The sequence below is a fragment of the Thalassospira sp. MCCC 1A01148 genome, from assembly GCF_001613795.1.
GTDB lineage: Bacteria > Pseudomonadota > Alphaproteobacteria > Rhodospirillales > Thalassospiraceae > Thalassospira.
In genome coordinates, this window is record NZ_LPVZ01000020.1 from 57,672 (window position 1) to 172,112 (window position 114,441).

The 114,441-nt window shown below is 54.2% G+C and carries 113 protein-coding genes, 5 tRNA genes and 1 pseudogene (2 of these 119 running past the window's edge); 54 read left to right on the plus strand and 65 right to left on the minus strand.

All coding sequences use genetic code 11. The annotated features are described in order from the left end of the window. Positions 1-410 carry the 3' portion of a bifunctional 2-polyprenyl-6-hydroxyphenol methylase/3-demethylubiquinol 3-O-methyltransferase UbiG gene (ubiG, locus tag AUQ43_RS09835; RefSeq protein WP_062956099.1) on the plus strand. Its footprint begins 349 nt before the window's first position, so only the last 410 of its 759 coding nucleotides appear in the window; the start codon falls outside the window, past its left edge; its stop codon occupies positions 408-410. A 15-nt stretch (positions 411-425) separates the two neighbouring features. On the opposite strand, the gene AUQ43_RS09840 is transcribed toward ubiG, so the two are convergent. Then, positions 426-860 carry a DUF1178 family protein gene (locus tag AUQ43_RS09840; RefSeq protein ID WP_062956100.1) on the minus strand — a complete coding sequence of 145 codons (435 nt, stop codon included), beginning with the start codon at positions 858-860 and terminating at the stop codon, positions 426-428. A 125-nt stretch (positions 861-985) separates the two neighbouring features. Here AUQ43_RS09840 and AUQ43_RS09845 point away from each other — a divergent pair, with 125 nt between their 5' ends. Both AUQ43_RS09845 and AUQ43_RS09850 read left to right on the plus strand, forming a co-directional pair. Then, positions 986-1,510 carry a bifunctional 2-polyprenyl-6-hydroxyphenol methylase/3-demethylubiquinol 3-O-methyltransferase UbiG gene (locus AUQ43_RS09845; RefSeq protein WP_062956101.1) on the plus strand — a complete coding sequence of 175 codons (525 nt, stop codon included), beginning with the start codon at positions 986-988 and terminating at the stop codon, positions 1,508-1,510. 152 nt (positions 1,511-1,662) lie between these two features. After that, entirely contained in the window at positions 1,663-3,576 is a 1,914-nt protein-coding gene (locus AUQ43_RS09850; RefSeq protein ID WP_062956102.1) for a PhoX family phosphatase, read from the plus strand. An 81-nt stretch (positions 3,577-3,657) separates the two neighbouring features. On the opposite strand, the gene AUQ43_RS09855 is transcribed toward AUQ43_RS09850, so the two are convergent. Further along, complete coding sequence (locus AUQ43_RS09855; protein WP_062956103.1) at positions 3,658-4,200, minus strand: YHS domain-containing (seleno)protein; 543 nt, start codon at positions 4,198-4,200, stop codon at positions 3,658-3,660. A 234-nt stretch (positions 4,201-4,434) separates the two neighbouring features. On the opposite strand from AUQ43_RS09855, the gene AUQ43_RS09860 reads away from it, so the two are divergent. Beyond that, positions 4,435-4,818 (plus strand): VOC family protein, encoded by a 384-nt coding sequence (locus AUQ43_RS09860; RefSeq protein WP_062956104.1) that lies wholly within the window; start codon positions 4,435-4,437, stop codon positions 4,816-4,818. Between the two features lie 19 nt (positions 4,819-4,837). On the opposite strand, the gene AUQ43_RS09865 is transcribed toward AUQ43_RS09860, so the two are convergent. Beyond that, complete coding sequence (locus AUQ43_RS09865; protein ID WP_062956105.1) at positions 4,838-5,662, minus strand: carbon-nitrogen hydrolase family protein; 825 nt, start codon at positions 5,660-5,662, stop codon at positions 4,838-4,840. 213 nt (positions 5,663-5,875) lie between these two features. Between AUQ43_RS09865 and AUQ43_RS09870 the strand changes: the two genes are divergently transcribed. Together AUQ43_RS09870 and AUQ43_RS09875 are read left to right on the plus strand one after the other, a co-directional pair. After that, positions 5,876-6,526 (plus strand): GntR family transcriptional regulator, encoded by a 651-nt coding sequence (locus AUQ43_RS09870; RefSeq protein WP_062956106.1) that lies wholly within the window; start codon positions 5,876-5,878, stop codon positions 6,524-6,526. A gap of 160 nt (positions 6,527-6,686) precedes the next feature. Then, positions 6,687-8,024: an NAD(P)H-dependent oxidoreductase gene (locus tag AUQ43_RS09875; protein WP_062956107.1), complete on the plus strand. Its 1,338-nt coding sequence runs from the start codon at positions 6,687-6,689 to the stop codon at positions 8,022-8,024. 85 nt (positions 8,025-8,109) lie between these two features. Here AUQ43_RS09875 and grxC read toward each other — a convergent pair whose 3' ends face one another. The 3 genes from grxC to AUQ43_RS09890 all read right to left on the minus strand — a co-directional run bounded on the left by grxC (position 8,110) and on the right by AUQ43_RS09890 (position 10,236). Continuing rightward, positions 8,110-8,367, minus strand: a complete 258-nt coding sequence (grxC, locus tag AUQ43_RS09880) for a glutaredoxin 3 (protein WP_044828127.1) — start codon at positions 8,365-8,367, stop codon at positions 8,110-8,112. 125 nt (positions 8,368-8,492) lie between these two features. After that, positions 8,493-9,260 carry a ComF family protein gene (locus AUQ43_RS09885; protein ID WP_062957234.1) on the minus strand — a complete coding sequence of 256 codons (768 nt, stop codon included), beginning with the start codon at positions 9,258-9,260 and terminating at the stop codon, positions 8,493-8,495. Positions 9,261-9,321: 61 nt separating this feature from the next. After that, positions 9,322-10,236 carry a LysR family transcriptional regulator gene (locus AUQ43_RS09890; RefSeq protein ID WP_062956108.1) on the minus strand — a complete coding sequence of 305 codons (915 nt, stop codon included), beginning with the start codon at positions 10,234-10,236 and terminating at the stop codon, positions 9,322-9,324. 127 nt (positions 10,237-10,363) lie between these two features. On the opposite strand from AUQ43_RS09890, the gene AUQ43_RS09895 reads away from it, so the two are divergent. The 3 genes from AUQ43_RS09895 (at position 10,364) to AUQ43_RS09905 (ending at position 12,998) form a co-directional block, all read left to right on the plus strand. Beyond that, complete coding sequence (locus AUQ43_RS09895; protein ID WP_062956109.1) at positions 10,364-10,981, plus strand: glutathione S-transferase family protein; 618 nt, start codon at positions 10,364-10,366, stop codon at positions 10,979-10,981. A gap of 58 nt (positions 10,982-11,039) precedes the next feature. Then, positions 11,040-12,026, plus strand: a complete 987-nt coding sequence (locus AUQ43_RS09900; protein ID WP_062956110.1) for a pyridoxamine 5'-phosphate oxidase family protein — start codon at positions 11,040-11,042, stop codon at positions 12,024-12,026. 72 nt (positions 12,027-12,098) lie between these two features. Beyond that, positions 12,099-12,998, plus strand: coding sequence for a methyltransferase domain-containing protein (locus tag AUQ43_RS09905; RefSeq protein ID WP_062956111.1), 900 nt, complete (start codon positions 12,099-12,101; stop codon positions 12,996-12,998). 18 nt (positions 12,999-13,016) lie between these two features. Here AUQ43_RS09905 and AUQ43_RS09910 read toward each other — a convergent pair whose 3' ends face one another. Then, a complete protein-coding gene (locus AUQ43_RS09910) occupies positions 13,017-13,235 on the minus strand; it encodes a DUF6500 family protein (RefSeq protein ID WP_062956112.1) in 219 nt (72 codons plus the stop codon). Positions 13,236-13,497: 262 nt separating this feature from the next. After that, positions 13,498-15,201 carry a methyl-accepting chemotaxis protein gene (locus AUQ43_RS09915; protein ID WP_062956113.1) on the minus strand — a complete coding sequence of 568 codons (1,704 nt, stop codon included), beginning with the start codon at positions 15,199-15,201 and terminating at the stop codon, positions 13,498-13,500. A 398-nt stretch (positions 15,202-15,599) separates the two neighbouring features. Between AUQ43_RS09915 and sfsA the strand changes: the two genes are divergently transcribed. The 4 genes from sfsA (at position 15,600) to AUQ43_RS09935 (ending at position 18,532) form a co-directional block, all read left to right on the plus strand. After that, positions 15,600-16,313 carry a DNA/RNA nuclease SfsA gene (gene sfsA / locus AUQ43_RS09920; RefSeq protein ID WP_062956114.1) on the plus strand — a complete coding sequence of 238 codons (714 nt, stop codon included), beginning with the start codon at positions 15,600-15,602 and terminating at the stop codon, positions 16,311-16,313. Positions 16,314-16,423: 110 nt separating this feature from the next. After that, positions 16,424-17,230, plus strand: a complete 807-nt coding sequence (map, locus tag AUQ43_RS09925) for a type I methionyl aminopeptidase (protein WP_062956115.1) — start codon at positions 16,424-16,426, stop codon at positions 17,228-17,230. 26 nt (positions 17,231-17,256) lie between these two features. Then, on the plus strand, positions 17,257-18,099 hold the full coding sequence (gene radC / locus AUQ43_RS09930) for a DNA repair protein RadC (RefSeq protein WP_084272051.1): 843 nt from the start codon (positions 17,257-17,259) through the stop codon (positions 18,097-18,099). Positions 18,100-18,136: 37 nt separating this feature from the next. Next, positions 18,137-18,532: a VOC family protein gene (locus tag AUQ43_RS09935; RefSeq protein ID WP_062956116.1), complete on the plus strand. Its 396-nt coding sequence runs from the start codon at positions 18,137-18,139 to the stop codon at positions 18,530-18,532. A 167-nt stretch (positions 18,533-18,699) separates the two neighbouring features. Here the strand turns inward: AUQ43_RS09935 and AUQ43_RS09940 are convergent, their stop codons facing one another. The 4 genes from AUQ43_RS09940 to AUQ43_RS09955 form a co-directional block, all read right to left on the minus strand. Continuing rightward, entirely contained in the window at positions 18,700-19,563 is an 864-nt protein-coding gene (locus AUQ43_RS09940) for a MipA/OmpV family protein (RefSeq protein ID WP_232310650.1), read from the minus strand. Between the two features lie 129 nt (positions 19,564-19,692). Further along, positions 19,693-20,925 (minus strand): helix-turn-helix domain-containing protein, encoded by a 1,233-nt coding sequence (locus AUQ43_RS09945; RefSeq protein WP_062956118.1) that lies wholly within the window; start codon positions 20,923-20,925, stop codon positions 19,693-19,695. A gap of 27 nt (positions 20,926-20,952) precedes the next feature. Continuing rightward, on the minus strand, positions 20,953-22,167 hold the full coding sequence (locus tag AUQ43_RS09950; protein ID WP_062956119.1) for a helix-turn-helix domain-containing protein: 1,215 nt from the start codon (positions 22,165-22,167) through the stop codon (positions 20,953-20,955). A gap of 120 nt (positions 22,168-22,287) precedes the next feature. After that, a complete protein-coding gene (locus AUQ43_RS09955; protein WP_062956120.1) occupies positions 22,288-24,051 on the minus strand; it encodes an HD family phosphohydrolase in 1,764 nt (587 codons plus the stop codon). Positions 24,052-24,342: 291 nt separating this feature from the next. On the opposite strand from AUQ43_RS09955, the gene purB reads away from it, so the two are divergent. Continuing rightward, positions 24,343-25,653: an adenylosuccinate lyase gene (gene purB, locus AUQ43_RS09960; RefSeq protein ID WP_062956121.1), complete on the plus strand. Its 1,311-nt coding sequence runs from the start codon at positions 24,343-24,345 to the stop codon at positions 25,651-25,653. Positions 25,654-25,816: 163 nt separating this feature from the next. Next, on the plus strand, positions 25,817-26,437 hold the full coding sequence (locus tag AUQ43_RS09965) for a YbhB/YbcL family Raf kinase inhibitor-like protein (protein ID WP_062956122.1): 621 nt from the start codon (positions 25,817-25,819) through the stop codon (positions 26,435-26,437). 89 nt (positions 26,438-26,526) lie between these two features. Here the strand turns inward: AUQ43_RS09965 and AUQ43_RS09970 are convergent, their stop codons facing one another. Together AUQ43_RS09970 and AUQ43_RS09975 are read right to left on the minus strand one after the other, a co-directional pair. Continuing rightward, a complete protein-coding gene (locus AUQ43_RS09970; protein ID WP_062956123.1) occupies positions 26,527-27,210 on the minus strand; it encodes a response regulator transcription factor in 684 nt (227 codons plus the stop codon). Positions 27,211-27,373: 163 nt separating this feature from the next. Continuing rightward, on the minus strand, positions 27,374-27,691 hold the full coding sequence (locus AUQ43_RS09975) for a DUF1476 domain-containing protein (protein ID WP_062956124.1): 318 nt from the start codon (positions 27,689-27,691) through the stop codon (positions 27,374-27,376). Positions 27,692-27,854: 163 nt separating this feature from the next. Here AUQ43_RS09975 and AUQ43_RS09980 point away from each other — a divergent pair, with 163 nt between their 5' ends. The 6 genes from AUQ43_RS09980 to AUQ43_RS10005 all read left to right on the plus strand — a co-directional run bounded on the left by AUQ43_RS09980 (position 27,855) and on the right by AUQ43_RS10005 (position 33,895). Next, positions 27,855-28,634, plus strand: coding sequence for an NRDE family protein (locus tag AUQ43_RS09980; protein ID WP_062956125.1), 780 nt, complete (start codon positions 27,855-27,857; stop codon positions 28,632-28,634). 222 nt (positions 28,635-28,856) lie between these two features. Continuing rightward, positions 28,857-29,621 (plus strand): phosphoribosylaminoimidazolesuccinocarboxamide synthase, encoded by a 765-nt coding sequence (gene purC, locus AUQ43_RS09985; RefSeq protein WP_062956126.1) that lies wholly within the window; start codon positions 28,857-28,859, stop codon positions 29,619-29,621. A gap of 124 nt (positions 29,622-29,745) precedes the next feature. Beyond that, entirely contained in the window at positions 29,746-29,985 is a 240-nt protein-coding gene (purS, locus tag AUQ43_RS09990) for a phosphoribosylformylglycinamidine synthase subunit PurS (RefSeq protein WP_008891731.1), read from the plus strand. 81 nt (positions 29,986-30,066) lie between these two features. Then, positions 30,067-30,756, plus strand: coding sequence for a phosphoribosylformylglycinamidine synthase subunit PurQ (purQ, locus tag AUQ43_RS09995; protein WP_062956127.1), 690 nt, complete (start codon positions 30,067-30,069; stop codon positions 30,754-30,756). Beyond that, complete coding sequence (gene purL / locus AUQ43_RS10000; protein ID WP_369813474.1) at positions 30,750-32,963, plus strand: phosphoribosylformylglycinamidine synthase subunit PurL; 2,214 nt, start codon at positions 30,750-30,752, stop codon at positions 32,961-32,963. The genes purQ and purL overlap by 7 nt, the downstream gene beginning before the upstream one ends. 185 nt (positions 32,964-33,148) lie before the next feature. Further along, the gene (locus AUQ43_RS10005; RefSeq protein WP_181838582.1) at positions 33,149-33,895 is read left to right on the plus strand and encodes an ABC transporter substrate-binding protein; all 747 of its coding nucleotides are present in this window, start codon (positions 33,149-33,151) and stop codon (positions 33,893-33,895) included. Positions 33,896-33,908: 13 nt separating this feature from the next. Here the strand turns inward: AUQ43_RS10005 and AUQ43_RS10010 are convergent, their stop codons facing one another. Continuing rightward, the gene (locus AUQ43_RS10010; protein WP_062956130.1) at positions 33,909-34,727 is read right to left on the minus strand and encodes a helix-turn-helix domain-containing protein; all 819 of its coding nucleotides are present in this window, start codon (positions 34,725-34,727) and stop codon (positions 33,909-33,911) included. A gap of 136 nt (positions 34,728-34,863) precedes the next feature. On the opposite strand from AUQ43_RS10010, the gene AUQ43_RS10015 reads away from it, so the two are divergent. Continuing rightward, the gene (locus AUQ43_RS10015) at positions 34,864-35,268 is read left to right on the plus strand and encodes a hypothetical protein (RefSeq protein WP_147250482.1); all 405 of its coding nucleotides are present in this window, start codon (positions 34,864-34,866) and stop codon (positions 35,266-35,268) included. 58 nt (positions 35,269-35,326) lie between these two features. Here AUQ43_RS10015 and AUQ43_RS10020 read toward each other — a convergent pair whose 3' ends face one another. Beyond that, positions 35,327-36,511 (minus strand): Mrp/NBP35 family ATP-binding protein, encoded by a 1,185-nt coding sequence (locus tag AUQ43_RS10020; protein WP_062956132.1) that lies wholly within the window; start codon positions 36,509-36,511, stop codon positions 35,327-35,329. Between the two features lie 412 nt (positions 36,512-36,923). On the opposite strand from AUQ43_RS10020, the gene hflK reads away from it, so the two are divergent. The 4 genes from hflK (at position 36,924) to AUQ43_RS10045 (ending at position 40,937) form a co-directional block, all read left to right on the plus strand. Beyond that, positions 36,924-38,051, plus strand: coding sequence for an FtsH protease activity modulator HflK (gene hflK, locus AUQ43_RS10030; RefSeq protein WP_062956134.1), 1,128 nt, complete (start codon positions 36,924-36,926; stop codon positions 38,049-38,051). Continuing rightward, on the plus strand, positions 38,051-38,923 hold the full coding sequence (gene hflC / locus AUQ43_RS10035; RefSeq protein WP_062956135.1) for a protease modulator HflC: 873 nt from the start codon (positions 38,051-38,053) through the stop codon (positions 38,921-38,923). Before hflK ends, hflC begins: the two co-directional genes overlap by 1 nt. 115 nt (positions 38,924-39,038) lie before the next feature. Further along, the gene (locus AUQ43_RS10040; RefSeq protein ID WP_062956136.1) at positions 39,039-39,230 is read left to right on the plus strand and encodes a DUF2065 domain-containing protein; all 192 of its coding nucleotides are present in this window, start codon (positions 39,039-39,041) and stop codon (positions 39,228-39,230) included. A 213-nt stretch (positions 39,231-39,443) separates the two neighbouring features. Beyond that, positions 39,444-40,937: a DegQ family serine endoprotease gene (locus AUQ43_RS10045; RefSeq protein ID WP_062956137.1), complete on the plus strand. Its 1,494-nt coding sequence runs from the start codon at positions 39,444-39,446 to the stop codon at positions 40,935-40,937. A gap of 76 nt (positions 40,938-41,013) precedes the next feature. On the opposite strand, the gene serB is transcribed toward AUQ43_RS10045, so the two are convergent. Together serB and AUQ43_RS10055 are read right to left on the minus strand one after the other, a co-directional pair. Further along, positions 41,014-41,904 carry a phosphoserine phosphatase SerB gene (gene serB, locus AUQ43_RS10050; RefSeq protein ID WP_062956138.1) on the minus strand — a complete coding sequence of 297 codons (891 nt, stop codon included), beginning with the start codon at positions 41,902-41,904 and terminating at the stop codon, positions 41,014-41,016. Between the two features lie 103 nt (positions 41,905-42,007). After that, a complete protein-coding gene (locus AUQ43_RS10055) occupies positions 42,008-42,577 on the minus strand; it encodes a hypothetical protein (RefSeq protein WP_062956139.1) in 570 nt (189 codons plus the stop codon). A 42-nt stretch (positions 42,578-42,619) separates the two neighbouring features. Here AUQ43_RS10055 and miaA point away from each other — a divergent pair, with 42 nt between their 5' ends. From miaA to ilvC, 4 genes are all read left to right on the plus strand, one after another. Then, complete coding sequence (miaA, locus tag AUQ43_RS10060) at positions 42,620-43,582, plus strand: tRNA (adenosine(37)-N6)-dimethylallyltransferase MiaA (protein ID WP_062956141.1); 963 nt, start codon at positions 42,620-42,622, stop codon at positions 43,580-43,582. 152 nt (positions 43,583-43,734) lie between these two features. Continuing rightward, positions 43,735-45,498 carry an acetolactate synthase 3 large subunit gene (locus tag AUQ43_RS10065; RefSeq protein WP_062956150.1) on the plus strand — a complete coding sequence of 588 codons (1,764 nt, stop codon included), beginning with the start codon at positions 43,735-43,737 and terminating at the stop codon, positions 45,496-45,498. Positions 45,499-45,601: 103 nt separating this feature from the next. Continuing rightward, positions 45,602-46,111 (plus strand): acetolactate synthase small subunit, encoded by a 510-nt coding sequence (gene ilvN / locus AUQ43_RS10070; protein WP_062956151.1) that lies wholly within the window; start codon positions 45,602-45,604, stop codon positions 46,109-46,111. Between the two features lie 114 nt (positions 46,112-46,225). Further along, positions 46,226-47,245: a ketol-acid reductoisomerase gene (gene ilvC, locus AUQ43_RS10075; RefSeq protein ID WP_062956161.1), complete on the plus strand. Its 1,020-nt coding sequence runs from the start codon at positions 46,226-46,228 to the stop codon at positions 47,243-47,245. A gap of 77 nt (positions 47,246-47,322) precedes the next feature. Here ilvC and AUQ43_RS10080 read toward each other — a convergent pair whose 3' ends face one another. Continuing rightward, positions 47,323-48,516 carry an MFS transporter gene (locus tag AUQ43_RS10080; RefSeq protein ID WP_062956163.1) on the minus strand — a complete coding sequence of 398 codons (1,194 nt, stop codon included), beginning with the start codon at positions 48,514-48,516 and terminating at the stop codon, positions 47,323-47,325. Positions 48,517-48,737: 221 nt separating this feature from the next. Between AUQ43_RS10080 and AUQ43_RS10085 the strand changes: the two genes are divergently transcribed. Next, positions 48,738-49,649 carry a pseudouridine-5'-phosphate glycosidase gene (locus tag AUQ43_RS10085; RefSeq protein WP_062956165.1) on the plus strand — a complete coding sequence of 304 codons (912 nt, stop codon included), beginning with the start codon at positions 48,738-48,740 and terminating at the stop codon, positions 49,647-49,649. Positions 49,650-49,763: 114 nt separating this feature from the next. On the opposite strand, the gene AUQ43_RS10090 is transcribed toward AUQ43_RS10085, so the two are convergent. Next, positions 49,764-50,099 carry a hypothetical protein gene (locus AUQ43_RS10090; protein WP_062956167.1) on the minus strand — a complete coding sequence of 112 codons (336 nt, stop codon included), beginning with the start codon at positions 50,097-50,099 and terminating at the stop codon, positions 49,764-49,766. 198 nt (positions 50,100-50,297) lie between these two features. Between AUQ43_RS10090 and AUQ43_RS10095 the strand changes: the two genes are divergently transcribed. Continuing rightward, positions 50,298-50,759, plus strand: coding sequence for a helix-turn-helix domain-containing protein (locus AUQ43_RS10095; RefSeq protein WP_062956168.1), 462 nt, complete (start codon positions 50,298-50,300; stop codon positions 50,757-50,759). Between the two features lie 163 nt (positions 50,760-50,922). On the opposite strand, the pseudogene AUQ43_RS20675 reads toward AUQ43_RS10095, so the two are convergent. Then, positions 50,923-51,291 (minus strand): annotated as a pseudogene (locus tag AUQ43_RS20675) (N-acetyltransferase family protein); the annotation flags it as partial. A 132-nt stretch (positions 51,292-51,423) separates the two neighbouring features. On the opposite strand from AUQ43_RS20675, the gene AUQ43_RS10100 reads away from it, so the two are divergent. Next, on the plus strand, positions 51,424-51,792 hold the full coding sequence (locus AUQ43_RS10100) for a hypothetical protein (RefSeq protein WP_062956170.1): 369 nt from the start codon (positions 51,424-51,426) through the stop codon (positions 51,790-51,792). Here AUQ43_RS10100 and AUQ43_RS10105 read toward each other — a convergent pair. Together AUQ43_RS10105 and AUQ43_RS10110 are read right to left on the minus strand one after the other, a co-directional pair. Then, on the minus strand, positions 51,779-52,519 hold the full coding sequence (locus AUQ43_RS10105) for a hypothetical protein (protein ID WP_062956172.1): 741 nt from the start codon (positions 52,517-52,519) through the stop codon (positions 51,779-51,781). The two genes, AUQ43_RS10100 and AUQ43_RS10105, sit on opposite strands and share 14 nt — an antisense overlap. A 108-nt stretch (positions 52,520-52,627) precedes the next feature. Continuing rightward, positions 52,628-53,263: a pyridoxamine 5'-phosphate oxidase family protein gene (locus tag AUQ43_RS10110; protein ID WP_062956177.1), complete on the minus strand. Its 636-nt coding sequence runs from the start codon at positions 53,261-53,263 to the stop codon at positions 52,628-52,630. Positions 53,264-53,383: 120 nt separating this feature from the next. Here AUQ43_RS10110 and AUQ43_RS10115 point away from each other — a divergent pair, with 120 nt between their 5' ends. Then, positions 53,384-54,904, plus strand: coding sequence for a PLP-dependent aminotransferase family protein (locus tag AUQ43_RS10115; RefSeq protein ID WP_062956179.1), 1,521 nt, complete (start codon positions 53,384-53,386; stop codon positions 54,902-54,904). A 132-nt stretch (positions 54,905-55,036) separates the two neighbouring features. Continuing rightward, the gene (locus AUQ43_RS10120) at positions 55,037-56,515 is read left to right on the plus strand and encodes a deoxyribodipyrimidine photo-lyase (protein WP_062956181.1); all 1,479 of its coding nucleotides are present in this window, start codon (positions 55,037-55,039) and stop codon (positions 56,513-56,515) included. A 38-nt stretch (positions 56,516-56,553) separates the two neighbouring features. Here the strand turns inward: AUQ43_RS10120 and AUQ43_RS10125 are convergent, their stop codons facing one another. After that, the gene (locus AUQ43_RS10125; protein WP_062956183.1) at positions 56,554-58,101 is read right to left on the minus strand and encodes a CYTH and CHAD domain-containing protein; all 1,548 of its coding nucleotides are present in this window, start codon (positions 58,099-58,101) and stop codon (positions 56,554-56,556) included. Between the two features lie 418 nt (positions 58,102-58,519). On the opposite strand from AUQ43_RS10125, the gene AUQ43_RS10130 reads away from it, so the two are divergent. Both AUQ43_RS10130 and AUQ43_RS10135 read left to right on the plus strand, forming a co-directional pair. Then, positions 58,520-58,960 (plus strand): hypothetical protein, encoded by a 441-nt coding sequence (locus AUQ43_RS10130; protein ID WP_062956185.1) that lies wholly within the window; start codon positions 58,520-58,522, stop codon positions 58,958-58,960. A 132-nt stretch (positions 58,961-59,092) separates the two neighbouring features. Continuing rightward, the gene (locus tag AUQ43_RS10135) at positions 59,093-60,109 is read left to right on the plus strand and encodes a hypothetical protein (RefSeq protein WP_062956187.1); all 1,017 of its coding nucleotides are present in this window, start codon (positions 59,093-59,095) and stop codon (positions 60,107-60,109) included. Between the two features lie 137 nt (positions 60,110-60,246). Here the strand turns inward: AUQ43_RS10135 and AUQ43_RS10140 are convergent, their stop codons facing one another. After that, positions 60,247-60,963 carry an outer membrane protein gene (locus AUQ43_RS10140; protein WP_114129917.1) on the minus strand — a complete coding sequence of 239 codons (717 nt, stop codon included), beginning with the start codon at positions 60,961-60,963 and terminating at the stop codon, positions 60,247-60,249. 478 nt (positions 60,964-61,441) lie between these two features. On the opposite strand from AUQ43_RS10140, the gene AUQ43_RS10145 reads away from it, so the two are divergent. Further along, positions 61,442-61,930 (plus strand): hypothetical protein, encoded by a 489-nt coding sequence (locus AUQ43_RS10145; RefSeq protein ID WP_147250481.1) that lies wholly within the window; start codon positions 61,442-61,444, stop codon positions 61,928-61,930. A 58-nt stretch (positions 61,931-61,988) separates the two neighbouring features. Here the strand turns inward: AUQ43_RS10145 and AUQ43_RS10150 are convergent. The 5 genes from AUQ43_RS10150 to infA all read right to left on the minus strand — a co-directional run bounded on the left by AUQ43_RS10150 (position 61,989) and on the right by infA (position 64,736). Continuing rightward, positions 61,989-62,064 (minus strand) — tRNA-Phe (locus AUQ43_RS10150). A 117-nt stretch (positions 62,065-62,181) separates the two neighbouring features. Then, entirely contained in the window at positions 62,182-62,382 is a 201-nt protein-coding gene (locus AUQ43_RS10155; protein WP_062956190.1) for a DNA gyrase inhibitor YacG, read from the minus strand. Between the two features lies 1 nt (position 62,383). Continuing rightward, a complete protein-coding gene (locus tag AUQ43_RS10160) occupies positions 62,384-63,784 on the minus strand; it encodes a ribonuclease E/G (protein WP_062956191.1) in 1,401 nt (466 codons plus the stop codon). 2 nt (positions 63,785-63,786) lie between these two features. Continuing rightward, positions 63,787-64,368 (minus strand): nucleoside triphosphate pyrophosphatase, encoded by a 582-nt coding sequence (locus AUQ43_RS10165; protein ID WP_062956192.1) that lies wholly within the window; start codon positions 64,366-64,368, stop codon positions 63,787-63,789. 149 nt (positions 64,369-64,517) lie between these two features. Continuing rightward, the gene (gene infA / locus AUQ43_RS10170) at positions 64,518-64,736 is read right to left on the minus strand and encodes a translation initiation factor IF-1 (RefSeq protein ID WP_007092059.1); all 219 of its coding nucleotides are present in this window, start codon (positions 64,734-64,736) and stop codon (positions 64,518-64,520) included. A 256-nt stretch (positions 64,737-64,992) separates the two neighbouring features. Here infA and AUQ43_RS10175 point away from each other — a divergent pair, with 256 nt between their 5' ends. Then, the gene (locus AUQ43_RS10175; protein WP_062956193.1) at positions 64,993-65,487 is read left to right on the plus strand and encodes a GNAT family N-acetyltransferase; all 495 of its coding nucleotides are present in this window, start codon (positions 64,993-64,995) and stop codon (positions 65,485-65,487) included. Positions 65,488-65,496: 9 nt separating this feature from the next. Here AUQ43_RS10175 and AUQ43_RS10180 read toward each other — a convergent pair whose 3' ends face one another. The 7 genes from AUQ43_RS10180 to AUQ43_RS20275 all read right to left on the minus strand — a co-directional run bounded on the left by AUQ43_RS10180 (position 65,497) and on the right by AUQ43_RS20275 (position 70,680). Next, positions 65,497-65,943: an arsenate reductase ArsC gene (locus AUQ43_RS10180; RefSeq protein WP_044828075.1), complete on the minus strand. Its 447-nt coding sequence runs from the start codon at positions 65,941-65,943 to the stop codon at positions 65,497-65,499. 6 nt (positions 65,944-65,949) lie between these two features. Beyond that, positions 65,950-66,426: a UPF0262 family protein gene (locus tag AUQ43_RS10185; protein WP_044828074.1), complete on the minus strand. Its 477-nt coding sequence runs from the start codon at positions 66,424-66,426 to the stop codon at positions 65,950-65,952. Positions 66,427-66,469: 43 nt separating this feature from the next. Then, positions 66,470-67,765 carry a histidinol dehydrogenase gene (hisD, locus tag AUQ43_RS10190; RefSeq protein WP_062956194.1) on the minus strand — a complete coding sequence of 432 codons (1,296 nt, stop codon included), beginning with the start codon at positions 67,763-67,765 and terminating at the stop codon, positions 66,470-66,472. Further along, positions 67,755-68,414, minus strand: coding sequence for an ATP phosphoribosyltransferase (hisG, locus tag AUQ43_RS10195; protein ID WP_008891763.1), 660 nt, complete (start codon positions 68,412-68,414; stop codon positions 67,755-67,757). The genes hisD and hisG overlap by 11 nt, the downstream gene beginning before the upstream one ends. A 45-nt stretch (positions 68,415-68,459) precedes the next feature. After that, positions 68,460-69,752, minus strand: coding sequence for a UDP-N-acetylglucosamine 1-carboxyvinyltransferase (gene murA, locus AUQ43_RS10200; RefSeq protein ID WP_062956195.1), 1,293 nt, complete (start codon positions 69,750-69,752; stop codon positions 68,460-68,462). Positions 69,753-69,833: 81 nt separating this feature from the next. Continuing rightward, positions 69,834-70,388 carry a dCTP deaminase gene (gene dcd / locus AUQ43_RS10205; protein WP_062956196.1) on the minus strand — a complete coding sequence of 185 codons (555 nt, stop codon included), beginning with the start codon at positions 70,386-70,388 and terminating at the stop codon, positions 69,834-69,836. Positions 70,389-70,518: 130 nt separating this feature from the next. Then, positions 70,519-70,680, minus strand: a complete 162-nt coding sequence (locus AUQ43_RS20275; RefSeq protein ID WP_157088451.1) for a hypothetical protein — start codon at positions 70,678-70,680, stop codon at positions 70,519-70,521. Between the two features lie 201 nt (positions 70,681-70,881). Between AUQ43_RS20275 and AUQ43_RS10210 the strand changes: the two genes are divergently transcribed. Both AUQ43_RS10210 and AUQ43_RS10215 read left to right on the plus strand, forming a co-directional pair. Beyond that, positions 70,882-70,956, plus strand: a tRNA-Thr gene (locus AUQ43_RS10210). Positions 70,957-70,983: 27 nt separating this feature from the next. Then, a tRNA-Thr gene (locus AUQ43_RS10215) sits at positions 70,984-71,058 on the plus strand. 42 nt (positions 71,059-71,100) lie between these two features. Here the strand turns inward: AUQ43_RS10215 and AUQ43_RS10220 are convergent. Together AUQ43_RS10220 and AUQ43_RS10225 are read right to left on the minus strand one after the other, a co-directional pair. Next, entirely contained in the window at positions 71,101-72,690 is a 1,590-nt protein-coding gene (locus tag AUQ43_RS10220; RefSeq protein WP_062956197.1) for a hypothetical protein, read from the minus strand. A gap of 119 nt (positions 72,691-72,809) precedes the next feature. Then, positions 72,810-73,841 (minus strand): NAD-dependent epimerase, encoded by a 1,032-nt coding sequence (locus AUQ43_RS10225; protein ID WP_062956198.1) that lies wholly within the window; start codon positions 73,839-73,841, stop codon positions 72,810-72,812. Positions 73,842-74,075: 234 nt separating this feature from the next. On the opposite strand from AUQ43_RS10225, the gene AUQ43_RS10230 reads away from it, so the two are divergent. Continuing rightward, positions 74,076-74,819, plus strand: coding sequence for a putative metalloprotease CJM1_0395 family protein (locus tag AUQ43_RS10230; RefSeq protein WP_062956199.1), 744 nt, complete (start codon positions 74,076-74,078; stop codon positions 74,817-74,819). Positions 74,820-75,112: 293 nt separating this feature from the next. Next, positions 75,113-75,766, plus strand: a complete 654-nt coding sequence (locus tag AUQ43_RS10235) for a response regulator transcription factor (protein WP_062956200.1) — start codon at positions 75,113-75,115, stop codon at positions 75,764-75,766. Between the two features lie 111 nt (positions 75,767-75,877). On the opposite strand, the gene AUQ43_RS10240 is transcribed toward AUQ43_RS10235, so the two are convergent. The 9 genes from AUQ43_RS10240 to AUQ43_RS10275 all read right to left on the minus strand — a co-directional run bounded on the left by AUQ43_RS10240 (position 75,878) and on the right by AUQ43_RS10275 (position 85,363). Next, positions 75,878-77,842 carry a response regulator gene (locus AUQ43_RS10240; RefSeq protein ID WP_062956201.1) on the minus strand — a complete coding sequence of 655 codons (1,965 nt, stop codon included), beginning with the start codon at positions 77,840-77,842 and terminating at the stop codon, positions 75,878-75,880. An 89-nt stretch (positions 77,843-77,931) separates the two neighbouring features. Further along, on the minus strand, positions 77,932-78,930 hold the full coding sequence (locus tag AUQ43_RS10245) for an MDR family oxidoreductase (protein WP_062956202.1): 999 nt from the start codon (positions 78,928-78,930) through the stop codon (positions 77,932-77,934). Between the two features lie 99 nt (positions 78,931-79,029). Next, positions 79,030-79,410 (minus strand): YkvA family protein, encoded by a 381-nt coding sequence (locus AUQ43_RS10250; protein WP_232310651.1) that lies wholly within the window; start codon positions 79,408-79,410, stop codon positions 79,030-79,032. Next, a complete protein-coding gene (locus AUQ43_RS20280; RefSeq protein WP_157088453.1) occupies positions 79,407-79,580 on the minus strand; it encodes a hypothetical protein in 174 nt (57 codons plus the stop codon). The genes AUQ43_RS10250 and AUQ43_RS20280 overlap by 4 nt, the downstream gene beginning before the upstream one ends. A gap of 188 nt (positions 79,581-79,768) precedes the next feature. Further along, complete coding sequence (asnB, locus tag AUQ43_RS10255; protein WP_062956204.1) at positions 79,769-81,541, minus strand: asparagine synthase (glutamine-hydrolyzing); 1,773 nt, start codon at positions 81,539-81,541, stop codon at positions 79,769-79,771. Then, a complete protein-coding gene (locus tag AUQ43_RS10260; RefSeq protein WP_062956205.1) occupies positions 81,541-82,566 on the minus strand; it encodes a glycosyltransferase in 1,026 nt (341 codons plus the stop codon). The genes asnB (AUQ43_RS10255) and AUQ43_RS10260 overlap by 1 nt, the downstream gene beginning before the upstream one ends. Before the next feature lie 24 nt (positions 82,567-82,590). After that, positions 82,591-83,355, minus strand: a complete 765-nt coding sequence (locus tag AUQ43_RS10265; RefSeq protein WP_062956206.1) for a glycosyltransferase family 2 protein — start codon at positions 83,353-83,355, stop codon at positions 82,591-82,593. Further along, entirely contained in the window at positions 83,348-84,319 is a 972-nt protein-coding gene (locus tag AUQ43_RS10270; protein ID WP_062956207.1) for a glycosyltransferase family 9 protein, read from the minus strand. The genes AUQ43_RS10265 and AUQ43_RS10270 overlap by 8 nt, the downstream gene beginning before the upstream one ends. Positions 84,320-84,322: 3 nt before the next feature. Further along, complete coding sequence (locus AUQ43_RS10275) at positions 84,323-85,363, minus strand: glycosyltransferase (RefSeq protein WP_062956208.1); 1,041 nt, start codon at positions 85,361-85,363, stop codon at positions 84,323-84,325. A 149-nt stretch (positions 85,364-85,512) separates the two neighbouring features. Here AUQ43_RS10275 and AUQ43_RS10280 point away from each other — a divergent pair, with 149 nt between their 5' ends. Both AUQ43_RS10280 and AUQ43_RS10285 read left to right on the plus strand, forming a co-directional pair. After that, a complete protein-coding gene (locus AUQ43_RS10280) occupies positions 85,513-86,427 on the plus strand; it encodes a folate-binding protein YgfZ (protein ID WP_062956209.1) in 915 nt (304 codons plus the stop codon). Positions 86,428-86,567: 140 nt separating this feature from the next. After that, entirely contained in the window at positions 86,568-87,245 is a 678-nt protein-coding gene (locus AUQ43_RS10285) for a hypothetical protein (protein ID WP_114129914.1), read from the plus strand. A gap of 56 nt (positions 87,246-87,301) precedes the next feature. On the opposite strand, the gene ppdK is transcribed toward AUQ43_RS10285, so the two are convergent. The 6 genes from ppdK to AUQ43_RS10315 form a co-directional block, all read right to left on the minus strand. Continuing rightward, complete coding sequence (ppdK, locus tag AUQ43_RS10290) at positions 87,302-89,962, minus strand: pyruvate, phosphate dikinase (protein ID WP_062956211.1); 2,661 nt, start codon at positions 89,960-89,962, stop codon at positions 87,302-87,304. Positions 89,963-90,039: 77 nt separating this feature from the next. Then, positions 90,040-92,103, minus strand: coding sequence for a glycine--tRNA ligase subunit beta (gene glyS / locus AUQ43_RS10295; protein WP_062956212.1), 2,064 nt, complete (start codon positions 92,101-92,103; stop codon positions 90,040-90,042). A gap of 3 nt (positions 92,104-92,106) precedes the next feature. Beyond that, positions 92,107-92,997, minus strand: coding sequence for a glycine--tRNA ligase subunit alpha (locus AUQ43_RS10300; protein WP_062956213.1), 891 nt, complete (start codon positions 92,995-92,997; stop codon positions 92,107-92,109). A gap of 261 nt (positions 92,998-93,258) precedes the next feature. Next, positions 93,259-93,483: a hypothetical protein gene (locus tag AUQ43_RS10305; RefSeq protein WP_062956214.1), complete on the minus strand. Its 225-nt coding sequence runs from the start codon at positions 93,481-93,483 to the stop codon at positions 93,259-93,261. 75 nt (positions 93,484-93,558) lie between these two features. Beyond that, positions 93,559-94,344 carry a tRNA1(Val) (adenine(37)-N6)-methyltransferase gene (locus AUQ43_RS10310; RefSeq protein ID WP_062956215.1) on the minus strand — a complete coding sequence of 262 codons (786 nt, stop codon included), beginning with the start codon at positions 94,342-94,344 and terminating at the stop codon, positions 93,559-93,561. Positions 94,345-94,382: 38 nt separating this feature from the next. Further along, complete coding sequence (locus AUQ43_RS10315) at positions 94,383-94,640, minus strand: DUF2007 domain-containing protein (RefSeq protein ID WP_062957236.1); 258 nt, start codon at positions 94,638-94,640, stop codon at positions 94,383-94,385. Positions 94,641-94,893: 253 nt separating this feature from the next. Here AUQ43_RS10315 and AUQ43_RS10320 point away from each other — a divergent pair, with 253 nt between their 5' ends. The 3 genes from AUQ43_RS10320 to AUQ43_RS10330 all read left to right on the plus strand — a co-directional run bounded on the left by AUQ43_RS10320 (position 94,894) and on the right by AUQ43_RS10330 (position 96,395). Further along, entirely contained in the window at positions 94,894-95,931 is a 1,038-nt protein-coding gene (locus tag AUQ43_RS10320; protein WP_114129913.1) for a polyprenyl synthetase family protein, read from the plus strand. Between the two features lie 99 nt (positions 95,932-96,030). After that, positions 96,031-96,107 (plus strand) — tRNA-Pro (locus AUQ43_RS10325). Between the two features lie 211 nt (positions 96,108-96,318). Beyond that, positions 96,319-96,395 (plus strand) — tRNA-Pro (locus AUQ43_RS10330). A 117-nt stretch (positions 96,396-96,512) separates the two neighbouring features. Here AUQ43_RS10330 and AUQ43_RS10335 read toward each other — a convergent pair. Then, positions 96,513-96,770, minus strand: a complete 258-nt coding sequence (locus AUQ43_RS10335) for a hypothetical protein (protein WP_062956216.1) — start codon at positions 96,768-96,770, stop codon at positions 96,513-96,515. 133 nt (positions 96,771-96,903) lie between these two features. On the opposite strand from AUQ43_RS10335, the gene AUQ43_RS10340 reads away from it, so the two are divergent. From AUQ43_RS10340 to AUQ43_RS10350, 3 genes are all read left to right on the plus strand, one after another. Next, the gene (locus tag AUQ43_RS10340) at positions 96,904-97,965 is read left to right on the plus strand and encodes a TRAP transporter substrate-binding protein (protein ID WP_062956217.1); all 1,062 of its coding nucleotides are present in this window, start codon (positions 96,904-96,906) and stop codon (positions 97,963-97,965) included. Between the two features lie 110 nt (positions 97,966-98,075). Continuing rightward, on the plus strand, positions 98,076-98,660 hold the full coding sequence (locus AUQ43_RS10345) for a TRAP transporter small permease subunit (RefSeq protein WP_062956218.1): 585 nt from the start codon (positions 98,076-98,078) through the stop codon (positions 98,658-98,660). Between the two features lie 21 nt (positions 98,661-98,681). Further along, complete coding sequence (locus AUQ43_RS10350) at positions 98,682-100,073, plus strand: TRAP transporter large permease subunit (RefSeq protein ID WP_062956219.1); 1,392 nt, start codon at positions 98,682-98,684, stop codon at positions 100,071-100,073. A gap of 163 nt (positions 100,074-100,236) precedes the next feature. Here AUQ43_RS10350 and AUQ43_RS10355 read toward each other — a convergent pair whose 3' ends face one another. Then, complete coding sequence (locus AUQ43_RS10355; RefSeq protein ID WP_062956220.1) at positions 100,237-101,373, minus strand: DUF2336 domain-containing protein; 1,137 nt, start codon at positions 101,371-101,373, stop codon at positions 100,237-100,239. A gap of 473 nt (positions 101,374-101,846) precedes the next feature. On the opposite strand from AUQ43_RS10355, the gene AUQ43_RS10360 reads away from it, so the two are divergent. Further along, on the plus strand, positions 101,847-102,245 hold the full coding sequence (locus AUQ43_RS10360) for a cytochrome c family protein (protein ID WP_062956221.1): 399 nt from the start codon (positions 101,847-101,849) through the stop codon (positions 102,243-102,245). 111 nt (positions 102,246-102,356) lie between these two features. On the opposite strand, the gene AUQ43_RS10365 is transcribed toward AUQ43_RS10360, so the two are convergent. Both AUQ43_RS10365 and AUQ43_RS10370 read right to left on the minus strand, forming a co-directional pair. Continuing rightward, positions 102,357-103,097, minus strand: coding sequence for a hypothetical protein (locus AUQ43_RS10365; RefSeq protein WP_062957238.1), 741 nt, complete (start codon positions 103,095-103,097; stop codon positions 102,357-102,359). A gap of 144 nt (positions 103,098-103,241) precedes the next feature. Continuing rightward, the gene (locus tag AUQ43_RS10370) at positions 103,242-104,105 is read right to left on the minus strand and encodes an SUMF1/EgtB/PvdO family nonheme iron enzyme (RefSeq protein WP_062956222.1); all 864 of its coding nucleotides are present in this window, start codon (positions 104,103-104,105) and stop codon (positions 103,242-103,244) included. 327 nt (positions 104,106-104,432) lie between these two features. Between AUQ43_RS10370 and AUQ43_RS20105 the strand changes: the two genes are divergently transcribed. Further along, complete coding sequence (locus tag AUQ43_RS20105) at positions 104,433-104,741, plus strand: hypothetical protein (RefSeq protein WP_198157163.1); 309 nt, start codon at positions 104,433-104,435, stop codon at positions 104,739-104,741. Between the two features lie 79 nt (positions 104,742-104,820). On the opposite strand, the gene AUQ43_RS10380 is transcribed toward AUQ43_RS20105, so the two are convergent. The 6 genes from AUQ43_RS10380 to AUQ43_RS10405 all read right to left on the minus strand — a co-directional run bounded on the left by AUQ43_RS10380 (position 104,821) and on the right by AUQ43_RS10405 (position 112,365). Continuing rightward, positions 104,821-105,249, minus strand: coding sequence for a universal stress protein (locus AUQ43_RS10380; protein WP_062956224.1), 429 nt, complete (start codon positions 105,247-105,249; stop codon positions 104,821-104,823). A 14-nt stretch (positions 105,250-105,263) separates the two neighbouring features. Then, positions 105,264-107,867 (minus strand): TRAP transporter permease, encoded by a 2,604-nt coding sequence (locus tag AUQ43_RS10385; protein ID WP_062956225.1) that lies wholly within the window; start codon positions 107,865-107,867, stop codon positions 105,264-105,266. 198 nt (positions 107,868-108,065) lie between these two features. Continuing rightward, complete coding sequence (locus AUQ43_RS10390) at positions 108,066-109,043, minus strand: TAXI family TRAP transporter solute-binding subunit (RefSeq protein WP_062956226.1); 978 nt, start codon at positions 109,041-109,043, stop codon at positions 108,066-108,068. Positions 109,044-109,248: 205 nt separating this feature from the next. Then, a complete protein-coding gene (locus AUQ43_RS10395; RefSeq protein WP_062956227.1) occupies positions 109,249-110,079 on the minus strand; it encodes a 3-keto-5-aminohexanoate cleavage protein in 831 nt (276 codons plus the stop codon). Beyond that, positions 110,079-111,467, minus strand: a complete 1,389-nt coding sequence (locus AUQ43_RS10400; protein WP_062956228.1) for an aspartate aminotransferase family protein — start codon at positions 111,465-111,467, stop codon at positions 110,079-110,081. Before AUQ43_RS10400 ends, AUQ43_RS10395 begins: the two co-directional genes overlap by 1 nt. 22 nt (positions 111,468-111,489) lie before the next feature. Continuing rightward, positions 111,490-112,365, minus strand: coding sequence for a MurR/RpiR family transcriptional regulator (locus AUQ43_RS10405; protein WP_062956229.1), 876 nt, complete (start codon positions 112,363-112,365; stop codon positions 111,490-111,492). 286 nt (positions 112,366-112,651) lie between these two features. Here AUQ43_RS10405 and AUQ43_RS10410 point away from each other — a divergent pair, with 286 nt between their 5' ends. Then, positions 112,652-113,731 carry a response regulator gene (locus AUQ43_RS10410; protein ID WP_062956230.1) on the plus strand — a complete coding sequence of 360 codons (1,080 nt, stop codon included), beginning with the start codon at positions 112,652-112,654 and terminating at the stop codon, positions 113,729-113,731. Here the strand turns inward: AUQ43_RS10410 and asnB (AUQ43_RS10415) are convergent. Further along, a protein-coding gene (gene asnB, locus AUQ43_RS10415; RefSeq protein WP_062956231.1) for an asparagine synthase (glutamine-hydrolyzing) crosses the window boundary here: on the minus strand, positions 113,699-114,441 show its 3' end. It continues 1,108 nt past the right edge of the window; the window shows 743 of its 1,851 coding nt (coding positions 1,109-1,851); the start codon falls outside the window, past its right edge; its stop codon occupies positions 113,699-113,701. The two genes, AUQ43_RS10410 and asnB (AUQ43_RS10415), sit on opposite strands and share 33 nt — an antisense overlap.

A 114,441-nucleotide genomic window follows, 5' to 3' on the forward strand; every position in this document is an offset into this window, starting at 1 on the left:
ATTATCGCTGCTGCACGCCTGAAATTCTGGCTGATGAGGGCAAGCAGTTCGATATCGTGCTGAATATGGAAGTCATCGAACATGTCGATGACCCGCAATTCTTCATGCAGGCCTGTGCTTCGGTTCTTAAGCCGGGTGGATTGATGTTTGTTGCCACGCTGAACCGCACCATCAAGTCACTGGCGCTGGCCAAGATCGGCGCAGAGTATATTCTGCGTTGGCTTCCTGCGGGCACCCATGACTGGCGCAAGTTCGTCAAGCCGTCCGAAATGTCGGGATATCTGCGCGGTGCGGGACTCGAACTGAGCGACATTACCGGTGTGGCATACAACCCGATCAACGACACCTGGTCGCCTGCCCCGCGTGATCTGGATGTGAATTATATGGTGATTGCGCGAAAACCTGACTGATCAAGAATCGCCTGATTAGTTCTTTTTCGTCTCGTCATCCCATGGCAGCGCCATGACATCGATGCCTTCATCCACCAGCTCTGCGGTTTCCTTGACCGAGGCCTGGCCATAGATGCCGCGTTTTTCCGTCTCGCCGTAATGGATTTTGCGCGCTTCTTCGGCAAACTTGTTACCGACATTCTCGCAATTGCTTTCGACCTGTTTGCGGATTTCGGCAATTGCGGCCTGCGTTGCCTCGGCGACAGCCTTTTGCTTCTGCTTTTCAGCGGCAACCTCTTTCTGGCGTGACGTCCGCAGACGCGGTGCCATCAAGGCCTTTCCAACATTCGATGTCCCGCACATCGGGCAGGACAAATCACCGTTGGCGGCCTGCGCTTCATAGGTTGCGCCGTCCTTGAACCAAGCTTCAAATTCGTGATCATGTTCGCATTTAAGCTGAAATAGAATCATGATGGTACTTGTATAAGCCGAACCAGTCGCGAGACGATAAAACTATTAGATACAGATTATATGGCCCACACTGGCTTAAATCGCCAGCCCGCGAGCGTCACACTGAATAAACAAGATTTACAGAAATGTCATCCCAATTGCCATCAAACTGGATCACACAACATTGCCCAACGCCCAACCCGGCCTGCAATCAGGCACTTGACCTTGCATGCGGCAAGGGGCGGCACAGTTTCTGGCTTGCCGCCCAAGGGTGGCAGGTTACGGCAATTGATCGCGACCTTTCGCAAACCGATACCAAAACAAAACCGACAATCAACTGGATCGAAGCAGACCTTGAAACCGGGAACTGGCCGTTGGGCGATCAGCAATTCGATCTGATCATTGTCGCCAATTACCTGCATCGACCGCTATTTGCAAACCTTCGCGCCGCAGTCCGGCCGGGCGGCACCCTGATCTATGAAACCTTCATGGTCGGGAACGAGGCGATCGGACGCCCACGATCCCCTGACTTCCTGCTGCGCCGTGATGAACTGACAGACGCATTTGCCGACTGGGACATCATCGCCCATCAGCAAGGCCCGGCTTACACTGTGAATGGCGATGAAATTACGGCGATAAAACAATCGATTGTCGCACAAAAGCCATCCTAGCACGCAATTCGCAACAGGCTGAAAGCGATTGCAACAAATTCGTAACATATTGATTTTACGAAAATAAACACAACTTTCACAATTAAGCGCTGTCGTTTCTGGCATCTTCGCTGCTGCTGTTTCAGGCAATGGTGTGAAGAGAGAGAAAAGCCATGAGCGATAAATACGAAATCATCGAAGATAGCGACGATATCCCATCCAACCCGACCACCAATCCACGCATTGACGATTTGATCAATGCACGCTTTTCCCGCCGTGGCTTTTTCAAGGGCCTGATGGCGACGTCGGCCGTTGTAGGCGCCGGTATCGCGACCAAGGGTGTTGCCAAGGCACAATCAGCCTCCACCCTGACCTTCAAATCGATCCCGCAGAAGATCACCGAAACCCATGCAGTTGCTGATGGCTATGACGCCAGTGTGCTGATCCGTTGGGGCGACAAGGTCGTCGCCGATGCACCGGCATTCGTTCCGGGTCAGGTCGACGCCAAGGCACAGAACAAACAGTTTGGTTATAACTGCGACTATGTTGGCTACATGCCGCTTCCGGTCGGATCCCAAAATTCTGACCACGGCCTTCTGTGCGTCAGCCACGAATACACCAATGCCGAACTGATGTGGTCAGGCCTTAAAGACGGGATGGATGCATCCGAGGAACAGGCCCTGCACGAAATCGCAGCCCACGGCCATTCAGTCATCGAAGTCAAGAAAACCGGTGGCAAATGGCAGGTTGTTGACGGGTCCGATTATGCGCGCCGCATTTCCCCGATCGATACCGAAATGCAGATTACCGGCCCGGCTGCTGGTCATGACCGCCTCAAGACCAACACCGACCCGACCGGTACCCGTGTCATCGGTACGCTTAACAACTGTGCGGGCGGTAAAACCCCGTGGGGCACGGTTCTGATCGCCGAAGAAAACTTCAACGGTTACTTTGGCGGCGATATCGCCAAGACCAGCGAAGAACGCAACTACAAGCGTTTGGGCATCAGCAAGGACAGCTGGTACTCGTGGGTCAAATATTTCGACCGCTTCAATGTCGAAAAAGACCCGAACGAGCCGAACAAGTTTGGCTGGATGGTTGAAATCGATCCGTATGATCCGACCTCGATGCCGAAAAAACGTACCGCTCTTGGCCGCTTCAAGCACGAAGGTGCCACCGTCATCATCAACAAGGACAACTCCGTTGTTGCCTATTCCGGTGATGATCAGCGCTTCGACTATCTCTACAAATTCGTGGCTGCGAACAAATACAATCCGAATGATCGCGCAGCGAACATGGACCTTCTGGAAAACGGCACCCTGTTTGTTGCCAAGTTTCACGAAGATGGCAGCCTTGACTGGATGCCGCTGATCTTTGGCGAAGGCCCGCTGACAACCGAAAACGACTTCAACAGTCAGGCGGATGTTCTGATCGAGGCCCGCCGTGCGGCCGACCTTCTGGGTGCAACCCAGATGGACCGTCCGGAAGACGTCGAACCGAACCCGGTCAACGGCAAGGTCTATGTCATGCTGACCAACAACTCCAAGCGCAAGGAAGGCAACGCGCCGAACCCGCGCGCTGCCAACCCGCATGGTCACGTGCTTGAACTGACCCCTCCGGGTGGTCGTGGCAAGGATGCCGATCACACCGCGTCGCGCTTTACCTGGGACATCATGATTGCCGGTGGCAATCCGGCCGTTGCCGATGACAAGGCGGTGTACCATCCGGCTGCAGAATCCTGGGTTTCCTGCCCGGACAACATGGCAATCGACCATCGTGGCCGCCTGTGGATTTCAACCGACGGCGCACCAAAATCAGACATTCCTGATGGCATGCATGCCACCGATGTTGATGGTCCGGGTCGGGCGCTCACCAAGTTCTTCTTTGCCTGCCCAACAGGCGCTGAGATGTGCGGTCCGGAATTCACCCCGGATGGAAAGACGCTGTTTCTTGCCGTTCAGCACCCGGCAGACGGTTCATCCTATGACGCGCCAAGCACCCGCTGGCCGGACTTCCAGGCCGCAATCCCGCCGCGTCCGTCCGTCGTGGCTGTAACCAAAAATGATGGCGGTGAAATCGCGGGCTGATCCCCTGCATCACAGTCCTGAAATGCAAAACGCACCGGCCAGTTTGCCGGTGCGTTTTTTGTTGTCTGCACGTCACCAATATTACTTGACCGGTGCGGCCATATCATAGGTGCCATCATTATCTGAAATCGCCATCCAGCTTTTGTCCGACGCTGACTTGCTTTCAAGGTCGGTCCAGTTGCCCTTGGCGGCAGTGATATTGCCTGAAATATCTTCGCTCCAGAAACCAACCACGGCAGGCGTAATATTCAGATAAAGCTTCCCGTCGACAATCCGCCACAGATTGGGGTTGGCCGGTACTTTGCCGCCCTTCACAATCCCGTATGCGCAATGCCCGTCAAAGGCCGGGGCATATTTTGCCGGATCGGCCAGAAACATCTCGCGGTTTTCCTCGGACGCAAATGCCCAGGTCGCGCCGTTATATTCAGCCGTAATGTCGGCCCGGCCCGGTACGGCGTGGGGCTGCATCATGCCGACATCCTTTTGCGGCAAGTTGAAATAGGCCACCGCGTCATATCCGCTGATCGCATAGCCGGTTTCATCGACATATTGTTCGCCGGCAAACGCCGCGCCCGAAAGGCCAAATACAACTGCCGATCCGATTAAGAACTGTTTGAACATCATTGCTGTTTCTCCGGTTGTAAATCCCTGATGTACGCAGTGTGCCCGGACACAGCCAGAAATCGAAATGACGTTGCGACACTGTTTCGTGAGGATGCGTGAGAAAGCGTGAGGATGCGACAAACGACCATTTGCTTCCTATATAAAGCAAAGGGAATTGGGCCTTGACCTTAACCATAGTTGAGGAATTACGACGAAGGGAACCCAAAGACAAAACCACACGGACAAGGAAACACCATGACTGCTGCATTTCTCGAACATGTGAATTTCACGGTCGCAGACCCGGTGAAAACTGCTGCAAACCTGTGCAACTGGTTTGGCTGGCACGTGCGCTGGCAGGGCCCGGCCATTCATGATGGGCTGACCTATCACGTCGGCAATGATGAAAGCTATGTGGCGATCTATGCCCTTGGTACGCCAAAGCAGGGACAGGAAAATTCCTATGCCACGATTGGTGGGCTGAACCATCTGGGAATTGTCGTTGATGACCTTGATGCGACCGAGGCAAAGATCAAGGCGGACGGCATCGAAACCTTTAACCATGCCGATTACGAACCCGGTCGCCGATTCTATTTCCGTGATGAAAACGACATCGAATTCGAAGTGGTCAGTTACGCCTGACCACTTCGATCAAAGATAACTAGCAGGGTTTATATTCCCGATCATTGCCAAGCGATGGCACCATCCGGCGAATTTCATCAACGCGCGTCAGATCAATTTCTGCGGTGATGAAACCCGGATCGGTGCCACCATCAGCCAGCACCTGCCCCCACGGATCAATGATCAGCGAATGGCCAAAGGTCTGGCGGTCGCCCGGATGATCGCCGCACTGGGCTGCCGCAATCACAAAACAACCGTTTTCAATCGCACGTGCCTTTAAAAGGGTATGCCAATGCGCCTGCCCGGTGGTGCGGGTAAAGGCGGCCGGGATGCTCAGGATTTGCGCGCCCGCCTTGGCATAATCACGAAACAGGTGCGGGAAACGCACGTCATAGCAAATAGATACCCCCACCATGCCACATTCGGTTTCGGCCAGTCGGGCCGCATCGCCGGGCCGGAAGGTCTTGCTTTCGCGATAGCTTTCGCCATTGGCAAGATCGACATCAAACATGTGGATCTTGTCATAGGATGTGATGACCTTGCCATCCGGACCGATCACAAAACACCGGTTTGCCACACGGTCTTCGCCCGGCACGTTGACATGCAGGGATCCGACGATCAGGGTTGATTTTAGTTCCTCGGCCAGATCGCAGAAAAAGACCAGACCGGGATGTTCGTCTTCGGGGAAGGCAGCGGCACGCACATTTGATCCGCCAAAGGACATCATCGACACGTTTTCGGGAAAGGCGATCAGTCTGGCCCCGGCCGCATGCGCATCGCGGGCATAGGTTGCCGCACGCGCAAGGTTATCAGACATGACATCGCGCGAATTGACCTGAACGCAGGCCGCAATGAAACGGGTCATGACGCAGTCTCCTTTTTATCATTATCCAACATCATGATGGGCCGCATGATCCAGGGCGGCAATAGACAATTGGAATAGCGCAGGTCGATTTCGACCGAAACCGCATACGCTCCTTTGGCGGATGCAACCCAAAGGATTCATCACCGCAAATTCATTCTTTCCAAAAAAGAAATTAGTGTATACAGTATTCCGCACACCCAATGAGGATCGAAGATGGAACCTCTTTCCGGCCGAAAAAGTCTGACTGACGAAGTGCATGACCGCCTGGTCGATGCCTTGTGTTCCGGTGCACTCCCTCCCGGGACGCCATTGCGTCAGGAAGCCATTGCCGAGGAACTCAATGTCTCGCGGCAACCAGTGTTGCAAGCTCTGGGGTTGCTGCGCCGTGACGGACTTGTCGAACCAATGGGACGACGCGGATATCGCGTTGCGCCTGTCGACAGTGAACTGGTCCGTCACGTTTATGACCTGCGAGAAGCATTTGACGGGCTTGCGGCCCGTTTGGCTGCTGAAACCAAGGCATCGGATCGGGAATCGGCTTTGCGGGCTGCCATTCAACAGGGACACCACGCTCTGGGCAGCGGCGACACCGCAGAACTTGTTGCAGCCGACGTCGCATTTCATCAAACGATCTACCGCCTGTCGGGCAATCCCCTGTTGCCCGAAGCATCAGCCGCAGTCTGGCTTCAGATCAGGCGCGTGATGCATGCCTATATCCAGATTGGTTACCCCCGTGATCCGATCTGGACCGAACATCAGGCCATCGCCGATGCCATCTGTGTCGGCGATGGTCCTCTTGCGGAGAAACTGGCCCGCGATCATGGGCGTAGTGCGCGTGACCGTCTGGTTTCCCGAATGCAATAACCAAGCTGACCTGCCCCTCGCTGCCACCAACAGCCCGCCTTTTCGTCGCCCTTCGCACCACCAACCCCCAACTCCTTCATAAAATCTGACAATGACCCGCCCGCGTTGCAAAGGCAGAACCATATAAGAACGACAAGTTTCCTGTCTGGGAGGAACGCCAATGAACCTTGATACAAAACTGCGCAAGCGCGCAGATGAAGGCAATCCCGTACGAGTTGGCATCATCGGCGCCGGCAAATTCGGATCGATGTTTTTAAGTCAGGCCGGACACCATCCAGGCTATCACGTTCTGGGCATTGCGGATCTGAGTATCGACCGTGCCAAGGCCGCCTTGCGCCGTGTCGGCTGGTCCGATGATCAGTTCGCCGCCAGGGACAGCGCATCGGCTTACCGGGATGGCACCACCTGGATTACCGAGGATGCCGATGCCCTGATCGCCGCAGACGGGCTTGAAGTCATCATTGATGCCACCGGCAGTCCCGCAGCCGGTATTCGCTTTGCGCTTAAGGCAATCGAATATGGCCGCCATATCGTCATGGTCAATGTCGAGGCCGATGTCCTTGCCGGCCCACTTCTTGCCAAACGGGCCGAGGCCGCAGGTCTTGTTTATTCCATGGCCTATGGCGATCAACCGGCCCTGATTTCGGAAATGGTCGATTGGGCCCGCGCAATTGGCCTGCCCGTGACCTGTGCAGGCAAGGGCACCAAATATCTTCCGATCTATCATCATGTCACGCCCGATGATGTCTGGCATCACTATGGCCTGACACCTGAACAGGCGCAGGCGGGCGGCATGAACCCGCAAATTTTCAACAGCTTCCTTGATGGCACCAAGTCCGCCATTGAAATGGCGGCTGTATCCAATGCCTGCGATCTTGTGCCGCAGGATTGCGGATTGCAGTTCCCGGCCTGTAGCGTTGACGATCTGCCCCGTCTTCTATGCCCGCGTGAAAGTGGTGGCATCCTTGATCGCAAAGGCACGGTCGAAGTGGTTTCAAGCCTTGAACGCGATACCCGTCCGGTGTTTCGCGATCTGCGCTGGGGCGTTTATGTGACGTTTGAGGCCCCAAGCGAATATGTCGCGCGCTGCTTTAATGAATATGGCCTTCTGACCGACCCAAGCGGACAATATTCGACCATGTATAAACCCTATCACCTGATCGGGTTGGAACTTGGCATTTCCGTGGCCTCAGCCGCCCTGCGCGGGGAGGCCACCGGCACATCGCGCGCTTGGTCGGGTGACGCGGTCGCCACCGCCAAGCGTGATCTTAAACCCGGTGAAATGCTTGATGGCGAGGGCGGCTATACAGTGTATGGCAAACTGATGCCGGCCTTGACCTCAAAGGCGCGCAGTGCCCTGCCCATCGGTCTTGCGCATCATCTCAAGATCAAGCGCCCGGTGGCGATGGATCAGACGCTCACCTGGGATGATGTCGAATTTGATGCCAAGGACCCGGCGATTGCCTTTCGCAAGGAAATGGAAGCCACATTCGGCTAACACCGCAATCATCAGACAAATGAAAACCCCGGCCAAACTGACCGGGGTTTTGTATGACTATTGCCGTTAATCAGCCAATTGGCTCTCAGGCAGACAGTTTGGCTTCAAGCTTGTCGGCAGCTTCGAGCGCCATCAGTTCGTCACAGCCGCCAATATGTTCGTCATTGATGAAGATCTGCGGCACAGTGTGCTTGCCATTGGCACGATCCATCATCTCTTTCTTGCGGCGCGGTTCCATCATCACGTCGATGAGCTGGTATTTGGCACCCTTTTCCTCAAGCAGCTTGCGCGCACGCTTGCAATACGGGCACCATTCGGTGGCATACACTTCAACTTTTGCCATGTGGCATACATCCTTTCTTTGGCAACCGATCATCGCGAATGCCCCGGATTATCGGGTCTACTGCGTCTGGTACGGTGCGAAATTATGTTCAGATGAGCGCTGTATATCAGAATTAATAGAATGCGTCATCGCACGACACGTGCAACTGTGATCACAGATACGTGCATGGCACCTGATTGCCTTAACGCCCGGACACAGGCATTGGCCGTCGCCCCGGTGGTTAGCACATCGTCAATCAATACAATCCGCGCGCCCGCGAGATTGCATGTCTCGGCACGGACTTCATCGACAACAAATGCCCCGCCAACTTCGCGTTTGCGTGAAGACGGCCCAAGCCCGCCAAGGCTTCTTGTGTTGCGGTGACGGGCCAGAACCAGCCCATCCCATGGCACGCCCGTCATGCGCGCAAGCTTTGCGGCCAACAGGCCCGATTGGTTATAACGCCGTTTTAGCAGCCTGCGCCGATGCAATGGCACGGGCACGATCAGATCAGCCTGATCCCAGATACCGCTGCCCGCCTGATAAACCCATCGCGCAAGAAGTGGCGTCAGATCACCGCGATCCGCATGCTTGAACCGCAAAAGGTAATCCCGGCTGTGATCGTCATAGACCAGTGCTGCACGCGCCTGATCAAAGGCCGGTTTCTTTTGCAGACAGGCCACGCACAACATACGACCACCGTCAGTGTCGTCACCACTGCCCGGCACACCATCATCCAGTTCAAATGGATAGCCACAGCAAGAACAATGCGGTGCGGAGATAAATCGCAATCCCGCCCAACAATCGGCACAGACAGCATGGGTGGTATCGGTTACCTCGCCGCACCCGCCGCAACGCGGCGGCAGAATGGCATTGATGCCCATGGTTGCCGCTGTTCGAACCCAGTCGATCATCTGCATTGAATTCCGCGATCACCTTTAAATCGGCAATAGCATACCACACGCAGGGATTGAATTAGCCAAAATCAAACAACGGATTTGCCCGCAGTTTTTCTGCGGCCATGTCGATAAATGCCCTGACCTTCGCCGGGGCGTTGCGGCCTTCGGGATGGACCAGATGAATTGGCACTGGCTCAAGGGCGCAGTCCTCCAGCACGGCGACCAATCGGCCATCATCAATAAACGGTGCCGCTTGATAGGACAGCATCCGAACAATACCCCAACCATCAAGGGCGGCGTTTCGTGCGGCTGCTATCGAATTGGTTTGCCATCTGGCATCCGGTGACACGTTGATTTTACGGCCACTGCCATCCGGTGATTTGAATTGCCAGTCCAGACGCGCTGATGATCCGGTGGTGGCGACAATTCGGTGCGCCGCAAGGTCCGATGGCGTCTTGGGCATTCCATGTCTGGCAAAGTATTCTGGCGACGCACAAACGGTCTGGGACACCTGCCCGATCCGCACAGCACTCAGCGTTGAGTCGGCAAGCTCACCAATACGCACCGCAAGATCGATGCCTTCTTCGACAATATTGACAATACGATCAAACAGCAAAAGGCGTGCGCGCATATCAGGATAGGCGTCAAGATATTGCCCGACAATCGGGGCGACATGCATCTGCCCGAACTGAACCGGTGCAGTGATGGTCAACATCCCGCTTGGCTTGGCATATGCCCCGCCTGCTGCGGCCTCGACTTCTTTCAGGTCACTTAAAAGTCGCTTGCAATCCGCCAGATAGCGAACACCTGCGTCCGTCAGGGTAACCGAACGGGTGGTCCGAACCAGAAGACGTGCGCCAATGATCTGTTCAAGCTGCGCGATTGTGCGGGTCACCGCCGCCGGGCTTATATTGAGTGAACGGGCAGCCGCGGCAAAGCCCTGCTCCTCTGCCACGCGCACAAAGATATTCATGGCATTGAAACGGTCCATTCGCGCCACCTTGCAGTCAGCTAATTATTGCAATAATCGGAATAATAAATTGCATAATTCGATTATTCCATAATTTTATCGAAACAGACATCATCACGTCAGTTCCACTCTCTCAAGGAAACCTGACATGAAACTTTATCACCATCCGATTTCCGGCCACGCCCACCGCGCCCGCCTGTTCCTTGGCCTTCTGGGCCTTGAACATGAACTGGTTGAGGTCGACCTTGCCAATGGTGCACATAAATCGCCCGAATTCCTGAAACTCAATCCCCTCGGTCAGGTCCCTGTCCTGGAAGACGGCGATAAAGTGATCACGGATTCCAACGCCATCATGGTTTATCTGGCGAAAAAAACCGGCGCGACCAACTGGCTTCCCGAAGATGCAGAGGGTGCCGCACGTGTTCAGCGCTGGCTTTCGATTGCCGCCGGACAGATCGCCTTTGGTCCGGCTGCGGCACGCCTGATCACACTGTTTGGTGCACCGTTTGACGCAGATGAAGTCATCTCGCGCGCCCACGCGGTACTTGGCAACATCGAAGATCACCTGAAAACCAATGACTGGCTGGCCGCAAGCCATCCGACCATCGCCGATGTCGCACTTTACAGCTACGTCGCCCGTGCGCCGGAAGGCAATGTCGATTTGGCGGCCTATGGCAAAGTGCGCGATTGGCTGAAACGCATCGAAGACCTGGCGGGTTTTGTGCCCTTCATGCATGCGCCAGAAGAAATGCTGAAATCTGCCTGATCAAGCACCCTTCTTGCGCCACTGCGCCACCTTGCCCCCTAAAACAAAGCAACCCCAGATGTCTGATCATTCTGATACGACCACCCACCGCACTGCCCCCCAAAAAACGCCAGGGCGCACCCCATCGCCCTGGCATGCCGGGGAAGTGCGCCTTCAGGAAATCCTTGGCGTTGATGCCCGCATGGAGGAGGTCGGGCGCAAGGTGCTGCGCGATCACATGATCGAACAACATCGCCTGTTTTATCCGCAATTGCCCTTTGCTGTACTGGGCACGGTTGATGGTGATGGCAATCCATGGGCAACGCTTCGTGCCAACCGTCCGGGTTTCCTGTTTGCCACCGATCCCTATCACCTGTCCGTGACGTTACCCCGCGATCAAACCGATCCGGCAGATATCGGCCTGAATGACGGTGATGGTATCGGTCTTTTGGGGATCGAACTGCACACACGGCGCAGAAACCGTCTGAATGGGACAATTTTTCGCCGGAATGAGACATCCTTTGACATCAAGGTCGGTCACAGTTTTGGCAATTGTCCGAAATACATCCATCCGCGCAACCTTGCGTTCGCACCGGATGTGGAATATCTGCAAAGCCAAGATTTGCGGAAGTCACCACAAACGGGTGTGACATTGACCAAGGATGTCCGCGACTTCATCTCCCGGAGTGATACGTTTTTTATCGCGTCCTATGTCGATAACGCTGCGCCGGATCGTGGGCGCGAAGTCGATGTTTCCCATCGCGGCGGCCCGCCCGGCTTTGTCACAATTGACGATACGGGTGCCCTGATCATTCCCGATTATGCCGGAAACCGGTTCTTCAACACGCTGGGCAATCTTGTGATCAATCCGCTGGCAGGCTTGGTGTTTGTCGACTTTACCACTGGTGACATGTTGCAACTGACCGGCACGGCAGACATTGTGATGGGTGGCGCCATGGTCACGCAATTCGTTGGTGCCGAACGCCTTCTTAGCTTCAGCCCGTCACGCTGGGTCCTGCGTCGGGGTGTATTCCCGATGCGTATGGCAGGCGGCGCAGAAGGTTGATTGCGTCTTGGGGAAAGAGCCTCTATCTAAGTCGTAACCTGTTTAACTGACTTAGCCGGAGCTTCCCGCCCCATGGCCGATCCGATCACCGTCTTTGATCGAGACATCCTGAAAATGCGCCGCGACCGCGCGGCCACCAAGGCACAGGATTATAATTTCCTGTTTGCCGAAACCGCCGAGCGCCTTGCCGATCGCCTTGATGACACCACCCGTAAATTCCCGCTGGTGGTTGACCTTGGCTGCCACAGCGGTGAGATGGGCCAGATCATTGGCACCCGCGGCGGCATTGAAACGCTGTATCAAAGCGATATTTCGCAGGGCTATGCCAAGGCCGCACAGGCCAAGAACGGTAAAGGTACGCTGGTGGCCGACGAGGAATTCCTGCCCTTTGCCGAAGGATCGCTTGATCTGATCCTGTCCAACCTGTCGCTTCACTGGGTCAATGACCTGCCCGGCATGTTGCTTCAGGCGCGTCGTGCGTTGAAACCCGATGGGTTGTTCCTTGCCTGCCTGCTCGGCGGCGAGACGCTCAAGGACCTGCGCGAAGCGCTGATGACGGCAGAGGCCGAGGAAGAAGGTGGCGTATCACCGCGCGTTTCACCGTTCGTCGACGTCAAGGATGCCGGATCGCTCCTGCAACGCAGTGGCTTTGCCCTGCCGGTGGTCGATGCCGATGATATCTATATTGACTATCCCGATGCCCTGAAACTGATGCGTGATCTGTCAGGGATGGGTGAAAGCAACCTGATCGCCAAACGATCCAGGAAATTCACCAAACGCAGCACGCTTGCGCGGGCAGCGGCGATTTACCACGAACGCCATGCCCGCCCTGACGGCCGCATCCATGCCAAGTTTCAGGTGATCTATCTGACCGCCTGGGCCCCGGATGAAAGCCAACCCAAACCGCTGCGCCGTGGATCGGGTCAGGTCAGCCTTGTTGATTTCCTCGGTGATGACGCGAAAAAGCAATAAAGCCGGATCAAGCCGGGATCACTTCCCGGCTGAGACCATCCCGCGGATCTTGGTCGCCTTTTCAAAGTGGTCAAGTTCGTGGGTTTTGATCCACCAGGTTGCGGCCTCCATCAAGGTATCCGGGTCATCATTGCGATTGGCAAAGAACGCATAGAATGACAGGCCGACATCCGGCCCCTTTTGCGCGATTTTCCGATCGCAAACGGCAATGATTTTATCGCGCAGGCTTTGACGCATGATGGCTCCGCTAAAGGGTTGTTGCTGCAAGGGGTTGATGTATGCCCTGTTTGCCGCAAAATTGGCAGTCTCGTAACGCCCGTCACATGACAGTTTCTGTCAGGACAGTTGGCCACAGCGCGCCCGCATAGCGCAAAAATTTGCGCCATGGTGCAGCAGATTAAAAGCCAAACCAAACCGCTGTGCGAGACGACACTTTGGCTTGGCATTTGAGATTGACGGGCGCACGTCAGGCTCGCCCTGCGAAGTTCGACGCTAGTGGCTATGCTGCGCGTACAGCTTCAACAAACTTGTCCACTTCGACGCGCAGCGTATCTGCGGAACGCGACAAGTCGCGTGCGCTTGTCAAAACCTCGCTGGCAGCTTGCCCACCGTCATGGGCAGCTTCCGTGACTTGGGTGATCGCCGAGGTTACCTCATTCGTGCCCTCAGACGCCTGACTGACATTTCGTGCGATTTCCTGGGTTGCGGCATCCTGTTGTTCGACGGCCGCGGAAATCGTGATCGAGGTATCGCGCACCTCTGCAATCACCGAGGAAATATCCTCGATAGCACGCGCCGTTGTCTTGGTAACGGTCTGTACCTCTTCGATGTGATTGGTAATATCTTCGGTTGCCTTGGCGGTCTGGGTTGCAAGGTTTTTCACTTCGCTTGCAACGACGGCAAAGCCCTTGCCAGCGTCCCCCGCACGGGCGGCCTCGATGGTTGCATTAAGCGCCAACAGGTTGGTCTGCGACGCAATATCCTGGATCAAGGTGACAACCTCTCCAATCTTCTGAACGGAAACCACCATTTGTTCAGCCGTGAGTCGGGTTTGATTGGCATTTTCGTCAGCAGAGCCTGTGATGTTAGTCGCGTTTTGCATCTGCTGGCCAATTTCACCGATGGATGAGGCAAGTTGTTCACAGGCAGCAGCCACCGTTTCAACGTTAGTTGACGCCTGATTGGATGCAGACGCGACTGTGGTTGCCTGCGAATTGGCTTCATCAAGTGTGGAGGTCAAGGTTTCGGCCGCAGCTTCAAGCTGGACAGATGCAGATGAGACGATTGAAACCACACTGCCAACAGTATTTTCAAAATCATCAGCCATTTTATTTAGTTGCTTGATCCTGCGTTCTTCCGCAATGCGTTCTTTTTCTTCCGCCTCTTCTTCGAGCTGACGTGTGCGCAGCATATTCTTCTGGAAGACCTGCATGGTCTGCGCGATATCGCCGATCTCGTCTTTGCGACCGACACCATAAAGCTTGGCTTCGAGATGCCCATCAGCAAGCTGCTTGAGGACACTGACAATGCCACGGATAGGATTGATGATACCTTGGCGGGAAATGTACATTCCCATACCAAAGCCGATCACAATCGCGACAACAGCAAAAATAACCATACCCCGGCGCGTTGCATCGAACACCGCGAAAGATTCTGCTTCAAGCATCTGCATCCGGTTTTCGGCGATCTCAAGATAGTCACGAATATAATCATTGAGTTCGCCTGCATTGACACGGTGGTTCTGCGCCAGATTTACAAGATTTTCACGTAGCGTTCCGATGTCTTCGCCGCTGCCCTGAGCGGCGACGTTTATCGTTGAGGTTACCTGATCCCGGTAGGACTCATAACGGGCAAATATCTCATCAAGTTCTCTGCCCTGCGCCTCGCCTGCTGTTTCCTTTAGTTTTTCGATGGTTTCGCGAAACTGTTTTCGCTCCTCGTCGATGACTGTTCTCATCTCAGCAACCGTTTCAGGCGACGGATCTGCAGCAATACGGAATTCGGCTCGATTGAGCGAGGTAACAACACGCAACAGGTGACCGCCGTCGCTTGCTTCTTCGGCGGCTGTCTGACTGCGCTCGGATACGTCAAAAAGCCGATCAAGGCCCCATATACCGGCAGTCGTGTTCACACCCAGACATACTGCAAGAACAGCTATGACTGTGATCACTTTGGTCGAGATACGGAATTGTCCAAGATTCATTTTGATTCTCCCCGAGCATATATTTTGGCGTGCAATCAGGGAATCTTGGTGATCGAAAAGCAGGGTGTACCCAATCTGCCTCTGCTTCTTAGTGTGGCCAATATTCCCAAGCAACTAGCACTAACCGGGAATCCTTCCACACACCTACTGCGGTGGAAGGGCTATACTCTAAGATCAACATCAATTTGAAAATTTCAACCGGAAATGAATGATTTTTTACGGATAAAATTTGTGTTATCGAATGAAAAGGGTTTCCAATACGAATTTTTGCCGACAAATCGGATCAGGCCACTGGACCCTAAAAAAACTCCTATTTGTTTGGACATTGATATCAAACTGACTTGATGCAAGTTTAACCACCCTCCTTCCCAGACTTTTACAGCATCAAAAGGCAAGGTATGCAACTTCCCCAACCCCTGATCCACGGCAAGCTGATCAAACGCTACAAACGGTTTCTCGCCGATGTTGAACTTGATAGTGGCGAAGTCATTACCGCCCATTGCGCCAATCCGGGCGGGATGATCGGGCTTAAGGAGCCGGGGATTGATGTCTGGCTGTCGCAATCAGACAATCCGAAGCGCAAATTGAAATACAGCTGGGAACTTTGCCAGATCGGTGATGCATGGGTCGGCATCAATACTGCCCACCCGAATGCCATTGTCGAAGAAGCAATCCTTGCCGGGAAAATTCCCGAACTGACGGGCTATGAAAGCCTCAAGCGCGAGGTCAAATACGGCAAGAATTCACGGATTGATATCCTGCTGTCCGATCCGGACCGCGGCCTTTGTTATGTCGAGGTCAAGAACGTGCACCTCAAACGCGATGACGAGATTCCAGGTCTTGCCGAATTCCCCGATGCCGTCACCGCACGCGGGGCAAAGCACCTCGATGAAATGGCCGATATGGTTGCCGAGGGTCACCGAGCGGTGATGTTTTACCTGATCCAGCGCACCGATTGTGATCGTTTCACACTGGCGACCGACATCGACCCGCATTATGGCGAACGCTTCAAGGCGGCACGAAACAGCGGGGTTGAGGCCATTGCCTATGACTGCGCGATTGATACCAGTGCCGTGACGGTCCGAAACCCGCTTCCGATCACCGGGCTATAAGCATCAAATCCCGCGCATATCAGCCAATCCTTGCCAATTCTGGCCGGTGGCTTTATGTCATTGGGCTATAAAACAGTTATATACCTAGCCGAGTTTAAGGAGATTTTCGGGTGGCGAACGGAACAGTCAAACTTCACGGCCCCGAAGCATTTGAAGGCATGCGCGCCGCTGGCAAGCTGGCAGCAGAAGTGCTTGATATGATCACACCGCATGTGGTTCCGGGTGTCACCACGGGCGAACTGGATCGCCTGTGTGATGAATATATCCGTGACCACAACGCGATCTCGGCCTGCCTTGGCTATCGCGGTTTTCCGAAATCGACCTGTACGTCAATCAACCATGTCGTCTGCCACGGCATTCCCGGTGACAAGAAACTGGCCAATGGCGACATCATGAATATCGATGTCACGGTCATTCTTGATGGCTGGTATGGCGATACGTCGCGCATGTATATCGCCGGCACACCGAAGGTGATGGCCCAGCGTCTTGTTGATGTGACCTATGAGTCGCTTTGGCGCGGCATCAATGCCGTTAAGCCGGGCGCAACCCTTGGCGATATTGGCTATGCCATCCAGTCCTATGCCGAAAGCGAGCGTTTTTCGGTGGTGCGTGATTTCTGTGGTCACGGGCTGGGTCAGGTGTTCCACGATGCGCCGAATGTCCTGCATTACGGCAAGCCGGGCGAAGGGCTGGTTCTCGAACCGGGCATGATCTTTACGATTGAGCCAATGATCAACCAGGGAACTTATGCGTGTAAAATTTTGCCCGATGGCTGGACAGCCGTAACGCGAGACCGCAAACTGTCTGCACAGTTTGAACATTCGCTCGGCGTGACGGAAGACGGGTTTGAAGTATTTACCCGATCCCCCGCCGGTCTGGAAAAGCCGCCCTACAACCTCGACAAGGCCGCCGAGTAACGGGCACGAAACAAGGGGAAGCAGATTTGAGCGAAAAACAAGATCGCAAAGCTGCTTCCAGTGCTGCCCAACAGACCTCATCGGAAATTGATGATGGCACGCGGGTCTTCTTTGATCAGGCCCGCACCGCGCACGTCGCGGGAACACCCATGGCGTCGGGTATTGACGCGCCCCAAACCGAAAAAACAAAAACAACAAAGCCACATTATCACGGGCATCGCCAACGGCTGCGTGATCGGTTTATCAAGGGGGGTGCCACCGCCCTTGCCGATTACGAGTTACTTGAACTGATGCTGTGCATGGCCATGCCGCGTGGGGATGTCAAACCGCTGGCAAAATCCCTGATTGCGCAATTTGGCAGCTTTGCCAATGTTCTGGCAGCCCGCCCCGAAGACCTTAAAACCGCCAAGGGTCTTGGGGATGCCGGGATTGCCGCCATCAAGATCGCCGAAGCCAGTGCCCTGCATCTATCGCGTGAACGGGCCATGGAATTGCCGGTGATCGCCAGCTGGGAACAGCTGATTGATTATTGCCGGGCCCGGATCGGGCACCTTCGGAACGAGGAACTGCATCTGCTGTTTCTTGATCGCAAGAACCGGCTGATTGCCGATGAATGCCATCAACGCGGCACGGTCGACCACACGCCTGTCTATCCGCGCGAGGTCATCAAGCGTGCGCTTGAACTACATGCCTCCGCCCTTATTCTGGTGCACAACCATCCAAGCGGCGATGCCACCCCGTCAAAGGGTGACATCGACATGACTCGCAAGATTATCGACGCGGCCAAGGCAATGGAAATCACGGTTCATGATCACATCATCATCAGCCGTGCCGGATATAATTCCTTCAAGACGCTTGGCCTGATATAGCTGCCATCCCTGATCCATTTCCCACCACGAGATAGCCATGCCCCATATCGGTTTGTTCGCCCTTGTCGTGCGCGACTATGACGAAGCCATCGCATTTTACACCGAAAAAGTCGGCTTTGAGTTGATTGAAGATACCGACATGGGCTGCGGGAAACGGTGGGTGGTGGTCTCCCCGAAGGGAGCAAGTGAAACACGTGTTTTGCTGGCGAAGGCAGGCAATGACGACCAAGTCAGCGCGATTGGTAATCAAACCGGCGGTCGGGTTGGCTTTTTCCTGAACACAGATGACTTTAAGCGCGATCACAAACGCATGGTTGATGCAGGGGTTCATTTTCTTGAAGCTCCCCGCGATGAGCCCTATGGCATTGTTGCCGTGTTTGAGGACCTCTATGGCAACAAATGGGATTTGCTGCAACTGAAGGTATCAGGGTGAAACTGGCTGCTATCCCGATACCCGCCACCGATTGGGAACAAAATCGCGCAAAAAGGTAACGGACCGGCAGTTGGTTGCAATAGTGGGGGATGCCGGTCCGTCTCGTCGGCAAAGCCTGATTGCTTGCCGACAAGTTCGAGGTAAGATGACAGGGAGACGGTTCAGGATCAGAAGGTGTAGACCAGCACCAGACCAGCGCTGAGCACATAGTCCTCATCAATGATCGGACTGTCGGCATACTCGTCGAGCAGGAATTTAACATCCGTGGTCCCGACGACGGCAAAACTTTCAGTCACCGGATAGGTCACACTGAAATCAAGATGCGGGATAAAGGTGGCGTCGGGGGAGTAGAAGCCACGATCACTGCGTACTTCATTGCGACGCACGCCGACGTTGTAATCAACCAGGTCTTCGCTTTGCCAGGTCACACCACCGCCGACATTGAAGCTGAACTTCTCGTATTCGGTTGGCAGGTAATAAGCAACATCCACCTCATGCCCGCCATGAGCATTGTTGAGATCAGTCTGATAGCTTGCCTGAAGCTCGCCGTGCCAAACACGTAGCGATCCGCCGATACCGGCTTCGTATGCCATATCGCGTTTTTCAAGCCCGTTCAGAAAGCTTGAGTCACCCGGATCAAATGGCTCCATACGAAGGCCACCAATGACCGAAACGCTGGCAAAATCATTCATCCAGACTTTGGCATCAATGCCGTCAATACCGATACGAAGACGTTCGGCATCATAGGCCAATACCGGAAGCGCGTCTAAATCTGTACTATCGGCCCCGCGATAGGGATTGCTGCTGATCTGGCCGAAAGCACCGATCTGCCAATTGCCGCCAAGCCAGGGTTTAAGTGGGTCTTTGGTCTGCGGATTTACCTGTTCGCGGATGATTTCCCTTTGTCCAGGCGTTGCAGTCTGGGCATACGCGCTGCTGGCAAGCATGATGATGATGGCTGCCGTACAGATGCCAAGTCCGCCCAGCACCATTGCATCCCCCAAACGACGAGAACAAAAATGCGATACCATAATGTCTAAACATCCCAATTGAGTTGTTGATGTCGCGACATTGCCCGAGCGTACGAAAGAAGGCGTCCGGTGTTATAGCCTTGTACTTACAATCCGCGCCAAAAAGGTACGAATGCGCATTCATACGCCTTAACTATTTGATTTTGCGAAATTGTTCTGACGATAGTTACTTGGTGTATGACCGGTGATTTTCTTGAAAGCCTGATTGAAGGTAGATTTAGAATTGAAGCCGACCTCGGTTGCGATGTCGAGGATCGTGCGATTTGGTTCCTCGATCAGCAGGCGAGAAGCCTCGTCAACCCGGACTTCATTGACGAAATCAAAGAAGCTCTTGCCAAGATGCTGATTGAGGACATGTGAAAGCTGATTGGGTGTGGCCCCGATGGCATCGGCAAGCTTTGGCATCGACAACAGCGGATCAAACAGAATGTCAGTTTCATTGACGACCCGACCAAGCCGTGCGGCTATCCGTTCAATATCCTCATGATAAAGAAACCCCCGCACATTATTTCCGGCTGGTTCTGGAGATCCCGGGTTCGCGTTGCGCGCAGGGGCAGGCTCAGATACATCGGCGTGCAAGTCATCCTCAGACGTCCAGTCGGCTTGAACAAACAGGGCGGGGTTCGATGCCAAAAGATGACACATCCGGAAAAATACAAGCGCAAAACTACCCTGAACAATGGTGGTCAGCCATGTTCCATCCTCAACAAACAGGTCGATCACCGACGTAACTGTGAATATCACGAAAATGGCAGTGATCCCGATCAGTATCTCCTGTATCCAGCGGCGCAAAGCAGCGCTATCCGCGCCAAGCTGTTCACCCGCCTGTCGCAGATAGCCAAGCCCGACTTTCCATATCTTGGGCATATAGACAAAAAGTTGCACATAAAGCCTGACAAAGACACTCATCAGTAAAACCGACAGCAGGATGTGTTGATCAAGGGCGATATCGATATCGATATCGGTGCCATGAATGATTTCTGGCACGAACTGATCAAACAGAATCCACACCATTCCGGACGTTGCCGCCAGAACCGGAAGCAGAACCAAGAAATGGTAAATTGGTCTCGATACCGGTCGGTCTGCAATTTCGCGGAAGTACAGATAAATGGACGGCACGAAGGCAAAGGTCATCGTCATGAAAACCGGCGCAACTATCAACATCCACTTCGGAGTCAGGAAAACATCGGTAATATCTTCGATGAAGCTCAGACAAGATGCAAAAGCAAAAACCATCAACCAGCGATTGGCGCGAAACGCGCGCTTGCCTTCATGGCGAAGCAGCAACATCAGAAAACCTGCCTGCGCCAAACCCAAAATGGCAATGATCATCAGAACAAGTATGGAGATCTCTGTGGTCATTCTGCTACGTCCATTGGGATCCGAGGTTCAATTTCTGATCGGAGTGATAGGCGTCAACCTGAAGCAAACCCCCATATCCTTGCGATCTGGTTCGGTGATGGCCTGAATACGATAGTGACTTGGTGTCATACCCGTCGCGCGCTTGAAAGCCAAATTGAATGTCGATTTTGAATTGAAGCCCACGGTCATTGCAATGTCGAGAATGTTGCGATCTGGCTCCTCACACAGCAATCGCGCCGCTTCATGCACGCGCACGGTGTTAACGAACTCAAAGAAGGACTGACCGATCACATTGTTCAGGACATGTGACAATTGATTGGGTGTCACACCAATTGTTGCCGCGAGCTTTGGCATCGTTAGAAGCGGGTCAAAAAGCGTCCTTTGATCAGCAACGATCCGATCAAGCTTTGCGCAAATGACATCAGCGTAGTCATCCTGCGGAGCCGAATGATTTGTCATCTTCTGCGGTCGTGCTTTCTTTTCCGGGTTGTTTTTGCCCGTTCGGAAAGGCTGGCTTGCCAGTAAAAAACTCAACCGCAAAAGGGTTAGGACAAAACCAACATTGATCAAGAGATTCGACCAATGCATGTCACTCGCCACAAGCAGGACAACCTGTGAGAGGATAAACGCCACAAGCACAGCATGCAGACATATAACAACATTCAGGCTCCATCGCCTGCGCATCATGCTGTGATGATCACCGGCCAATCTGAGTTGACGGGCACTGGCATAGACGCAGCGGCTCAGTGCCACATGATAGCAAACCGCAAAGCCAAACAATCCGATCAACAAGCAGGTTGCAATGACGCTGGCAATCAGATCATTGGCAAATGTGATGTGAAGGGGGCTGCCAGCCAGTATTTCGTCGCCATGATGGAAAAAGACGAGGCCGATCATCGCCCCGGCGATCACGCAGACGCAGGGAAGCACCAAAAAATGCTTCCAAGGATGGTTGTCAGAATGCCCCGACAATTCACGGAAATAGAGATACATGGCCGGTCCGAGCGCAAAATAGGCACTAAACAGGACCGGTTCCAAAATCAATGCGATTGCTGTCCCGCCAAACAATAAAATGATGTCGCGCAGGAAAGATGCACTAACAGCAAGCAGAAAGACCATCATCCAGCGATTTACATGCCAGGCGCTTTTGCCTTCGTTTCGTAAAACCAGGAACAGAAAACCGGCCTGCAACAAACCAACGAGCGCAATTGCAAATGCCAGGACATTGTTGTTTTCAAGCATTGAGATGCCATGTATCCGGAAGAACCACCTAAGGGATAACCCGTAGCGGCTTACCGCCCTTTTCTCAACGCCTATCTGATGTGATTGGCAAACATTACAAAACTGTCAGGCAAATTCCGTCTAAGCCGTGCCTGGGGTCAGGACGAACTGAGGGACATCCACATCGTCGCACTGATCTTCGCGCAAATACTTCCGCCCGTATTCCTGATACATGCCGCTTGTCAGGAAAAGTTCGAACAGGTCGCTGTCGATCTGCCCCTTGTCGCGCATGTCGGCCAGGATCGAGATACATTCAGACAGGGTTTTGGGGCGTTTATAGGGGCGGTCAACTGCGGTCAAGGCTTCGAAAATATCAGCAATCACCATGACCTTTTCGAGGATTCCCATATCCTCGCCCGTCAGACCGCGCGGATAGCCCGACCCGTCCATCTTTTCATGGTGGTTCCCGGCAATTTCGGGAATACGTTGCAGTTCCTTGGGATATGGGAGCTGGGCCAGCATGTCCTGCGTAATGACGACATGATCATTGATCACCTGACGTTCTTCGGACGTCAGGGTGCCGCTTGGGATCGACAGGTTATAGACCTCGCCACGGTTAAAGCCGTCATAAATGTCGAACTCCCGATCCATCAAAAGACTTTCCATGCCGGGTTCGCGCAGTTCGGCGAGTTCGGAATCGCTTAGTCGTTCATGTTCTGCCCACGACAAGCCGATTGTCCGGTCAAAGTACCGGGTCCATTTCTGCTCGCCGATATCGTGCAGGGCAAAGATCGCATCCGTATCAAGTTCCGCATCGCCGATATTGGCATCAGCAACCAAGGCGAACTGGGTTTCAAGCTCTGACACCCGCTTTGCGAAATCGGCTTCACACTGATCGGGGTCTTCGCCGTCCAGTTTGCGTTTAAGCATCTCGATCTCGGCGTCACGCCGCAGAACTTCAAAGCGCGTGCGAACCTCGTGGATGCGATTGTGGATGGTCTCAAGCTTGGTCGCCTTTTCCATGACGTGATCGGGCGTGACGATCTTGCCGCAATCATGAAGCCAGGCCGACAGGTCAAGCTCGTACCATTCCATATCTGTCAGATAGAAATTGGAAAATGTGCCATCCCGGTCATCCACGGCCGCTTGGGCCAGCATGCGCGCAATGATCGGCACGCGCGAACAGTGACCTGCGGTGTGCGGGGATTTGGCATCAATCGCGTGCCCGAGAACGCGGACGAAACTTTCCATCAGGTCGCGCTGCGCAACCAGCAGGCGGCTGTTTTCAATCGCAACCGCGGCCTGACTGGCCAGCGCATTGATGATTGGTTCAATCGCCGGATCAAAGGAAATCACATTGCCCGCATCATCGCGTGCATTGATCAACTGCAAGACACCGATCACCACACCGCTGGTATTTTTAAGCGGCACGGTCAGGAAGGATTTGGACCGATAACCTGTTTTGGCATCAAATGCGCGGGTGCCGGTAAAGTCAAACCCCTCGGCACTATAGGCATCATCAATATTGATCGCCTTGCCGGTCAGTGCGACATAGGTCGCGATATTGGCATAGTTGGGTCGGCCCTGGGTGTCATACAATTGCAAGGGCGGGAACGGCTTTTCACTTTCCCGGCCCGAAACAAAGAACGTCTCAAGCGTATCATTGACCATGATACGAAAATGCAGTTCGCTTTCTTCGCGATTAACGAGATAGAGCGACCCACCATCCGCATTGGTGAAGTTGCGCGCGGCCATAAGGATTTTCTGGTTAAGCTCTTCGCGGCCTTGCGATGCCGAAAGCGCAATTCCCAGCTCCACCAGTTCCGCCAGATAATTCGCATCTTTTTTGCGGACCCTGGTCAAATCTTTCTGATGTTCTTTGGCCTCGTCGCGTTCACGCGCCATACAAATTCTGCCCACTTCGCGTTCGGATTAACCGCATCTCGCACATACATCGTGCCTGCTTACACGGTATATTCCTAATAAGTTGCTATTTTTCTAACAACGCACAAGCTTCTGGTGGGTAAAATCGCTTTCACAATCCTGCCATACCCGTCTGCAGGGTTGCCAATTTGCGCGGAATGGACTATCCGACCCCGTGAAAGCGTGCCGGCGCCGTGATCGTGCAATTGATTACGCATTCCGATCATCGAGATCCTTATCCGGCACCCAACCATATTGCCCGGAGGCGACCGCATGATCCCCCGTTATTCCCGTCCGCAGATGACATCCATCTGGGAACCGGCGAACAAGTTCCGTATCTGGTTCGAAATCGAAGCCCACGCCGCTGACAAACTGGCCGAACTGGGTGTTATCCCCGCAGAATCCGCCAAGCTTGTCTGGGAAAAAGGCGACAAGCCCTATACCCAGGACCGCATCGACCGCATTGACACCGTCGAAGCCGAAGTCAAACACGATGTGATCGCGTTTCTGACCGAATTGGCCGAACAGGTCGGCGAAGAAGCACGCTTTGTCCATCAGGGCATGACCAGTTCCGACGTACTTGATACCTGCTTTAACGTGCAGCTTGCCCAGGCAACCGACATCCTGCTTGAAGACATGGACAAGCTTCTGGCCGCCCTTAAAAAGCGTGCCTATGAAACCAAAGATGTCCCCTGCATGGGCCGTTCGCACGGCATCCACGCAGAGCCGGTGACCTTTGGCCTTAAGCTCGCGACCTTCTATGCGGAGTTCAAACGTAACCGTGATCGCCTTGTTGCGGCCCGCGATGAAATCGCGACCTGCGCGATTTCCGGCGCGGTTGGCACATTCGCCAACATCGATCCGAGTGTTGAAGAACATGTCGCCGAGAAACTTGGCCTAAAGCCGGAACCGGTTTCGACCCAGGTCATCCCGCGTGACCGTCATGCGGCCTATTTCGCTGCCCTTGGTGTGATTGCATCTTCGATTGAGCATCTGGCAACCGAAATCCGCCACCTGCAGCGCACCGAAGTACGCGAAGCGGAAGAGTTCTTCTCCAAGGGCCAGAAAGGCTCCTCGGCGATGCCGCACAAGCGTAACCCGGTTCTGACCGAAAACCTGACCGGCCTTGCGCGTCTGGTACGTTCGATGGCGATCCCGGCAATGGAAAACGTTGCCCTTTGGCACGAGCGCGACATTTCGCACAGCTCGGTCGAACGTAACATCGGTCCAGATGCGACCGTAACGCTTGATTTCGCGCTGATGCGTTTGACCAACGTTGTAGAGAACCTCGTGATCTATCCGGAACGCATGGACGAGATCCTTAATCAGATGGGTGGTCTGGTCTTCTCGCAGCGTGTTCTGCTGACCCTGACCCAGCATGGCGTTTCGCGCGAAGATTCGTACCGCATCGTTCAGCGCAACGCGATGAAGGTCTGGAACCGCGAAGGTGATCTTCTGTCGCTTCTCAAAACCGACGAAGATGTTACCGCGCGCATTCCGATGGACACGCTCGAAGCGCTGTTTGACCTTGGTTATCACACCAAGCATGTCGACACGATCTTTGCCCGTGTCTTTGCTGACTAAGCAGGATACTGCAATCTGCCGTCAAAGCCCCGGTCATCTGGCCGGGGCTTTTTCATTTCATATCGCCGGAACACCGCCCTTTGACATTGCGCGCTTTGGATGCTGATCTATATCGAACACGGCAACCACATCAAGAAATGGCAACTACAGGAAAGGCTTCGCAATGAAACTCAGCATCAAGGGATGGGAAGACGGCGCGCCGATCCCCACCAAGTTCGCCTTTGGTAAAATTCCAGCCGAGGGCCGGTTTGAAACATCGGACAATATCAGCCCTGAACTGAGCTGGTCCGACATCCCCGAAGGCACCAAATCCTTTGCCCTGATCTGCCATGACCCGGATGTCCCGTCATCGGGCGAAGACGTCAATATCGAAGGCAAGGAAGTCCCGGCAAGCCTGCCGCGTGTGGATTTCTTTCACTGGGTTCTGGTCAATATCCCGGCCAGCATAACAAAGCTTGAAGAAGGTGTGGCATCCAACGGTGTAACGCCAAAGGGCAAGATGCCCGGCACCAAGCCATATGGCACGGCAGGGCTGAACAACTATACCGACTGGTTTGCTGGCGACACGGATATGGGGGGTGATTATGGCGACTATGACGGTCCCTGCCCGCCATGGAATGACTCGATCATTCACCACTATCATTTCACGGTCTATGCGCTTGATACCGACAAGATCAACCTGCCAGAACCCTTTACCGGCCCCGATGCCCTTGCCGCAATCGAAGGCCATGTGCTGGACAAGGCAAGTTACATGGGCACCTATACGATGAACCGCGATCTGTAATCCGCGCCCATCGTCACCGATCCATGAAAAACGGCCTGTGTCATTTTACACAGGCCGTTTTCTTATATTCAGGATATTTGCGCGAAGATTTACAACGTTCCGGACCGCGCCATGTCTTCCAGCGCCATTTTCACGGCCTGTGCACGGTTGGAAACGTTCAGCTTGCGATAGATATTTTTCAGATGGTATTTGACCGTAATCTCGCGCAGGTCAAGGTGGCGCGCGATATCCTTGTTCGGACGACCTTCTGACAGCAGGGCAAGAACTTCACGTTCGCGCGGCGTAAGACGCGCAAAGTCGCCTTCGTTGCCAAAGCCGCCGGTCAGCCTGCTTTCGCCTTCACCTGTGCCAGAACCAGACATGCCATCGCCCATATCCGTCAGGATCGAGGACGGCAGGTACTTGTCACCCGCCAGAACCAGTTGCACGGCATTGGCCAAGGCTTGCCCGCGCAGGGTTTTGGGAATAAAGCCATGTGCGCCAGCCTCGATCGCCTTGCGAACATCTTCGCTGCGATAGGCACCAGACAACAGAACCACAAAGGTCGAATCGGCCACTTTTTCCAAAGTGCGTTTCAAACCTTCAAGGCCGTTCATGCCCGGCATGCGCAGATCGAGCAGCACCAGATCGAACGTATTGTTCGCCTCTATGTGCTCGAGTGCGGGGTCAAGTGCCCCTGCTTCGGCCACTTCACAGCCTTCGAAATACTGTTGGAACAGTAGCGAGATTGCCTCACGAACAAGATCGTGATCGTCCGCCAAAAGGATACGCAATGCTGTCGCCTTTCTTTACCTAACCGGCTCCTTCCCCTACCTGCGAAGGATACCACACCAAAAGGTTGCGCCTACTCGATTTTCGGTCTGGGTCGCCTAGGATACGAAAGCCGGAACGTATTAGCAAACGAGAAGTTTTCCAAGCACATGCCTGAAGGTCAAATCACGCCAAAACTTCTGCGCGCGCAACCGGACGTAGTTCCTCGAGCTTTGCGTTCAATATCGAGACCGTGACATCAATATTCTTGCGCCCGAAGTCGGCCAGCAACAACGCCACAACACCATTTTCGCGCGGGTTTGCAACAACCTCGCCAATGATCTTGCGCGTGTAGTCCTGACATTCGTCCGGCGTCATGCCCATTTGTTCGCCTGCCCACTGGACCAGCATTTTGTAAAGATGGGTCTCTACCCGGAAATCCTGTTCAAGATCAAAGCTGTATTTTGCTTCGAAACCGCGTTCACGATCATTAAATCCGCTCATTTCGATCCCTCCTGATACTTGGTTACAATGCCATGGGTATCAAACCGTGCAAGCCACTGTCAGTTATCATATTTTATATGACGACAAAGGACACGGATTTCACCCCTTTGCTCAGCACTTTTGAATTTGACAAAATGCGCTTTAGCACGCTTTGATCTGGCTCATGTGTACAGTCATAATTTTGCGCCGCCCCGACCATGACTGGCCGGTGATCATTGGCGCCAATCGAGATGAAATGAATAACCGCCCCTGGAAAGCGCCTGCGCGCCACTGGGACGACCGCCCCGACGTAATTGCCGGGCTGGATGAAACAGCCGGGGGCACGTGGCTTGGTGTGAATGAGGATGGCGTGGTTGCTGCCGTGCTGAACCGCTATGGCACCCTTGGGCCAGAAGACGGCAAACGGTCCCGTGGGGAACTCCCGCTTGAGGCGCTAGATCACGCCGATGCCATAGACGCCGCCCAAGCCCTTGCTGAACTGAATGGCGATGCCTATCGCTCGTTCAACATGGTAATTGCGGATAACCGCGACGCCTACTGGCTTGCCAACCGAGGCACAGGCAAGATCGAGATCACAGAAATCCCCGAAGGCATGTCGATTCTTACCGCCCATGATTTGAACGACACCGAAAACAGCGCACGCACCAAACGCAACCTGCCGCGCTTTATCAGTGCCCCGGCCCCCAATCCCGAGGCCGATGACTGGTTTGCCTGGCAGGCGCTGCTGGCAGATACCGGGACCGAGGCCCCGGATCCCGAACATCACGACATTCGCGCTGACGCCATGCTGGTACGCAGCAATATCGGATTTGAGACCGTTTGTTCATCCCTGATCGGGCTTCCTGCGATTCCCACAAGCGAACACGAATTGCCACGTCGCCCGGTGTGGCTGTTTTCAGAAGGCCAACCCGATAAAACACCTTTCCATCCCGTCAATGTATAAGGTGGAATGGTCGCAAACCTGACGCGAACGCAATGGGTTAGACACAAAGTCAAAGTCGGTCACAGGCCATGGCGCGACGGTTGCAAATTTCGATTATCAAGTTTGCATAAATAGAGCTTAAGCGGGAATTGAGTTTCTCGCCAAGCACTGCTATACGGAGGGCGCGAATTTCAGGGTGCCCGCTGCGTCGGACGGTGGGCCTAGATGTGAAAGATCCCGCCAATGTCCAGAAAGCAGCCCATCTACGAGGGTAAAGCCAAGGTTCTTTACGAAGGTACGGAACCCGGAACGATCATTCAGTATTTCAAGGACGACGCCACGGCGTTCAACGCCCAGAAGCGCGGCACCATTGCCGGCAAGGGTGTCCTGAACAACATGATCACCGAATTCGTCATGACCCGTCTGGCAGAAATCGGCATTCCGACTCACTTCATTCGCCGTCTGAACATGCGCGAACAGCTTTGCAAGAAATGCGAAATTGTTCCGATCGAAGTCGTGGTCCGCAACATCGTTGCCGGTTCGATGGCCAAACGCCTTGGCCTCGAAGAAGGCGAACGCCTGCCGCGCCCGATTGTCGAGTTCTATTACAAGGACGACGATCTTGGCGACCCGCTGGTTTCTGACGAACATATCCTCGCTCTGGGCTGGGCAAGCGCTGAAGAGCTTGAGGAAATCGTTGGCATGACCCTTCGCGTCAATGACTACCTGTGTGGTCTGATGCGTGGCATTGGCCTGAAACTGGTGGACTTCAAACTTGAATTCGGCCGCGTTTGGGAAGGTGACTTCCCACAGCTGGTTCTGGCCGATGAATTCAGCCCGGACAACTGCCGCCTTTGGGATGCGATCACCAACGAGAAGATGGACAAAGACCGCTTCCGTCGCGATCTCGGCGGTGTTGAAGAGGCCTATCAGGAAGTTGCACGCCGTCTCGGTGTCCTCCCTGAGTCCGCCGAAATAGAGCAGCTGAACAAAGACGAAAAAAAATAATCCCAAGGCCGCGCTCGCGCGGCCTTTTCTTATGGCTGGTCGATGCCCATTCCGTCGGACAGCAAATTGTTTGCAAACAGAACCCCGCGCGAGACCCGCGCATGCGAACTTAAAGGAGCTTCTCGTGAAAGCACGTGTTCATGTCACCCTGAAGAACGGTGTTCTTGACCCGCAGGGCAAAGCCGTTCACCACGCCCTTCAGGGTCTGGGTTTTGATGGCGTCAACGACGTCCGTCAGGGCAAGTTCATCGAACTCGAACTGGATGGCACCGATGCCGCCAAGGCCGAAGCCGAGGTCAAGGAAATGTGCGAGAAGCTTCTCGCCAATACCGTGATCGAAGATTACAGCATCGAGCTGGCCTGATCACCTGGGCGGGACCGCGCGACGGCGTGGCCTTTGTCTATCGGGATTAAGTAACGGACACTAATCGAGAGACGGTATTTCATGAAATCCGCTGTCATCCTCTTCCCCGGTATCAACCGGGAGAATGACGCCATCGCGGCCCTCAAGCAGGCCACCGGCACCGAACCAGCCGTCGTCTGGCATGGCGACACCGAACTGCCCAAGACTGACATCATCATGGTCCCGGGTGGCTTTTCCTATGGTGACTATCTGCGGTGTGGTGCCATGGCGGCAAAATCGCCGATCATGCGTGCAGTCGCAGAACGCGCCAAACAGGGTGTGACCATTCTTGGTGTATGCAATGGCTTCCAGATCCTGACAGAGGCAGGCCTGCTGCCCGGCGCACTTATGCGCAATGCCAGCCTGAAATTCATTTGCAAGAACACGCATCTGAAAATCGAAAACACCGATACGCGCTTCACCAACCTGTATGGCGCAGGCGACGTGGTCGATTATCCGGTGGCCCATCATGACGGCAACTACTTTGCCGATAGCGAAACGCTTGACCGCCTTGAAGGCGAAGGTCGCGTTGTTCTGCGCTATTGCGATGTTGACGGAAAAGTTGATCCGGCGACCAACCTGAACGGTTCACAGCGCAACATTGCCGGCATCATCAACGAGGCAGGCAACGTCCTTGGCATGATGCCCCACCCCGAGAACGCAATCGATCCGATGCATGGTGGCACCGATGGCCGCAATCTGTTCAAAAGCATGGTGGAGGCAGCATCGTGAGCTCCAACGATTTCAACAGCACCCCGATCACGCCGGAACTGGTCAAGGAACACGGCCTGAACGAAGAAGAATACAAACTCGTTCTCGAAATCATGGGCCGCGAACCCAACATCAACGAGCTTGGCATTTTTTCGGTCATGTGGTCTGAGCACTGCTCCTACAAGTCGTCGAAAAAATGGCTTAAAACGCTTCCGACCAAGGCGGACTGGGTCATTCAGGGTCCGGGCGAAAATGCCGGTGTGATTGACATCGGCGATGGTCAGGCAGCCGTCTTCAAGATGGAAAGCCACAACCACCCGTCCTTTATCGAACCCTATCAGGGTGCGGCAACCGGTGTTGGCGGCATCATGCGTGATGTCTTCACCATGGGTGCACGTCCGGTCGCGAACCTCAATGCGCTTCGCTTTGGCGAGCCCGATCATCCGAAAACCCGCCACCTGCTGAGCGGTGTGGTCGAAGGCATCGGCGGTTATGGCAACTGCATGGGCGTTCCGACCATTGGCGGTGAAACCAACTTCCATGCATCGTACAATGGCAACATCCTGGTCAATGCGATGACCGTGGGTCTGGCCGATACCGATAACATCTTCTACTCAGCCGCGGCTGGTATCGGGAACCCGGTGGTTTATGTCGGGTCGAAAACCGGCCGTGACGGTATCCATGGCGCGACCATGGCATCGGCCGAGTTTGATGATGACAGCGAAGAAAAGCGTCCTACCGTTCAGGTCGGTGACCCGTTCACCGAGAAGCTTCTGCTGGAAGCCTGCCTTGAACTGATGGCAACCGACATGATCGTCGCCATTCAGGATATGGGGGCTGCTGGTCTGACCTCGTCCTCATTCGAAATGGCATCCAAGGGCGGCGTTGGTGTCGAGCTGTGGCTTGATAAAGTTCCCATGCGCGAAGAAGGCATGACGCCCTACGAGCTGATGCTGTCAGAGTCGCAGGAACGCATGCTGATGGTCCTGAAACCCGGTTGTGAAGACGCCGCCAAGGCGATCTTTGACAAATGGGAACTCGACTTTGCCGTCATCGGGACACTGACCGATACCAAGCGCATGGTTCTGAAATGGCACGGCGAAGTTGCCGGTGACCTGCCGATTGATCCGCTGGCCGAAGCATCGCCGGAATATGACCGTCCGTGGGAACCGACCCCGAAACAGGATCGCATTGATCCGGCAAGCCTTTCGGGCAAGATGAGCCACGTCGACGCGCTTAAAACCCTGATCGCATCGCCGGATCTGGCATCGCGTCGCTGGATCTGGGAACAGTATGATCATCTGGTACGTGGCAACACGGTAATTCGTCCGGGTGGTGATGCCGGTGTGGTGCGCGTTGAAGGCACGAACAAGGGCCTTGCGGCCACGACCGACTGTACCCCGCGCTATGTCATGGCCGACCCGGTTGAGGGCGGCAAGCAGGCCGTTGCCGAAGCGTACCGTAACCTGGTTGCAACCGGCGCCAAGCCGCTTGCCATCACGGACAACATGAACTTCGGCAACCCGGAACGCCCGCGCATCATGGGCCAGTTCGTCGGCGCCTGCCAGGGCATTGGCGAAGCCTGCATCGCGCTGGAATTCCCGGTCGTGTCGGGGAACGTGTCGCTTTACAACGAAACCAACGGTGTTGGCATCATGCCGACCCCGGCCATTGGCGGCGTTGGCCTGATTTCCGATCTGGGCCACCATGCAACGATTGGCCTCAAGCGCGATGACAGCGCACTGATCATGATCGGCGCGGCCACCGGTGAACTTGGCCAGTCGCTGTATCTCAAGACCATCGAAGGTCGCGAAGAAGGTGCACCGCCGCCGGTTGATCTGGGTGCAGAAAAGCGTGCCGGTACAGTCATCCATGAACTGATCGAACTCGGTCTGGTTCGGACCTGCCATGACATTGCTGATGGCGGCCTGCTGGTCACCGTTGCCGAGATGTGCCTTGCAGGCAATATCGGTGCGGACGTCTTCCTGCCCGAAAGCGGTAGCGAAATCGCGTGGCTGTTTGGTGAAGACCAGGGCCGCTACGTGATCGCCACCCGCGATCCGGACAAGGTTCTCAATGCGGCAAGCAGCGCGAATGTTGCTGCGGCCATTATCGGTCAGGCCGGTGGTGATGCGCTGAGCATTGATGGCGATGCCAAAGTAACCCTGTCTGAGCTGCGCAGCCTCAATGAAGGCTGGATGCCGTCCTTCATGGCAGAAGCCGTTTAGTCAGCGTCGCGTACCTCAAGATCAAAACCCCGTCCGGGCAACCGGGCGGGGTTTTGTGCTTGGGCTTCAAACCTGCGTACGCGCCGTTGTCGGAGCTGGCCGATAGCCCCATATAACACACTGCACCAGTGTTGATGGGGGTTAGGATGCCCGTACATTGCAGGACATTTTTCTGGACCTTTGCATTGTCCGTCCTTATGGGCGTGCTGATCATTTTGCCGGGCAACCGGGTGCATGCCTTGACCGTCTATGTGGATGAAGCCAATCCACCTTTCATGTACAGCGCGAACAATCATGCCGCTGGCATCTACCCCGAAATCGTGCGTGCGATCGCTACCCGCGCCGGAATACCGATCAATATCGTTCCGGTCCCCTGGCGCCGTGCACTCCTTCATCTGGAAAACGGTGATGGCGCTGTCGCGGGAATATACAAAAACCTCGAACGGCAAAAGAAATTTGCTTTTAGCGACCCGATCCATCGCGAAAGCCTGATGATCTATCGTTCGGCAAACAAGTTCGATAGTGAATCCAGACTTGAAGACCTGTCGGGCATGAATGTTGGCGTAATTCGCGGATGGAGTTATGGCAACGCCTTTGATCGTGCGCGCAATTCAGGCATGTTTGAAACGTCCGAAGCCGCTGGCGACGACCAGAACTTCGCAATGCTGGTGAATAATCGCGTTGATGCGGTGATCGCTGTGCGCGAAGCAGGAGATATCTGGATCAGGAAACTCAAGCTCCAGAGCCAGGTTTTTCGCGCCAAAACCGCCCTGCATGAAAACCAGACCTTCATCGCCTTTAACAGACGGTCAACCGACATCTCGGCACTGGCCCGGATCAACAAGGCCATCGCGGAACTCGTTGAGGATGGCACGATCGAAACCGTCATTGCCAATGCCGTGGACGATGCAATCGGATCGGCCTTTCACTGATTTCTCATCCGGCCTACGGTAGCACTGCCAATTGCTTGAGGGCACGGCTTGTATCCTCATCAGCGGGCAACAAGGTCTCGATGGCAAGTTCGGACAGGGTCACCTCGACCGGTGTGCCAAATACCGTCGTCGTCGTGATGAATCGCAAAACACCCACATCTGTTTTCAGAGTCAGCGGCACGATCAGACCATTGATCGCGTCCTTGTCAGCCCCGTCAACGCCCACCGCGTCCGTCACCTGTTCATGATGGTCGGGTAAGCGATAGTGCTTTGCTTCGTCATACAGCCCAATCAATTCCGGGTCTGCGGTGACGTCAACCTGACGCCGCAGCCGATCCAGCAAATGATCCCGCCACTGCACGAAATTTACCACCCGTGCAGCCAATCCGTTCGGGTGCAGACTTAGTCGCAATAGATTGATCGGGGGTTGCAAAAGATCCGGATCAATCCCGACCAGCATCAATGGCACAATCCGGTTTGCTGCCACCATGTTCCAGTGTCGATCCATCGCCAGCGCCGGAAAAGGTTCATGGGCCGACAATATCTGATCAACTGCCTTGCGAATGCCCAGAGCCCCCTCGCCCTCAAAATCATGCTGGGCATAGATCGGGGCAAATCCGGCTGAAACCAGCAAACCGTTGCGTTCGCGCAGCGGGACATCAAGACATTCGGCGAGATGCAGGATCATGTCGCGGCTTGGTCTGGACCGACCGGTTTCAAGGAAACTGAGATGGCGGGTCGATATGTCTGCATTGGCCGCAAGATCAAGCTGGCTGAGCCTGCGTTGCTTCCGCCAGTTTTTCAGCGTCATTCCAAACGAATCGTGGGGCATTGATGCACTTTCCTCTGTGACCGCAAAGACAGCCTATCACCAAAGAAAAGGATTAAACATTACCTCTGAGGTAATCGTATTCATTCCCTGTTCACGGCAAGCTTGCGACATCACCACAACCCGAAAGGATTGGACAGTGTCTGCACCCTCGACTGTGAATTTTCTGAAGACTGTACTGATTGTTGATGCTTTGACCTGCCTTGGCTTTGGGATTTTGCTCACGACCGGTGCAGAGTTCCTTGCCGGGTGGCTTGGATTGCCGGTTTCCCTTCTGTTTTATGCCGGGCTGATCCTGTTTCCCTGTGCGGCCCTGATGATCATCACCGGGCGTCAAAAGCTGCCGAACGCCGGTTTGGTCTCGCTGATTATCGTTGGCAATTTTGTCTGGGCGGTTGCCAGCATCGGCATTCTCGTCCTGCCATCCATCGCACCTACGATGATTGGATACGCCTTCGTAATTGCTCAGGCCATCGCGGTCTGTGGACTTGCAGTGTTTGAGTACCGCTTGCTAGGTCATGCTAGGCGTTTTGCAACAGCATGATTGTCGTTAAGTGCGACCAATAAAAAAGGCCGCAACGAATGCGGCCTTTTTTGTATGACTATTTAAAATTGATCTTTGGAAACAGGCTTTTTTTCTTGGGGGCCTTAACCGGCCCAACCTGTTCTTCGACCGCGGCTGCGATCTTTCCGGCAATCGCGCCATAGGCCTTGGCGTGATCGCCATCGGGTTCGCTATCGACAATCGGTTTGCCTTCATCGGCACCCAGACGAATTTTAAGATCCAGCGGAATTTCACCGAGGAACGGCACGCCAAGCTCATCGGCTGCCTTGTGCGCCCCACCATGGTCAAAGACATGGTCAATATGGCCGCATTCCGGGCATTTGTAATAGGACATGTTTTCGATGAGGCCAAAGACCGGCACATTGACCTTGCGGAACATGTTAAGCCCCTTGCGCGCGTCCAGAAGCGCAATATCCTGCGGGGTGGAAACGATCACAGCCCCCGTGACCGGCACGCGCTGTGCCATGGACAGCTGAATGTCCCCGGTGCCCGGTGGCATATCAACCACCAGCACATCAAGATCGCCCCAGTCCGTATCGCGCAGGAGCTGTTCAAGTGCCCCCATCGCCATCGGACCGCGCCAGATAACCGGCTGTTCTTCATCTACCATGAAGCCGATTGACATAATGCGCATGCCAAAGGCCGACGGCGGGATCATTTTGCCCTGATGTTCTTTGGACGGGGTCGGCTTTGCATCGCGAAGGCCCATCATGCGCGGCAGACTCGGCCCATAGATATCGGCATCAAGCAGGCCAACCTTCAGGCCCTGAGCCACCAGCGAAAGAGCAAGGTTAACCGAGGTTGTGGATTTACCCACCCCGCCTTTGCCCGATGCGACGGTAACAATGCTGCGCACGGTCGGCAGTTCAAGCGGCATCTGCCCCGCGCCTTGCGGACGCTGGCCCGGTTGTGACGGCTGTGACGGGCGGCTTGGCTGTGATTGCGGTGCAGCTTGCTTGGCAGCTTCTTTCGGGCGTTCGGCCGTAAGCGCCACGCGGGCCGTTGTGACCCCGTTCACAGCAGCCACTGCCTTTTCGGCGTTTTGCCGTAAATCTTCCAGTGCAGGACCGCGATCCGGGTCTACTGCGATCATGACATTGACGACTTCATCATGAATATCAATGCCTTGCACCATACCCTTGGCTGTGATTGATTGGCCGTCGACCGGGTCGATTACGGCATCGAGTGCGGCAGTAATCTGTTCACGGTTGAGCGAAGTCATATTGCGGTCTCCAAATTTTGGCTTAAGTCCGTGGTCACACAGAACTTGCAGGCGCGTATCATTGTTTTGCAAGGCAAGCTGTCATATAAGGCCATAGGTTCTGGGCTTATCAATATGATTGTAATGGCAACCGCAAGACTTGCGAAATACGAGAAAAAGGCCTTAGAGCGGGCTAGCGCCCCGGTCAAGGGATTTGACGCAGAAGTTCGCAGGTCTGGCGGTTGTCCTACGAATTGAACGGATTTGCACGGACTACATTGTCGCAAGGCATTGAAAGATTCTTATCTTCCTGTTGCCCTGCTCTGCGTATCCGAACAAATCCGAACAACCATTGCAAACATATTGATAAGTCCAGAATCTGTGCTCGGTAAGCAAAGATAAACACCGAACGGCAAGAAGAGGAAGAAACTCGATGCCTTGGAATAATCAAGGGGGCGGTGGCCCCTGGGGCGGCGGCGGAAATAACGGTGGCGGCCAGAACCCGTGGGGACAGCGTCCTTCGGGTGGCGGCGGCGGCGGAAGCACGCCCCCCGATTTTGATGAAATGATTCGTAAGGGCCAGGAACGCCTGAAACGGCTGTTCCCCGGCGGCGGCGGATATAAGGGCTTTGTCCTGATCGGTATCGCTGTGATCGGGTTGTGGCTTTTGACCGGTTTCTACCGTGTCCAGCCGGGCGAACAGGGTGTAACGCTTCTGTTTGGCAAATGGGTTGGCACAACGGGCCCGGGTCTGAACTACTTCCTTCCGGCCCCGATTGGCGAGGTCATCAAGCCGAACGTTGAACGGACCAACCAGATCGAGGTTGGCTATCGCGGTGCTGGCACCGTGACGTCCAACGGATCGCGTGATGTGCCCGAAGAAAGCCTGATGCTGACCGGTGACCAAAACATCATCGATATTGATTTTGTTGTTCAGTGGCGTATCAGCGATGCAGGTTCCTACCTGTTTAACGTGCGTGATCCTGAAAACACCATCAAGCTGGCATCTGAAAGTGCGATCCGTGAGGTCATCGGTAAAACCGACCTTGAAGAAGCACTGACTGTTGGCCGTGTCCGGGTTGAAGAACAGACCCGCACCCTGCTTCAGGAAATCATGGACGGTTATGAGTCCGGTATTTTCATTGCCGAAGTGAAAATGCAGAAAGTGGACCCGCCGCGCGACGTTATCGATGCCTTTAACGATGTGCAGCGTGCGCGTCAGGACCGTGATCGTTCCCAGAACGAAGCACTGGCCTACCGTAACGACATCATCCCGCGTGCAAAGGGTGAAGCAGAACGTCAGGTCCTGCAGGCCCGCGCATACAAGGATCGTGTCACCAAGGAAGCAGAGGGTGAGGCAGAACGCTTTAACTCCATCTACAATTCCTTCCTGACGGCCCAGGATGTGACGACCCGTCGTCTCTATCTGGAAACCATGCAGGAGATCTTGAGCAAGTCTGACAAGATCATCATGGAACAGAACGGTGAAGGTAACGGTGTTGTCCCGTATCTTCCGCTTCCGGAAGTCCAGAAACGTGCGAATGCAGGAGGCAACAACTAATGGCAAGTCCTAAACTTATTGCCGCTGGCGTCGTCCTGGTTATTGCTGCTGTCGTTGGTTCGATGAGCGTGTTTACCGTTCGTCAGGACCAGCAGGCACTCGTTCTTCAGTTCGGTAATCCGGTCCATGCGGTTTCCGAACCGGGTCTGCATTTCAAGCTGCCGATCCAGAATGTTGAATATTACGAGCGTCGTATTCTCGAACTTGATCCGCCAGTTCAGCAGGTTCTCCTGTCTGACCAGAAGCGTGTCAATGTCGATAGCTTTGCACGTTGGAAAATCATCGATCCGTTGATCTTCCGTCAGCGTGCAACCAACTCTGCCAACTTTGTGCAGCTGTTTGGTCAGCGTCTGAACTCGGTCATCCGTGGTGAACTGGCACAGGCCCCGCTTGTGACCCTTCTTTCGGACAACCGTGCGCAGATCATGGAGAAAATCCAGGCGACCCTGATCAAACCAGCAGAAGAGTTTGGTGTCGAACTGATTGATGTTCGTATCGGTCGTACTGACCTGCCGCAGGAAACCTCGCAAGCGGTATATAACCGTATGCGTTCTTCGCGTATTGCCGAAGCCGCACAGCTTCGCGCAGAGGGTGAAGAGCTCAAGGCGAAGATCCAGGCAGAAGCTGATCGTGAACGTATCGGCATCATCGCCGAAGCCAACCGTCAGGCCGAAGTCCTGCGTGGTGAAGGCGATGGTCAGCGAAACGTCATTCTGGGTAAAGCGTATGGCAAGGACGCGGAATTCTTTGAATTCTATCGTTCGCTCGAAGCCTACAAAATCGCGCTTGATAACGGCTCGACCATGGTGCTTTCACCAGACAGCGAGTTTTTCCAGTACTTTAATAAGTCTGGCCCAGCGACAAGCCGCTAGACAAAACATAAGGGCGACCTGCATATTGGGCTGGTCGCCCTTTTTGTTTTTATAAATTCGATTTGTCTGGCGAAAGTCTGACAAATCACAAAGAAACGCCGGAACGTCCTTAGTCATGAAGGAACTTGCAACAGCCATACTTCTGGCAATCGCGTTGGAAGGGATGCTTTACACGCTGTTTCCCGGCGGCCTGAAAAGGGTAATGGAGCTTGTTCAGGAAATTCCTGAATCGCAGTTGCGCATTGGCGGATTGATCGCCGCTGTCATAGCCATTGGCGGAATATGGGCAGTACGGACCTGGCTTTAGTAAACGGCCATCAGGATCAGGGAACGGCAACGCAAAAGTCCCTCGTCACGATTTTGTGCTTACAATTCCTTGATTTTTCCCAGTACCGCCTAATTTCTGCCAAAGTCGGAGTTAATTTGGTTACTTAAGCGACGGGTGAAATACAGCCCCGCCGTGCGCTGCACAAAGAGAATGACAAATACCGTGAACGCGGCAACGAACAGGATCAGACACATGCTAGACGCATTATACAACCCGGTGCGCACCAAGATAACCGCAGCACTGGTGATTGTTCTCCTTGGCGTGGCCAGTGTTTCGCAGATTGCGAATGCCCGCCCCGCTCCTGAGAGTTTCGCAGACCTGGCAGAAAAGCTTCTGCCAAGTGTTGTAAATATTTCCACCAGCCAAATGGTCGCCGAACGACAGGGACCGGACTTCCAGTTCCCTCCCGGTTCGCCGTTCGAAGACCTTTTCCGTGATTTCATGGACCGCAACGGTCAGGGTGGCCAAGGCGGTCAGGCACCGCAACGCCGCCGTGCAACCGCACTTGGTTCAGGCTTCATCATCTCGCCTGACGGCTATATCGTCACCAACAACCACGTGATTGACGGTGCCGACGAGATTACCGTGCGCCTGCATGATGGCAATACGCTTGAAGCCGAACTGATCGGCCGCGACCCCAAAACCGACGTCGCCCTGCTTAAGGTCGAACCGGAAGAAGACCTGCCATTCGTCAAATGGGGGGACTCGGACAGTGCCCGCATCGGTGACTGGGCGATGGCAATCGGGAACCCGTTTGGCCTTGGCGGTACGGTGACTGCCGGTATCATCTCCGCACGAAACCGCGACATCAACCAGGGTCCGTATGATGACTTCATTCAGACGGATGCCTCGATCAACCGTGGTAACTCGGGTGGTCCGCTGTTTAACCTTGATGGTGATGTGATTGGCATCAACAGCGCGATCTATTCGCCGTCCGGCGGTTCAGTCGGGATCGGCTTTGCCATTCCGTCCGGCATCGCTCAAAGCGTTGTCGATCAGCTTAAGGAATATGGCCGCACCCGTCGTGGCTGGCTGGGTGTTCACATCCAGACCGTGACCGAAGACATCGCAGACTCGGTTGGTCTTGAAGATTCAACCGGTGCCATGGTTGCCGGTGTCGCAGAAGACGGCCCGGCCAAGGCTGCTGGCATCAAGCAGGGTGACGTCATCCTGACCTTCGATGGCAAGGAAGTTGAATCCATGCGTCGCCTGCCGCGCATCGTTGCAGAAACCCGCATTGGCAAGGAAGTCGATGTCGAAATCTGGCGCGATGGCGAAAAGAAAACCGTTCAGGTTGAGCTCGGCGAACTTGAAGAGGAAGTCGTCGCCGCAAGTGCTGGCGAGGCACAGGAACAGGAAGCACCTGCCGTTGCCGAGGCCAGCATCGACGCACTTGGCATCAAGATCGCCAATGTCGATGAAAGCCTGCGTCAACGCTATAACCTTGCCGAAGGCACCGAAGGTGTCATCGTGACCGAGGTTGCCGGTGACAGCTATGCCGCCGAAAAGGGTGTTCGCCCGGGCGACATCATCATCGAGGCATCGCACAGCTCGGTTGAAAACGTCGAAGACGTCGTCGATGCGGTCGAAACTGCGATCGAAGATGAGAAACGCACCATCCTGATGTTGATCGAAACATCGGCTGGCCCGCGTTACTTCGGCCTGACGCTGTCGGGCGACGAATAAGTCATCGCCTAAAACAAGCATCAAAAAAGGGCGGCCTGATTTTCAGGTCGCCCTTTTTGTTTAACGCGGACATTTCCTAGGAAACGAAGTCCGACTTTGCATATCCCTGCATATAAAGCAGTGCGGTCAGATCACCGTGATTGACACAAATGCGCGCCTGTTCACGCACCGCGGGCTTGGCGTGGAAGGCAACCCCGGTTCCGGCAAGCGAGATCATCTGAAGATCATTGGCACCATCGCCAACGGCAATCGCATCACCAACCGTGATGCCCTGCTCGGCTGACAGGTTTTCAAGCGCATCGACCTTGGCCTGGCGATCAAGAACCGGCTTTTGAACCTTGCCGGTCAGCTTGCCATCCTTTTCAAGCAAGACATTGGCCTGATCGTAATCAAAGCCAAGCTCGGCGCGCACCGCCCCGGTAAAGAAATCAAACCCGCCCGAAACCAGGGCAGCAAACCCGCCATTAGCCTTCATCGTCGCGACCAGTTCCCGCGCACCGCCGGTATACTCCACCGTTTTCCAGGCTTCCTTGAGCATCTCCGTCGACATGCCATCAAGCAATCCAACCCGTTCATCAAGCGCCGCTTCGAAATCAAGCTCGCCATTCATCGCACGTGCCGTAATCGCCGCCACCCGGTCCTTGACCCCGGCGAACTCGGCCAACTCGTCAAGGGTTTCGCCGGTGACAATCGTGCTGTCCATATCCGCAATCAAAAGCTTCTTGCGACGTGTTGCGACCTTCTGGGTGATGGCATCCACCGGAAGCTCCGCCTCGGCCAGCGTCGTATCGGCGACATCAAGCGGAATACCATCAAAGGTCAGATCGCAAGCCTCGCCATCAGCCAACCACGTCACATCGCCAACCAATGCCCCCGCCCCGGTCAGCGCGATTGCCGCGTTATCAATCACAGCCTTGGTCAGCGCATTCGAGTTCGGGGCGGCAATCAGGGTGAGAACCAATTTCATGGTCTTTGGGCTCCTTGACGGAAAAGGCAAATTCTAAATTTCCAACCTTTATCATCAACAACTATGGGAAACACAAGTCAGAACTGGAAGCCACTTAACCGCTTTACAAACCTGAATCGCTCAAATGCCGCGACACAAAGTCAACGCAGTCTTCTGTCGGCTCGTACCGCGAGACAGTAAGAACCCGAGTAAGCTCGGCATCACATACGAAGTCATGACGAATGTCGCTGAATGAAGTTACAAATGCATATCCTGCAAACCCAAAAACGGCGATCTGGTAGAGAATTCCACACACGAACATCCCCAAAACGACAATATGCAGAATCATGATGGGAATGAGTTCTAGTATAGGCTTACTCCTTCGAAATCGCTCAAACCAAGTCCGATATCCCGCTGTAAATAACTCTTCGTCAACTGCCTGCATGTAACATCGTAGTGAGAAATGTCCTCCGACGGCAGCAACCATCGCAACGAACGAGTAAAAAAGAATATTGAGTGAGTACGTAACTTGGACCACCGACTGAGTGGAGGTGATAAGAGCAATAAATGTGCTCATCATCACAGTGCCGATGATAGTTAGAGAGATCCAAGAGCATTTGGCTGCGGAAACAAATAACACTCTCCAAAACTGATAAGCTTTTTTCTTGGTTTCTAAATCAAACAAATTACTCATTCCAAAATACCAATTACGCTAAAATTCAAGGTTGAAAAGATAATGGTAGAAGCCGGGAAAACTCTAGTAAAAATTGTTATCGTTGCCGGCCCGACCGCCAGTGGGAAGTCGGCGCTGGCCCTTGATCTGGCGGAGGCCTTTGACGGGGTGGTGATTAATGCTGACAGCATGCAGGTCTATGAGGAACTGCGTGTGCTCTCAGCCCGCCCCGATGAAAGCGAAACCGCCCGCGCGCCGCACCGGCTTTATGGTGTGCTGTCCGGGCGCGAAGCATGTTCGGCTGGCAAGTGGCGCGACATGGCGATGGCGGAAATTGCCGACTGTCACGCCAATGGCAAACTTCCGATCATCACGGGCGGTACGGGCATGTATCTGAATGCCCTGACTGAAGGCATTGCGCCGATCCCCGATGTGCCAGCTGCGATTCGCCAGCAAGTCACCCATGAGCTTGAAGAGCTAGGTCACGAAGCATTCTTTGCCAAACTTCAGTCAGATGACCCGGAAACGGCCGCCAATCTTGATGGCAGCAATACCCAGCGCCTGATTCGCGCCGCCGAGGTTTTTGCCCATACCGGGCGCGGATTGGCAAGCTGGCACAAGGAACCGGTGATTACCCCGCCTGAAAACATGCAATTCAAGAAACTTTGTTACATGCCGCCGCGCGACATTCTGTATGATCGTTGTAACCGGCGTTTTGACCTGATGATTGAACAGGGTGCCATTGACGAGGTCAAAGGGCTGCTTGCCCTTGAATTGCCTGAAACAGCGCCTGTAATGAAGGCTGTCGGCGTGCGCGAGATTTCGGCCTACCTTGCCGGGGAGATTGATCTGGCAACAGCCAAAGAGAAATCACAGCGCGAAACCAGACGCTATGCAAAACGGCAATTAACGTGGTTTCGACACCAGATGTTAGCCAAGGAAATCATCGACGCGCAATATTCGGAAAGTTTGGCTGCAAAAATGCGTCATGATGTTAACCAATTTCTGTTGACCACGCCAAAGTGAGGCGATAGGTTGGCGCTTCTGCCGCCTAAATGGCGGAAAACCGCCGTTTCGGCGGATTTTTCAACTCCAATTCGAGGATAATTGGATCATGTTTCAATCACGCGGTTATCACGCGACACGTTGTTGTCGTTAAGTAAAGAGGCTCGAAAATCATGGCAGAACGTATTTTAAGCGGTTCGGAAGTAGTGTTGCAGGCCCTTGCTGATCAGGGTGTGGAAGTCGTGTTCGGCTATCCCGGCGGCGCTGTCCTACCGCTATATGACGAGATATTTAAACAGAACCGGATTCGTCACGTTCTCGTGCGCCATGAACAGGCTGCTGTCCACGCTGCAGAAGGTTACGCCCGCTCGACCGGCAAGGTCGGCGTCGTGCTGGTGACCTCTGGACCGGGGGCAACAAACGCCGTTACGGGCCTTACCGACGCGTTGATGGATTCCATTCCAGTTGTCTGCCTGACAGGTCAGGTCCCGACCCATCTGATCGGGAACGATGCCTTCCAGGAAGCCGACACCACCGGCATTACCCGCCCGTGCACCAAGCATAACTATCTGGTGAAAAACCCCGATAAACTTGCCCGTACGATGCACGAAGCATTCCACGTTGCCTCAAGCGGCCGTCCGGGCCCGGTCGTAATTGACCTGCCCAAGGACATTCTTGTTGGCAAGGCCCCGTATCTGGAACCGGCACAGGTTCAGCACCGGACCTATAACCCGGTGGTCAAGGGTGATCGCGCCCAGATCGAAGAAGCCATGGAAATGCTGGCATCGGCCAAAAAGCCGATCCTGTATTGCGGTGGCGGTGTCATCAATTCCGGGACACAGGCATGCAAGCTTCTGACCGAGTTCACCCGCATGACCGGCGCGCCGATCACGCTGACCCTGATGGGTCTTGGGGCTTATCCGGCATCGGACAACCAGTATCTTGGTATGGTCGGGATGCACGGCACGTATGAATCGAACATGTCGATGCATGATTGCGACGTCATGGTCGCGATTGGTGCACGTTTTGATGACCGTGTGACCGGCAACCTCGATTTCTTTGCGCCGAACTCGCAGAAAATCCAGATCGACATTGATCAGAGCTCGATCAACAAGAACGTTCCGGTCGATATCGGGATCGTTGGCGATGTTGGCCATGTTCTTGAAGACATGATCAAGATCTGGAAAGCCAAACAGTACAAGATCGAAGCCAGTGCACTTGATGGCTGGTGGAAAGAGATCGAAGGATGGCGTTCGAAACGCTGCCTGTCCTACAAGCAACCCAAAGACGTCATCAAGCCGCAGCATGTTATCCGCTCGATCCATGCCGCGACCCGCGATCGCAAAACCTATATCACCACCGATGTTGGCCAGCACCAGATGTGGGCAGCCCAGCATTTCGGGTTCGAACATCCGTATGAATGGATGACGTCCGGTGGTCTTGGCACCATGGGCTATGGCATGCCAGCGGCCCTTGGCGTTCAGGTGGCCCACCCGGATGCGACCGTGGTTTGCTTTACCGGTGATGCTTCGATCATGATGAACATTCAGGAATGCGCGACGATGACGCAGTATCGTCTGCCGATCAAGACCGTGATCCTGAACAACCGTTATATGGGCATGGTCCGTCAGTGGCAGCAGCTTCTGCACGGGTCGCGCTATTCCGAAAGCTATAGCGAAACCCTGCCCGACTTCGTCAAACTGTCCGAGGCCTTTGGCTTCACCGGGCTGACCTGCAATAACCCGGCCGATCTTGATGATGCCATCAAGCAGATGCTGGAAATTGATGGTCCGGTGATTTTGGACGTCGCTGTTGATGACAAGGAAAACTGCTATCCAATGATTCCGTCGGGCAAGCCGCATAACGAAATGCTGCTTGGGCAGGAAACCAAGGGCGACGAAGCCATTGATTCCGACGAAGGGATGGTTCTGGTCTGATCCGCACACATAAACTGTGCGCAACGAACTCATCAAATCAAAATGAAAAGGCCGGCGCGGGCGGCATGTGCTGCCCCCGACCGGGCCATAGCGGAGCGAAACCGTGAAAGAAACCGAAATTTCGAAACACACCATATCCGTTCTGGTGGATAACGAGTCCGGCGTTCTGGCCCGTGTTATCGGGTTGTTTTCCGGCCGTGGCTATAACATCGAAAGCCTGACCGTTGCCGAAGTTGACGCCAGGGCCCACCAGTCGCGTATCACTGTGGTTACCTCGGGCACCCCGATGGTCATCGAACAGATCAAGGCACAGCTTTCGCGCCTTGTCCCGATACACAAGGTCAGTGACCTGACCCTTGCCGGGCCAAGTGTCGAGCGCGAGCTTGCATTGGTCAAAGTGATTGCAGCGGGCGAAAAGCGTGTGGAATCCCTGCGTATTGCCGACATTTTCAAGGCGCGCGCAGTGGATGCGACCAATGATTCCTTCGTGTATGAAATCATCGGCAGCCCTGAAAAAATCGACGCCTTCATCAAATTGATGGAGCCGCTTGGGCTTTCGGAAATTTCGCGTACCGGTGTGGCAGCGATTTCGCGCGGCACACTGACGATGTGAGTTTGCCCTGCCCGGTGATCCGCATCGGGTAAGGCATTGGGGCCTGCCCCATAATAATTATTACCATCCGCCACGCATGAAATAGCGTGGTCCAACGTCCAGAGGTATCGAAAGATGCGTGTTTATTACGACCGCGATGCAGATGTTAATCTGATCAAAACCAAAAAAGTTGCCATCATCGGTTACGGTTCGCAGGGTCATGCCCATGCACTGAACCTCCATGATTCCGGCGTTAAAGAAGTTGTTGTTGGTCTGCGTGAAGGCTCCAGCTCGCGCAAGAAAGCCGAAGCTGCCGGTCTGAAAACCATGACCCCGGCCGAAGCTGCTGCCTGGGCAGACGTTGTCATGATGCTGACCCCTGATGAGCATCAGGCTGCGATCTATGCCAACGAACTGCGCGACAACCTGAAGCAGGGTGCTGCCCTTCTGTTCGCACACGGTCTTAACGTTCATTTCGGCCTGATCGAGCCGCGCGCTGACCTTGACGTCATGATGATCGCGCCGAAGGGCCCGGGCCACACCGTTCGTTCCGAATATGCACGTGGCGGCGGGGTTCCGTGCCTGGTCGCAATCGAACAGAACGCATCTGGCAACGCGCTTGAAGTTGCCCTGTCCTATGCTTCGGCAATCGGTGGCGGTCGTTCGGGCGTTATCGAAACCACCTTCCGTGAAGAGTGCGAAACCGACCTGTTCGGCGAGCAGGCTGTTCTTTGTGGCGGTCTGACCCAGCTGATCAAATACGGCTTCGAGACCCTGACCGAAGCTGGCTATGCGCCGGAAATGGCATATTTCGAGTGCCTGCACGAAGTTAAGCTGATCGTTGACCTGATGTATGAAGGCGGCATGGCCAACATGCGTTACTCGATCTCCAACACCGCAGAATACGGCGACTATGTCACCGGCCCGCGCGTGATTGATCCGTCTGTCAAAGAACGCATGAAAGAAGTTCTTACCGACATTCAGGAAGGCAAGTTCGTCCGTGACTTCGTTCAGGAAATGCATTGCGGCCAGCCGATGTTCAAGGCAACCCGTCGTCTGCATGCTGAACACGAAATCGAAGAAGTTGGTGAAAAACTGCGTGCGATGATGCCGTGGATTGCTGCCAACCAGCTCGTCGACAAAGAAAAGAACTAAGTACAGCTTAGCTTGTTCTTACGCAAACGGCCGTCCCGATGGGGCGGCCGTTTTGCTTTGGGGTATGTTGGCTTGGTCTATACGCCTTGTTTCATCTGTCTGATCGGAAAGCGCAATTCGGTCGCAGCCCAGATCAAAACGCACAGGACCGAGACCCCGGCGCCAAGAACCACCACAGCTGGCCAGCCGCCCATGCCATAGGCGATGGCCGAACTGGCAGAGCCACAGGCACCTCCCAGAAAGTAACTGGCCATATAGCCGGTGGTCAGGCGGCTGCGGGCCTCGGGGTTAAGGCGGTAAACCTCGCTCTGGTTTGAGATATGCGCCCCCTGAATGCCCAGATCGATCAGCACCACGCCAAGCGCAAAGGCAATCAGCGACCACTGCCCCCAATAAAGCAGCCCCCAGCTTAAAACCGTTGTCATCAGGAACCCGCCGGTACTCAGCCGCGCCCAGCCCTTGTCTGCCAGCCTGCCTGCGATACGGGCGGCCAGAATGCCAATTGCACCGATCAGGCCATACAGCCCGATCACGGCTTCGGACATGCCATATTGGCGCACCAGCATGAAGGCCATCGATGTCCAGAATATCCCGAACACGGCATATTGCAGCCCGCCAATCAGGCTGCGGCGACGCAAGACCGGTTCATCGCGAAACAGATGCAGGATCGAAAGATACAGCGTGCGGTAACTGGTGTGTGATGTTGGCGGGATATGGGGAATGATCCGGTAACAGGCCACCGAATAAACCGCCATCAGAACCGAAGCCGCAATAAACACCGACCGCCACCCCGCAAGTTCGGCCATGATGCCTGAAAATGTCCGGGCCAGCAGGATCCCCATTAACAGCCCCCCCATGACGGTGCCAACCGCGGAGCCGCGCTTGTCATCCGTTGCAAGGTGTGCCGCCAGCGGCACAAGGATTTGCGCAGTCACGCAGGTGATCCCGACCGAGATGCTAAACACCACCAGCATCAGGAACGATGGGGCCAACCCCATTGCCAGCAACCCCACCGCCGTCAGGGCAGAGGTCACGGTCAGCAACTTACGCCGTTCATGATGATCGCCCAGTGGCACCACCGCGATCAGCCCGGTCAGATAGCCAAGCTGTGCGACGGTCACCAGAAAACCGGCCGTGGTTTCATTCAGCCCATATTCACGGGCAAGCAGTTCAAGCAGGGGCTGCACATAGTAAAGACTGGCAACGGACAGGCCGCTTCCAACCGCCATAAAGGCCAGAAGGCCGGTTGTCAGGGTGGGCTTGGCATGCATGTTCGGGTGGGCCTTAAGTCGGTTGGTGGTCGTCCTACGATAGCCGTCAAATCAGGGACTTACAATGCGGTGTCTGTCAGAGGTGCCGTGCTGCGATGGCATCGACGGATGCCATAACGCACAGCAGCCATTCGCAAAACACCCTGCTTTGCGCTGGATTTCAAAGGCCGATCTGTTTAATTCTGGCCTTTAAAACTTTAACTCAAAGACGAGCATGATGAATGTCGGACTATATTGATATCGCCCCCGAGGTCGCAGAGGCCTTTGCCACAGGCAAGCCTGTTGTTGCCCTTGAATCAACCATCATTTCCCATGGCATGCCCTATCCGCAGAACTTGGAAACCGCGCGTGCGGTTGAACAGGATGTGCGTGATAACGGTGCCATTCCGGCCACCATCGCCGTGATTGGCGGTCGTTGCAAGATCGGCCTGTCGCCCGAGGAACTGGAATATTTCGCAAAAGGGACCGACATCCTCAAACTGTCGCGCCGTGACATCCCCTATTGCCTTGCCAAGAAACGTGATGGTGCCACCACCGTATCAGCAACCATGATCCTGGCTGAAAAGGCCGGTATTCGCGTTTTTGCCACGGGCGGTATTGGCGGTGTGCATCGTGACCTTGCGGGTAACTTCGATGTGTCGGCCGATCTGACCGAGCTTGGCAAAACCGGTGTTGCGGTTGTCTGTGCCGGGGCAAAGGCGATCCTTGATATTCCCAAAACGCTCGAACATCTTGAAACGCTTGGCGTACCGGTTATTGCCTATGGCACTGATGAATTTCCGGCATTCTATTCGGTTGAAAGCGGTCAAAAAGCGCCGCTGCGCCTTGACACCCCCGAGGAACTTGCCGCTTTCCTTAATTCGAAATGGGAATTTGGTCTTGAAGGCGGGGCCGTCATTGGCAACCCGCCAGAAGCCGACAAGGCCCTGGCGCGTGAAGCCATCGAGGGGGCAATTGACAACGCCCTGATCGAAGCCAAGGAAAAAGGCATTCAGGGACGCGACGTCACCCCGTTCCTTCTGGCGCGCGTTACCCAGCTGACCGAAGGCAAAAGCCTTGAAGCCAATATTGCGCTGGTGCGTAACAATGCCCGACTTGGTGCTCAAATCGCAGCGTCACTCGCAAAGATATAAGCATACCCGTTTCAGGCAATTGCAATGCGTTCCCCGAGCCGGTGCTTGGGGAACGCATTTGGTGCAGCAAATCTGGAAACCTTGTGAAAGACCTGACACCCTTGAACAGACAAGCTAGTCTGTAGTCTCCGGCTTGCCATTTGAGTTCTCTTGAGTACGCTCAGTGCTCAGCGGGGCAGCGGGACTGGAGGTGGGCTCAGTGTCGCAATCTTCGGACGCATCAAAATTTGCAGTCACCGAGGCAAGTTCACGCATGATCGCTGCAATTGCCGGAGACTCTACATCAGCGCAGAGTTCTGCATCCTCATAGCGCCGAAGGTCGTCTGACAAGAACTGCAAATTTGACAGAAGGATATCTGTTGTCTTGTCTGTGAGCTGCAATCTTCCATTATGGTGATTGGCGTTTTTGCGAAGGAGACGGGCAATTTGTTCGATGTGGTCGCTTAACATATCCTACGCACTTTTTTCTTGTATTCGGAATTATGCTGCAATCTATCACCAAAAATCACGTAGAACAAACGACATGACAGCATATATCTACCGATTTTGCGAAAAAATCGCGTAATTTGTTATTATAATTCTTTCAAGACACCCACTTTGGGGGTAGGCTTCTTGGCCATTCGGATAGACGCGCTCGGGAAAACTGGAATGAAAGTGGACGACACAGAACTGCTTGGCCAACGCATCGGCCTTTGTGAAAAGATTGCCGGATCGCGCGCGGCTCTTGCCGAACGCACGGGCATATCTGCGCGCACCCTTGAAAACTATAGCCATGGGCGCAACGATCCAAAGGCATCCGCCTGCGTTGCGATTGCACATGCAACAGACGTTTCAATCGAATGGCTATTGACCGGCCAGGGTGCCCCCGTCGACGAGCCAAACACATCCGAGGAAGAACTGGATCGCAAGATCGTTTTCAATATCGCGTATTTTCTGGCCAGAAAATCGCGTGCGGTCAAAGCGGATCCAGACGAGTTTGCCGACCTGTTTCTGTCATTGTTCGACTATTGTCGGGAGAAACAGCAGTCAGCCGGAAAGAGCTTTGATGCGGATTCCTTTGAAAACGTTGTCGAGTTTGCGTCAAAGCAGTTTCACCGCAATAGCGCCTGATCAGTTTACGCAGGCGCGCGTGCAGCGCGCCAACATCCGTGCAAACATATCCTACTTCGGGAATGGCACACCCTTCGATGACGCGATCACGTCGAACTTCGGCCCGCCATCCCATTTGGGCGTACCACAATCTGATCGGGTTATCGCGAAACGCCCACAAGACCGGCGGCGTCAATTCATGGCCGATCATGAAGTCAAGCATGGCCATCATCATCATCGGCCCGACCTCTCGTCCACGAAAGTCGGGTAAAACATAGGCAGCATGCATTTCGCCCCGGCCTTGAATGGCTTCATCCCTGTTGGGACAGCAAAAGCAAAAGCCGACCACAACGTGATCGGCCTCGACAACAAACAAAGCTTCGTCCTTGGCTTGGGATTCGAACCACTTTATCCACTGCGACTTGCGAAACTTGCGGTTTCGGCTTTGTAAAACCGTGCGCGGCATGAAGGAATAGGTTTCGCGCCAGCAGAAGGCGTGTATTTGCGAAACCTTTGAAACATCGTCTTTTTTCGCCAAACGGATCGTCATCATAACCCGGCTCCCTTGCTAAGAGTTCAAGGGGCTAGGATTACACATCTTTCACGTGTTGTTATTTACCGATACAACCATCTATGATGTGTCACGCACATTTTAGTCAAATGATGAGGGTGCCGGGACGGCCATATGCTCGATATTGATCTGCAAAAGCGACTGGACAAGGCAGCGCCACTGACAAGTGATCCGAAAACCGGGCTTTCAACGCCGCAACTTTGGGTTATGGCGATTGTGATCGCGTTGCTGTCAGCAACACTAAGTGTCCTGACCTATGACCAGCTTACGCAGCCAACGATGCTTCCAACTGACGAGCTTGGAAAGCTTGCGGTAATGATCAGTAACGAAACGGGAACAATTCCGGCCGACATATGGGCTGCCATGGAACGCCATATCGGAAAGCCTGCCGCCGAATTTACACCCGATGATCAGATGAAGGCCGTTAGCTTTCTGCTTTACCTGATGGAAAAACAGCCGTCTGAGACCATCAATATATGGTAACGACCGAACTGGTCACAACAACCGGGTAATCGCGCAGGCGACGCCACATCGTCCGGGCGGGATAGGTATTAAGCCTTGTTTCGCTGATCCCCGAACGCCCATCAACAATCATCAGGCTTTCAAAAAAATCATCGGCCAATTGCATTTGGGCCGGTGCGGTCATGATTGTCTGGCCGCTTGTGGTAAAGGCAGAATAGAAGCACAGTCGGCACGCACGTTCTGCGGGCAACCAGGCATCCGGTGTCATCACCGCCACCAGAACCCCCATTACCGAGCCAGAGACACCGCGCAACACCCGCGTAACCGGAACGAACGGAACGCCCGACTGCTTTCCAAGTACTGGCGTCCCGATATGGATGCGGTCATCTTCCAAATTGATGGTTTCGTTAAAGTATGACCGTTCCGAAAGATCAAGATCCGGTGCCGGATGGCGCGTTGTATCGAACGTGAGGATGCCCTTTGCATTGATAAACAGCAATGCACGTACAGCTTCAACCTGTTCGGTGTAGCTCGAAAGGCTTCCCTGAATAACAACGTCATTCATTCCGCCGGCATTTCGCAGCAAATCGGCAGAGCGGCGCATCAGGCCGTCTGTCTGATTAAGGATACTCTCGACATGTGTCGCCATCAGAAGGACGTTTTCCTCTAGCGAGACATTATTGGCATTGGCGAAGGCACCGCCTGGTGCCCCCAAAAGACCCAAAATGACAATCAGCCACTTCTTCATCGTTCAATCCTGTGCTGTTCCCGTCCGGTGTACCCTAAAACAGACCGGTTCGTAAATCAGACATCGAACAGAAGCCAGCACAGGCGAAACAATTAACGCGGGATCGACCTAGCGCGCCTTGCGCTGGATGCCGGGTTTAAGGCGACCATCATCAATTGGCGCCCCCCAAACGGTATGACAGGGCAAGACGCCGGCCCAGACATCCAGATCGTAATCTTCTTCGTCATCGACCGGATCACCTGCACGAACCTTCGCCGATACCTGATCAAGGTCAAAGCCCAGGAACATGGTGGCCTTGAGTTCCTGTTTGTTGGGCTGGCGGATATGGTCCCACCGGCCCGGTTCAAGTTTTTCGGTAAACAGACGGGAATGTTCCATCTTGTCGGCGTCATCTGCCACCACTGTGCCGTGACCATAGATGATCACAGACCGATAGTTGGCCGAATGGTGGAAGGCCGAACGCGCCATCACCAATCCGTCAAGGTGGGTAATGCACAGACAGGCTTCTGCCCCATCGGCAATCGCCGCAAGAATGCGGTTCTTGGATGCGCCATGGATATAGATCCGCTCCCCCACCCGCCAATGGGCCGTCGGGATCATCGCCGGGCGCCCGTTCACCACGGTGCCGACATGGCAAATCAACGCATCATCAATGATGCCGTGAATTTGCGTGCGATCATAACTGGCACGGTTGGGGCCCCGGACAACTTTGGTGTGGGGCTGGACTTCGTATTGATCAGACATGGCGGGACCTCTTCTTCAAAAAACCGGACGTCGAATTTGGCCCGATCATGGATCAAATTGGACTTTTCAAAAGGTCCATTATAATAAAAATGACAGAACCAATTATTCCTCGGGGACGCGATGCCACGCAGCGATTACAGCTGGATCTATCCAAGTCAGATCAGTGATACCGATGATCAGGGCAGGACAACGGCCTATCGCCGTCTGTATCACGGCATTAGATCGGCTATCCTTGACGGGCGTTTGCATCCGGGCGAACGCCTGCCGGCCAGTCGCGATCTGGCAAGGTCCCTTGGCATATCGCGCAATACGGTGGTGGCCAGTTTCGATCTGCTAACATCAGAAGGCTATCTTGAAACCCGCGTCGGTTCCGGAAGCTTTGTGGCCAGCACCCTGCCCGATCGCGACATGCAAACCAGCCAAAACGCCAAGGCGAGACAACCCACCGCCCCCGAAGACCGTCCAGTCCGGCTCAGCAAAAGTGCCCAGCGCATGCTGACCTATCAAAGACGGTTTCCGCGCTTTCGCGTTGCCTGCCCGTTTAACCCGGCGACCCCCGATCTTGACGGCTTCCCGTTTGATCTTTGGGCGCGATTGCTGCGTCGATCATGGCGTGCACCTGATATCGATCTGACCATACCGGATGATCCGCTTGGCCTGCCGCTGTTACGGGCCGAAATTGCCAAATGGCTGCGGCAATCACGCGGGGTCAATTGCGATGCCGATCAGGTGATGATTGTCTCTGGCGCCCAGCAGGCACTTGATCTGGCCGCACGCGCCCTTGTCGATCCGGGGGATATCATCGCGACCGAGGATCCGGGATATGAAGGCATCCGTGGTGTACTGGCGGCAAGCGGGGCTGTTGTTCATCCGATCACAGTGGACGAAGACGGCCTCGATGTTAAAGGTCTGACAAAAACCCCTTCGCCTGCCCGAATTGTGGTCACCACGCCATCACGAAACTATCCGCTGGGCACCACGCTGTCGCTCGCGCGGCGCTTGTCGCTTTTGCAGTGGGCGCAGGATAACGATGCGTGGATTGTCGAGGATGACTATGACAGCGACTATCGCTATGACGGGCCGCCACTATCATCCCTGCAAGGACTGGATACCGACAATCGGGTGATCTATGTCGGCACTTTTTCACGGGTGATGTTTCCGGGGATCCGCCTTGGTTACCTGGTCCTGCCGCCAGCACTGGTTTCGGCCTTTCGCGGTATTCGCGGTTTTGCCGATGGCGTGCCAGCCCCGACAACCCAGGCCGCCCTTGGTGCGTTCTTTGCCGAGGGGCATTTTGGCAGTCACGTGCGCAAGATGCGGATGCAATATGGCGAACGGCGTTCACATCTCAAATCACTGATTGCTGACGATGCATCCGATATCCTGTCCGTATTGCCATCGGATGGCGGGTTGCATCTATGCGCCCGTTTGACCCGGGCGCAAGACGACATCAATATGCAGGAAGAACTGGTCAAGGTGGGTCTGGATTGCCGTGCATTGTCGTCCTACTTCGAGAAATCCCGCTCAGAACACGATGCTGTCCCTGTGCGTGGATTGGTGCTTGGCTTTGCCGGATGGAAAAAAGATGTTCTTTCGCAAAGTTTCGGTGAACTGGTCAGAACCATCAGACGTATGTCTTGATGTACCCCGAGCCAGAGAGAGCGCCTCGACTTCCCCTCTAGACGCTGTCACGGTCGTGACGCTCTCTCCCCTCCGGCATCAGATCTCCCCAAGACATTGCCCAGAACACAGCCCAGACAAGCAGGAAGACAGATGACTGAACGCCCGATCGCGATCATGTGGTTTCGAAGCGACCTCCGACTGGCGGACAATCCGGCGCTTCTGGCTGCCCAAAAATGGGCCAAGGAACATGACGGCGCTGTGCTTCCGGTCTTTATCCTTGATCCGGTGATTTCAGATCAGTTGGGCGGGGCGACGAAATGGTGGCTGGAAAAAAGCCTGACGGCGCTGAACCGCGATATCGCCGAGCTGGGCGATACCAAATCTGATCGCGCGCTGCGCTTGTTTGCGGGGGATGCAAAATCCATTCTCGAAAACATCGCTGACGACAAACCAGTTCAGGCCGTATTCTGGAACCGTCTTTATGACAAGCCATCGACCAAACGCGATACTGACATCAAAACGATCCTTCAGGATCACGGCCTGACCTGCGAAAGCCACAAGGCCAACCTATTGTTTGAACCATGGGACGTCAAAACTGGGCAAGGCACAGATTTCAAGGTCTATAGCCCGTTCTGGCGCGCCTGTCAGAAGCTGCCGACACCGCGTGAGCCCCATGCCCCCCCGCAAAGCATTGAACTGTTCAAGGGCGCGGTTGATGGACAAATCAACATCACCGACTTTGACCTGTCGCCAAAGCCGGTGAATTGGGCCGGTGGCCTTGACGAGCGGTTCACCCCCGGCGAACAGGGCGCGAAAGACCAGCTTTTTGACTTTATCGATGATCGTCTTACCGATTATGCCGATATGCGCGACCGCCCGGACCGCCGGGTGACATCAGAACTCTCGCCGCATTTGCGCTTTGGCGAAATCAGCCCCTATCAGGTTTGGCATGCGGCCAACCACTATTCCGACGCCAATCCGGGCAAGGGCAAGACCGCCTCGAAATTCATCGCCGAGCTTGGCTGGCGGGAATTTGCCCATCACATCCTGTATCATGCAACCGATCTGCGTTCTGTCCCGCTTCAGGGCCAGTTCAAGCATTTCCCGTGGTCAGAAGACGCAAAAGGCCTTCGTGCCTGGCAAAAAGGCCAAACAGGTTTTCCGATTGTTGATGCCGGCATGCGCGAACTCTGGCACACGGGCTATATGCATAACCGGGTGCGGATGATTGTCGGCTCTATACTGGTGAAGCATCTTTTGATCCACTGGCAAGATGGTCTGGCATGGTTTGATGACACGCTGGTTGACGCCTGCCCGGCCAACAACCCGTTTTCATGGCAATGGATCGGTGGGTGCGGGGCCGATGCCGCCCCCTATTTCCGCATTTTCAATCCCGTCCTGCAGGGCGAAAAGTTTGATCCCAAGGGCGACTATGTCCGCCAATGGGTGCCGGAACTGCGTGACATGCCCGAACAATATATCCATAAGCCATGGGAAGCATCCCCGCTCATCCTCAAGGCCGCTGACGTAACTTTGGGGAAAACCTACCCCAAACCCTTGATCGGGCTTAAGGAAGGCCGTGAGCGGGCTCTTGAAGCTTATCAGGACATGAAAAAGGCTGCCGAGTAATCCCGACAGCCTTTTGCGCAACTGGCAGGGCCGGTTTTCTATTTCCAGAAAACCTTCTGGTCGGTGAAATCGTGCATGGCGTCTTCGATCCCCTCAAGACGATGATCGGCACGGGCCCCGAACCAGCCCGATATCAGCCCCACCGCAATCATCCCGTCTTTTGAAAGCTGTGGGGCCAGTGCCATCAACCGTGCCTCTGCAACGGCGGCATCCTGAAGCTGGCCCAGGATTTCCTGCATCGTCGTGAGTTTGGAGCGGAACTTCTTGACCTTTTTCGAACCGTAAATCGCGCCAAAAAACTCGGTCCCGTAACGCATCTGTTTGACATCAAGACGAAGCGCATGAAGTTGTGGCGTCGTCAGACCCGCAACGTGATCACCGCGTTTTGTGACCCGTTTATAGGCCTGTTCCAAAAGCGGCTCGGCCATCTCAGACACCGGTGCAGCCATCGCCTTCATCTGCGCGGCAGTCGCCCCTGATGCCCAGCGCGAATAGCTTGCCCATGCGCCAAGCAACAAAAGCAACTGACCATATTCCGGTTGATCAAGCATCTTGCGCGCGTTGGCAAGGGCCGCCTCGCGCTGTTTTTCCGCAGCCTTTCGCAGTTCGGCGACACCAGCATGATCAGGGAAGCGTTCCTCGATCATCGGCAGGGTCTCGGTCAGGAACACGTCCCAATCGCGCAGGCCATCAAGCCCCTTGCTGCAAAGCTTCAACAACCGGCGCAGCAAGACGGCCTCGCCCGCAGGCAGGTTTTTCTTAAACAGGTTAAGCGCCACCCGCAGGCGGCGCATGCCAACGCGCATCTGATGGCAGCCTTCGATATCAAGATCCTGACGCACGCAGACCTCGTTGCTCAGGATCATGCGCAGTCCTTGCGCGATCACAGCACGAAACGCGGTTTCAGCCGACATATCCGGGGTCAGTTTGACCGCTGCAGCGCGATAGGCCCCCGGCCCCTTGCCAAGGTAAAGGTCACGCCCCCGGGAAGCCTTGGATCGCATACTGAGCAACAGCGGCACGGTGCGTTGCAATTCAAGAGCAAGATCAAACAGGGCCGCTGGATGGCCTTTTTTCAGTTCAAACTCGACTTCGGAAATCGGCACTTCCTGTTCACCAGAACGCACAACGCCTTGATCAATGGCAAGCTCCATGACCGCATCACGATAGGTTAAGTCCACCGCGCCGCGCTTAAGGTCACTTTCAAAGATGCGGTCGATCTTCTTTTTCTTCACAAACTTCTTGAGAAGCTTTTTGACACCCTTGTCGGTAAAGCGATCAAGATCAAGGACACCTTCTTCAAGCTCGACCGTCCACTCGTTGCGTTCGGGCAAGGCTTCACGCAAACCGTTGGTTGCCTTGACGGTCTGTTCCCAGCCCTGCGTACCCTTCTTGCGCAGGCGAACCGCCAAACCTTTGTCAGCCAATGATAGTTTGGGCGTATCATGATAGATGGAGACAAGGTGCGTGGTCACCAGACGACGGCCTTCCTTGACTTCACGCAGAACCGGTGCGCTTTTCAGGCGCGCAACGTGTTTTGGATCGATGCGAAGTTTGAGTTCGATTTCGATCTGCTTCTCGGCCATCTGGTTCCCCTAAGCGAGTGATTATAACAGCGCATCAGCACTGTTCCGCCATCAAGTAGTAACCAATTTTATGTTTCAGCGGGTTGAAACACGAAGCGAGACTGATGTTAGCGGAATGTAAGATTTTCGCAACAAAAGGGCAAAAAACACCCGCAAAATCAAGCCCTAAAAGGCCAATCAACACTTTGCTCAAGCACTTGTTTTCATACGAAAACGAATTGAATAAATCAGGTTCACTTAACGCTTTTCTCCGACGGGATAACTCGAACGTATACCGGTCAAGACAGTTGCAAAGCCTTTGCCAGACAAACGATTCCGAGTGGCTGAGATGGTGTACTTTGATATTTGAACCCTGTCGTTTGCGAACGGTCTGATGTCAGTTAAAGTCACTGCAAATTCAATTAGTCAGAGCGTGAAAATGCAAAGCCTTGCCCGGATCTTCAAGACTACTCTGATCATTGGGGTCGTAAGCCAGTTAATCGGGTGCAATGCCGGACCTGATGTTAACTTTGAGGCATGGCAGGAAAAGCAATCTTCATCGGCGGTGCAGTATACCGTCGATGAAGAAGTCAAAATCACCTTGAACTGGTCGCGGATTGGCCCATTCTCGCGCTATAACACGCGGCTTCGCGCGAACGCGTTTAGCGGCTTGATCGACATCTATGGCGCGCAGACCTGCCTTGGGAAATACGTCCGTGACGACCGCCTGTCCCCTGCGCATGGCTGGTGGGAAATCGTTTGCCCCGACGAAAGCTATGCCGCGGGGAATTTCCAGATCGATGTTCAGGGAAACATTCAAGGCGTCGGCACGGCAATCAATGGCGAAAACGTCTCGTTCGCGCTTGCCATTCCAAATTGAACCTTCCGCATTCCGTTTTATGCGTAAAACCAGCTTTGATTCATCCTCAGGCCTTCCCCCACCTATGAACAGGTTTCTTGTCCCTTACAAGTCGTTATCTTGGTTTTGGGACATAAAATACTGAGGGCAAAAATGAATTCCAAACTGAAGATCAAATTTCTGGTCGTTGGCGCGATTGCAACCCTGCTGGCAGGTTGCCAGACAACGAAGAACAACAAGTTCTCGGAATGGGAGCAAAAACCGCTGGGGAAATCCAGGTTCAACGTTCCGACCATCTCAAACGTGCCAGTGACAAAACTGGAACAGAACGAACGCAACAATGGTCAGGTACAGAATGACAAATGGGAACTGGCCTGCGGTCAGGGCTTTGTGACGACGGCACATACATTCGATGGCTGGTTCGTCACACAAACCGAAGCAGAACTGGCAGACGAGGACGAGTTTCGCGCGACTTTCAAAAACACTGGTATCGTCATCCAAAATGCCATTCCGATAACGTCAAACGCAAATGGCAAGGCCGTTGGCTATTACGGTGATGCAAAGCTCAATGATCTTCCAAACTGCACAGTCGCCAAGTTTGGCGTGCGCGCAGTTCGCGGCGTCAAGATCTACGACAGTGACCGTGGCACCATTGATACAATTGTCACGGCATTCTATTGCGGTCAGTCTGAATTCAACATGCCACGTTTCACACAACAGCTCTCTGTCATTGACGACCGCGAAGCTTATGCCGCGCAGGTAAACGGGCTGCCTTCGGCGCGTTGTGGGTCGGATGGCGGCCAAGCCGACGTATCACCGCAGACAGCAGGAACAGACTGGGTCTCGAACACCAAACTGGGGACATATGACGGAACTGTCGATATGTCTTGGGGAAACAACCTGCAGGATAGTGATCTTGCAGCCAATATTTCTGTGAGGGATTACGGCGGCGCATTGAAGTTCGCTGGCCCGAACAAGGATCAATGCAACTTGCAATTCCGTGTCACGAAATATGACACCCCCGAAGCCGGGACATGGTTTGCCAATTGCAAAGCAGGAGATTTCGCATCCGGCGATTTCCGCGTCGACAAATCCCGACGCCTGATCGCGGAAGGTGAAAATGACGCGAAGGATGCGGTTGAGTTTTCACTGCTGCTTCCACAGCCATAAACTGGCGCGCCAACGAAAGACGGGTTCTGCGCTTCGTTCAATTTTGGTCGATGCCAATACAATTGCGAAGCTCAGACCGCAAAAACAAAAAACCCGGCCAGAAGGCCGGGTTTCCTATAAACAGGCTATTGAAGTCCTTAAAACTCGTAACGCAAGCCAATAGAGATTGAGGCTGACGAGTAGTTTTCTTTATCGGTCGTTGTTTCCGCCAGATTAAATGAACCGGCTGTCGTGTAATACCGGGGCTCAAGATCAAGATCGCGGATCTGGAAGTAATTCGCCCTCGCAAAAAGATCGATATTCGATGTGACTTCCCAATCCGCACCAACAATCAACTGCCCGGCATAAGAATAGTCATCATCGTCTTTAGTACCTGACGTCTCGACAATTTCAATTTCAGCGTGACCAACCCCAAAGCCAAAACCCACAACCGGCTTTACCGGGAAATCTACATCGAAGGTGTAAATCCCGTTCACCATGAAGCTGTTAGACTTCATGTACCCATTCGATGAAAGTACGCTATTGTTGGTTTTGTTGTAGTAGCGATCAAGATCATTGGAGCGATGCGCATACTCGACTTCTACTGACCAAGTATCCGTCAAGTTATAGCCAAGCCCTGCAGACGCCATGTGGCCATGCTTGAAGTCTGCTTCAAAAGGCACGGTTGTTAACGTCGCACCTGCTGAGGTTGTGCGATCTGCTTCAACGTTTTCAAGTGTCGTTAAACCAGCACTACCCTGAATGTACCAGTTTCCCGCATCATTTGCGGAAACTGAAGTCGTCAAGGCCATCGACGCAGACAAGACCAAACCTGCAATCAACTTCGACGGAAAGCACTTTACGAAATGTTTCACTTTAGATCCCCTCAATCTAATCCATGCGTGGCTTAACAACTAAAACTATTCATACATAGCGTGAATGACCACCTGTATAATACGTAGTATCATACTAAAATGGCTCACCTGTTAGGATCAAAAAATCGCACGATCGAAAGCACACATTTCAAATGTGGAAACATTTAACGGGAAAACAAAGCATAAAAACAAAAAACCGGTCACAAGGCCGGGTTTCCTATAAACGGCCCGGCACGCCCACCAGGGCTCTTGGCCCAAACCAATAGAATTTCATTGCTGCCCGCGCACTCTCTGTATTGGTCGATGCTTCTACGAAGCCAGATGAACCTGTTGTTGCGTAATACTGCTGCTTAAGATCAAGACAACAGGTCAAGAAGTACCGCGCGCGGTGATGTTTCATTCGACGTACCGGTCCCAGATCGAGTTTGATCTTCACAATAACGTACGCACCGTAAATCAGATAAAACGGATACGTTACTTGCGCATTGCTGCCGCAACCGTACAGTTACAAGGAAACTATCGAAAGATCGGAGAGCAGATGCGTATTGGGCCTATGACTGCCATTATGAGCTTGGGGGCGTCCCTGTTCTTGAGCAGTTGCGCAAGCACACCTCAACCAGCATCTTCAAGCATCCAAACGGATCTTGAAGAGCCTTATCCCCAAAAAGGTGTCGTAAAGATCAGTATTGGCTGGCCGCGCCTGGGCCCTTTGACAAGCTATGATGCCCTGGTTCAAGCCAACGAAGCTGAAGGCCTGATTGATGTATATGGCGAACAAACCTGCCGGGGCCGGTTTGAGTACACCAGCGAAGTACCTGATTTCGATGGCTTGTGGGAATTGTTTTGCGCCGATGATGGTACCTATGCTGGCGGGTTCTTTCAGCTCAATGATCAGGGCACTATAATCGCGTCCGGCATTGATCTGCATGATACACAGATTTCGTTCACCCTGCCGGTTCCGGACTGACCGGGCGCAAAAACAAAAAACCCGGCCAGAAGGCCGGGTTTTTTTGGCTACCGAAAGATGGTGCCCAGGGGCGGACTCGAACCACCGACACGCGGATTTTCAGTCCACTGCTCTACCAACTGAGCTACCTGGGCAAATCCGACTTTCGCCTCCGTTTCCGGAGTGTTCCCTGCGGAACGAGCGGGGTTATACAAACTCCTTTGGGGCTTGTCCAGCCTCAAATCGCATTTTTTTTACGATCACGCGTCGGATTAAAATTCTTCTTCATCTTCAAGGTCTTCGAGATACTCTGGTGGCTCGCTGGCGGGAATGGCGTAGCTTTCATTCATCCATTTGCCAAGGTCGAGGTCCGCACAGCGTTTGGAGCAGAACGGCTTGTATTTTTCATCGGCCGGCTTGCCACAAACCACGCAGTCCGAGCTGGCTGTTTTCGTTGTCTTTTTTTCATTCATGCTAGTTCTTCTCCAACCGATAGGCATCGTCTTCGAGGGTCGGGTCCGCGACAATTTTCGGCGCAACCCCAAAGGCATTTGTCAGGATCTGGATCGCATCGTCCCTGTCCGCAAGTGTCTTTGCCACACCGGGGCTTACGGACAGATCAACCATCCCGCTCACCCCATTTCGGGTTTCCGCAACAACAGCGCGCACAACGGAATTCAGTGCTGCATCAGGCAAAAGACGGGCGCGTCCCCGTGGTGCAAACAAGGTGGCACGAAGCGATTCGCCAGCACGTTGTCGGCTGAATTCATACAGCCCCAGTCGGGTAAAGCCGCCAATCTGAACCGCACCATCAAGTTCGTCGCCAAAGGCGTCACGGATTGCGGCCTCAAACTTGTCGCGCCCTGCCCGTGATTTCATGCGAAGCGGATCAATCACCACAAGGCCACCGATGTTGCGCAGGCGGATTTGATGCACGATTTCGGTTGCCGCCCGAAGATTGATGTCGACCGCACGGGTTTCGCTGTCGCGCCCGGCGTCTGCCCCGGCGGCATTTACATCAATGGCACAAAGTGCGGTCGCCGGATCAATCGCGATCCAGCCTCCACCGTCCAGTTCAACGCGCGGTGCCAAAGCAGCGGCAATTTCTTCTTCGATATCCTGATCATCGAATAACAGTCGACTACCGACATGACGCACAAGATTGTCATCGGACTTGCCAAGCATGGTGAGCAATCCACGCAGGCGTACGAATTCGTCTGTGCCATCAACAACACATGCGCCGCCCGCCATCAGATGCCGCTCGATCACCTGATCGGTTTCTGATTGCGCCTTGCTGACCATTTGCGGCCTGGATGCCTCAGACAGGGCCTTTTGGGCCTTTTTCAATTGTGATTTCAGAAGCTTGTATTCAGCCGTGATCGTATCAGGCGTCCAATCCAGCGCAACCGAACGAAGCATGATGCCGTCCTGACCGGCCTCAAGAGAGCTCAGCAAGTCATGCAGTTCAGTGCGCCGATCGCCATCTTTAAGCTTGCGCGGCAACTCGATATGGTTGGCCCCCGGTCGCAGGATCATGCCCACACCTTCGATTGCAATCCGCCCGGTAAGCTTTACACCCTTGTCTTCAAAACCAAGACGGGAAATCTGGACGAGAACCCACTGCCCTTCATGCAGCGGGCCGTGATAGCGATCAAACGGAAGAAGCCCGTCAGCCATACCGTCCAGAGCAACCATGGCGGCGGCCATTTCCGGCATCAGTTTTGAAACACGGCCAAGATGGATATCAAAGCGTGCGGGACCACCGCGATCAATCCACAATCGCGTCAGGCGGTCATTTTCGATCAGGGCAACCCTGCGCTCAAGCGCGACGGCGTCAATCAGCAGGCGGGTATGATGGGTGCCGCCAACTGCCATGATCAAACCTCTTTGGGGGTATAGCCAAGGCCGCGCAGAAGACCGTCCACCTCGCACAGCGACAGTCCGACGACATTGGAATATGATCCCGAGATCGCCTTTACAAAGGTCGCTCCGTAGCCCTGAATGGCGTAGGCGCCTGCCTTGCCCTGCCATTCATCATGGGACAGGTAACGGTTCAGGTCATCCTCGCCCAGTGTCCGGAACTTTACCTGTGTCTCGATCACACGTGAACGCGTGGTGCCGTCGGGCGCAATCAGGCACATGCCACCATAGACCCGATGCCTGCGCCCTGAAAGAAGGGTCAGGAACTTTCGCGCCTCGGCCACGTCTTCTGCCTTGCCCAGCGCACGTCGGCCGCAGGCGACAACCGTATCGGCGGCAAGCACAAAGGCCCCGCCATTGGTCTTGGCAACAAAACGTGCCTTTTCCTCGGCAAGGCGAAGGGCCAGCCGACGCGGGCTTTCATCGCGCTCGGGTGTTTCATCGATATCTGCGGGAACAACCTGATCTGGCACAATTCCGATCTGCGCAAGCAGCTCAAGACGGCGCGGCGATGCAGATGCCAATATCAGTTTCGACAAGATGTGGCTCCCGGATATCCGTCCCAGACCATTCCGACCAGAAATGTGATGAGTACTCACATTTCGATGCAGGCAGCAAAATGCACCCTGACGGCAAGGGTAAACGCCCCGCCAGACAAGGTCAATTTGCGCTTGGTCGTGGTTTCAGATTACTTGAAACGGAAGGTAATACGACCTTTGGTCAGGTCATAAGGGGTCATTTCGACGCTGACACGGTCACCTGCGAGAACACGGATACGGTTCTTGCGCATTTTGCCCGAGGTGTGGGCAAGGATTTCGTGGTCATTGTCCAGCTTCACGCGAAACATCGCATTGGGCAGAAGTTCAACGACAGTGCCCTGAAACTCGATAACGTCTTCTTTAGCCATGTGACTCCTAGCTTTCGTATTGCAATATCAAAATACCGGTGGGCCGCAAACTGCTCTGAACCGGGCAAAAGGTCAAGTCCTTTCACGCCCAAAGCAGGGCGTTACAGCACTGCGTTAAACGAATGGCGTAGTCTTGGTCTTGTCAAACCGCCCCAAACCGACCGCGACCAAAAGAACGTCGGTTGCCCCCTTTCCGAATGTCTCCTTGCATCCTAGGATACCTCCTTGTCTTTGACACTATGCAGAAAGCCACCTGATGACCAATCCTCACACCATTGAAATACGTCTTGCGCAACGTCATGACGCACCGGCACTTCACGCCATGATTTGCGAGATCGGCAAGGCAACAGGATGCGCGGACAAGATTGCGAGTACCCCCGAAGATCTGTCGCGCGATGGATTTGGCGAGCACCGTGCGTTTGAAGCATTGATCGCCATTGACGATGACACGCCGGTCGCCATGTGCCTGTTCTTTCCAAGCTATTCGACATTCCGCGGACGGGCCGGGCTTTATATTCAGGACCTTTATGTCGCGCCAAGCCATCGCGGTGGCGGTTTTGCCAAACGTCTGGTCAGCGCGGTTGCCAAACACGCCCATGCCAGCGGCAAATCCTATATCCGGCTATCGGTTGATGCCGAAAATGCAGTGGGCCAACGGTTTTATGAGAAGCTTGGCATGCGTCACGCCGATGATGAGAAGATCTATGTGCTGGACGGGGGTGCGTTCGACGCCCTGGCGAGATCGAATTGACCCACCCGGTCAGACTTTTGGCGCAGGCCCGATTGGAAAACGATCAAGAATGCGCTTTTTAATCTGATCACGTACCTGGCGATAGGCTTCCAGACGGATTTCACGTGAACCTTCGACAATCGTGGCATCAAATGTATTCCAGAATTCCACGTCGCACGCCATCGTGCGGGTCATTTCGACCGCACGGTGCTGGGCCTCAGGGGACATGGTGATGATCAGATCAAAGAAGCCGTCTTCAAGCTGATCAAAGGTTTTGGAATTGTATGAGGAAATATCAAGACCGATTTCCTCCATTACCGCGACGGCAAAGCCATCAAGGTCACCGGCACGCACCCCGCAACTTTCAACATAAATGCGGGTCCCGTGATAGTGACGCATCAGGGCAGCAGCCATCACCGAACGCACGGCATTGTAGCTGCAGGCAAAAAGAACCGAGCCGGGAAGTTCTTCTGCCACCGTGCCTTAACCCCGGATGTGAAGGACACAAATCAGCGTAAACAGGCGACGGGCGGTATTTTCATCAATCGTCACCTTGTCGGCAAGCAGTTCGCGCAGCTGTTCGGACCCTTCATTGTGAAGACCGCGACGCGCCATATCGATGGTTTCGATCTGGGCAGCGCTGGCCTTTTTGATGGCGTCATAATAGCTTTCGCAGATCATGAAATAGTCTTTGACGATCCGGCGAAATGGCGAAAGCGGCACGGGAATGGTGGTGAGGTTTTCGGTATCATCATCGCCGCGCACATCCATATAGATGCGATTGTCTTCGATGCGCATATGCACCGAATACGGCCCTTCAAACCCGCCTGCGGGTTCGAAATGGTTTTCTTCCAGAAGGTCATAGATCGCTACCGCCTGCTCGTGCTCGACCTCAGGACGGCGCCTTACCTTGTATTTCTCGTCAAGATAGATACCGGCAATACACTGGTTTTCTGCCATGGCTCTCTCCCTGCGGTCCCCTCACACGCTGCATTGCAACAGCTTACATCTGGTTTGACCGGATCGCTACCGAAAGTCCATGTGCCTGCAGACCTTCGCTTTCTGCAAGGGCGATTGCCGCCGGTCCGATCTTTGCCAGACTTTCGGGTGTGCACTTGATCAGCGATGACCGCTTGATGAAGTCCAGAACCCCAAGGCCGGACGAGAACCGCGCCGAACGCGCCGTTGGCAGCACATGGTTCGGCCCGGCAACATAGTCGCCAATGGCTTCGGGGGTGTAACGGCCCAGGAAAATCGCACCGGCATGGTGAATCTCTTCTGCCAGTGCATCCGGGTCGTCGACCGCCAGCTCCAGATGTTCCGGTGCGATCCGATCCACAAGGGCCGGAGCCTGCGACAGATTTTCGACCAAAACAATTGCACCAAAGTCGCGCCAGCTTGCGCCCGCGATTTCTGCACGCGGCAGGGTTTCCAGATGCACATCAATCGCCACCTGCACCTGATCGGCAAAACCTGCGTCATCCGTGATGAGGATGGATTGCGCCACCGGATCATGTTCGGCCTGCGACAACAGGTCGGCGGCCACCCAGCTTGGATCGTTGCTGCCATCGGCAACGACGAGAATTTCAGAAGGCCCGGCAATCATGTCGATACCGACCTGACCAAATACGCGGCGTTTTGCGGCCGCGACGAACGCGTTTCCGGGACCAACGATCTTGTCGACAGGCTTGATGGTGTCCGTACCATAGGCAAGCGCCGCAATCGCCTGTGCGCCGCCAATCCGGTAAATCTCGTCAACGCCGGCAATACGGGCGGCGGCCAGAACCAGCGGGTTCATTTTGTTATCGGGGGTCGGCACCACCATGACAAGGCGCTCAACGCCGGCAACCTTTGCCGGAATGGCATTCATCAGAACCGACGACGGATAGGATGCCAGACCACCCGGCACATAAAGACCTGCCGCAGATACGGCACGCCAGCGCCAGCCCAGCTCAACGCCGCTTTCATCGGTGTAACGTTCATCGGTGGGCATTTGCTTTTCGTGATAGGCACGAATGCGCGTTGCGGCCAGTTCCAGCGACTTCAGAAGGTCTGCATCAATCTCGCCTATGGCCGCATCAACTTCGGCGGCGGTTACCGCCATGCCTGAAGCGTCGATATTCAGGCGGTCAAAGCGATTGGTATATTCACAAACCGCTTCGTCACCACGTGTGCGAACATCATCGATAATATTGGCAACGGCCGCATCGACATCTGCATCGGATTCCCGCTTCATGCCCAGAAGCTTGACGAAATCTTCCTCAAAACTTGCGTCAGTAGTGGAAAGCTTAAGCGGCATTGAGTACCTCGGAAAAACGGTCGATCCAGGGCTGGATATCAGTCGGGCGGGTTTTGAGCGCTGCACGATTGACGATCAAACGCGATGTCACATCGGCAACATGTTCGATTTCACGCAAACCATTGGCCTTGAGCGTATTACCCGTCGAAACAAGGTCAACGATACGACGGCACAGGCCAAGTGTCGGTGCCAGCTCCATCGCGCCATTTAGTTTGATGCATTCGGCCTGTACACCGCGTTTGGCGAAATGGGTGCGCGTAATGTTCGGGTATTTGGTTGCCACACGAACGTGCGACCAGCGCGACGGATCATCGCCTTCAATCATTTCTTCGGGTTCGGCAACAGCAATCCGGCAATGACCGATATTAAGATCAAGCGGCGCATAGATATCCGGATAGTCAAATTCCATCAGGACATCGTTACCACAGACACCGATATGGGCCGCGCCAAAAGCCACGAAGGTTGCGACGTCAAAGCTGCGCACACGAATGATATCAATATGCGGATGGTTGGTGGCAAACCGAAGAGCACGGGATTTCGGATCATCAAATGCTGCTTCAGGTTCGATCCCGGCGGATCGTACCAGCGGCATCACCTCGTCAAGAATGCGCCCCTTGGGCAGGGCAAGCACCAGCTTTTCGTCACTCATCAATCAGTCGCCTTACGCGTTTTTCAGTTATCCGGTGGTCAAAAATCAGGCGGGAACCCGGACACGTTCGATCTGCGCCCCACAGGAGCTAAGTTTTTCTTCAAGCCGCTCATAACCGCGGTCCAGATGGTAAACACGGTTAATAACCGTCTCACCTTCGGCTGCCAAGCCTGCAAGCACCATCGAAACGGAGGCACGAAGATCAGTTGCCATAACTTCGGCACCGGAAAGCTTCGCACTGCCGCGCACAATCGCCGAACGACCATGCACGTTAACATCCGCGCCCATACGGCTGAGTTCCGGGACATGCATGAAGCGGTTTTCAAAAATTGTTTCGGTGATCATGGATGCACCGTTGGCCACCGACATCAGCGCCATGAACTGCGCCTGCATATCGGTCGGGAAACCGGGATAGGGTTCGGTCATGACATCGACGCCCTTAAGCGTCGCGCGGTTGCCACGGACCTTCATGCCGTCTTCGGTCTCTTCGATTTCAACACCTGCTGCCCGCATGGCGTCAACAAGGCTGTCGATCAGCTCAAGGCGCGTGCCGGTAAGTTCGATTTCGCCACCGGTGATGGCGGCGGCAATCGCGTAGGTGCCGGTTTCGATACGATCCGGCACAACTGAATATTCCGCACCATGCAGGCGCGGCTTACCGGTGACCTTCAGGGTGTCAGTACCGATGCCTTCGATTTCGGCACCCATGGCGACAAGACAATGGGCCAGGTCGGAAACTTCGGGTTCACGCGCCGCATTGCCAATCGTTACAACACCATCGGCAAGCGATGCGGCCATCAGGGCATTTTCCGTCGCGCCGACCGAAACCTGCGGGAACAGGATGTGCCCACCTTTAAGGCCCTCGGGTGCACGGGCTTCGATGTAACCCTCCGTCAGGTGAATTTCTGCGCCCATGGCTTCCAGCGCCTTAAGATGCAGATCAACCGGGCGGTTACCAATCGCACATCCACCAGGAAGCGACACACGCGCAACACCGCAGCGTGCGACAATCGGCCCCAGTACCAGAACAGAGGCGCGCATTTTGCGCACCAGATCGTATGGCGCCGTGGTCGAGGTGATTTCCTTGGCAGTCATTTCCAGAACGCGACCATTGTGCCCACCATTGGGTGCATGCCCGTTCAGATGTAACGCCACACCATGCTGTGCCAGAAGGTTGGCCATCGAGGTGATGTCTGCCAGATGCGGCAGGTTCGATAACGTCAGCGTTTCATCTGTCAGCAGGGCTGCTGCCATCAAGGGCAAAGCCGCGTTCTTGGCCCCGCCGATTGCAATTTTGCCCTGCAGCCGGCGACCACCGGAAATCTTGATCTTGTCCATTCAGTCCTCTTTGTGCTGTGCGCATTGGCACAGCAAACGCGTGTCTCGGTGGTTCACCACCAGATTTGTGCCATCCCTTTATCACAGGCGCGGCAATGTGACACCTTTTTGGCCCATATATTTCCCTGCACGGTCCGCATAGGAGGTATCGCATTCACTTTCCGCCTTAAGGAAGATGAACTGACAGGCCCCTTCATTGGCATAAATGCGCGCCGGAAGCGGTGTTGTATTGGAAAACTCAAGCGTCACATGCCCTTCCCATTCGGGTTCAAGCGGCGTGACATTGACGATGATGCCACAACGGGCATAAGTCGATTTCCCCAAACAGATCACCAGCGTATCGCGCGGGATACGGAAATATTCCACGGTGCGCGCCAGGGCAAAACTGTTGGGCGGGATCACGCAGACGTCGGTCTGGCGATTGACAAACCCGTCATCGGAAAATTCCTTGGGATCGACGATGGCCGAGTCGACATTGGTGAAAATCTTGAACTCGTCAGCGACGCGTGCGTCATAGCCGTACGAGCTGACACCATAGGAAATCACACCATCGCGTTTGAAACCGTCGACAAACGGTTCGATCATACCTTTTTCCTGCGCCATCTGGCGTATCCAGTGATCCGGTCTTACCGACATAGTGCCACCCCTGTTTTTGCGAAAATCCCAACCACGTTCAGCACCCAAGGTTTTACCCGCCCGCTGGCCTCAAGATCAACCAAACGATGCACGCGTCCATCAAAGCGAAGGTGAAAAATGACGCGCGTGATCAGTCCTCAGATTTTTCGTCTGCGGCCGAAGCTTTGGGATCGCTTTTGCGTGAGCGTTGCTGTTGCTTGCGCTTGGCCAGGTTGGCACGCAGGGCTTCGGCTTCGCGTTTTAAACGTTCCTCGTTTACGGCCGGACGCATGTCAGATTTCTTGGCAGTCATGGTGCAATCAAAGTTCCGTCAGATTTATGCGGGTTTGAGCGATTGGCCTGTTATAAAACAGCGCGCGAAAAATTACAGCCGATCTTGACGAAAACAGGGCGAAAAGGCCTGCGACGGGAACAATCGAAAAACTTCGCATAATTCAGGCTTGACCAATTGCAGATACGTGGCCTATAACCCGCCCGCACCGCAAGGGCTCATGCTGCTGTAGCTCAGGGGTAGAGCACTCCCTTGGTAAGGGAGAGGCCGGGAGTTCAAATCTCCCCAGCAGCACCATTGCCCATCGGTCAGCCTGTTTATCGGGCTGCTGTAGCTCAGGGGTAGAGCACTCCCTTGGTAAGGGAGAGGCCGGGAGTTCAAATCTCCCCAGCAGCACCATTTTCCAATCTATCCCGCTTTTACACGCAAACGACTACTGCGCTACATTAGGTAGTTGATGGTAAAAAAGCGCATTCTGTGAAGTGCGCTTACAAGTATGCTGATAGCCAGCAGCGGAATAAGGACAGTTGGGCACCCAATCGCCCACAAGTAAGTCTCCCTGCCAGCATTCAAAAGTGCAAGACCAAAGTCCTTACGTCGATCAATGATCTCAATAGCCGTGGCGCCAAATATGGTTCCGACCAGCATCGTTGTTACGGCCAAGCCTCCTGACAGTCCCGGCGATTTTCCGTCGACAAAGAAAAAATACACAAACACAAAGAAACCGGCGAGAACGGCATCTGAATACGACTTTTCCCAGCGACCACGAAGTTTTGCGAACAAACCAACCAAAGCAATGGCGGTCAAAGAACTGAAAATGATAAGGTCGAAGGCCTGCAAATCAAGCAAGTCCCGATAGCCCCATAGCAACGGCATCAACATTCCCAAAACCCATGCCAGAAGGGCTATAAACAGAAGAAAAACTGCATTGTAGACCACCGAACAAACGTACGCAGTTAAGCTGTAAGAAAAATCGGCAGATCGTGTCGGACCGCTACCTTTGTGCTGGAACTGGAGAGCAGCGGAAAAACAGGCAAACGTGAAAACAAAAAACAATGCGTCTGAAATTATCGCCCCCAGAAGAATCACCGGAAGCATTAGATAAACCAACACATAACACAACTTTTTGTGACTTTCGCGTCGACTGCGTCCTTCGGTCTCAAGTATCCGGGCCAGCAAAAGAGGAAGGGACAAGCCCCCCAGCAAGGTCAACAAGAACCCAATATGACCCAACTCGACCCTGTCGCCAATGAGACCGATCAGAACCAATAAGAAAACGAATGATTGCTTTCGCCAATAGAGATTTTGGCTATTCACGGGGCGGAAAATCGCGTGGGACAAACTTGCCTGCGTTGAGACCCATGCAAGGGCACGTCTTTTGAATTTGTATCCAAGTTCGATTTGGTCTGCTCGCCACGCCAACAAACATATCGGAAACATAATAAAGAAAACCGCAGACAGTGGCAACCATGCGCCTTCCTGGCTCAACCAATAAGCCGATACATACAACGGCACATTCCAATCATCCCCAAGTAAGACTTCTGCAACGACAGGCACAGTCAAACAAAGAGCAATGAACAGGAGTATTCTTTTCGCGTAAAGTCTTCGAGTCAGTTGGATGAAAAGGCAGCTGAGAACAATTGAAAGCCATAACCACGAAAGGTCCACTTCGTTCATGGAAGAAGGGAAATCCTGTATCAGTTGATACCAAAGCAATGCTGCGGCAATACAGCCAACCAGACCATACAAGGCATCTCGCCGGGTGGGATGAGTTGAAAACGAATAGAACCAGAAGCCCAATATCAATGAAAAGGTAAAACCAAAAACACTTACGGTTGCCGAGTGTGATCGCCCCAAAAGAACATCGGTCCAATTAATATCGAACGCGTGCAATATGCCTGCGCCCTCAATAACGGCACAGATGGTCCAAAAAACCGACAAACTGGCAAAGAAACCTGACGTGAATTTGTGGGCCGGTTTGCCCAGCCATAAAGATGCTTTGTCTGTATGTGAGCTCGTTTTCGAACGCATCCCTGCCACCTGCAATCTGAAGTTGTTCAGATAATCGAAGACAGGCAATGAACCTGCAACGAAAAAGTGGTCAGCTCGAAACTATGAATTCACGGTTACAGTTCAAACCTCTGGGCCGTTCATCCGTAGAAACGGCGATACCATTCCACGAAATTGCCAATACCGGTTTCAATTGAAGTGGCTGGTTTGAAACCGACGGCATCGGTCAGCGCATCAACATCGGCATAGGTTGCCGGAACGTCGCCATCCTGCATCGGCAGCATGTTTTTCTCTGCCGTTTTGCCAAGCGCCTTCTCGATCGTTTCGATCATATACATCAGCTCCACCGGGTTGTTATTGCCGATATTAAACACCCGATAAGGTGCCGAGCTGGTTGCGGGATCGGGCTTGGCCGAGTTCCAGTCCGGGTTCGGCTGGGCGACCGTCGAAATGCAGCGATAGACCCCTTCGACGATATCATCGATATATGTGAAGTCGCGGCGCATCCTGCCTTCGTTAAAGACATTGATCGGCTTGCCTTCAAGTATCGCCTTGGTGAACAGGAACAACGCCATATCCGGGCGTCCCCAAGGACCGTAAACCGTAAAGAAACGAAGGCCGGTGGTCGGCAAGCGATAGAGATGGCTGTAGGTATGGGCCATCAGTTCATTGGCTTTTTTCGATGCCGCATACAAGCTTATCGGATGATCGACATTGTGATGAACGGAGAACGGCATTTCCGTATTCATGCCATAGACCGAGCTGCTGGATGCGTAAACAAGATGCTTCACATTGTTGTGGCGACATCCTTCGAGGATATTGGTGAAGCCAACAAGATTGGCATCGATATAGGCATGCGGATTTTCAATCGAGTAGCGTACCCCTGCCTGAGCGGCCAGATTGACCACATAGGTCGGCTTTTCAGTGGCGAACAGATCGGCTATGCCTTCGCGGTTTTCGAGGTCCATTCGGACGAACTTGTAACCGGGCTTGCCTTCCAGCCGTGCAAGGCGCGCTTCCTTGAGGTTCACGTCATAATAGTCATTGACGTTATCAAGCCCGACAACGGTCGCCCCTTGTTCCAGCAATTTCAGGCAAAGATGGGAACCGATAAAACCGGCAGCACCGGTGACGAGTACTTTTTCATCGGCCGGAATGATAAAGTCGGACATGCGCGTCAGAATTCCTGATTGAATCACACTTTGGGACGCTTGCTGCGCCACTGGAACGTTTGGAATTTCTGATACCAGCAAGGGTACACATGCGCAAGCCATCAACCGCCACAATATGCGTGCGAGATGGTGGAAATCAGACCCTGAATCGTAATCCGAGACTCAAGACAGCTTTTCTGGTATCGTATGCTTCTTTTCCATTTCGGTTTTGAACGTAATACGACGTAGCGACAGATGATTTCAGCAGGTCAAACCATAGCCAATCCAAATGGAGGCGGACTGGGCGTTATCCTGAATGTTCGGGAAATCGCGCAAACCGCTGATGGGCGTGTGCTGGCTGAGTATGAAGCTGTCCAACTTCAACGCCAAGGCGGCAACGCCACAAACCAGTCACCCTATTCTGTCGCAGGTTCCGGGTCGGACAGTGCACGTAAGCGCATTGTTGATCCGCGCACACTGACCGAAGCACAGGCTGTTGCCGGTGGGGTAAGCCGCGCGGAATACCGCGAAGCTGTGGAAGCCAACGAAAAGAATAACAGCTCGCAAGGCAACAATTCAGCCGGCCGTGACCTCGACACGGCAGAGGAAGCTGTGGTTAATCAACTCCGGGCCCGTGATTCTGCTGTACGCCAAGAAGAAGAAGCTCATGCAGCGGCAGCCGGTCCATATGGCTCCGCACCGCAATATACCTATCAGGTTGGACCAGATGGCAACGCCTATGCTATTGGTGGACATGTTGATGTCAGCGTTTCTGTTTCCGGCACTGCAGCAGATCGCGACCGGGCGCTGGCCACATTGCAAAATGCGGCACTCGCACCCAACGCACCGTCAGGAGCCGACATGGCTGCTTTCCGGCAGGCCAGCCTGCAAAGAGCAACCGCTGATGGTATGGAAATAAACGGTACTACCAAAGAATCCGCAGAAGTCGATGAGACATCTCGTAACGGCGCACGACAGAACCTTTCAATCACTGTCTAATTTTGCTCTCACGGTTCCTTCCAACCCTCTGATATACTATTCAACGTGCGAATGAACACTTACCCTTGCGCCAATGCACCTATTCAGATGGATAGCCACCGAAATCAAAAACTATCCTGCCGTTTGACAGGGGCACGGTTTTGTTGAATGCTGCGCTCGCGTCCGGGGGGGGACGCTTGGATTGAAAATATCAGAATCGCGCGAATTCGTATCTCTAGTACGGATCGCGTTTCCGGGGCCACTCTTCCCATTTTTGGTAGTGAGCTTTGGACAAGAACAGGTACGGCATAAAAATGAACATCCTGCTAGCAGACGATCATGACCTCGTCAGAGACGGGATCACTTCCTTCCTAAAACTCGCAGCGCCGGAAGTAGAAGTCGCGCAGGCGAAAGACTTCGCAGAAGCACTTTCTGTTGTTGATGGTGAAGGCAATGTCGATCTGACAATCCTGGACCTGAACATGCCCGGCATGAATGGATTGTCCGGGTTGACTGTCATGCGCCAGAAGCACCCGGAAATTCCGGTCGTCATCCTGTCGGGCTCCGTCAAGCGAAGTGATGTTCTAAACGCGCTGGAACATGGCGCGTCTGGTTATCTGCCAAAAACACTTTCGGGCAAATCGCTGATCAATGCACTGCGCTTGATACTCTCTGGTGAAAAATACATACCATCTGCCTTGCTGGAAGATGATGGCACACAAATTCGCCCCGGTGAGATCGATCTCGACGGCCTGGCACCGGACAATCCCTTGCGCCAGCTCACAAATCGTGAACGTGAAGTCCTCGGGCTTCTTACCAAGGGGCTTTCCAACAAGGAAATCGCCAAGCAGCTCACCGTTCGGGAAATCACCGTCAAGGTGCACCTGACAGGGATCTTTAAAAAGCTGGGCGCTGCCAACCGCACGCAAGCGGTTAAAATTGCCATGCAGTTGGGCTGGGAAGCCTGATCGCAGTCAACACCAGCGACAAAACACGACAAAGCCCGGCTTGCTGCCGGGCTTTTTCTTTGCGCACATTACTTTATGAGCTTTTCGTGTGGCTCAATCCAGCCTTGACGGTTACACCGCAAACACCTCGCAAAGCTCATCAAGTGTTGCCAGAAGCTCTCTGAGGTTAAGTGGCTTGGACATCACCATGACGGGTGCGTCAGAGCCCTCTTCATCTTCGACAGGTTTTTCGGCATCCCCGGGGTGACCTGTCATGACGATGACCGGCAATGCGGGATTCCGTTCGCGGAGCTCCCTGACCAGCGAGTTACCATCCATTTGCGGCATACGAATGTCGGTAATCAGGATATCAGGCTGGAAAACACCGGCCAGTGCCAGTGCGTCTTCCCCATTGCTTGCTGCAGATACATTGAAACCCTGTGCCTCCAGGTATCCGGATATGATTTCCATGGCATCAAGTTCGTCATCGACGACAAGAACGCGGATATTGCCACGTGCCTTCGCATTGGTCGGCAGACTGGACAACCAACCATTATCGAGCATGCTCTCTGAGATCGCGTCGTCTTCGGTAACACCGATATCAACAAGCGGAAGGGTGATTTCAAAACACGCGCCATCCCCCTCGTTGCGTACATCAATGCGACCGCCCATCGCCTCCACGATGCCGAAACTGACAGACAGGCCAAGCCCGGTCCCCTTACCGACGTCCTTGGTCGTGAAGAATGGATGGAACAACAGGTCAATGGCGGCTTCAGGTACACCGCCACCATTATCATTGACCGCCAGTTTCAATGTTTTTCCGGCGTCGTCGATCATTGCGCTGACACGGATCAGGCCGCCGATGCTTCCGGCGTCATCACCGTTCTCGTTGATCGCATCACGCGCGTTGCTCAGCATGTTGACCAGCACCTGTTCCAGTTGAACCTGCCGCCCATTTACAAAGCAACGTTGCCGAGGCGGCACAACATCAATCGCAATGCCCGACAAGCGACAGTCGTGCTCAACCATGTCCACTGCACGTTCAACCGCTTTCATGACATCAAAAGGTGCAAAATCGTCATCATCTGGGCGGCTGTAAATCTGAAGGTGCTTTATGATCTCGGACATGCGCTCAGTCTGCGAACTGATCAGCGAAAGCCGTTCTTTTTGAAAGGCCGGTTTCACGGCGTTGAGCTCATACTGCAAGGCACAGGTATCTGCTGCCATGCGGATCACATTTAGCGGCTGGTTCATTTCGTGGGCAACCGAGGCCGCCATCTCGCCAAGTGTTGCAAGCTTCGAGGTCTGGACCAGCTGGCGTTCGACCTTGCGTTTTTCTGTAACGTCCTCGGCCAACATCAGCATGGCGGGAGCCCCCTCGTGGGTGAAGGCAATGGCCGAGACTTCTAGTTCGACATTCTCACCCTCCGGGCGTTGACAGATAATTGTGAAATCAGCACGCCCCGGATATCCGTTCTGGTAGCGCGAAATATACTCTTCAAGAGTTTCGCGGCTCGAGGGATGGACCATTTCCATGAAGGATCGCCCGACCAGTTTGTCACTGTCACCTGCCCCCAGTATGGTGACACCTTGCTGGTTCATATAGACAATTTCTTCACCACTCAGAACCGAGATCAGTTCTGGCGCGAGCTCGACCAGTTTACGGTAACGTTCTTCACTTTCCTTAAGCGCACGCTCGGCACGTGATCGCTCGATCGCGTAGCGGATCGAACGCCGGATTGTACGACCATCCGGAAATTCCTTGGTCAGGTAGTCTTCAGCACCGTGTTGAAGGGCCTCGAAAGCCAGTTCTTCATCCTTGTGGCCTGTCAGGACCACTACTGGCGCGACATTGGCGCAATTGCGAATGCGACTGATGGTGTCAACGCCCGATGAATCCGGCAATGTCAGATCCAATAGAACCACGTCAAACAATGCCTCTGCACCGTCGCTATTCAGAACAGCCATTGCAGATGCAAGGTCACTTCGATGTTCAACATCAAACGCTTCACCGGTTTCTTCAAGCAGGGTGCGAACAAGAAACGCATCCCCGGGATTATCTTCAACAAGAAGAATTCGAAACCGTTGGTCAGGCATCGTTTTCAATTCCAACTAACAAAAGAACGGGTTTTCAATCGTTAACAGCGGGATTGAAAACCCTTTGATTCTGCATGGTTTTGATGCTGCTAGCAATCCTGAACATCAACAAGCAAACGACCCTTTACCTGACCTTTCAGGATCTTCTCTCCCCACGGAAGAATATCTGAAAGTGCGATCTTGGTCGTTGCCGCTGCCAATTGATCCTTTGGAAGTTCATGCGCCAGTCGCTGCCAGGCGCGAAGGCGCGTGTCATAGGGGCACATTACCGAATCAATGCCGATCAGTTTCACGCCCCGCAACAGGAATGGAATAACCGTTCCGGGCAAGTCTGGTCCACCCGCAAGCCCGCAAGCAGCAACAACCCCATGATACTTCATTTCCGAAAGCACATGGGCAAGGGTGGTGCTGCCAACACTGTCAATCGCCCCGACCCAGCGTTCTGCCAAAAGCGGCTTGCTTGTATCGGTAAGTTCATTTCGGTCAATGATCGTGGTCGCGCCAAGGTCACGCAGATAAGCGTGGGTCTCTTCCCGCCCGGTCGAGGCCGCCACCCGGTATCCAAGCGATGAAAGGATGGAAACAGCAACGGAACCGACACCACCGGCGGCGCCAGTCACAAGCACCTCTCCGTCCTGGTCTTTTGATACACCCTGCTCTTCAAGCGCCATGACGGCCAGCATTGCTGTAAAGCCAGCGGTGCCAATCGCCATCGCCTGCGATGCATCCAGCCCGTCAGGCAACGGCACCAGCCAATCAGACTTTACCCGCGCAAGCTGTCCGTACCCGCCCCAATGCGCCTCACCAACCCGCCAGCCGGTCAGCAAAACATCATCGCCGGGTTTGTAGCGATCATCACTCGATGAAACGACCTCGCCAGAAAAATCAATGCCCGGGACATGCGGATAGTTCCGAACAAGGCGCCCCAAACCATTCAGGACCATGCCGTCCTTATAGTTCAGCGTCGACCATTTGACCCGCACCAGAACCTCACCCTCCGGGAGGTCATCTGTGGTCAAGTCCCTGAATTCTGCTGAAACACCATTTTCGTTCTGGTCTAGCACCAATGCTCGGAATGCTTCACCCATGAGTTCCTCCCGGTCTGATCTGTTCAGATGATCAATCAAGAGTATGGGTCCGGGCGCGATGCGTCAAACACGCACACAACTTTTGCAACGTGGGGAGCTTCAATTTGTCGTGGGGCTATCAACCGGTTCAAACGAGGTATTGGCATCGCCCATAATCGCTATGACAACAACCACGACCAGCAAAATACCGAGATAGATCAGCATCCGGCGTGAGGTTGCCCGGTTTTCCGTATTGTCAGGCACGATTTCACTTTGCACCCCCTTGGGCAGACTTCGGTACGATAGCCACCCCAGAAACGGCACAATCACGAGATCATCGAGCCAACCAAACCCCAACAGAATATCGGGCAACAGATCAATCGGACTGATCAGATAAACCAATCCGGCGATGAGCAACAACTTGGGTTTAAGTGCAACATCCTTGCGCACCAGGGTGCGTAGCAGTTTGGGGATGATCATCCAGGCCGAAGCGTTTTTCACAGATTTTGATCCATCTTATCCGTTTTCAGCGCGCCATAGACAAATTGGGTGAACAACATGGCGCTCCCAAATCTCTTGCGTCCTTGAAGTTTAGTCTTTTTTCCTTTTACTTTCCCCAACCAGCTAGGTTCGGTTGCCCGCTCCTTGCCCATAGTTGTGGCCAGTTTCAATCTATCTCACCCGCAAATTGTTCAGCGGCACCGTCTTCAATGCCAAGCCAACACCGCGCCAAGCACTGTTGGCATTGTCAATTGAGCAAGATACAGCATTTCATGTACCACCTGCATTTCTGCGAATTGACGTTCGCATTTAAGAAATGCGGGAGTAACCTGTGTGGCCCCGTAAAATTTAAGATGCGTTATGTTTGCGATGTGCTTTCGAGTGTTTCAAACACATCTGCACCTGCGGCATGCCCCAGAACATTCGCCTGATGCCAAAGCGCATAAAACAGCAAGTGCCAGCAAGCAGCACCTTCTCGCTTGCCCGCAGTGGTGAAAAGCTTCTCGACCCGACCTTTATCAGCAATCTCGGCAACACCGGCCTGTCGCGCCACCAACGGCCCAAGCTGTTTGCCCTTGCCTGATATCCACTCGGAAACAGGAACGGTGAAACCACGTTTCTTGGCAAAGGGTTCTGCCATAGGTAGGCACCGTTCCAGCCATTTACGCAACAGAAACTTGCCAACCCCTTTTCGGACCTTTAGGCGATCGGGTAGTTGATAGGCGAACTCTGCCACTGCCGGATCAAGGAACGGAGTTCGTCCTTCAAGGCCATGCGCCATCAACATGCGATCAAGCTTGAGTAGCAAATCATTTGGCAGCCAGTCAGAGCAATCGACTGCCTGAGCAATCGAAAGGCGCGAGCGCTTTCCAAGGTTTTCCCGGGTTTCAGAGGCGGCAATACCATCACGCCATCCGTCAAGCACACCGGGACGCAATACATCGATCTTATCAAACGTGCCTTTGGAGCGCATCACACGACCGCCAAGTAAAAAGGGGCGCATGACCGACCGGTACCGACCGTACCCGCCAAACAGCTCGTCACCACCCTCGCCCGACAGCACAACCTTGAAATCGCGCGCGGCTTCCTTGGCAAGCTTATAGGTCGGAAGAATGGCATAATCCGCTGCCGGATCATCCATTCGTGCGGCGACCTCCGGCAATAGCGCCCAGAAGTCCCTCTCGGAAAACATCACTTCGACATGGTTGGCATTGCAAGCCTTGGCGACCTCTCGTGCAAGCTCTCGTTCGTCATGCACGCTACTGGCCTCGAATGCAGCAGTATAGGCTGTTACCGGCCTTTCGTTGAGTCGATGCATCATACCAAGAAGGGATGCACTGTCGACCCCGCCTGACAGGAACATGGCATAGTCGACATCAGATCGTTGATGCAGACGAACTGATTCCTCAAACACCCGATCCCACTCGTAAAGAGCACTATCAAGATTATTCCCGACTGCGCCTGCATCACTGAGAACCTGGCGACGGCGGCGCTCGACGATACGGCCGTTTTTCAAGACGATGGTCTCGCCAGGCAGTAGTCGCTTGATTCCGTCAAGGATCACGTCGGCACCCGTGGTGAATTGCACTTGGAGCAGTTCAGATCGGGCGTCCTCACGAACCTTTCGTCCTACCAGGCCCGCAGCGATCAACGCCTGCGCCTCGGAAGCGAACGCGAAATATTCAGGGGTTTCAACGTAATATATCTGCTTGATACCAAATGGGTCGCGACACAGCACCACCTGATTGTCGATTGCATCGTGAATTGCAAAGGCATACATCCCGCGCAGTTGATCAAAGCCGCCGATGCCGTCGCGTGCAAATATACGAAGGGCTGTTTCACTGTCCGAACGGGTTTTGAATCCGGCTTCGCCAAGATTTTTCCTGAGCTCGAGATAATTGTAAATCTCACCGTTGGCGATCAAAGTACTACCATTTTCGTGGTAAAGCGGCTGATCCCCAGTATTGAGATCGATAATTGCCAAGCGTGTCTGGATGAAACCGACGGGGCCTTTGATAAAGCGCCCGTCACCATCTGGTCCGCGATGCCCCAAAGCATCACGCAAACGATCTAGGATTTCCGGATCAAGGGTTTGCTTGTCCTTGGCGATATAACCGGCAATTCCGCACATTAAGGTGCAACCTCGTCAAAGAAAGCCTTATATCGTTCGACCACGACATCCTCTGTAAAGTTGGCGTCAAATGCCGCACGTCCATTTGCCGACAATGTGTCTGAAAGCGCCTTATCGTCAAGTACTGTACGCAAATCGGACGCCAACGCAGAAACATCTTCAAGCGGAGACAGCAGTCCGCTCTCACCCGCTTTGATCAATTGCACTGGTCCCTGACTGGCTTGTGCGACAACCGGTTTGCCATGCGCCCACGCCTCGATCACCATATTGCCAAGAGGTTCGTGGCGCGAAGACGCGCAAAAGACATCGCACGTGGCAAACAGATTGGCCACGTCGCGGCGCCACCCCAGAAACCGGACACGATCCGCCACGCCACATTCGCCAGACAGTTTTAGAAGCTCATCCCGGAGATCCCCTGCCCCGGCAACCCACAGATAGGCATCGGGCACATCAACCAAGGCACGGATAAGGGTATCGAAACCCTTGTTTTCGTGAAGGCGGCCCAACCCAAGAATTAGCGGCGCGTCGTTTGGAGTGTTGAATTCTGATCGGTTTATCGGAGTACCTGGTTTTGCGTCTACAAAGTTCGGCAGATAATGTGTCCGCGCAGCAGGCCACCCTTCACGCACCAGATAGTCACATATATCGCGCGTGTTACCGATCAGATGATCGCAGTCACGAAAGTTCTTGAGCTTATAATAACCGCCAAGCCGGGCAACTTTGGTGAAATTGCCAGACGGCGTCATCCGGCTGGCACGGTTCATCCAGCTTAGAACGATCTTTGGCTCGTGCTTTTTGATCTGCTGGCGCAATGCCCAAGGCGTTCGGAAATCGAGGCGCCCGCCAAAAGGCAATTCATCAAATGAAACGCCATTTTCGGCGAGAACGCTGTTCCGACCTTCATTCGGCCTGACGATACAATGCTGATCAATCCCGGCCCGCTGAAAACCGCTGGCAAGACGCACAAAGAACTCCTCCGCGCCGCCGTATGGGCTTCCAGCCATGGTTTGCAGCAACGTGGTCATCCGCAGTTCTCCGATGCGTCTTTCTTACTCGTCGTCATATCGTGCCTTGAGATAGGACACCATCGGGAACAGGGCTGCCAGCAATGCAATCAAGAAGCCCAGACCTCCTTCCTTGTATCCCTTGCGCGATATAAAACAGCGCCAGAAGCGCGAGATGATGCGTCGGAAGTTGTGGGCGAAACTGCCAATCTTTCCGGTAGCCCGCAAATCGGCAGCGCGTGCAGAGGTATAACTGTCAAATCGACGGATCATGTCTGAGATGTTGCGATCAACAAAATGAACCAACGCACCATCAAGTCGGGGGCCTTTTTGACCGGTCAACTCAAACGAGGGATGAACCCGCTCGTCCCCCCAGTTCTTGCAACCCTTGCGATAAAGCCGCCAGACAGCAGACGTCCCGAAGGATGCCCCCCAACCGTAACGCACAAGGCGCTTCCCGACATAATTGTCGACCGGAATCAAGTATGAGTCGAACTTGTCCGAGAAAACCGCTTCAGGAATGGCTGCTGCAAGCTCTGCATTTATATGCTCGTCGGCATCAAGTTCGAATATCCAGTCTCCACTTGCTTCGGCTATTGCGCGGTTGCGGCGGTCACCTTCAATGTCCCAGCTACCGACGACAGTTTTGGCACCAAAACCTTTGGCGATGTCTTCGGTTTTATCTGTGCATTTATCGCAAATCACCACGATCTCGTCTGCACAAGTCACTTTTTCGAGGCAAGAAGGAAGTCTTTCCTCCTCGTTATGGGCACAGATCACGACTGAAATACGCGGTTTTTTATCACTCATCGCCGATTTCCTGATTGCGATAGTCTTTAACCAATTGAATTGCCGACGCGACAACTTTGGCAACCGGCAAGGTTTCCATCAAATTTTCTTTGGATAAGTAACTTTCACGGTTGGCCATGATTTTATCAAATGACCATTCCGTACGCACCGCCCGCCCCCATTTCGAGCAAGGGCCATAATGTTCCTCGCGCGATGGGCCAAAAAGCCCGAGTGTCGGTCGCGTGGAGGCCGCTGCCATGTGCATAAGGCCAGAATCATTGCCAATATATAGATCTGCTTTTTTCAGACAGGCCATCACAGTCAAAAGATGCTCTGTTCCAAATATTTCTACGCGTCTATCGGGCGGAATACTCTCAATAACAGGCAAGGACGCATCACGTTCACTCGGCGCCCCGACCAGAAGCACACGGGCATTCTCAAGCACAGCACCGGGCTTGGTCAATTCGGCAATTGTCTCTTCAAACCGTTCGGGATGCCAAGTCTTGCCAATCCAGTTCGCAGATGGTCCGACAGCCAACAACGGCTTGCCATCTTCAGGGATGAGCTCTTTCGCGCGCGCCTCATCCTCAGGACGGGTCCAGAGAACTGGTAACGGTGCAGGTTCAACGCCAATCAATTTTCCGAGCTGCTCGACACGGTGCAAATCATCGTCATTCCCCGGCAACACCACCCGTTTCCAACCCGGCAATACATAGGCGGTCGCACTGCCGCGCAGATCGACGATGATGTCCCACCAGTTCAGGACGACCGATTTCCAGAGTTTCCACCAGTGGCCACCGCGTTTTTGCTTTGGCATTTTGATGATGCGTTCGAGGTTTGGAACGCCTTCGAAAATCGGTGCGGCAACCGGGCCGCAGGCAACCGTCACACGGATACCGGGATAGGTTTCGACATAATGGCGCAAAACCGATGTCGAAAGCACCGCATCGCCGAGGCGATTTGAGGTAATGAACAGCAGGCGCACGGCTTACAGTTTCTCCAGCTCGCCAGCGACATGGATCCATTCGCGGCGATCATTGCGCGCGGCTTCGGACTGGCTGGCAAAGAAGGAACGATCGGTCAGAAGCTGCGTTGTGATATTGCCAAATGCCGCCTCGTCCGGGACGATGTAACCCGTCTTGCCATCCTCAACCCGGCTTTTGGCAATCCCGCCATAGGAGACAACCGGTGTTGCCGCCCCCAGTGCATCGACAAGCCACTGCCCGACATAATCTGTCCCATACTTGCCGTGATGCAGGAACGCGCGTGCATTGGCAACGGTTTCGGCCATATCAGCCTCAGGCTTGGGATGGTGAACCCTTACCCCCTTGTCGATGGCGGATCGCACCATATCAAGCAGGTCATCTGATACGCTGTCGTTTTCACCGGCCATGGCACTAAACAGGTCACAAGCATAGACTTCAAGAATCGCATTCGGTGCTTTGGGCGCAACGTACGTTTCCCAAATGCGAATGATCTGGGCAATGCCGGTGGAGCTATTGGCAACGGTTACGGCCAGTTCATCACGCGATTCAAATGCCCAGTGCATGTTCGATGCCATGACAAAGGATGTTGTCGCGCCCGGTTTGACGACCAACGGCTTTTTGGCGAGTTCAGCATCAAAGGCATTTGCCTGCGCATCATCGGTAAAGATGACCTGAACTTTCTTTTCCTGCAGGACCAAACGCACATCATCGGCATTCAACCGAGCCGGGTCACCATCAAACCAGAACACGATGTTTGCATCTTCGGGGACAGAAGCGTGGTTGAGCAACGCCGGATCGCGCCAGACAATCACGGTATTGACCGCATCACCGCCAAAGGGTGGCAGTTCAGCTTCAAGCTGTCGCCAGGCAACGCCATGCATGTCCTTGTCGATGCCACCATTACGGCGCGCTTCGACCTTGTGACCACGGGCAACAAGGGACTCTGCCAGGGCAATGAAAGCGCGCTGGCATGTTCCGAGAGGACGGGCTTCGCGATCCTTGGGATCAAAGCCGATGGACTGATCAAGCATCAAGATTTTCATAAGTTTGGTTCTATCCGTTCGACGGCGTTTTATGAAGGGTTTTCTTATAGCTTACCCGGCCCTTATCCGCACAGACAGCTCTTGCGAAAATTCTGTGATTACCCCACATTCCGCTCAAACAATTCCGATTTACCGGAGCCATAAACATCATGAGTGAGACATTATACGCCCTTTTGCCGGATCGCGCGGTGATCCGGGTCAGCGGCCCGGACCGGGTCAGCTTCCTGCAAGGGCTGGTATCAAACAATATCGAAACCATTTCGCCCGAGAAATCGGGCTATGGCGCGCTGTTGTCGCCGCAGGGCAAGTTCCTGTTTGATTTCTTTATCTATCATCAGGATGAAGACAGCTTGCTGATAGAATGCGAGCGCGGCGAGAATGGCGAGCGCGCGGCCGAACTGTTCAAGAAACTTCGCATGTATAAACTCCGCGCCAAGGCCGAACTGACAGATGTCAGCGACAGCTATGATGTCATTGCCGTCTTTGGCAAAGATGCACTTTCATCCCTGTCGCTGGATGCGACACCCGGTGCGACCGCGCATATGGCCGACGGGATCAAGGCAGTTGATCCCCGACTTGCCGCAATGGGTGCACGTGTCCTTCTGCCCAAGAATGCGCTTGCCGAAATGGCGGCCATTGGTGCCGAGGAAAGCGATGTCGAAACCTATCACCAGATGCGTGTGATGCTTGGCATTCCAAACGGCAGCGAGGAAATGGAAGTCGATAAATCCATCCTGCTTGAAAGCGGCTTTGAAGAGCTTGGCGGTGTGGATTTCAAAAAGGGCTGCTATATGGGTCAGGAGCTTACGGCCCGGACCAAATATCGCGGCCTTGTGCGCAAGCGCCTATTGCCAGTCAAGATTGACGGGCCAGCACCAAACACTGGCACACCGATCATGAATGGCGACAAGGAAGCCGGTATCATTCGATCTGTCCATGGCGAGTTCGGGTTGGCACTTGTTCGGCTTGAACGGGTCGACGATGATGCAGACCTGCGTGCGGGCGATGCGAAGGTCACCGTTTCTGTCCCTGACTGGGTTCAGTTGCCGGAAAATGCCGCCTGAACCCGACAACCAATCAGAGACAAACGTTTTGAGCGGGCTTCGTCTTGCGGGGCCCGTTTGTCGTTCGAACCTGTTTCAACGAACCAAGATCCCATATGTTAGGTTTAGGGCCTGCATGAGATGCGAAACCGGGAACTGCAATGAAACTTTGGATTATGGGTCATCCTTGCATGGGCGTTTTGGCGGTACTTTGCGTGCTTGCCATTGGACCTGCCATGTCGAAAGCCCAGCAACCTGCGCCTGGCCTGAGTGACGTTCCTGTTTCTGAAATGTCGATAACCGAGGCCGAAAAAGAACTCGCGACAATTACCGAGGCCTATAACCGCAAGGGTCATCAAATCAAACAGATGGCGCTTGGCACGCTGCTTAGATTTTATTCGCAGAAAATTGTTCCATGTGGTGCCATCGTCACCAATGTTCGTGACTGTCTGGACCATCAATGGCCGGATCTGAAAAACTATCCGGGGCACTTTCTTGGCCCGGAAGAAACACCGGTCCTGAGGCCTACAATCGAACAGGCCCGCATGACAGAGGAAAACTACCTGGATGCGGTAGAACGCCTGAACATGCTTTTGCGTGCTGTACGATACGAAAGCACGCTTGCCCCGGAGTTACGTTATCGCGGGCAGCTTGATGCGGTGATTACGCATCTGAAAGAGCTGCGCGAGGCGGAATATCACAACCGGCTTCTCTACGAGAAGATCTTCAAGATCGGCGGCATTATCCTTTTGCTTCTTGGTCTATCGGTGGGCGGCATGCTGGTGATGAAACACCATGCACAGCGCAACGATCCCACCTCGCAATCAGGCAAAAAATAACGGCAACGGGATTTCCCGTTGCCGTTCGTGATCGCGAAACGATGTTCGTCTGGCGCTTATTTGCCAAGGGCTGCCTGTGCCGCGGCAAGGCGCGCAATCGGCACGCGGTACGGGGAACATGACACATAATCAAGTCCCTGTGCCTCGCAAAAGGCGATGGATGCCGGGTCACCACCATGTTCACCGCAAATGCCAAGCTTGATGTCACCGCGCGTCGCACGACCGCGTTCTGCGGCAATGTTGACCAGCTCGCCAACCCCTTCCTGATCAAGCGATACGAACGGATCGCCCGCAAAGATATCCTTGGAGATATACGTATCAAGGAAGCGCGACGCATCATCACGTGACAGACCAAACGTGGTCTGGGTGAGGTCGTTGGTACCGAAGCTGAAGAATTCGGCTTCTTCTGCGATTTCGCCCGCCCGCAATGCTGCACGCGGCAATTCGATCATGGTGCCGACCAGATATTTCAGCTTGGCACCTTTTTCGTCTTCGACCTCGGCTGCGACCTTGATGATGGCGGCTTTCAGGATTTCGAGTTCCTTTTTGCCAACGATCAACGGGATCATGATTTCCGGAATGACCGGATCGCCACCGTCTTTGGAAACCTCAATTGCGGCCTCGAAAATCGCGCGGGCCTGCATTTCATAGATTTCCGGATAGCTTATCCCCAAGCGACATCCACGATGGCCCAGCATCGGGTTGGCTTCGGCCAGATCAAGCAGGCGGCGCTTGACGATGGCTTCGGACACACCGGCAGCCTTGGCCACCTCGGCAATTTCGGCATCACCATGCGGCAGGAATTCATGGAGCGGCGGATCCAGCAAGCGAATGGTAACCGGAAGCCCCTTCATGATGCGAAACAGGTCAATAAAATCCTGACGCTGATAGGGCAGAAGTTTTGCCAATGCGGCACGACGGCCCTGCTCTGTTTCGGCCAGGATCATCTCGCGCATCGAGACAATGCGTTCCGGATCAAAGAACATGTGTTCGGTCCGGCAAAGGCCAATGCCTTCTGCCCCGAAACCACGCGCAGTTTCGGCCTCTTCCGGAGTTTCGGCATTGGTGCGGATTTTAAGGCGACGCAAGGCGTCTGCCCATTCCATAAGCTGCGAGAAATCACCAGAAAGATCGGGCTTCAGGGTCGCAACTTCGCCCAGCATGACTTCGCCGGTTGCGCCATCAAGGGTAATCACATCCCCTTCCTTAAGGGTCACACCGCCAGACATCATGGTTTTGTTGGCGTAGTCGATCTTGATCGCACCTGCACCGCAAACGCACGGTGTACCCATGCCACGTGCAACCACGGCTGCGTGGCTGGTCATGCCGCCGCGCGATGTCAGAATGCCCTGCGCGGCATGCATGCCCGCGATATCTTCCGGGCTTGTTTCGATGCGCACCAGAATGACCTTGCGCCCCTTGCCTGCCCATTCTTCGGCAACCTCGGCCGAAAAGACGATCTGGCCAGAAGCCGCGCCGGGCGATGCGGGAAGGCCCATGCCAACGACCTTGCGGGCCGCATCGGGATCAAGAGTCGGGTGCAATAACTGATCAAGCTGTGCCGGGTCGACGCGTCTGATGGCGTCTTCCTTGGAAATCACGCCATCGCGGCACATTTCGACCGCGATCCTCAAGGCGGCCTTTGCCGTGCGTTTGCCCGCCCGAGTCTGGAGCATGTAAAGCTTGCCGGACTCAACGGTGAATTCCATGTCCTGCATGTCGCGGTAATGGGATTCAAGCTTTTCGCGGATGTCGCAAAGCTCCTTGAAGACGACCGGCATGGCGGCTTCCATCGAAATCAGGTCCGAACCGGATTCCTGTTTTTCAATCTCGGTCAGCGGGGCTGGTGTGCGAATGCCTGCAACCACATCTTCGCCCTGCGCATTGATCAGATATTCGCCATAGAACCGGTCTTCGCCGGTTGACGGGTTGCGCGAGAAGCAAACGCCAGTAGCACAGTCATCGCCCATATTGCCAAAGACCATCGCCTGCACGTTGACCGCCGTGCCCCAACTGGCCGGGATGTTGTGCAAACGACGATAGGTGTTGGCACGCGCATTCATCCAGCTGCCAAACACGGCACCAATGGCACCCCACAGCTGTTCGCGGGGATCCTGGGGGAATGGCTCGCCCAGTTCGGTTTTGACTTTTTTCTTGAACGCCTCGACGACTTCGGCCCAGTCATCTGCGCCCATGTCGGTATCAAGGGTAACACCCTTGTCTTCCTTGACGGTCTCAAGGATGTCTTCAAAGTGATAATGATCAACGCCCAGAACGACGTCACCATACATTTGAATGAAGCGGCGGTAACTGTCATAGGCAAAACGACGGTCGCCTGACACTGTTGCCAGACCTTCGACCGTCTCGTCATTCAGACCAAGGTTAAGGACGGTGTCCATCATGCCCGGCATGGATGCGCGTGCACCAGAACGGACCGACACAAGAAGCGGGTCCTTGGCATTACCGAATGTGCGGCCAACAAGTTTTTCAACAGAGGCCAAGGCACTTTCGACCTCGGCATTCAGACCATCCGGGTAGGCACGGTTATTGTCGTAAAACGCCGTGCAGACTTCGGTTGTAATGGTAAAGCCGGGCGGGACAGGAAGTCCGAGATTGCACATCTCGGCAAGGTTGGCACCCTTGCCGCCCAGAAGTTCACGCATATCCGAACGGCCCTCGGCGCTACCGCCACCGAAACCGTAAACCCATTTGGTCATCTTGCCTTTTCCTCATCTGGTCACGGCCCGCGGGCCGTTCCCCAGGATGGGGAAAAGCCCCTAAACCCTGACCTGTTTTATGATTCGATCTTCGAGAAGTCGGCAATATCGTGCAACGCTGTGCGAATTTGTGCCAACAGCTTCAAGCGGTTGGCACGTTCGTCAGCATTGTCGCTATTGACCGTGACCTTTTCGAAGAATGTATCGACCGGTTCACGCAACCGCGCAAATTCGGTCATGGCCGCGGCGTAGTCCTCGTCACGCAGAAGTGGCAAGGCCTTGTGCCGGACATCAATGAGCGCCTCATACAGCTTGCGTTCTTCTTCCAGGCTCAGAAGATCCGCGGAAACGTCCGCGTCATAGGACGTTCCGTCCTTTTTCTCTTCGATGCGCAGAATGTTAGACGCACGCTTGTATCCGGCCATCAGGTTGACGCCGCTTTCGCCAGAGACAAAATCGGAAAGCGCTTCAACACGGGCCAACAGGCGGACAAGATCGTCCTCGCCATCCAGGGCAAACACGGCCGACACCAGATCATGGCGGACACCCTGTTCACGCAGATGGACTTTGAGACGGTCAGCAAAGAAGGCCAGAAGGTCTTCGACCGCCTCGTCACGACGAATATCTGCCGGGTACTGGGAAACTGCAAAGGCAAAGATACGCCCAAGCGGCAAACGCAAACCGTTTTCCAGAACCAGACGAATGACACCCAGTGCTGCACGACGCAAAGCAAACGGATCTTTTGAACCGGTCGGCTTTTCATCAATTGCAAAGAACCCGGCAAGGGTATCAAGCTTCTCAGCCAGAGCCAGGGCCACCGAAACCGGCGCTGTCGGGCACATGTCCGACGGACCGGCCGGTGCATAATGCTCGGCAATGGCATTGGCGACTTCCGGGGCTTCGCCGTCATTTTCGGCGTAGTATTTCCCCATCAGTCCCTGCAGTTCGGTGAATTCAAACACCATCTGCGACACCAGATCGGCCTTGCCGATTTCTGCTGCGCGGTCTGCCAGTTTGACATCGCAATTCGGAATGTCGGCTGACAGTTCACGTGCCAGACCGCGCAAACGCATGACACGTTCAGCAAGCGAGCCCAGCTTGGCATGGAAGACGATGTTATCAAGTTTCGGCAGACGCGATTGCAGCGTCACTTTCCGATCCTGATCCCAGAAGAATTTGGCATCATGCAGACGTGCGCGCAGAACACGTTCGTTCCCGGCGATGATCTTGGCGTTTTTGTCTGCGGTAACCATGTTCGAAACCGTGATGAAGCGCGCGGCAAGTTTGCCTGCCTTGTCTTCGACCACGAAATATTTCTGATGTTCACGCATCGAGGTTTCCAGAACCTCTCGCGGGATGTCCATGAACTGGTCATCGACCTTGCCCATGACCGGAACCGGCCATTCGACCAGACCACAGACTTCTTCCAGAAGACCATTGTCTTCCAGAAGCGCGAAGCCCTCGGACGCTGCCAGTTTCTTCGCACCCTCAAGGATGACCTGCTTGCGCTCTTCACGGTCAAGCATGACCTTGGCTGCGCGCAGCTTTTCCTTGTAGTCAGCGGCGTTCGCAACGCTGAACTCTGCCGGGGCCAGGAAACGATGACCACGGGTGGTATCGCCGGCGGTGACCGGACCGTAGGTGACCGGAATAACCTTGCCGTCAAACAGGCAAAGAATGCGGTCAAGCTGGCGCACCCAACGGATTTTCTGATCTGCCCAGCGCATGGATTTCGGCCAGGGCAGTTTGTTCATGGCATCTTCGATGATGTCCTTGATGACCTCGGATGCAGGGCGGCCTTTCTGTTCGACAATCGCAAACAGGAAGACGCCCTTGGGCGTTTCGCGTTTTTCGCACTGATCAAGGGTGACACCATTGCCCGCAAGGAAGCCATTGATGGCCTTTTCCGGTGCGTCGGCACGCGGACCACGGCGCTCTTCGCGCAGGTCTGGCTGTTTTTCCGGCAGACCATCGACAATCAGGGTCAGGCGACGCGGGGTCACCAGTGCTTCGACCTTATCAAACTCAAGGTCGGCGGCCTTCAGGCCATCAGTGACCAGTTTGGACAGGTCTTGCGCCGCACGTGCCTGCATGCGGGCCGGGATTTCTTCGGAAAACAGTTCAAGCAGCAATTCGGCCATGACTTAAGCCTCCTCGTTCAGATGGCCACGCGACCGCAGCCACGCTTCGCAGCAGGATTTCGACATGTCGCGAACACGGCCGATATAGGCCGCACGTTCGGTCACGGAAATCACACCGCGCGCATCAAGGAGGTTAAACAGATGGGATGCCTTCATGGCCTGCTCATAGGCCGGCAGGGCCAGACCGCGTTCGATATTCACAGCACACTCGGCCTGGGCATCCTTGAAGTGCTGGAACAGCATGTCGGTGTTTGCGACTTCAAAGTTATAGGTCGACTGTTCGCGTTCATTCTGAAGGAACACGTCGCCATAACTTACGCCAGCGCCGTTGTAATCAAGGTCGTAAACGTTCTCGACACCCTGAATGTACATCGCCAGTCGTTCCAGACCATAGGTCAGCTCGACCGGGACCGGGTTGCATTCAAAACCGCCGACTTGCTGGAAATAGGTGAACTGGGTGACTTCCATTCCATCAAGCCACACTTCCCAGCCAAGCCCCCATGCGCCCAGCGTCGGGCTTTCCCAGTCATCCTCGACAAAGCGGATATCATGGGCCATCGGGTCAATGCCCAGATGTTTGAGCGACCCCAGATACAGATCCTGCGAATTGGATGGTGACGGCTTCATCAGCACCTGGAACTGGTAATAGTGCTGCAGACGGTTGGGGTTCTCGCCGTAACGACCATCGGTCGGGCGACGGGACGGCTGAACATAGGCTGCATTCCAAGTTTCCGGACCAAGCGCGCGCAGGGTTGTCGCGGTGTGGAAGGTACCGGCACCGACTTCCAAGTCATAAGGCTGCAGGATGACACATCCCTGATCAGCCCAATAGCTTTGCAGTCGAAGAATGATTTCCTGGAATGAAGGGGGACGTTGCGACCCGTCGAGCGCCATGGCGCGAACTCTCTATTTCTGTTGTCTGTAAATTTAGTGCGGCAAGCTACCGCCCTGCCCCCGCGCGGTCAAGAAGGCAAAAGCCCTGAGACGCGCTGAATTTGCAACCCTTCCATCCTGCCAAACGCCATCATGCCGCATTGCAGCAACATAGATCATCGATTATCGGGAAAAATCCAAGCCAAATTCGTGCGGATTGCCCCAAAGTCGAATGCCACAAAGGCGATCTGATCGGAGCCCGGATTTTGTCGTTAAAAAGGCTTACGTGTCGCAGCGATGTGCATTGCCTTCGGCATGGTAAACGCCGCAATGCGGGCATTTTTCAAGCTCGTGGGCAATCGGCTTGGTTTGTTTTTTCTTTTCCTGGCCGGTTTGCTTGGGCTGCTCGTTGCTGGAAACCTGTTTGCTGCGGTTAAAAAGCTTGAAGCCCTGCCAGACGACAACGACAACAAGCGCGGTGAAAAGGATTTTCGAAAAACTCAGCATGTCAGGTCCCAAAGCACGGATTTATCTGCGACATCCATCGCAGCCACTGTGCCCTTATATTGAAGTTCGACCGATTTAGAAACCGGGCAATGCCATTGGATTGCGCAAAAGGCGATCCGTTTCGGGCAAATAAGCCCCGCCTTCATCATGCAAAACGATCCCGCGCCGCATGGTTAACGGCGATGCAACAGCCTTGCGCGCCGAAACGATGACACGCAAAGGCGCGTCTGCGTCGGCCTTGCTCCAGATCGGATAAACCGTCATGTCACCGGCTCGCCCATGCAAAAGACCAATGATGCGATCCAGATGATCGGCGCGATGCACCAACGTGATCCGTCCCTTTTGCCGCACCATTTTAAGACAAAAGGCAATCCAGTCCTTAAGGTCTGCGGTACCTTCCTGATGGGCTTTCGCCCGGCTTTCATTGCTGGGCCGTGTGCCCCCGGTATAATAAGGCGGGTTGGAGATGACCTGATCAAAGCTTTCTGCCACCAGCGGCAGGCGGGCGTCATTGATGTCGCCATGAACAGGCGTCACACGCCCCGCCAGATCATTTTCCATCACATTGCGACAAAACAGGGCGTACAGGTCATCTTGCAGCTCGACACCCGTAACCTTTGCCGTTTCAAGGCGACGCGCCACGCATAGCCCAGCCGATCCGACAGCCGCACCGACATCAAGAATCTTTTCGTCACGACGCGAATTGATCGAAACCGACGCCGACAGCAACACCGCATCCACCGCTGCCCGATAGCCATCGACTGGCTGCTTGAGTACCACCGAACCGCCAAGAAGATAATCATGACTGATCCGTTCTTGCGGGAAGTCTGGCACTTCAAAGCGTCTGGCTGTGCTCACCATCAAATGTCCTGATCTGTCATTCCGGGTTGATGCAATTGTTACTCAGACGTCACCGCGTCCGAAGCGTCACTTTTGGCGTTATGCTCATCCAGCTCGCGTCTGGCAAGGTCAAGAACATATTTCGCGCGACTTTCTGCATCACCATCCACCATCAAACGTCTTGGCAAGGCACCGATGGACCCTTCGATGATACTGGCGTGGTAGTCAAAAATATGACTGTCGATACCCTCATCGGCCAGAACAGCCTGTGCCCAGCTCAGTTCGATGGGATCGTTACTGCGAAAAAGTTCGATCATCTGCATTTTCCTTCAAACTGTGATCTGGTCTTGCATACGTTGTGAAATAAGAAGAAATCCAAAAAACGATAATATCTCTATAATGTAAGAGCTTGCAGTCGTGGTTTACAAAATCCTCTGCAAGAAACCCTGAATTGTCTGCGGTTAAAGCAGGACTGGAACCGCATTTGTCCACTTGACCACAACAGCTTGGCCTATCTATGTTGAGGCCGCCTGCTGTTATTTGCAATCTTCGCCGACGCAGGCAGCGAAGATGCCATTTGAGAAGTCGGAATACAGCGTGACCAATACCGCACCGCAGACAAAGACTCAGCCGAGCCTTGATTCACTGGTCAACCTCGTCGACGGCGACATGAAGCGCGTCAATCAGGTGATCATCGACAACATGCACAGTGAAGTCGCCCTGATTCCGCAACTGGCCACCCACCTTGTGGCTGCCGGCGGCAAACGCATGCGCCCGATGCTGACTTTGGCATCGGCACGGCTTTGTGGCTATGGCGACGGCCCGCATGCGGTCGATCTTGCGGCCTGTGTTGAGTTTATTCATACCGCGACCCTTCTGCATGATGACGTGGTCGATGAAAGCCAGCTGCGCCGTGGTCAGGCATCTGCCAATGCGCTGTTTGGCAACGAAGCCAGCGTTCTGGTGGGTGATTTCCTGTTTGCGCGCGCCTTTGTCGTGATGGTCAAAACCGGCTCCTTGCGCGTTCTTGATATTCTGGCACAGGCATCTGCCGTCATTGCCGAGGGCGAAGTGCTGCAGCTTTCGACCGCCAATGACATGGGCACCTCCGAAGAGGCCTATCTGGAAGTCATCACCGCAAAAACTGCCGCCCTGTTTGGCGCGGCATCGCAGATTGGCGCCGTCATTGCCGACCGAACGGCCGAGGACGAAGAAGCGCTTCGTCTGTATGGGATCTATCTTGGCACCGCCTTCCAGTTGATTGACGATGTTCTGGATTATTCCGCCCATCAGGCAACCCTTGGCAAAACCGTCGGCGATGATTTCCGCGACGGCAAGGTGACGCTTCCGGTGATCATCGCCTACGCCAATGGTGACGAAGAGGAAAAAACCTTCTGGCGTCGCTGCATGGAAGATCAGGACTTCCAGGATGGCGATCTGGATCGCGCCCAGGAACTGATCCGCAAATATAATGCGCTTGATGCATCCATGGACCGTGCGCGTGAGTTTGGTCAAAAAGCAATCGACACCCTGTCCCGCTTTGACGACGGCGCGATCAAGGATGCAATGGTCGAGGCAGTCGAATTCTGCATTTCGCGCCCATACTAATCGATATTCCCTTTGCGCATGCCGGGGTCACACCCGGACGGCGCAAAAATATCTTGCGTCGCCTGCGATAAACCATTATCACCCGGCTTCGCAGAATGACGGAGCGTAGCTCAGCCTGGTAGAGCACTGTCTTCGGGAGGCAGGGGTCGGAGGTTCGAATCCTCTCGCTCCGACCATCATTCAAAGGCCCTGAAACGTTTATGCGTTTCGGGGCCTTTTGCGTTTCAATCCGGGTTCTGTCGCGCCAACAACATGCGCGCGGCCATGAATTTCAATTGCTTGTTTCTTCCCCGCTCCACAACAACACCAAACTGGCATTTTTTCCGCCAAAACGTCGGGTTTATGCTTGATCCGCGCGGAAAGAAGGGATAAACCTCCGCCCACTGACGGAGCGTAGCTCAGCCTGGTAGAGCACTGTCTTCGGGAGGCAGGGGTCGGAGGTTCGAATCCTCTCGCTCCGACCATCAGTCGGGCGGTCTTTCTTTGAAAGGCCGCCCGTTTTCATTTCCGCGGGTAAACACCGTTGCGGATACCTGACCTGCTGCGCCTGCGCGATTGCATGCCTGCAACAGGCAGCAAGACTACAGTTCCACCAACAACAAGACAAAATGATCCAAACGGATAGCGAATCCCCATACGATAAGTGGGGTAGAGACACCGCTGATGCGTAAACGACGGGGATCATAGAGCTTTTTGGCATTCAACTTTCGAACAAGATAGAAGAGTTCCAAATACGCATTCCCGTGCGGAATTCCTGCTTTTGCGCCCGACAGCAAGTTGCGTTTTTGCACTGCAATATGGATATTTTCTTTCGCCAACGATGAAACAAACTTGCTCATCCTTGCGAAATACGCTTATGCTTCGCCCTGCAACATAAAAATCGGGGAAAAAACCGCCCAAGAATAAAAGCAAAAGGCGGTGGTCGGCCTCACGTGGTATTACCAATTTCGGACTTCTTAGGGAGGAAGACGAATGACTTTTTCTAAAGTGCTTAAATCGGCAACCTGCGCTGCCGTTCTTGCTGCGGCTGCGTTCACGGCAGCTCCGTCTGATGCGGATGCACAGGAACGCGTTCGCTGGAAAATGGGCTCGACCTATCCGGGCAGCCTGACCCAGCTGGGTACGCTTGGCAAACGCGTCGAAGAGAAAATCGAACAGGTTTCCGGCGGCAATGTCCGCATCAAGTTCTATGAGCCGGGCGCACTTGTGCCGGCACTGGAAGTTTTCGATGCTGTTTCGACCGGCTCGATTGATGCCGCATTCTCCACCCCGGGTTACTGGGCAGGCAAGGTTCCGGCACTGCAGCTGTTTGGTGCCGTTCCGTTCGGCCCGCAGGCTGGTGAATATCTGGCATGGGTCAAGTTTGGCGGTGGCCAGGAAATCTTTGACAAGCTGTATGCCGAACATGGCATTAAGTCGCTGTTCTGCGGCCTGATCGCACCGGAAGCATCTGGTTGGTTCTCCAAGGAGATCAATTCGCCAGAAGACCTCAAAGGTCTGAAAATGCGCTTCTTCGGTCTTGGCGCGAAAGTGATGGAAAAACTTGGTGTTTCCACCCAGCTTCTGGCAGGCGGCGACATCTATCCGGCACTTGAGCTTGGCACCATTGATGCCACCGAATTCTCCATGCCGGCGATTGACCTGAAACTCGGCTTCCATCAGGTCGCGAAATACTACTACTTCCCGGGCTGGCATCAGCAGTCGACCCTGTTCGATCTGATGATGAACAAGGAAAAGTGGGATGCCCTTTCCGACACCCAGCGCGCCCAGATCGAATCTGTATGTAACGACAACCTTGCATATGGCTTCGCGGAAGGTGAAGCAATCCAGTTCGACGCTCTGAAAGAACTTCAGGAAAAAGGCGTGAACATCAAGAAGTGGTCGCCGGAAATGCTGGCAACCATGCGCGGTGCATGGGAAGAAGTTGCAACCGAGCTTTCGGCTGAAGACGAAAACTTCAAAATGGCCTATGAAAGCCTCCAGAGCTTCCGTGAAGACTACAAGATCTGGAAAGACATCGGATATCTCGAATAATCCAACAGGTCTGAACGACTGTTAAGACAGTCGACAAAAGCAAATCTCGGCAAGGCCGGGTGCCACGTGCCCCGGCCTTGACCGCGATAAGAAGACCCGGGAGACCTTCTATGGAAGCGCTACTGAAATTTAGTGACGGCATCGACGCCATCGTGACCCGTGTGGGCAAGTGGGCCAGCCTGCTGGCGATACCGTTGATGATCGTCATCCTGTACGACGTGATCCAACGTAAATTTGGCGGTCAGGGCTCCATCAAGCTGCAAGAGCTTGAGTGGCATCTGCATACCGGTCTGTTTATGTTGTGTTTTGGGTTCGCCTATATTCGCGACTCACATGTTCGTATCGAACTCATTCGTGACAATCTTCGCCCCCGCACCCGCGCCATCGTCGAAATGATCGGTGGCATTGTTTGTGTTTTGCCATTCTGTGCGTTGGTGCTGTATTTCGGTTTTGATTTTGTTGCCCGCTCCTTTGAGAACAACGAGGTATCGGCTGCGACAACCGGCCTGACCCATCGCTGGATCATCAAATCAACTATTCCCATCGGCTTTGGCCTTCTTGCCATGGCGGGGCTTTCAATCTTCCTGAAATGCTTCGTCTTTGTCTTTGGCCCGGCAAACCTGCATAAGCGCGCAGGCTATTATGTCGGCACTCACCACCTTGAAGACCTTGGCGCTGCCAAGATCGAAGACTGAGCGGAACGGGGATAATTCCAAATGGGTAACTTCTATATCGAAGACTGGTTTCCGCTGTTCATGTTTGCCTCGCTCGGCATTCTTGTCTTCACGGGACTTCCGGTTGCGTTCGTCATTTCAGGCATCGGGATCGGCTTTGGCTTCCTGGGCATCGCCTATGACGTTTTCTCCTTTATCGAATTTTTCAATATCGTCTCTCGCATCTGGGGCGGCATCTCCGAAAACATGGTGATGGTTGCTGTGCCGATGTTCATCTACATGGGCACGATGCTTGAAAAAAGTGGCGTTGCAGAAGACCTTCTGGAATGCCTCAACATGCTGCTGCGTAAAGTCCCGGGCGGTCTTGCACTGTCGGTAACGCTGATGGGCACCATCATGGCAGCAACCACCGGCATTATCGGCGCATCCGTTGTCATGATGACCTTGCTGGCGCTGCCGGTGATGATGCGCCGCAACTATGATCCCTCGCTTGCGACGGGGACAATTGCCGCATCGGGAACGCTTGGCATTCTGATCCCGCCATCGATCATGCTGGTTCTGATGTCCGACCTTCTGTCGGTGTCGGTTGGCAACCTGTTCTTGGCGGCCATTCTGCCGGGCCTGATCCTTGCGGGTCTTTATACCGTTTATATTTTCGTGCGCTGCCAATTGAATCCGGGCCTTGCCCCACCCCTTCCAGAGGGTGAAGCCATCCATGGCAAGGATCTTGCGATGATGGTGGTGCGCAGCTTCCTGCCACCGGTTTTCCTGATCGTTCTTGTTCTGGGCTCGATCTTTGCCGGATTTGCCACCCCGACCGAGGCCGCAGGTGTTGGTGCGGTTGGTGCAACCTTCCTTGCATTGGTCAAGGGGCGCCTTAAATGGCCGGTCCTCAAGGATGTTTGTGAACGTTCGGCCCTGACGGGTGCAATGCTGTTCTTCCTGTTTGCCGGTGCAACAGTGTTCTCCTATGTCTTCCGTTCACTTGGCGGCGATGATCTGGTGATCGATCTGGTGGAAAGTGCCGGTTTGGGGTCCTGGGGCATTTTGCTTCTGCTGATGCTCATCGTCTTCATCCTGGGCTTCTTCTTTGACTGGGTCGAGATCACCCTGATCGTTCTTCCGATCTTCGCACCGGTCATTGCCCAGCTTGATTTCGGTCATCACCTGGATATCGGTGGCCTTGAAGCAACCGAAGCACAGGTCCTGACCTGGTTTGCAGTCCTTGTGGCGGTGAACCTGCAAACAAGCTTCTTGACGCCACCGTTTGGGTTTGCCCTGTTCTACCTCAAGGGTGTGGCGCCAAAATCGATCTCTATCCAGCAGATCTACAAGGGGATCATTCCCTTCGTCCTTCTGCAGGTTGTTGGGCTGTTGCTTGTGATGTACTTCCCTGAACTTGCACTCTGGATGCCTAATACGCTGCTTGAGTAGCAAGAGGCTTTCGAAACGAACGACAAAGGGCGCTGTTGCAAAGACAGCGCCCTTTTTGATTTGGTCCGATTTGGCAAGAACAGTTCAACAAAAAGCCGCCCGGATGATGCACATCGGGCGGCCAGGATTTCGCAGCGATTTGGTCAATAGTGATTGGCTGTAATCAGTGGTGCATGGCCCGTTCACCGGGGAGCTGCAACATACGGCCCATCAGATAGTCAACATCATCTGAGTCAAACTCGACCCCAAGATCACCATACTGGGTCAGAACCCGTTCGATCATCCGTCGGGAATAGCGTTCCTTGTCATGTTCTTCACCATCAAAGGAGGTCTCGCGCGCAACCTCGATCGCAGCACGAACACCGGGGAAGAAATGCTCCGGCATGCTGGCCTTGTTGTAAATTGCCTCAAGACCAAACGGGCCGCTGTCGTGAATGAGGATACGGGTATTGATCAGCGAAACACCGGCCCTTTTCGCCAGCGCAGCCTCGAAGAAGGACACATCCCCCATGCACAGCGCACGCAGGATCAGGCCGCTGGTCAGGCGATTGTTTGTGTAAAGATGCTCGACAAGCAGTTCAACATCGCGTTCTTCCACCCCGTCACCCAGCAGGCCAATGGTCGCACTTTCCTGCGACTGGGTCATCACGGCATTCACGATGCCCTCGGGTATATGACCACGCGAAATCAGTTGCGACCGCATCCGTTCAGATACCAGTGTCACCATGCGTTCGGCGATCGTGATCGGCAAGTGATTACGTTCGATCATCGGCTTCTGAATGCGTTCATTGTCGCCGAAATCGTCAACAACCTTTTGCAGCGAAACTTCACTGATTTCCGCGCCCTGGTTTGACATCAGATCGACCATCACGTCTTCATGACCGATATCGACAAGCGTTGCCGAAACAACCTCGGACACGTGGGCGCGCGAGGCGATGGCCCGTTGCTTTTCAACGCTGTCTGCATTGTCGCCAATAATATCGACCAGGTCGTCATCATTGAGGACTTCGGAAAATTCCAGAACCGGCAACGCGACATCATCAACATCACGTGCAAGTGTTGCCGCAACATCATGCGGGACCAAAGGTGTCTGGGCGAGGTTCTTGGCAAGGGCCTTGCGCACACGCACTTCGGCGTCACGGATCATCAAACGGAAAATATCTTCCGCCAGAACACGTTCGCTGTCCGTCAAGGTTTCAGTAGTGAACTCACGACTGATTTTTTCGGCGGTATCCGCACGGTTTTCCCCTGACGGGTCCTGAACCAGCTTGCTCAGATCTTCTTTGGTGATACGTGGCAATAGATATCTCCTGGCACGCTTCTCATATGGCTGCCAATTTACTGCGCAAGATTATACTTCTGGCAGGAAATCGACAAACATATTTTCCATAGTTGGGGCACAAGGCCCTGATTTTCAACCATCCTGTTGATCAATACACATCGGGAACCTTTACCCGGTGCCAAAAGGATGAAATCTGACCGCCTGCCGCCATGGCGGAAACACACTATTTGAGTCGTAAATTATTTGCCAGCAATCAAAAAACGAGAAATCTGGCAAATTCCGTCCGCACCGACCACAAATTGACTAAACTCAAATTGTTCCTATCGACACTATGTTAAATCTGGTTACCAGTTTTTGAAGATCAACCGGTCTTGCACGTGTTCGACGCATGACAATATACCGCGTTGACCTTTTGATTACCCACAGATGTGCCAACAACTGGCGCATCATCCCGATCACCGGGAATATTGAAAGAAGAGAGAGGCTCCATAATGACGTTTCCGCGCAAACTGGCTCTCGTTGCCAGCTCCCTCGCCTTCCTGTCTGCGGCTCCTGCGCTTGCCGGTGATGCGGCAAAAGGTGAAAAACTGTTCAAGCGCTGCGCTGCCTGCCACAGCCTTGAAGCAGGCGTAAACAAGGTCGGCCCCAGCCTTGCCGGTTCTGTCGGTCGTGAATGCGGTACGGTTGAAGGCTACAAATACGGGCGTGGTTACCAGGCTGCATGTGAAAAAGGCTTTGTAGCAGACGAGGCATTCCTGACCGACTACCTGCGGGACCCGTCTGCCAAGCTCAGCGAGATCGCTGGCTCCAAGCAGCGCTCCAAAATGGCCTTCAAACTCAAGAAGGATGAGGATATCGCCGACATTATCGAATTCCTCAAAACGCAGTAATCTTTGCGTCCCGTTTGAAATGCAAAATGGCCGGCGCTTTGTGCCCGGCCATTCTCAATTTTGTTTGTGATTTACCAATGCTGGCTGCAACGCCAGACAAAAACTTGGGCGTTAGGCGGCTTCTCGCCGACGCAGCAACTCTTCACCGACTGCGCGCATCTGCTCAACCGTCGCCACATTGAGCGTCGATGTGACTTCGAGTTCACGGTCTTCGTAAACATCACGGTCCGGGTGTTTTTCCTTCCAGTCGGCGACAGCCTGATCGCGTTCACGTATCAGTTTTTCAATCTGTGGTCGGAACAACACCATCATGCCCGAGACCCAGCGATTGACCGGCCAGGATGGCTGCGCATGATCAATGACAAACCCGTCAAGCATGCTAATCACGTCTTCTGCATCATACCAGACTTCGCCAGTAACCCATCGGTTGGTCGAAAACAGACGCTGACAGAGGCCGAATTCATCCATCGAAAATGCGATCAGATGCGAAAGTGCATCATTTGGGCCTTCGGGATAGTCAAAACCTTCTATCTCTTTTGGTTTGCAGCCTTCCGGCATCCCGCGCGGACGCATGAATGTATGGAAATGTCCATGTTCATCCCAGTCCCGGCGTTCTTCCTTGGGATGGGCATGATAATAGAATTGGGCATGTGACTGGCGATCATAGACATCACCTTCGGGGTAATGTGTCCATTCATAGAATGTGCCGGCACTTTTGATCAGTTCACCAACAATGTTGTCGCCCGTTGCTGTGAGCACCCGATGACATTCCATAACATCGCGACCGGCGGCCAACATTTTTTCAAGTTGGGCTGTCGGGATCGACGCCAAATCAAGTGTGTCTTCAGTCATTTCTTCACCAACATTGTTGCAATCCATCCATTACTTTGCCGATGCAAATTAAGATGGTTTTTGCCCCGTCGCGCCAATGAAACCCTATCAACAGTTAGTGATTCCTGGTTGGCTTGCAAAATCTAATCTTTGGCAGACGCGACGTTATCGATCGCGCATTACCCGGAAACCGATCAGGATATGCTTCAGGAATTCCGGACGTCCATGGCGCGCAGCGGGACGGCAAACACCGCAACCGCGATCATCCCAGGAACCACCCTTAACAATCCGATAGCCTGCCTGGGAAGATGATGACGTCCATTCGAAAACTTGTCCAACTCCGTCATAAAGACCAAAGGGACCTTCTTCAAACTGACCGACCGGCATGGTATCAAACGGCCCCTTGTCGGCACTGTTCAGGCGGTCCGCGTCAAAAATATTGCCCCATGGATAAAAGGTCCCATCCGGCCCGCGTGCAGCCTTTTCCCAATGCAGTTCGTCTGGCAAATGCCAGGTGTCACCAGTCTTGTCGCTCAGCCACTGGGCATAGGCATTGGCATCCTGCCATGACACCAGAACCACAGGATGATCACCCCGCCCCGTTGGCGGACTGTCATCGTTCCACAAGAACGGCAAGATGGTTTCGTAGTTGTAAATCAGCCCCTGACGTTCCCAATCTTCCTGGCTTATGTCTGGTGCCGGGTGCCCGGTTTCCTGAACAAAAGCGGCATATTGGTCATTCGTGACCGGTGTTTTGCCGATATCATAGCCCAAAAGGTGAACGTGCCATTTGTCACTTTCGAGATCATACCAGCGATTGCGACGGCTGATGTCATGACCATAGACCTGCTCATCAATCTGATAAGCATACTGGCGTTCGACGGAATCCGACCCTTGCCAGAACCATCCTGAAGGAATCTGAACCATTTCGGGAATCTCGCCGTTCGCAGCCTGTGCCTGGGAAACTCCGACAACACACGCAACAGCGCAAAACTTCCCGATATCGACGATACAGTTCCCTAATCTCATAAAAACTTCCGTTCCGATCGGTGGCATGGCTCACACTTTTTTCAAGCCGGGCCGCACGTTCAGTATCATTCACCCATCCTTTCAACATGAGGAAATTTCACCGCACTTTCAATCGGTTTGACCATCATGTTGAAGGATTTACGACATTTTCTTTATGGAACAGCCCCCTAGTCAAGCGCATTGCACCACCCGCATGGAACACGCGCGACTCACATAACAGTGAAACCATGTGACGCCGCTTCTTGTGAAATTTGGACCATAGTGCCCTCACCGATGGGCGAAGGAACGCCCGAGGTTAAACTTACCGAACCGTCAGAGAGGCACCACATGACTAAGAAATCCATGACCTTCACGCAAAAGGCACTGATCCCGGCAATGGCAATCGGCACCAGCCTTGCCATGGCGACCCCGATGGCAATGGCATCCCCGCTTCCGGCACCGACTGCCGAAGTCGCCAGCTGTTCGCCCTGCAGCCCGTGTGCTGCCAATCCTTGTGCCGCGAACCCGTGTGCTGCAAATCCTTGCGCGGCCAAGAAAGTCGTTAATCCGTGCAGCCCGTGTGCCGCCAACCCATGTGCAGCAAACAATCCATGCGCTGCCAATCCGTGCGCCGCAAACCCGTGTGCAGCGAACTGATTACTTGATCCGTCCCAACGGCAACGGGGGCGATGCTTCGGCATCGCCCCCGTTTTTTATCCAATGCAAACTGCGCGGACTAGTCGCGAACGACCATGACCGAACAATCCGCATGGCGCACAACGCGCGCTGCGTTGGGCCCCAAAAGATAGTCTTTCAATTCCGGGCGGTGTGAGCCGATCACGATCAGATCGCAATTGGTCTTTTTGGCGATCTGCAAGATAACCTCATACACCGTGCCCTGCCCTACGATATGCTGAACCTTGATGTCCGAGGGTATGTGCTCGGACACGAATTCGTGCAGACGTTCGTTATAGGCATCCAGAACCTTGGTCTCATAACCCTTCGGGAAGAACTGGCCGACCATCGACATCCCGACCGTGGGCACCACGGTCAGAACATGAAGGCGCGCACCAAAGCTTTGCGCCTGCTTGATGGCGACCGGAACGGCCTTCTTCCAGGAAGACTCATGATCAAGATCTACTGTGACCAGAATATCCTTGTACATGTTCACTCTCCCTGTCAGGCCGTACCAAGCGCATCTTCACTGCGCTTGCGTCGGCGTTGAAGAACTATGATCCCGCCCAGCAACAGGAATGCCGGGATAAAGAAGACTTCCTTGGCCGGACGATCAGCTTCGACCTTTACCGCCGTGATTTCAAAATCGAAATCAAGCCCGGCTTTCTCGGCCGGACCGGCAAAGACCAGATCATCAATATAGATGCGGCCATCTTCATTACGAATGCCAATACCCGCATGATAAAGGCGATCCTCACCCGATGCTGCCGGACCAAGCGGCAACATCACGGATTTGGAAACCTCATCGCCTTCGATGCTGATGCCTTCAACATCCAGAAGAATGCTGGTTTCAGGCGGCATGTTGGCTGCGTCTTCAACAATCGTGGTTGCCGGCAGGTTTTCATAAGGCGGCGCGATCATGTCGAGCCAGAAACCCGGACGGAACAAGGTGAAGGCAATCAACAGCAATGCCGCACTTTCCCACAGCTTCGAACGGGCAAAGAAATACCCCTGCGTTGCTGCGGCAAAGATAAGCATGGCAATTGTCGACACCACCACCACGATCACCACATCCACCGGATGATCCAGACCAATCATCAGAAGCTCGGTGTTGAACAGGAACAGGAATGGCAATACGGCTGTGCGCATCGAATAGAAGAACGCGACCAGACCTGTCTTCATCGGATCTGACCCCGAAACCGCGGCCGCAGCAAAGGATGCCAGACCCACGGGTGGCGTCACATCGGCCATGATGCCGAAATAGAAGACGAACAGGTGAACCGCGATTAACGGCACGATCAGTCCGTTCGCGGCCCCCAATTCAACGATCACCGGTGCCATCAGGCTCGAAACCACGATGTAGTTCGCCGTGGTCGGAAGCCCCATGCCAAGGATCAGGCTGATCACGGCGGTGAAGATCAGGATCAGCATGAGGTTGCCGCCCGAAATCAGTTCGACGAATTCAACCATCACCTGACCGATACCGGTCAGCGACACCGTGCCGACAATGATACCCGCAGCCGCCGTTGCCACACCGATCCCGATCATGTTGCGGGCACCGGTCGCGAAGCCGTCAATCACATCGATCAAGCCAAGCTTCAGGTCATTGACCACATCATGACTTTTACGGAAAACGCCCTTGGCGGCATGTTGGGTCAGCATGATGAAGATCATCAGAACCGTTGCCCAAAATGCCGAGAGCCCGGGTGACTTCAGCTCGATCATCAGGAACCAGACCAGAACCACGACCGGCAACAGATAATGCAGACCGGCCTTCGCGGTTTCACCCAACGGCGGGAGCTCCAGGACCGGCTGGTTGGGATCATCCATCTCAAGGTCCGGATACTTGGCCGCGTAATAGAGCCCTGCGAGATAGATTGCGGCACACTCAATCGCCACGACCCAGCCAACACCATCACCGAAAAGCCCCTTCTGGAAGACGATGGCGTAATACACGATACCGGAAAGCACCACGAGCGACAGAACGAACAGAAGCGATCTGATCAAGGTCTGACCAAGCGTGGAAGTAACCCGTTTCGGCAGACCCTTCATGTTCGCCTTAAGCGCCTCAAGGTGAACAATGTAGATCAGCGCGATATAGGAAATCGTTGCTGGCAGGAAAGCATGCTTGATGACTTCCGGATACGGAATGCCTACATATTCCACCATCAGGAAGGCCGCAGCCCCCATGACCGGTGGCATGATCTGACCATTGACCGAGGAAGCCACTTCGACCGCCCCGGCTTTTTCACCCGGGAAGCCTACGCGCTTCATCAGCGGAATGGTAAAGGTACCGGTCGTCACAACATTGGCAATCGAGGACCCTGAAATAAGACCCGTCATTGCCGATGACAAAACCGCTGCCTTGGCCGGACCACCACGCATGTGACCGAGGGCGGCAAACGCCACCTTGATGAAATAGTTCCCTGCGCCGGCTTTATCGAGAAGCGATCCAAACAGGACAAACAGGAAGACAAAGCTGGTCGACACGCCAAGTGCGATACCAAACACGCCTTCGGTCGTGATCCACTGATGCGACATCGCCTTGGAGAAGCTCGCCCCGCTCCATTGCAGAACATCGGGCACCCACGGTGCATTGCCAAAGAAGACATAGGACAGGAACACCATCGCAACGATCATCAAGGGCGGGCCGAGTGCGCGACGGGTTGCTTCAAGCAACATGACAAGACCAACACCGGCCGCAACAAGGTCAGCGGTGATCGGAAGCCCCGGACGATCCGACAATTCGCGATAGAAAATGTAAATATAGGCCGCACAGAACGCGCCTACGGCGGCCAGAACCCAGTCAATGATAGGGATATAACTGCGCGGCGAATTCTTGAAGGCCGGATAAGCCATAAAGGCCAGGAAAATTGCAAACGCGAGATGGATCGACCGCGCCTCGGTCGAGTTCAAAACGCCAAAATTAAAGATAAATGGCAATGGCGAGGCCATCCACAGCTGGAACAGCGACCATGCAACTGCAAGCCAGAGTAATATTTTCGCCGTCAAACCTGTCGGCTGACGGGCCCCTGTATCATTTTCCGCAATCAGGTCCTGCAGCCCCTGATCGACGGACCGATTTTCGGTTTTCTTATCGTCAGTCATCACAAACTCCCGGTCACTACGAAAGCCAATTGAACTGGTGGTCCAGAAACAAAAAGCCTCCGTCGACACACACCCGGTCCCCAACGGAGTACTCCAACACCCAAATGGTGGTGTTCGTATTATTCAGTTTTTGTGAGCAAACCCGCTGGGCGCAAAAGAAAAACGGAGGGCGAAAAACGCCCTCCGTCCCAAGCCGAATTACATCAGGCCTGCTTCTTTGTAGTACTGAGCAGCACCGTCATGCAGCGGAGCCGACAGACCGTCCTTGATCATTTCGTCTTTCTGCAGGACACCAAATGCCGGATGCAGTTTTTTGAAGTCATCGAAGTTTTCGAAGACTGCTTTGACAACGTTGTAGACGATGTCTGCATCGGTGTTGGTCGAGGATACGAAGGTCGCGCCGACACCGAAGGTCACAACATCATCCGGGTTACCGCGATACATGCCGCCCGGAATGGTGGCTGCACGGTAGTACGGGTTGTCAGCGATCAGCTTGTCGATTGCCGGACCGGCAACTTCAACCAGAACCGAATCACAGGCAGTGGTTGCTTCCTGGATCGAACCGGACGGGTGACCAACGGTGTAGATCATCGCGTCGATCTTGTTGTCGCAAAGTGCCTGGGACTGTTCAGCCGGCTTCAGTTCGGATGCCAGCGAGAAGTCATCAAGGGTCCAGCCCTTGGCAGCAAGAACGATATCCATGGTGCCGCGCTGACCGGAACCCGGGTTACCGATGTTCACGCGCTTGCCTTTGAGGTCGTCAAAGGTCTTGATGCCGGCATCTGCACGGGCAACAACGGTGAACGGCTCCGGATGGACAGAGAATACAGCGCGCAGGTCTTCAAACGGACCCTGGTCTTCGAATTTCGAAGTACCGTTATAGGCATGGTACTGCCAGTCAGACTGGGCAACACCCATGTCCAACTCGCCGGTACGAATGGTGTTGATGTTGTAAACCGAACCACCAGTGGATTCGACCGAGCAACGAATACCGTGCTCTTTGCGATCCTTGTTGACCAGGCGGCAGATCGCGCCACCAGTCGGATAGTACACACCGGTCACACCACCAGTGCCGATGGTGATGAAACGGTTTTCCTGTGCCGAGGCCTGACCGGAAAACAGTGAAGCACCAGCAATTGCAGCGACTGCACCCGCTACAGCGATAAGTTTTTTCATAAGGATTCGCTCCCTTTTTACACCCTATTATTAGGCATTCTCAGCGTTCGACATCGAACAACTGAATTTAACGGAAACATCAGAAGAATCAGATGTTTCGGCGGCGGGATTATAGTGTCCGACACGTCGGAATAAAAGCCTATAACCCCGAATTCTCCCTGAGGAATCAGGTATTCCTTCATTTTTTCTTGTTCGCGAGCCCGTTTTACCAGATGGGCTGCATGATTTGACGGGCCTGTTGACCTGTTGCGATTTTGCGTCCCATCAGGATCGCACCATCGTGCGCTTGGGCAATCAGTTCAGCATTGTTCGAAGCAGGCGATCCGTCAACCCTAAGGTGATTGTTTTCGAACCCGATGCGCGCATGTCCACCCAGTCCGGCACCGGTCAGAATGCAGGCATTCTCGTAACGACCAAACGCACACAGCATCCATTCCGACACATACGGACTGGTTCCGATAAATGGCAAAAGATCATAAGGTTCTGATACCTGCCCCGCTGTATAACGCCCCAGTACAAACAGAACCGGAAACTTGTCACCGGGCAGGACACCAAATTCAACGAGTTGATTGAAGCGCGCGACATCTTCGGGCACATACAGGATCAGCTGTGGTGCGATTTTGGCTTCGCGCATGAATTCAAAGAATGATTTCAACGCATTAAGGTCTGCATCCAACGGCGCAATTTCGCGAATGGCAATGGAAACGGCTTCGGGCACAAGGCTCCTGATCGCCTCCATCTGCTGTTGTGCTGTGTAGATACCCACCGCCTCGGTCGTAACCTGCAGCAGCATGTCGTCGCCAACCGATGATCTCACCTCCGCCAGCATTTCGCGATACCGGCCAACATCAAGGCTGTGTTTTTGATCTTCATCGCGAACATGCAGATGCATCATCGCCGCACCAGCGGCCTTGCATTCTGCCGCCGTTTTGGCGACCTCAGCCGGTGTGATCGGAATATTTGGCAAATCGCTTTTTGTCTTGCGCGCGCCGTTCGGTGCCGATGCAATTAAAAACGGCTTGTCGCCATGTGCCATTATGCCAGCCCCTCTGCCGTGAACACATCATCAAGCGCACTTGAAAACAACTCTACGATCTTGGTGACGTCGTTTTCATTGATGATAAAGGCCGGCGCGAACAGAACATGGTCACCGCGCACTCCATCAATCGTGCCGCCCATGGGATAAGCCATCAGACCGCGCGCAAACGCAGCCTTCTTGATCTTGGCATTGATTTTAAGGGCCGGGTCAAACGGTTCCTTGGTTTCACGATTTGCGACAAGCTCCACACCACGAAACAGACCGCGACCACGAATATCACCAACAAACGGATGCTGACCCAGTTTTGCCTGTAGCGAACCGACCAGGTTTTCGCCCTGTTTGACGACATTCGCCAGAAGGTCGCGTTCCTTGATCACACGTTGCGTCGCAAGGGCTGCCGCACACGCCGTGGCGTGGCCCTGATAGGTATGACCGTGCTGGAAGAAACCCGATCCATTGGCAATCGCATCGTTGATTTTCTTGGAAACAAGCACCGCCCCGATCGGCTGATATCCGGCACCAAGTCCCTTGGCGATGGTTTGCAAGTCACCTGAAATGCCTTCCTGCTCGATCGCATGCAGGGTTCCGGTGCGGCCCATTCCGCACATGACTTCATCAAGGATCAGCAACACACCGTATTGATCGCAAATCTCGCGTACGCGCTTGAAGTAACCCGGCACTGGGGCAAGCGCACCGGCCGTTGCCCCGACAACCGGCTCGGCGACGAATGCAGCAACGTTTTCAGATCCAAGTTCGAGGATTGCGGTTTCCAGTTCATTGGCAACGCGCAGGCCATATGCTTCTGGCGTTTCATCGTCGCGTTGATCGCGATACTGATAAACAGGTGCAATGTGGCTTGCCGTGATCAGAAGCGGCTCAAACTGTTTGCGCCGCCACATATTGCCACCCACCGAAAGCGCACCCAGCGTATTGCCGTGATAGGACTGGCGGCGGGCGATTACGTATTTGCGGTCCGGCTGGCCGATTTCCAGAAAATACTGGCGCGCCATTTTAAGCGCTGCTTCGGTCGCCTCTGATCCGCCGGAAACAAAATAGACCTTGTCGATGCCTTCGGGTGCCGACGCGACCAGTTCATCAGCCAGTTCTTCCATCGCATCGGATGAAAAGAACCCGGAATGGGCATAGGCAATCTGATCAATCTGCGCATGCATTGCAGCCCGGACATCCGGATCGGAATGACCAAGGCATGAAACAGCTGCGCCACCACAAGCATCCAGATAGCTTTTGCCATTCTGGTCAAAAATATAGATCCCCTCGCCGCGAACAGCGCGCGGCGGAATGGATGTACTCGTACGATGGAGCACACGGGTTCCGGCATTAGCAGCCGGCTTAGAGGAATTGGCAGAGTGTGACGCGTTGGTCATGTTCGGACGTTCCGTAAAATGTCTAGTCTTCAAGGTATGTATCGAAGACAGCGAGTTGTTCTTCTGCAGCGGCAATTCGTTGCAGGGCCTTCGGGCCACCGCGTGCAACCAGCAGGGCAACAAGGGCCTGCATGACCGAAAGGGCGGCGGTAAAACTTTGGAAAAAGGACTGCGATGTATCACGGGCAACCAACGTGGTCCGTGCATCCACCGCAATTGGCGACACATCGGAATCAGTGACGGCGATAACCGGGCAATGCTGGGAACGGGCATATTCAACAGCCCGCACCGTATCGCGGATATAGGGTTTCGCCCCGACCGCTATCAAAATGTCGCGTCGCCCGATGCCCCGCAATTCGTCACCAAAGGCACCTGAGCGCCCGTCAACCAGAACGCCATTGTCACAAAACAGCCGATAGGCATAGGCAAACTGAAATGCTGCCGGGTACGCCGCACCACTGCCAACGATAAAGACCTGTCGGGCATCTTCAATTGCCTCGCAGGCAGTGATCATGTGCGGGACAAAATCCGGGGAAAATGCGGCACTGATATTGTCGATTTCCGTTCGGCATATGCTTTCAAGCAAGTGCGCGTCACGGTTGGAATCATTGTCAGTGCGCTGGGTTTCACGGGCCCGCTGCGCATAGCTTGCAGGATTGTCCAGCAAGCGATCCTGATAATGATCGCGAAAATCCCGCCAGGTTTCGACACCAATTGCACTCATCAGGCGGGTAACCGTGCTTGGCGGAACGTTGGCCGCGCGCGCCAATGCGCGCATTGAGCGTAGCGCCACATCGTTTGGATGATCCAGAATGTAACGCGCGGCCTTCTGCATTTGCGGGCTTAGCTTCGCATAGTCCGAAATCAGTTTTTCACGCAGATCTGTTTGCACACCCATCACCCGGATCCCCAGTCCACAAGGAACGAAGGATTACGACACAGCTCGCATCATCACGCAACACATGTTTCAAAAATTAACCATGTGAAACATGTGTTTCGAAGAAATGTTTCGTTGTAACACCGCGTGCAATTCGTGTGTTCTCGAAAAAACATGGACTTATTAGAAAAAACTGTAAAAATAAATTGGCATCCCGGATGAACCCAAGCGTTTCATACCGGGCGACAGAAAGTGCTTACAGGTGGAGATCAAAACACCGAATCGTTGGACGAACCTTGGACACACCATGGAAACGAAGATTATTGATTCCCTTAAACAAGCGCAGGCAGGCATTGCGCTTTTTGACGCAGACGAACGGATTGTCTTTGCCAATCCGGCGTGGGAACAACTGATTTCCGGTGTTGCCGAGGAAGACCTGATTTTCAGTGAAACCGAACTGGGCGATGGCGGTATGATTTCGGTCTGTTTTGTAAAACCCCAGGTCCCGCAAGCCGACCGCCCTGACCTTGAAACCTCTGCCAACGATAGCAAGATCGGCACGGTGATCATTGCTGACGACAGCGAGAGCAATCGTTTGGTCGCCAAGCGTATCCTTCAAGCAGAAGGATATAGCATTGTCGAAGCCAGTAACGGCCAGACTGTATTGAACATGCTCAAGCGTGGTGTGACTGCAGACCTGATATTGATGGATGTTGAGATGCCCGATATGGACGGGCTTCATACGACAAGACGCATTCGCCACATGAGCGGCCCGGTATCACGCACCCCGATCATTGCGCTTTCAGCCCATCAGTCACGGGACTGGAATGTAATTGCCCGCCAGTCTGGTGTTGATGACTTCATCAACAAGCCTATTCATCGGCAAAAATTGATCGAAACCATGCAGGATTTGATCAACCGGCGTGGCAGCACCCCGCGTGATGACGGTCCTGTCCAGAAACGCAGCAAGGGCGCAAGGATTGGCCGTACGGTCCGCCCGCAATCCCTGACCAGCCCGGTTCTTGATGTTCGCATTCTTGAACAGCTTTACACAGATGCCGGAGATGAGGGGGCCGGATGCGGGATCGAGATTTTCATCAATGAAACTGAGTCCCGGCTGGTGAAAATTGACAAGGCCCTGTCAGAAGATGACATGACAACGGTGCGTAACGAAGTCCATGCACTTAAAAGCACGTCGGGCACTTTTGGTCTGCGCCAGCTTTCTGAACTATGCGAGACAACCCAGTCGATTTTTGAAGACCACGAACCAGACGAAGGTCGATTGTTGTCGCTTTCCCGTCAGGTGGTTCAATTGGCACCGACGGCGTTAACCGCACTTAACCTGTATCGCCGTTCACGCAGTATCAGCAGTTCCCCGCACGCCTGAGCCGACCTGCCCGAGCCATATCTGCCAGACCATCAGCGCCCATACACCAAGCGCCATATCCAGATCCTTTCCGGAAACGGCCCGCTGCCAGTATCGGGATTTGCTGTCGTTCGGGATATCCACCCCCGCAAAAATGGCGTTCAGGATATCGGTCTCATCGCCCCAATGATATCTGGCCACCCCGAGGAGCCAGTCCGCCACCGGCGGATTGAAGCCGATCTTGCGGTTTTGCACATGCCTGGCCGGAAGGTATGGCGCAATTGCCTGACGCCAGAGTGTTTTGGGACCTTGTCTCAGATGCTGCGATGCAGGCACTGAAGTGGCAAGGCGCACAACATCATGCCCCAAAAGCGGCAAGCGATATTCCAGACCAAATGCCATCCCGCATCGATCTGACATGGCAAGCTGATTACCCGGAAGCGTTACATCACGGTCAAAGCCCATCATCGCATCCGCAAGCCCTGCGTCCCGATATGGTCGCATCACCATCCGGGCGTCGCATTCAGGAATAGGACATCGGTTATTCCAGCTGGCAAAAGCATGTTCAGCGCCCGATGACGCCCCAGCAAGAAAGCGATGCATTTCCCTGTGATCACCCAACCCGGACAGTTTTGCCGTCAGTCGCCGCACAGGTCCCGGCACATGGCGCCAGTATTTCTCGTAAAGCTGCGCGGCCCGGTAACGCGGATAGCCGCCGAAAAGCTCATCCC

Coding starts and splice junctions, on each gene's coding strand:
- AUQ43_RS09840 (WP_062956100.1), bottom strand. CDS start 860: ATGATTCTATTTCAGCTTAAATGCGAACATGATCACGAATTTGAAGCT.
- AUQ43_RS09845 (WP_062956101.1), top strand. CDS start 986: ATGTCATCCCAATTGCCATCAAACTGGATCACACAACATTGCCCAACG.
- AUQ43_RS09850 (WP_062956102.1), top strand. CDS start 1,663: ATGAGCGATAAATACGAAATCATCGAAGATAGCGACGATATCCCATCC.
- AUQ43_RS09855 (WP_062956103.1), bottom strand. CDS start 4,200: ATGATGTTCAAACAGTTCTTAATCGGATCGGCAGTTGTATTTGGCCTT.
- AUQ43_RS09860 (WP_062956104.1), top strand. CDS start 4,435: ATGACTGCTGCATTTCTCGAACATGTGAATTTCACGGTCGCAGACCCG.
- AUQ43_RS09865 (WP_062956105.1), bottom strand. CDS start 5,662: ATGACCCGTTTCATTGCGGCCTGCGTTCAGGTCAATTCGCGCGATGTC.
- AUQ43_RS09870 (WP_062956106.1), top strand. CDS start 5,876: ATGGAACCTCTTTCCGGCCGAAAAAGTCTGACTGACGAAGTGCATGAC.
- AUQ43_RS09875 (WP_062956107.1), top strand. CDS start 6,687: ATGAACCTTGATACAAAACTGCGCAAGCGCGCAGATGAAGGCAATCCC.
- grxC (WP_044828127.1), bottom strand. CDS start 8,367: ATGGCAAAAGTTGAAGTGTATGCCACCGAATGGTGCCCGTATTGCAAG.
- AUQ43_RS09885 (WP_062957234.1), bottom strand. CDS start 9,260: ATGATCGACTGGGTTCGAACAGCGGCAACCATGGGCATCAATGCCATT.
- AUQ43_RS09890 (WP_062956108.1), bottom strand. CDS start 10,236: ATGGACCGTTTCAATGCCATGAATATCTTTGTGCGCGTGGCAGAGGAG.
- AUQ43_RS09895 (WP_062956109.1), top strand. CDS start 10,364: ATGAAACTTTATCACCATCCGATTTCCGGCCACGCCCACCGCGCCCGC.
- AUQ43_RS09900 (WP_062956110.1), top strand. CDS start 11,040: ATGTCTGATCATTCTGATACGACCACCCACCGCACTGCCCCCCAAAAA.
- AUQ43_RS09905 (WP_062956111.1), top strand. CDS start 12,099: ATGGCCGATCCGATCACCGTCTTTGATCGAGACATCCTGAAAATGCGC.
- AUQ43_RS09910 (WP_062956112.1), bottom strand. CDS start 13,235: ATGCGTCAAAGCCTGCGCGATAAAATCATTGCCGTTTGCGATCGGAAA.
- AUQ43_RS09915 (WP_062956113.1), bottom strand. CDS start 15,201: ATGAATCTTGGACAATTCCGTATCTCGACCAAAGTGATCACAGTCATA.
- sfsA (WP_062956114.1), top strand. CDS start 15,600: ATGCAACTTCCCCAACCCCTGATCCACGGCAAGCTGATCAAACGCTAC.
- AUQ43_RS09935 (WP_062956116.1), top strand. CDS start 18,137: ATGCCCCATATCGGTTTGTTCGCCCTTGTCGTGCGCGACTATGACGAA.
- AUQ43_RS09940 (WP_232310650.1), bottom strand. CDS start 19,563: ATGGTATCGCATTTTTGTTCTCGTCGTTTGGGGGATGCAATGGTGCTG.
- AUQ43_RS09945 (WP_062956118.1), bottom strand. CDS start 20,925: ATGACCACAGAGATCTCCATACTTGTTCTGATGATCATTGCCATTTTG.
- AUQ43_RS09950 (WP_062956119.1), bottom strand. CDS start 22,167: ATGCTTGAAAACAACAATGTCCTGGCATTTGCAATTGCGCTCGTTGGT.
- AUQ43_RS09955 (WP_062956120.1), bottom strand. CDS start 24,051: ATGGCGCGTGAACGCGACGAGGCCAAAGAACATCAGAAAGATTTGACC.
- purB (WP_062956121.1), top strand. CDS start 24,343: ATGATCCCCCGTTATTCCCGTCCGCAGATGACATCCATCTGGGAACCG.
- AUQ43_RS09965 (WP_062956122.1), top strand. CDS start 25,817: ATGAAACTCAGCATCAAGGGATGGGAAGACGGCGCGCCGATCCCCACC.
- AUQ43_RS09975 (WP_062956124.1), bottom strand. CDS start 27,691: ATGAGCGGATTTAATGATCGTGAACGCGGTTTCGAAGCAAAATACAGC.
- AUQ43_RS09980 (WP_062956125.1), top strand. CDS start 27,855: ATGTGTACAGTCATAATTTTGCGCCGCCCCGACCATGACTGGCCGGTG.
- purC (WP_062956126.1), top strand. CDS start 28,857: ATGTCCAGAAAGCAGCCCATCTACGAGGGTAAAGCCAAGGTTCTTTAC.
- purQ (WP_062956127.1), top strand. CDS start 30,067: ATGAAATCCGCTGTCATCCTCTTCCCCGGTATCAACCGGGAGAATGAC.
- AUQ43_RS10010 (WP_062956130.1), bottom strand. CDS start 34,727: ATGCCCCACGATTCGTTTGGAATGACGCTGAAAAACTGGCGGAAGCAA.
- AUQ43_RS10020 (WP_062956132.1), bottom strand. CDS start 36,511: ATGACTTCGCTCAACCGTGAACAGATTACTGCCGCACTCGATGCCGTA.
- hflK (WP_062956134.1), top strand. CDS start 36,924: ATGCCTTGGAATAATCAAGGGGGCGGTGGCCCCTGGGGCGGCGGCGGA.
- hflC (WP_062956135.1), top strand. CDS start 38,051: ATGGCAAGTCCTAAACTTATTGCCGCTGGCGTCGTCCTGGTTATTGCT.
- AUQ43_RS10040 (WP_062956136.1), top strand. CDS start 39,039: ATGAAGGAACTTGCAACAGCCATACTTCTGGCAATCGCGTTGGAAGGG.
- AUQ43_RS10045 (WP_062956137.1), top strand. CDS start 39,444: ATGCTAGACGCATTATACAACCCGGTGCGCACCAAGATAACCGCAGCA.
- serB (WP_062956138.1), bottom strand. CDS start 41,904: ATGAAATTGGTTCTCACCCTGATTGCCGCCCCGAACTCGAATGCGCTG.
- AUQ43_RS10055 (WP_062956139.1), bottom strand. CDS start 42,577: ATGAGTAATTTGTTTGATTTAGAAACCAAGAAAAAAGCTTATCAGTTT.
- miaA (WP_062956141.1), top strand. CDS start 42,620: ATGGTAGAAGCCGGGAAAACTCTAGTAAAAATTGTTATCGTTGCCGGC.
- AUQ43_RS10065 (WP_062956150.1), top strand. CDS start 43,735: ATGGCAGAACGTATTTTAAGCGGTTCGGAAGTAGTGTTGCAGGCCCTT.
- ilvC (WP_062956161.1), top strand. CDS start 46,226: ATGCGTGTTTATTACGACCGCGATGCAGATGTTAATCTGATCAAAACC.
- AUQ43_RS10080 (WP_062956163.1), bottom strand. CDS start 48,516: ATGCATGCCAAGCCCACCCTGACAACCGGCCTTCTGGCCTTTATGGCG.
- AUQ43_RS10085 (WP_062956165.1), top strand. CDS start 48,738: ATGTCGGACTATATTGATATCGCCCCCGAGGTCGCAGAGGCCTTTGCC.
- AUQ43_RS10090 (WP_062956167.1), bottom strand. CDS start 50,099: ATGTTAAGCGACCACATCGAACAAATTGCCCGTCTCCTTCGCAAAAAC.
- AUQ43_RS10095 (WP_062956168.1), top strand. CDS start 50,298: ATGAAAGTGGACGACACAGAACTGCTTGGCCAACGCATCGGCCTTTGT.
- AUQ43_RS10100 (WP_062956170.1), top strand. CDS start 51,424: ATGCTCGATATTGATCTGCAAAAGCGACTGGACAAGGCAGCGCCACTG.
- AUQ43_RS10105 (WP_062956172.1), bottom strand. CDS start 52,519: ATGAAGAAGTGGCTGATTGTCATTTTGGGTCTTTTGGGGGCACCAGGC.
- AUQ43_RS10110 (WP_062956177.1), bottom strand. CDS start 53,263: ATGTCTGATCAATACGAAGTCCAGCCCCACACCAAAGTTGTCCGGGGC.
- AUQ43_RS10115 (WP_062956179.1), top strand. CDS start 53,384: ATGCCACGCAGCGATTACAGCTGGATCTATCCAAGTCAGATCAGTGAT.
- AUQ43_RS10120 (WP_062956181.1), top strand. CDS start 55,037: ATGACTGAACGCCCGATCGCGATCATGTGGTTTCGAAGCGACCTCCGA.
- AUQ43_RS10125 (WP_062956183.1), bottom strand. CDS start 58,101: ATGGCCGAGAAGCAGATCGAAATCGAACTCAAACTTCGCATCGATCCA.
- AUQ43_RS10130 (WP_062956185.1), top strand. CDS start 58,520: ATGCAAAGCCTTGCCCGGATCTTCAAGACTACTCTGATCATTGGGGTC.
- AUQ43_RS10135 (WP_062956187.1), top strand. CDS start 59,093: ATGAATTCCAAACTGAAGATCAAATTTCTGGTCGTTGGCGCGATTGCA.
- AUQ43_RS10155 (WP_062956190.1), bottom strand. CDS start 62,382: ATGAATGAAAAAAAGACAACGAAAACAGCCAGCTCGGACTGCGTGGTT.
- AUQ43_RS10160 (WP_062956191.1), bottom strand. CDS start 63,784: ATGGCAGTTGGCGGCACCCATCATACCCGCCTGCTGATTGACGCCGTC.
- infA (WP_007092059.1), bottom strand. CDS start 64,736: ATGGCTAAAGAAGACGTTATCGAGTTTCAGGGCACTGTCGTTGAACTT.
- AUQ43_RS10175 (WP_062956193.1), top strand. CDS start 64,993: ATGACCAATCCTCACACCATTGAAATACGTCTTGCGCAACGTCATGAC.
- AUQ43_RS10185 (WP_044828074.1), bottom strand. CDS start 66,426: ATGGCAGAAAACCAGTGTATTGCCGGTATCTATCTTGACGAGAAATAC.
- hisD (WP_062956194.1), bottom strand. CDS start 67,765: ATGCCGCTTAAGCTTTCCACTACTGACGCAAGTTTTGAGGAAGATTTC.
- hisG (WP_008891763.1), bottom strand. CDS start 68,414: ATGAGTGACGAAAAGCTGGTGCTTGCCCTGCCCAAGGGGCGCATTCTT.
- murA (WP_062956195.1), bottom strand. CDS start 69,752: ATGGACAAGATCAAGATTTCCGGTGGTCGCCGGCTGCAGGGCAAAATT.
- dcd (WP_062956196.1), bottom strand. CDS start 70,388: ATGTCGGTAAGACCGGATCACTGGATACGCCAGATGGCGCAGGAAAAA.
- AUQ43_RS20275 (WP_157088451.1), bottom strand. CDS start 70,680: ATGACTGCCAAGAAATCTGACATGCGTCCGGCCGTAAACGAGGAACGT.
- AUQ43_RS10220 (WP_062956197.1), bottom strand. CDS start 72,690: ATGCGTTCGAAAACGAGCTCACATACAGACAAAGCATCTTTATGGCTG.
- AUQ43_RS10225 (WP_062956198.1), bottom strand. CDS start 73,841: ATGTCCGACTTTATCATTCCGGCCGATGAAAAAGTACTCGTCACCGGT.
- AUQ43_RS10230 (WP_062956199.1), top strand. CDS start 74,076: ATGATTTCAGCAGGTCAAACCATAGCCAATCCAAATGGAGGCGGACTG.
- AUQ43_RS10235 (WP_062956200.1), top strand. CDS start 75,113: ATGAACATCCTGCTAGCAGACGATCATGACCTCGTCAGAGACGGGATC.
- AUQ43_RS10240 (WP_062956201.1), bottom strand. CDS start 77,842: ATGCCTGACCAACGGTTTCGAATTCTTCTTGTTGAAGATAATCCCGGG.
- AUQ43_RS10245 (WP_062956202.1), bottom strand. CDS start 78,930: ATGGGTGAAGCATTCCGAGCATTGGTGCTAGACCAGAACGAAAATGGT.
- asnB (WP_062956204.1), bottom strand. CDS start 81,541: ATGTGCGGAATTGCCGGTTATATCGCCAAGGACAAGCAAACCCTTGAT.
- AUQ43_RS10260 (WP_062956205.1), bottom strand. CDS start 82,566: ATGACCACGTTGCTGCAAACCATGGCTGGAAGCCCATACGGCGGCGCG.
- AUQ43_RS10265 (WP_062956206.1), bottom strand. CDS start 83,355: ATGAGTGATAAAAAACCGCGTATTTCAGTCGTGATCTGTGCCCATAAC.
- AUQ43_RS10275 (WP_062956208.1), bottom strand. CDS start 85,363: ATGAAAATCTTGATGCTTGATCAGTCCATCGGCTTTGATCCCAAGGAT.
- AUQ43_RS10280 (WP_062956209.1), top strand. CDS start 85,513: ATGAGTGAGACATTATACGCCCTTTTGCCGGATCGCGCGGTGATCCGG.
- AUQ43_RS10285 (WP_114129914.1), top strand. CDS start 86,568: ATGAAACTTTGGATTATGGGTCATCCTTGCATGGGCGTTTTGGCGGTA.
- ppdK (WP_062956211.1), bottom strand. CDS start 89,962: ATGACCAAATGGGTTTACGGTTTCGGTGGCGGTAGCGCCGAGGGCCGT.
- glyS (WP_062956212.1), bottom strand. CDS start 92,103: ATGGCCGAATTGCTGCTTGAACTGTTTTCCGAAGAAATCCCGGCCCGC.
- AUQ43_RS10300 (WP_062956213.1), bottom strand. CDS start 92,997: ATGGCGCTCGACGGGTCGCAACGTCCCCCTTCATTCCAGGAAATCATT.
- AUQ43_RS10305 (WP_062956214.1), bottom strand. CDS start 93,483: ATGCTGAGTTTTTCGAAAATCCTTTTCACCGCGCTTGTTGTCGTTGTC.
- AUQ43_RS10310 (WP_062956215.1), bottom strand. CDS start 94,344: ATGGTGAGCACAGCCAGACGCTTTGAAGTGCCAGACTTCCCGCAAGAA.
- AUQ43_RS10315 (WP_062957236.1), bottom strand. CDS start 94,640: ATGATCGAACTTTTTCGCAGTAACGATCCCATCGAACTGAGCTGGGCA.
- AUQ43_RS10320 (WP_114129913.1), top strand. CDS start 94,894: ATGCCATTTGAGAAGTCGGAATACAGCGTGACCAATACCGCACCGCAG.
- AUQ43_RS10335 (WP_062956216.1), bottom strand. CDS start 96,770: ATGAGCAAGTTTGTTTCATCGTTGGCGAAAGAAAATATCCATATTGCA.
- AUQ43_RS10340 (WP_062956217.1), top strand. CDS start 96,904: ATGACTTTTTCTAAAGTGCTTAAATCGGCAACCTGCGCTGCCGTTCTT.
- AUQ43_RS10345 (WP_062956218.1), top strand. CDS start 98,076: ATGGAAGCGCTACTGAAATTTAGTGACGGCATCGACGCCATCGTGACC.
- AUQ43_RS10350 (WP_062956219.1), top strand. CDS start 98,682: ATGGGTAACTTCTATATCGAAGACTGGTTTCCGCTGTTCATGTTTGCC.
- AUQ43_RS10360 (WP_062956221.1), top strand. CDS start 101,847: ATGACGTTTCCGCGCAAACTGGCTCTCGTTGCCAGCTCCCTCGCCTTC.
- AUQ43_RS10365 (WP_062957238.1), bottom strand. CDS start 103,097: ATGACTGAAGACACACTTGATTTGGCGTCGATCCCGACAGCCCAACTT.
- AUQ43_RS10370 (WP_062956222.1), bottom strand. CDS start 104,105: ATGAGATTAGGGAACTGTATCGTCGATATCGGGAAGTTTTGCGCTGTT.
- AUQ43_RS20105 (WP_198157163.1), top strand. CDS start 104,433: ATGACTAAGAAATCCATGACCTTCACGCAAAAGGCACTGATCCCGGCA.
- AUQ43_RS10380 (WP_062956224.1), bottom strand. CDS start 105,249: ATGTACAAGGATATTCTGGTCACAGTAGATCTTGATCATGAGTCTTCC.
- AUQ43_RS10385 (WP_062956225.1), bottom strand. CDS start 107,867: ATGACTGACGATAAGAAAACCGAAAATCGGTCCGTCGATCAGGGGCTG.
- AUQ43_RS10390 (WP_062956226.1), bottom strand. CDS start 109,043: ATGAAAAAACTTATCGCTGTAGCGGGTGCAGTCGCTGCAATTGCTGGT.
- AUQ43_RS10395 (WP_062956227.1), bottom strand. CDS start 110,079: ATGGCACATGGCGACAAGCCGTTTTTAATTGCATCGGCACCGAACGGC.
- AUQ43_RS10400 (WP_062956228.1), bottom strand. CDS start 111,467: ATGACCAACGCGTCACACTCTGCCAATTCCTCTAAGCCGGCTGCTAAT.
- AUQ43_RS10405 (WP_062956229.1), bottom strand. CDS start 112,365: ATGGGTGTGCAAACAGATCTGCGTGAAAAACTGATTTCGGACTATGCG.
- AUQ43_RS10410 (WP_062956230.1), top strand. CDS start 112,652: ATGGAAACGAAGATTATTGATTCCCTTAAACAAGCGCAGGCAGGCATT.